Genomic DNA, 115,343 nt, shown 5'->3' with positions numbered 1-115,343 from the left:
AAGGTGATGCTGATAGGCCTGCTGGTCTTCGGGGCGGCCTCGCTGGCGGCGACCCTGTGCACGAACCCGGGTGAGGTCATCGCGGTCCGCGTCGCGATGGGGGTGGGCGGCGCGCTGATCATGCCGTCGACCCTCTCGATCCTCATCACGGTCTTCGATGAGGAGGAGCGCGGCCGGGCGATGGCGGCGTGGGGCTCGGTGTCGATGCTGGGGCTGGTGGGCAGCCCGGTCCTCGGCGGTGTCCTGATCGACCACTTCTCATGGCACTCGATCTTCTTCATCAACGTGCCGGTCGTCGCGCTGGCCCTGCTCGCGGGTGTCCTGTTGATGCCGGAGTCGAGGGCGCCGTGGCAGCAGCCGGATCCGCTGGGCGCGGTGCTGTCGGCGGCCGGGATGACCGCCCTGGTCTGGTGGATCATCGAACTCCCGCAGCACGGCGCGCTGGGCGGCAGCCAGACGGTGACCCTGGTCGTGGCGGTCGGCGCCCTGGCCGGCTTCGTGATCTGGGAGAACGTGACCAAGTCCCCGATGGTCCCGCTGGTGTTGTTCAAGCACCGCAATTTCAGCGGCGGTTCGCTCTCGCTGGCCCTGGTCCAGATCGGCAACGGCGGCCTGCTCCTGGTCCTGACCCAGTACCTCCAGTTCGTCCCCGGCTACTCGCCCATCAAGGCGGGCCTCGCCTTCGTCCCCCTGGCGATCGCGGCCCTCGTCGGCAACGGCACGGGCGTGAAGCTGGCGGTGAGGATCGGCAACCGCTTCGTGATCCTCGCGGGCATGCTGGTGATGGTGGCCTGCTTCGCCCTCCTGACCACGGTGGACGCCTCGTCAGGCTTCACGGTCCCGGCGGTGGCCCTCGGCCTGCTGGGCCTGGGCGCGGGCATGGCGATGCCGGCGGCGGTGGGCGCGCTGATGGGCACCATCCCGGCGGACAAGGCGGGCGTCGGCTCGGCGTTGAACGACACGATCCAGCAGGCGGGCACGGCACTCGGCATCGCCATCCTCGGCTCCCTGCTCTCGAGCGGCTTCGCCGCGGAGATGCCGGCGGACGTTCCCGACGAGGCCCGGCACTCGATCGCCGGGGCGGCGGCACTGGGCGACCCGGGGCTGCTGGCGACGGCCCGCGAAGCCTTCACCGCCTCGATGACGACGACCTTCACGGTGAGCGCGATCGGCGTGCTGGCGGCGGCGCTGCTGGCGGTGGTGGTGATGCGGGACAAGACGCCGGCCGGGCAGGCGTCGAAGGACGAGGTCGGACTCGCCGTCTGACGGGACGTCAAGGAGGCCGATCCCAGGCTGGTTTGAGGCCAGTTCCAGGCCAGTTCCAGGCCGGTTCCAGGCCGGTTCCCCGGAAGGGGGACCGGCCTTGTGTCGTTGTGGCCGAGGCGTGGAAGGAGTGTGGTCGAAGTGTGGCCGAGCAAAGAGGTGTTGCGGGTCCCGTTGCCCGGTGAGCGGGTGCAAATCACCCTGGATGCCATGGCTCGGCAAAGCCTGTGCCAAGGAATTTATCTACCAAGTTCCCTTCTTAAGGGGGCAGTTGGGGCAGATGAGATCTTGATGAAGGCTGTGTGCGGCCTTACTTTCCTCCCTTGTTGATCTGTGTGGAACCTGGGGGATGGGGGCGGGGTTTGTGATCCGGAACAGAGCCGGGCGAAGACTGGGCGTGTTGCTCGTGTCAACGGCCTTGGTATGCGGCGTGGTTCAGGCGGGCGGTACCGCCTTTGCGGCTGACGGGGATCTGCTGGGCGGTGGCACGCCCGAGTCGGCGCGATCGGTGGCTTCGGCGGAGAAGTCCGAGCCGTTGAGCGAGGCGGAGGCCTCGGCGAACGACGGGAGTTCGGAGTCGACGAAGGCGGCCAAGGACGCGCTCGCGGCGGCCGAATCGACCGGCGTGCAGGTGGAGGTGCCGGCGCTGCGTACCGAGTACGCGACGACGTACGCCAACCCGGACGGGCTCTCCTTCACCCTGGAGAACTCCGCCGTCCCGGTGCGGGTGAAGACCGACGACGTCGATGACAACGATGGCTGGGTGACGCCCGACGCCACGCTGGAGACGCGCTCGGACGGGTCGGTCGGCCCGAAGGCGGCGGCCGTCGACATCGCCTTCTCCGGCGGCGGCGACGGTTCCGACCTGGTGTCCGTGACCCGGGACGGGCGCGCACTGTCCCTCGGCTGGCCCGGTGAGCTGCCCGAGCCGACGCTCGACGGGGACTCCGCGCTGTACAGCGAGGTCCTGCCGGGTGTGGATCTGAAACTCACCGCGTCCGTCGAGGGTTTCCGCGAGGTGCTGATCGTCAAGTCGGCGGAGGCGGCGGCGAGCGACGAGCTGGCCAAGGTGTCGTTCGGGCTCGACACGACCGGACTGGACGTCCAGGAGACCACCGACGGCGGCATGCAGGCGGTGGACGGGGACGGTGTGTCCGTGTTCCGCTCGCCGCAGGCGCAGATGTGGGACTCGGCGGGTGACGCTGAACAGTCGTCGGCCAGCACGCAGTTGATGACCGCCGAGACCGCGAGCGCGACCGAGACCGGGACCGAGACCGCGACCGAGGAAGAGGACGCCGCCGAGGCCTCCTCCGACCCTTCCGACGGCCCCTCCGACGGCTCCGCGCTCGCTCTCCTCCCCCTCGACGTCACCGACGACGAGCTGACCCTCACCCCCGACGCGGACCTCGTCGAGAGCGCGACCTACCCCCTGTACATCGACCCGACGGTCACCTGGTCCGAGGCCGAGCGCACCCTGCTGCGCAGCGACGGCTACGCCGACTACGCCTGGACCAACGGCGATGACGACGAGGGCAAGGGCATGGGGTACTGCGGTACCTATGTCACCGGCGGCTACGCGTACTACTGCGGCTCGGGCTACAAGCAGCGCCTGTACTTCGAGTTCTCGCCCGCCTCCCTCAAGGGCAAGTCGATCCTCGACGCGACCTTCCGGGTGACGGAGAGCTGGTCGATGTCGTGCACGGCGTCCTGGGTGGACCTGACCCGCACGGACGGTATCTCGTCCTCCTCCGACTGGCCGGGTCCCACACACCTGGACCTGATGGTCGACCGTTATGTGTCGGCCGGCCGGGGCAGCGCCTGTGACCCTTCGCAGCCGAACGCGGCGATCGAGTTCAACGACAACGCCGACGAAACCAACGAGAACCTCACCTCCACGGTGAAGAGTTTCGCGGCGGGCAAGTTCTCCCGGCTGCCGCTGATGCTGCGGGCGCACGACGAGACCGACCCCAACTCCTGGAAGCGGTTCAAGAACGACGCCGTGCTGTCGGTGAAGTACGTGGGTCTGCCGGCCACGCCGACCGGGGTCGGCATCGTCACCGGGGACGGCACGGTCTGCGAGAAGGACGCCGACGACCCGGCGATCGTCTCGGACCCGACGCCGTCGCTGGCGGCGACCGCGCAGACCAAGTCGGGCGGCGAGAACGACGCGAGCCTGCGGATCGCCTTCGACCTCGACCAGCAGGCCGCCGGCAGCAGCACCTGGTCGGACACGACCGCCGGCAACGGGGACGTGCGCCCCTCCAGCGGTTACGCCGGTGACAACACCAAGGTGACGCTGGCCTGGTCGACGCTGAGCGAGGACGTGCTGTACCGGTATCGGGCGTGGGTCCGCTCGTACTACAACGACGGCGACAGCTATCTGGCCGGCTCGTCGAACGCCTCGACCACCGGCTGGTGCTACTTCCAGGTGGACCCGACCCGCCCGTTGAAGCCGACGGTCGCGATCGCCTCGCCGTACTCGGCGTGCACGACCAACGCGTGCGCGTCGGCCGGTGGCCCGGGGATCGCGGCGTCGTTCACGTTCGGTCCGGCGGACGGTGACGAGAACGTGGCCTACCAGTACAAACTGTCGACGGACACGGCGTGGTCCTCCGCGATCAGCGGGAGCAAGGTGACCGCGTCGGTGACCCCGGACGAGGAGGGGACGTACCGGCTGTACGCACGGGCCCAGGACAGTCTCGGCCGGTGGGGCGCGCAGAACCTGATCGACTTCAAGGTCTCCGACGGCGAGGCGCCGCAGGCCGAGTACCACTTCGACGAGACCTCGGGCGCGGCGATCGACTCGGGCACCGGAGTGGACGCCGACGCGGACAACCTGACCCTGTCGTCCACGGGTGCCACCCGTGACACCCGCGCCCGCCGGGGCACGGACGCGGACACCGGCGTGGAGGACACCAGCCTGCTCCTGGACGGCAGTTCGGGGTACGCGGCCACGAGCAAGGCGGTGCTCGACACCAGCGGCAGCTACACCGTGTCGGCGTGGGTGCGCCTCGACGACATCAGCAAGCCGCAGATGCTGCTGTCGCAGAGCGGCTCGCTCCACAGCCCCTTCTATGTCCTGTACAACGCGACATCCAGCCGATGGGGCATGGTCACGGTCAGTTCGGACACCGCCGCCGCCACCTCCTCGTACTCCTACATGGCCGCGCCCACGGCCGCGAACCGGTGGACCCATCTGACCTTCGTGCGCAACGCCACCACCAAGACGATGCAACTGATCGTCAACGGGCGGTGGTACATCGAGAAGACCGCCACCGACGGCTGGACCTCCTCGGGGAACCTCCAGATCGGGCGGGGGCTGCTCGACGGGTCGTACCAGTACCCCTTGGACGGCAGTGTCGACGAGGTCAAGGTGTGGCAGCGGGCGCTGAGCTTCTCCGAGATCGCCCGGGACGCCCGCGCGCTGAACCCGGCGACGGGTGACCAGTACGCCGAACTGGCCGCGCACTGGGACGCGTCCACGGCCGCCACTGGAGCCACGGCCCTCTCCGACGCCTCCGGCTACGGCCGCACGCTCACCGTCTCCGGCGGCGCCACCACCGACGGCGAGGCCGTCGTGCTGGACGGCACCGACGACGCCGCCTCCTCGGACGGAGTCGTGGACGACACGGGTTCGTTCACGGTGACCACGGTCGTCAATCCCGATCTGGAGGCGCTCGCCGCGAAGGGCACGGGGTACGTCGCCCAGGTCGTCGGCAAACGCGACAAGGACGCCACGTCGAACTGGGGCGTCTTCTTCGAGGTGACCGGGAAGACGACGGTCGCCGTCGAGACCACGGACGGCGACATCGTGGAGAAGACGGTCGCCACGGGCCTCTGGCACTTCGGCCGCTACAACGACGACGGCACCTTCACCTCGCAGGTCAGCGAGGAGGCCACCACCGACAGCGGCGAGGTCCGCATCACCGGCGTCTACAACGGCCAGGACCGCACGGTGTCGCTGTACCTCAACGACAACCTCCAGTACACGACGGTGTCCTACTCGACGGACTTCAGCGCGGAGACCCTCGCGGTCGGCAACGGCTACACCGCCGGTGTCTGGGGCCACTGGCTGCCGGGCGCGGTGAGCGAGGTCCGGCTGTGGACCGGCGCCGCGTCGGACACCGACCAGATCACCTCGATGCTCGGCGAATAGCGCGAACAGCGCCTGCCGCGCCGACGGCGCGGACAGCGGCGGCCGGACGGTGGTGCCCCCACACCATCGCCCGGCCCCGCGGCGCGGCACTTCCTTGATCTCTTTCACGTGACACGACGGGGCTACGACGTGAGATATGGCATGCGCACATCACTCAGATGGCGGCGGACCGGACTGCTGGGCGTCACCGGGGCCTTGATGGCCTCGCTGCTGACACCGGTGGCTTTCGCGGCGGACGCGGATCCGTTGGGCCGGCTCGCGACCCAGAAGGAGCGGGTCAGCGAGGTCTACGAGGTCAAGGGCCTCGGCGCGAAGAAGGCGCGGGCGAAGGTCGCCGACGCCAAGGCGGAGAACCAGGCGCAGGCGAAGCGTGCGCGCGCCGAGCAGAACGCGACATGGCCGAAGGCGGGCGAGGCCGCGCTCGACCTCTCGACCGGCAAGGCGGTCGAGGCCGAGCCGGGTGGTCTGCCGGTGACGGTCGAGGCGGGGAGCGGTTCCGCCACCGTCGAGGTCCTGTCCCGCGAGGCGACCGAGGCGGCCGGGGTCTCCGGTGTCCTGCTGTCGGTCTCCGGTGACGGCAAAGCGCAACTCTCCCTCGACTACGGCGAGTTCGCCTCCGCGTACGGCGGTGGCTGGTCCGGCCGCCTGCGTCTGGTCGAGCTCCCGGCATGTGCGCTGACGACACCGGAGAAGGCGAAGTGCCGAGAGCAGACCCCGCTCGACTCGGCCAACGACATCAAGGCGCAGGAGCTCTCGGCGACCGTCGATCTGACCGGCGGTGACTCCGGGGTCTCCACCCAGCTGGTCCGTGAGGCGAGCACCGCCTCCGCGACGGTCCTGGCCGTGACGGCGGCCTCCGGCGAGTCCGCGTCCGGCTCCGGTGACTACACCGCGACCCCGCTCTCGCCCTCCTCGACCTGGTCGGCGGGCGGCTCCTCCGGCTCCTTCACCTGGTCCTACGACATGGCGGTACCGCCGGCCGCCGCCGGTCCCGAGCCCGGTCTGACGCTGTCGTACGACTCGGGCAGCGTGGACGGCAAGACGGCGTCCACGAACAACCAGGCCACGCAGATCGGCGAGGGCTTCGACCTGACGTCCTCCTACATCGACCGCAGCTACGGCAGCTGCGACGACGACGGGCACGACGACAAGTACGACCAGTGCTGGAAGTACGACAACGCCTCCCTCGTCCTGAACGGCAAGTCGTCGGAGCTGGTCAAGGACGACACGACCGGTGAGTGGCGGCTCAAGGACGACGACGCCTCGACGGTCACGCACTCCACGGACGCCGACAACGGCGACAACAACGGCGAGTACTGGACCGTGGTGACCGGCGACGGCACCAAGTACGTCTTCGGCCTCAACAAGCTGTCCGGCGCGGGCGACGAGCGCACCAACTCGGTGTGGACGGTCCCGGTGTTCGGCGACGACTCCGGTGAGCCCTGCTACGACGCGACGTTCGCGTCCGCGTACTGCACGCAGGCCTGGCGCTGGAACCTCGACTATGTCGAGGACACGCACGGCAACGCGATGTCGTACTGGTACACCAAGGAGTCCAACTCCTACGCCAAGAACGGCGCCGACACCGCGACGGCCGGCTACACCCGTGGCGGCTACCTCACGAAGATCCTCTACGGGCAGCGCTCCGACACCCTCTTCACCGCCGACGCCTCCGGCAAGGTCACCTTCGACTACAGCGAGCGCTGCACCGCCGACGACTGCTCGTCGCTCACCGACGCCACCTCCGACAACTGGCCGGACGTCCCGTTCGACGCGATCTGCGCGGCGGACGCCGACTGCGAGGAGAACGCGTCCCCCGCGTTCTTCACCCGCAAGCGCCTCACGTCCGTCGACACCTACTCGTGGTCGGCGTCGAGCAGCGCGTACACGGCCGTCGACTCCTGGAAGCTGACGCAGGAGTTCCTGGACGGCGGGGACATCGGGGACACCTCCGACCAGACCTTGGTCCTCAAGTCCGTGGCCTACACGGGCAGGAACGGTGACGATGTCTCCCTGGACCCGGTGACCTTCACGTATCAGATGCGGGAGAACCGGGTCGACGCCACCGACGACATCCTGCCGCTGACCCGGCCGCGCATCGAGACGATCACCTCCGAGACCGGCGCGATCACGGACGTGACGATCTCCGAGCCCGAGTGCGTGCGCGGTTCGAACATGCCGGCCGCCGAGGACGACAACAGCCTGTCCTGCTACCCGACTTACTGGAACATCAACGGCGCGGCGGACGCGTCGATCGACTGGTTCCACAAGTACCGGGTCACCGCGGTCACCACGGCCGACCCGACCGGGCAGAACGAGGCGGTCGAGTACTCCTACACCTACGCGGACCCCGCCTGGCACCACAACGACGACCCCTTCACCCCGTCCGACGAACGCACCTGGTCACAGTGGCGCGGTTACCGCAAGGTCACCGCGTACACGGGCGCGTCCGATGTCACGCAGTCCAAGACGGTGTCGCTCTACCTCCAGGGCATGGACGGCGACAAGACGGACTCGGGCACCCGCTCGGTGACCGAGGGCGGCATCGAGCTCACCGGACTCACGGTCCCGGACATCACCGACTCCGACCCCTATTCCGGGTTCCTGCGCGAGCAGATCACCTACAACGGCTCGACCCCGGTCTCGGTCGCGGTGAACACCCCGTGGAAGTCCAAGACGGCGACCCAGCACAAGAGTTACGCGGACATCGAGTCCTACTACGTCCGCACCGCTCAGACCGCCACCCACACCTACCTCACCGACACGGCCACTTGGCGCACGTCCGCCACCGAGACGACGTACGACGACTACGGCATGGCGACGACCGTCCAGAACAACGGGGACACGGCCGTCGACGACGACCAGACGTGCACCCGCACCTGGTACGCGCGCAACGACGCGCTCGGCATCAACTCCCTTGCCTCCCGCACCCGTACGGTGGGCCGGGTCTGCTCGGCCGCCGAGACGGACCTGTCCCTGCCCACGAACAGCGACAGCCGCGGTGACGTGCTCGCCGACACCGCGGTCGTCTACGACAGCACCTCCGCCACCGCCTGGACCGCCTCCCAGACCCCGACCAAGGGCGAGGTGTCCTGGACGGGCCGGGCGACCGGCTACCCGGCGACCGCCACCAGCGGCGAGCGGAACCCGAGCGGTTGGCAGACGACGGCCAAGTCGACGTACGACGCGCTCGGCCGGGTTCTGACGTCCACCGACGCGGCGGGCAACACCACGACCACCGCGTACACCCCCACGGCCGCCGGCCCGCTGACCCGCACCAAGGTCACCAACGCCGCCGGGCACTCGGCCTACACCTACACGGATCCGACCACCGGCCAGCCGGTCAAGATCTACGACGTCAATCTGAAGAAGACCGAGCTGACGTACGACGCGCTCGGCCGGCTCACCGCCGTGTGGCTGCCCAACCGTTCCAAGGACGCTCAGAGCGCCAACACGACGTTCGCCTACCACGTCAGCAAGGACGAGCAGTCCTGGACGTCGACCTCGACGCTCAAAGCGGACGGAACGTCGTACGACACCACCTACACGATCTACGACGCGCTCCTGCGTCAGCTCCAGGTCCAGTCCCCGGCGGCCACCGACGGCCGCCTGCTCACCGACACCCGTTATGACACACGGGGGTTGGCGTACGAGACGTTCGCCGACATCTACGACACCACCAGCGAGCCCAACGGCACCTACACCCGCGCCGAGTACGGTGAGGCGCCCAGCCAGACCGAGACCGTGTACGACGGTGCCGGACGGGCGACGAAGGCCAGTTTCCTGATCGGCGGGGTCGAACAGTGGTCGACGTCCACGACGTACACCGGTGACTCGACCGCCACTTCGGCCGTCGAGGGCGGTTCGGCGACCCGGGTGATCACCGACGGGCAGGGGCGGATCACCGAGCGCCGGGAGTACTCGGGCGTCTCGCCGGCGGCCGGCACCTACACGTCGACGAAGTACACGTACACGCGGGACGGTCAGCAGAAGACCGTCACCGGTCCGGACGGCGAGCAATGGTCGTACGGCTACGACCTGTTCGGCCGGCAGACCTCGGCGACCGACCCCGACACCGGCACCACCGACACCACCTACACGTCCCTCGACCAGATCGAGACCACGACCGACGCGGCCGACGAGAAGCTGATCTACGCCTACGACAAGATCGGCCGTACGACCGGGGTGTGGCAGACGTCGAAGACGGACGCGAACAAGCTGACCGCGTACGCCTACGACACCCTGGCCAAGGGCCAGTTGGACTCGACGACCCGCTATGTGGGCGGCACCGGCGGGGACGCCTACACCGACGCGGTCGTCTCCTACGACAGCCTCTACCAGGTCACCGAGTCGACGTTCGGCCTGCCTTCCGACGATGCCTTCGTCACCTCGGGCGCGGTCCCGTCCGCCACGCTGACCTTCAAGACGGACTACAACGTCGACGGCTCGGTGGCCTCCAGCTACGAGCCGGCCGCGGGCGGTCTGGACGACGAGTACGTCTCCACCACCTATACCGACTCGGCCCTGCCCAAGACCGTCTCCGGCACGTCGGGTTACCTGCTCGGCGCCTCCTACTCCGCGCTCGGCCAGACCGAACAGCTCACCCTCGGCGCGTCGGCCGCCGCCAACACCCCGAAGGCGTATGTCACCAACACCTGGGAGGAGGGCACCAACCGGCTCACCGAGTCCCATGTCACGGACACGGCACACTCCTACATGCTCCAGGACCTCCAGTACGGCTACGACGACGCCGGCAACGTCCTGTCCGTCTCCGACCCGACCCTGCTGGGCGGCACCACCGAGGCCGACCACCAGTGCTTCGCCTACGACGGTTACCAGCGGCTGACCGAGGCCTGGACCCCGAAGACCGCCGACTGCGCCACCTCCGGCCGCACCACCGCCAACCTCGACGGCGCCTCCCCGTACTGGACGTCGTACACCTACGACGACGCCGGACTGCGCCAGTCGGAGACCGAGCGGACCGCGACGACGTCGACGGCCCAGACGTACTGCTACGACGCCGACCGCCCGCACGCCCTGCTCGCCACCATCACCGGCGGCACCTGCGCGAGCGCCTCGGACGAGTACGTCTACGACGACACCGGCAACACCACCACCCGTCCCGACGGCACCGCCACCCAGACCCTGACCTGGAACAGCGAGGGCAAGCTCGGCACGCTCACCGAGGCCGGGACCGCGACCGGGTACCTGTACGACGCGGACGGCAACCTGCTGGAGCGCCGGAACCCGACCGGCGAGAGCGTCCTCCACCTCGGCGCCACCGAGGTCCACTACAACGCGGCCACCGGCGACATCTGGGGCCAGCGCTACTACACGGCGTCCGGCACCACCATCGCCGTCCGCACCAATGAGTCCGGCACCGAGAAGCTGTCCTTCCTCGCCGGTGACACACACGGCACCTCCACCCTCGCGCTCGCCGCCGCCGATCTCGCCGTCACCAAGCGGTACTTCACCCCCTTCGGGGAGACCCGCCAGGGCGGCACCGGCACCTGGACGGACGACAAGGCCTTCCTCGGCATGACGGCCGATGACGCCACCGGGCTCACCCACATCGGGGCCCGCGAGTACGACGCGTCGATCGGCCGGTTCATCAGCGTCGACCCGAAGCTCACCCTCGACCAGCACCAGTCCCTCAACGGCTACAGCTACGCCAACAACACCCCGGTCACCCTGTCCGACCCGACCGGCCTCGAAATCGGGTCGAGGCCCAACTCCTGCCAGTACTCCCTGGCCAACTGCTCCAAGAAGGTCCAGAAGTCCGTCGGGTACGACGCCACGACCGGACTCGCCGACCCGGCCAGGGCGACCAAGAGCGGCACCGCGTCCGTCCTCAGCTCCGGTGGCCTGTTCGGGGACACCGACCTGGCCACGCCCGGGCCCTACTTCGATCCTGCCTGGGCCAACGATCCGGAGGTGCGGAACTGGGCGGCCAGCAACCAGAAGGGTCCACTGGCCAACGCCCTCTACGGTATCGGCCTGCCCGTCGCCAGTGTCATCGACGTCGCCAGCATCTTCTTCACACCCGCGTGCATCGTGGAGGACCAGTGCCTCGCCGACAAGTACCGGGCCTGGGGCAAGGAGCACGGGTTCAACCCCGACGCCAATTCGGCCGGGGTCGGCGCGGCGGCCGGTTCCTTCATCGGCCCGCTCGGCAAGGGCGGTTCCGGTCCCAAGGGCAAGCCGGGTCCGCCGAAGCCAGGACCGCTGGGCGGTCTGCCGGCGGCCGGGACGATCTCCCCGAAGGCCGTGCGATTCACGCAGGATAGTATCGGCGCGAAATTCAGCGACGGAAGGTCGGTCGCCGAGGTGATCGACGACCTGAAGTTCGGGCGCACCAACGCCGGTGACATTCCGCCCATCAAAATCTTCGAAAGAGACGGAAAGAAGTACACCCTCGACAACCGCAGGCTCTATGTGTTCCAACAGGCCGGTGTCGATATCCGGTTCCAGCGGGCCACGGCTGCCGAGGTGGAGAACCAGTCGTGGAAATTCACCACGAAGAATGACGGCACTTCGATCGTAGTGAGGGGCAAGTAGTGGCACGGCTGGCGGACAAGGTGCGTGAACTGCGCACCAGAGACGACCTGGTGGCCTTCCTGCAACTGGCCGCGGAGGACCTCGCTGCGCATCCCGAGAACTGGGAGAACGACTCCCTGCCCGCCTTCCTGGAGGCCTGGGCCGCCTGGCTGAACGACTGCCCCGGATGGTTCCGCAACAACGGGCAGGAAGTGCCGGAATCGCCGAGCTGGAAATTCATCGGCGACATGGTGATGGCGGCTCGCGTCTACGAGTGAGACAGGGACAATGCGGCGGCGGAGCCCCACCGGGCCCGCCGCCGCACCTCACGTCACCTCAGCTCACCGCACCGCCCACGTCAGTTCACATTCACCGCACTCCAAGCCGCCCCCACCGCCCCGTACTCCGCACTCCCCGCCCCGTACAGATCCCTCGCCGCGTTCAGCGTCGCCGTACGCGCCCCCGCGTAATTCGTCGAGGACGTCATGTAGACCGTCAGCGCCCGGTACCAGATCGCCCCGAGCTTGGCCCGCCCGATCCCGGTGACCGTGGAGCCGTTGTACGTGGGGGAGTCGTAGCTGACGCCGTTGATGGTCTTGGCGCCGCTGCCCTCGGCGAGGAGGTAGGCGAAGTGGTTCGCGACGCCGGAGGAGTAGTGGACGTCGAGGTTGCCGACCGAACTGCTCCAGTAGTCCGCGGAGTTGCCGTCCTTGGACGGCTTGTCCATGTAGCGCAGGGCGTCCCGTCCGAACCCGGACCGCACGATCTTCTCGCCGATGAGGTAGTCACCGGCGTCGGAGGCGTTCGCCGCGTAGAACTCGACCAGGGTTCCGAAGATGTCGGAGGTCGCCTCGTTGAGCCCGCCCGACTCACCGGAGTACGTCAGCGCGGCCGTCTTCGAGGTCACGCCGTGCGACATCTCGTGCCCCGCCACGTCCAGCGAGACCAGTGGACCGAGCTGGGTGCCGTCGCCGTCGCCGTACGTCATGCAGAAGCAACTGTCGTCCCAGAAGGCGTTGTTGTAGCTGTTGCCGTAGTGGACGCGGTTGTAGGACCCCTTGCCGTCGCCCGCGATGCCGCTGCGCCCGTGCACGTTCTTGTAGTAGTCCCAGGTGACGTCCGTGCCGTACTGCGCGTCCACGGCGGCCGTCGCACGGTCCGAAGTCGCCCCCGTGCCCCAGTGGTTGTCGGTGTCCGTGAAGACCGTGGAGGGTGCGCGGCTGATGCAGATGCCGAGGATGCACAGGTCGGTCTTGTTCGCCGCGTCACCCGTGTAAGTGTTCCCGCGCGTCGCGTCCTTGAGCTGGTACGTCGATCCCGACAGGGTCGTCTCCAGCGGAACCGTCCCGCCGTACAGCGACTTGCCGTCACCCGTAGCCGTCTCGATCGTGTCCCAGGCGTCGATCTGCGCCCCGGTGCCCGCGTCGGTGAGCACGGTCCGCCCGACGGGGTTGCCCGAGGAGTCCTGCGCGACGACGTCCGTCTGCCAGACCAGCTTCGGCGCGCCGTGCAGGGCGTCGACGACGAGCTTCGGCTTGGCCGTCAGCTTTCTCAGGGTCTCGCCGAGGTTGACGGCGCGCAGCGCGTTCGCGGCGAGGTCGGCGGCCTTGGGGGCGGTCAGCGCGGGGGTGACCGACGACAGGGAGATGGCTTGCCGGGTGGCCCGGGAGGCGCTCCGGTAGGAACCGTCGGAGGCGAGGTGGACGACGAAGTCCCCGCCCAGCACAGGGAGTCCGCGATACGTGCGGTCGTAACGGACGTGCTGCGCACCGTCCTTGTCGACCACCACGTCCCGCACCTTCGTGCCCTGCGCGGAGGTGAGCCCCAGCTTCGCGGCCCGCGCCACGAGTACGTCCGCCGCGTTGTCGATCGCGGTGGCCCGGGTCGGTCGGTCGGCCGCGTCGGCGGTCGGGGTGAGTGCGGCGGCGACGAGAGCCGCCGCAGTGACGGCCATACCAGTGCGAACAGGACGTATCCGGCGCATCTGTCTCCTTGGGAAGGCGCCTTCAGGCGCGTGGGGGGAACTGCGAGGAGCGCGCGTGCTGCCTGAGATTTAAGGGGCCATGACATGTCATGTCCATAGGGCGTCTGTGCACGTACGGAGCCGGTGTGTGAGGAGTGAGAATCGTTTCTGTGAGACTCCCGTTCTTCGTCTACGGCACCCTCCGCCCCGGAGAGCCCAACCACGACGCCTTCCTCCGCGGCCGCACGAGCACCGAGGAGCCCGCACGCCTCGACGGCGCAGCGCTCTACGACGGCCCCGGCTACCCCTACGCCGTCGAGGCCCCCGGCGCGGGCCCGGTACACGGCGAACTCGTCACCGCCCTCCCCGACGCGTACGACGCCCTCCTCGCCGCCCTCGACCGCCTGGAGGACTACGCCCCCGGCGACCCCCGCAACCTCTACGAACGGGTCCGGCGCGACGTCGCCCGCCAGCCCGACGGCACCCTCGTACCGGCCTGGGTGTACCTCGCCGCCCCCACCGTCGCCACCGAACTCCGCACCCACGGACGGCTGATCAGGGGCGGCGACTGGCTGCTCCACGACCGAGGCGCCTTCGGCGGCTGAGCCGTGTGGGCTACGGGCCCGTGCGGCACCCCCGTCCACCGCACCACGGCTGCCTACCCTCCCGCCATGAACGGCAAGAAAGACACAGACAGTGACATCACCCGACGCCGCGCCCTCGCGCTGAGCGGCGTCGCCGCCGGTGCCGCCGTGGGCTTCGGCGTCACCTCGTGCTCCTCCGACGACGACACCGACACCCAGGCGGCCGCGTCCGGCGCGGCCTCGGCCGCCGCGTCGGGGTCCGCGTCCGCCGGTGCCTCCTCCGACCTGTGCGTCCTCAACGGCAGCGTCACCGAGGGCCCGTACTACCTCGACGGCGCCCTCTTCCGGAAGAACATCACCGACGGCAAGGAGGGCGTCCCCCTCACGGTGAAGCTGACCGTCCTCGACCAGACCGACGGCTGCACCCCCGTCAAGGACGCCGCCGTCGAGATCTGGCACTGCGACGCCTGGGGCTACTACTCGGGTTACACCACCGCCAACCCCGGCGGCTCGGCCCCCGCCGAGAGCGAGGACACCAGCGGCGCCGACGACAAGACGTATCTGCGCGGCTACCAGACCACCGACGGCAAGGGAGTCGTCACCTTCACGACGATCTTCCCCGGCTGGTACACCCCGCGCGCCACCCACATCCACGTCAAGGTGCACACCGGCGGCAAGAAGGCCGACGACACCTACGAGGGCGGCAAGGTCAACTGGACCGGCCAGCTCTTCTTCGACGACAAGTACGGTACCGAGGTCTACAAGACGGAGCCGTACAGCCGGCACACGGGCACGGTCACGAAGCTCGACGACGACATGGTGTACGCGGGCGGCGGCGCCAAGGACGGGCTCATGACCCTCACCGGCTCCGTGGACAAGGGGTTCACGGGCACGCTGACCGTCGGCATCGACCCCGACAAGGAGAACACCGGCGCGGGCAGCGGAGACGGCGGCAGCCCGCCGCCCGGCGGCGACGGCAGCGCCCCGCCGGAGCCGCCGAGCGGACAGCCGAGCGCGTCGGCCTCGTAAGCGCCGGCGGCCTAGGCGAGCCGCACCAGCACCATCCCCGGCGTCGAGTCCAGCCGCACCCGCAGCCCGCCGGTCGCGTCCCACTCCGCCATCGCACCCCCGGCGGCATGCAGCACCTCCGCCCGTACGCCCTCGGCCCCCGCCAAGTGGCGTACGGGCAAGGTCAGTTCACCCACCCCGCCCCGGCGCCACACCGACACATACGTAGCCCCCTCCACCGGCGTCCGCAACCCCAGCGCGACCCACTCGTCCGCCCAACCGGGCAGCCCCAGCGGCCAGAACGGCACCGCCGTCCGCAGCTCCGCGCGGATCGCCTTGTACGTCGCCACCGCGTCCCGCACCAGGCCGAGTTGACGTTCCGACATCTCATCCAAGTGTCCGGAGAGATGCACCCGGCCGAGCAGCGCGGTCCCCAGTGTGAAGCCGATCTCCGCGTCCGCGTAGGACGGTTGCGGATACGCCCACACCGCCCCCTGCTCCGGCGGCACCACCGTCGGCGCGGCGGCCGCGATCGGCGGATAACGGACCGGATCCTGCTGGTCGGAGGTCGACTGGAGCTGGGTGACGGACAGCGAGGCCCCGTCCATCCGCATCCCGCCCGAGGCGCAGTTCTCGATCACGAGGGACGGATAACGGTCGAGGACCGCCGCCACCCACGCCCGCCACGCCCGCGTGTGCTCCAGCAGCCCCGGCGCCGACGTCGTGATGTTGTAGTCCAGCTTCAGATAGCCGACACCCCACTCGCCGACGATCCGGTCGACCGTCTTGTCGAGGTGCGCCCGCGCCGCCGGATGCGTCAAGTCCAGCTGATGCCGCCCCTGTTCGGTGACCCGGCTGCCGTCGTCGTGTCGCAGGAACGCCGCGTCGGGCAGCTCCACGGCGACCGGGCTGCGCACCCCGACCACCTCGGGCTCCAGCCACAGCCCCGGCACCATCCCGCGCTCCCGGATCCGCTCCAGGACCACCCCGATACCGCCGTCCCCGGGAAACCGCCGCGCGGACGGCCGCCAGGCACCGACACTGTCCCACCAGCCCCCGTCCGCCGTGTCGTCGTACCACCCGGCGTCCACACAGAAGTACTCCGCGCCCGCCCGGGCCGCCGCGTCGATCAGCGGCAGCAGCTTCTCGGTCGTCGGGTCGCCCATCAGCGTGTTCATGTAGTCGTTGAACACGACCGGCAGCCGCTCATGGTCCGGGTGCGGACGCCGTACCAGCCGGCGGTACGACGTCAGCGCGGCCAGCGCCCCGTCGAAACCGTCCCCGAGCGCCACGGCCGCGTACTCGGAGAGGAACTCCGCGCCCGGCGCCAGCACTTGGCGCCACCCGTGGTCGTCGTACGTCGGCCCGCCCACCCCGAGATATGTCTGCCGGGCCGGTGCCTCGCCCGCGTCCCACACCCACCCGGCCGCCGACTCGGCCTGCCACAGCCAGCAGCGCCCGTCGGTACGGTCCTCCAGCGCGCCCATGGCCAGATGCCCGTCCGTCGGCCAACTCCCGCGCCCCACCAGCCGCAGCGCCGCCCGCGCGTCGTGCTCATGGACGTCCCGCCCGATGTCCGGCACGGAGTCACGCAGCGCCTCCCCGTACCAACGGCCCTCCGCCAGCCAGTCGTTGCGCGCCCGATGGACGTCCAGTACGTCGGGGGAGGGCAGCCCGGCGAGGAGCAGGCTGCCGACGGAGCGCACGGTCAGCTCCCGGGAACCGTCGTTCCGCAACCGCACCCGGGACCGCAGCACCGCCACCCCGTCCGGCGACGCGTACTCGGCGAAGGCGGTCAACCCGCCCGCCGGATCGTGGAGTTCGACGCTCAGATGGTGCCAGCCGTCGCCGTACGTGGCGTGGTGCGCCCGATAGCGCAGGCGCGGTCCGAGCGCCGTACCCCGGAAGCGCGGACCCGACCATCCCGTACCCGCCCCGAGCAGCGTCAGGTCGACCAACGGGAGGGTGCCCGGCGGTGGTTCGGGATCGTCGGGGCGGGCCATGCCCAGCATGCGGGGCGAGTCACCGCCCAGGTCGAAGTCGACGGTGAGCGCGGAGTGGCCCCAACGGTAGCCGAAGTCCCTTGTCATCGCGGCCAGCGTACGGCGGCGCGGCTACGACTTCACCGCCTCCAGCCGTACCGCGCACGCCTTGAACTCCGGCATCCGTGAAGTCGGGTCCAGCGCCGGGTTGGTGAGGGTGTTCGCGCGCCCCTCGCCCGGCCAGTGGAAGGGCATGAAGACGGTGTCGGGACGGATCCCGGTGGTGATCCGGGCCGGTGCCACGGCCCGCCCCCGCCGGGACACGACCGCCACCGGGTCGCCCTCGGCCGCGCCCAGTCGCGCCGCCAGCCTCGGGTGCAGCTCGACGAACGGGCCGGGCGCGGCGGCGTTGAGCTCGTCGACGCGGCGGGTCTGGGCGCCGGACTGGTACTGGGCGACGACCCGGCCGGTCGTGAGCAGCACCGGGTACTCGTCGTCCGGCTCCTCCGCCGAGGCCCGGTGGGAGACGGGGACGAAGCGGGCGCGGCCGTCGGGGGTGGCGAAGCGGTCGAGGAAGAGACGGGGAGTCCCGGGGTGCCCCGCCTCCGCATCGGCGTCGGAGTCCATGTCGGAGTCGGCGTCGGCGTCGGCCGTGGGGCACGGCCAGAACACCCCGTTCTCCTCGGCCAGTCGACGGTAGGTGATCCCCGAGTAGTCCGCCGGACCGCCCGCGCTCGCCCGCCGCAGCTCCTCGAAGACCTCCTCGGGGTCCGTCGGGAAGCCCTTCTCCACGCCGAGCCGGCCGGCCAGTTCGTGCATGACCTCCAGGTCGCTGCGGACCCCCTCGGGCGGGGTGATCGCCCGGCGCCGCAGCAGCACCCGCCCCTCCAGGCTGGTCGTGGTCCCCGTCTCCTCGGCCCACTGGGTGACCGGCAGGACGACATCCGCGAGCTCCGCCGTCTCCGACAGTACGACGTCACAGACGGCAAGGAAATCAAGGGACTTGATGCGCTCCTCGATATGCGCGGCGCGCGGCGCCGACACCACCGGGTTGGAGCCCATCAGCAGCAGCGACCTGATGTCGGCACCGAGGGCGTCCAGCAACTCGTACGCACTGCGGCCGGGCCCGGGGAGGCTGTCCGGGTCGACGCCCCACACCTCGGCCACATGCCGCCGCGCGGCCGGGTCGTCCAGCTTGCGGTAGCCGGGCAACTGGTCGGCCTTCTGGCCGTGTTCGCGCCCGCCCTGCCCGTTGCCCTGCCCGGTGAGGCAGCCGTATCCGCTCAGCGGCTTCCCCGCCCGCCCGGTCGCCAGGCACAGGTTGATCCACGCGCCCACGGTGTCCGTGCCCTTGCTCTGCTGCTCGGGCCCGCGCGCGGTCAGCACCATCGCGGACTCCGGCTCGCAGAACATCCGTACCGTCTCCCGGAGTTGCGGCACCGGCACCCCGGTGATCCGCTCCACGTACTCCGGCCAGTGCGCCATGACGGCGGCCCGCGCGTCCTCCCAGCCGGCCGTGCGCTCACGGACGTACTCCTCGTCGACCAGCCCGTCGGCGACGACGAGGTGCAGCAGACCGAGCGCCAGCGCCAGATCCGTGCCCGGGCGGGGCATCAGATGCAGGTCGGCCTGTTCGGCGGTCTTCGTGCGGCGCGGGTCGACGACGATCAGCTTGCCTCCGTTCTCGCGCAGCTCGCTGAAGAAGCGCAGCGAGGGCGGCATGGTCTCGGCGAGGTTGGAGCCGACAAGGATCACACAGCCCGTCTTCGGGATGTCCTCCAGCGGGAACGGCAGCCCCCGGTCGAGCCCGAACGCCTTGATCCCGCCCGCCGCCGCCGAGGACATGCAGAAGCGGCCGTTGTAGTCGATCTGCGAGGTGCCGAGGACGACCCGGGCGAACTTGCCCAGCGCGTACGCCTTCTCGTTCGTCAGGCCGCCCCCGCCGAACACCCCGCACGCGTCCGGACCATGCTCCGCACGCGTACGCCGCAGTTCCCCGGCGATCCGGTCCAGCGCCTCGTCCCAGCCGGCGGGCACCAGCTTGCCCTCGTGCCGCACCAACGGGGAGGTCAGGCGCACCCGGGACGAGAGCACCTGGGGCGCTGTCCGGCCCTTGCCGCACAGCGCCCCCCGGTTCACCGGGAAGTCCGCGCGCTCGGTGACCTCCACGCCCCCGTCCGGGACGGGCGTGAGATTCATCCCGCACTGCAGGGCGCAGTAGGGGCAGTGGGTGGGCGTCGCGGAGTTCTGCATGCTCCTCAGCGTGCTTCCGCCGTGTTACGTGCGCGGCGGCTCCCTGTTACACGGGCGGCACGGCGACCTCCCCGCCGCACCCCGGGCGCGGTGAGGCGCGCAGCTCCCCACCGATGAGTCGCCGCCGGCCGGTGCGTGAGTTGCCGGTGTGATGAAAGACGTCACATGTGGCGCGTTCCGTTCCTTCGATGGCCGGTCACGCCTTGTTGAGAGTTGAAAAACCGGGGCTACAGTCGAGCGCGGATCCAGCTTGGCGCCAGGCATTCCCCACTCGCGAAAAGCCAGCCAGGAGGTTCCCCCAGCATGCCCCTGCGCCATCTGAGCCCCCGCGACCAGCACCTCTTCCGGCAGTACGGCCACGGCCCCGCCGTCCCCGTCCCGGACCCGCTGATCCACCACGCCGTCGCCCGGCGGGCCGCGGCCACCCCGCACGCCGTCGCCGCCGAACACCTCGGCGCCCGGATCACCTACGGCGAGCTCGACCGGTACGCCGACGCCCTCGCCGCCCGTCTGCTCCGCGAGGGCGTACGCCCCGGCGACCACGTGGGCCTCTTCGTCCGCCGCTCGGTCCCGATGCTCATCGGCCTGCTCGGCATCCTGAAGGCGGGCGCCGCCTACGTCCCCCAGGACATCGGCCTGGCCCCCGCCGCCCAGCTCGCCCATGTCATCCGCACCGCCCGCACCCGGGTCGTGATCACGGTCGCCGAGCACGCCCACCGCGTCCCCCTCCCGCCGGGCCACCACCTGATCGCCCTCGACGAGCCACTGCCGTACATCCCGGCCCCGCGCACGGACCCACGGGCCGGACAGGACATCCCGGTCCGCCCCGACGACGGCTGCTACGTCCTCTTCACCTCCGGCACCACAGGGCGCCCCAACGGCGTCAAGGTCACCCACCGCAACGTCGCCAACATCCTCCTCACCGCCCCCGGCGACCTCGGCATCCGCCCCGGCGACCGAGTGGCCCAGCTCCTCAACATCGCCTTCGACATGGCCGCCTGGGAGATCCTCGGCTGCCTCGCCCACGGCGGCACCCTCGTCATCCGCGGCAAGGACATCACGGCGGCGGCCCGCACGGCGGACGTCATCGTCGCCACCCCGACCGTCCTGTCGGGCATCGACCCGGCGGTCTGCCCGCGCGTCCGCACGGTCGCGGTCGCGGGGGAGCCCTGCCCCCGCCCCCTGGCCGACCGCTGGGCCCGCCAGGCCACCTTCTACAACTGCTGCGGCCCGACGGAGACGACCATCGTGAACACGATGAGCCGCCACGACCCCGCATCGGAGTCGCTCACCATCGGCCGCCCCACCCCCAACAACACGGTCTACGTCCTCGACGCCGACCTCCGCCCGCTCCCCATCGGCGAGGTCGGCGAGATGTGGGCGGGCGGCGACTGCGTCTCGGCGGGCTACCTGGACAACGACCGCCTCAACGCGGAGCGCTACGCCCCCGACCCCTTCCTCGGCGCCGGCCACCGCATGTTCCGCACCCGCGACCTCGGCCGTTGGGCCCCCGACGGCGAGCTCGAACACCTCGGCCGCACCGACGACCAGGTCAAGGTCCGCGGCTTCCGCGTCGAACTCGACTCCGTCTCCTCGGTCCTGGAGTCGGTCGAGGGCTGCCGCCGCGCGGTGACCCTGAAACAGGACGCCCGCACCCTGGTCTCTTTCGTCACCCCGGCCGACGTGGACCCCGACACGGCCCGGCGCGCGGTCGCGGAGGCGCTGCCGTACTACTGCGTGCCCGAGAGTGTCATGCCCCTGACACACCTACCGGAGACCGACCGGGGAAAGATCGACAAGGCCGCCCTGCTGCGGCTCGCGGAGGAGCGCACGGTGGTGTCCCGATGACGACCTCACTGGAACGCCGGTCCACCGACCTGCCCCCGCTCACCTCCCGAGCCCGCCGCCTCCTGAAGCACCCGCGACTTATGCACTACAACCGCCTGGCGGCCCTGGTGCTTCTGGTCAACATCGGCTACCTGTACGCGAGTTGGACCCCGTCACCGCGCACGATGGCACACGCGGCCCTCGCCAACCTGGCCCTCGCGATCCTCGTCCGCCAGCAGTACGTCATCAACGCCCTCTTCCGCCTGGCCACTTGGCCCTCGCCGAACTGGCCGCTGAAGATCCGCTGGACGCTCGGCAAGGTGTACCACTTCGGCGGCCTGCACGTGGGCGGGGCACTGGCGGGCACGGCATGGTTCCTGGCCCTGACGATCAGCACGTCCAACAGGACGTTAATGACCGTCGGTTGGACCCTCCTGTCCCTCCTGGCTCTCATCATCGCCACCGCCCTGCCCCCCTTCCGCTCCCGCCACCACGACCACTTCGAGAAGATCCACCGCTTCGGCGGCTGGACGGCCCTCGCCCTCTTCTGGACGCACACCCTCCTCTCCGCCCCGGGCCCGGTGGAGGTGACGGTCCTGTCGGTCGTCACCTTCAGCGTCGCCCTGCCCTGGCTGCGGCTGCGCAAGGTGGACGTACGACTGGAAAACCCGTCCCCGCACGTGGTGTTGGCCCGCTTCGATCACGGCGAGACCCCGTTCGCGGGCTCCTCGACGGCCGTCAGCCGCAGCCCCCTGAAGGAATGGCACTCCTTCGCCAACGTCCCGGCCCCGGGCGAGCCGGGCTTCCGCCTGACGATCTCCCGGGCCGGCGACTGGACGGGCGCCTTCATAGACGACCTCCCCGACCGCGTCTGGGTGAAGGGCATCACCACGGCCGGGGTCGCCAACATCGAGACCCTGTTCAAGAAGGTGATCTACGTGGCGACCGGCAGCGGCATCGGCCCCTGCCTGCCCCACCTCCTCGCCGCCGAGGTCCCCTCCCGCCTGGTCTGGGCCACCCGCGACCCCCGCACCACCTACGGCGACGCCCTCGTCGACGAGATCCTCGCCGTCCAGCCGCACGCCCTGATCTGGGACACCGGCCGCGACGGCAAACCCGACATGGTGCGCCTCGCCTACGCCGCGTACCGCGACTTCGGCGCCGAGGCGGTGATCTGCATCAGCAACAAGAAGCTGACCTGGCAGGTGGTGGAGGGCCTGGAGCGGCGGGGGATTCCGGCGTACGGCGCGATCTGGGACTCGTAACACTCATACGGGAGACGACAGATGACCAACACCATCAAGACCGAGCGCTACGGCCGTGTCGTGGCCGTACGCCTGCACCGCCCCCACGTCCACAACGCCCTCAGCGGCGAACTCCTCGCCGAACTCCTGGACACCCTCCGCCCGTTGGACGAGGACCCCGAGGTCGGCTGCTTCGTGGTCACCGGCTCGGAGAAGGTCTTCGCGGCCGGCGCCGACATCAAGGAGATGGCGGGGCGGACGGCCGTGGACATGGCCGTGGAGGACTACTTCGCGGCCTGGGAGGAGTTCGCGGACCTCCGCACCCCGAAGATCGCCGCCGTCAACGGCCATGCCCTGGGCGGCGGTTGCGAACTGGCGATGATGTGCGACCTGGTGATCGCGGGGGAGTCGGCGGTCTTCGGGCAACCGGAGATCAAGCTCGGCGTGATCCCCGGCATCGGCGGCACCCAGCGCCTGACCCGCATCGTGGGCAAGGCCAAGGCGATGGACCTCGTCCTCACCGGCCGCACGATGGACGCGAGGGAGGCGGAGAGCGCTGGCCTGGTCTCCCGGGTCGTCCCCGACGACCACGTCGTCCCGCAGGCCCTGGCGGCGGCACGGACCATCGCCTCGTACGGCCGCACGGCGGTCAGAGCCGCCCGCGAGTGCGTCAACCAGTCCCTGGAGACGGGCCTGCGCGACGGCATCCGCTACGAACGCCGCGTGTTCCACGCCCTGTTCGCGACCCACGACCAGAAGGAAGGCATGGCGGCCTTCCTGGAGAAACGCGCCCCCCGCTTCACCGGGCGCTAGCGAGCGCCTGACCCACCCCCGGTTCCTTCGGACCGAGGAACCGGGGGTCGGGCTCGAACACCGCGTCCAGCGCCGCCTTGCCCGCCGCGAGGACCTCCCGCGCACCGCCGTAGTACCAGGTCACGTCGTGCTTGGCCTCGACCCCGACGCCGTACGAGCTGATCCCCGCCTCCTCGCACAGCGCGACGGCCCGCCGGATGTGGAACCCCTGGCTGATCAGCACGGCCCGGTCGACCCCGAAGATCTTCTTGGCCCGGACACAGGAGTCCCAGGTGTCGAACCCGGCGTAGTCGCTGACGATCCGCTGGTCCGGCACCCCGCGCTCGGTCAGATAGGCCCGCATGGCGTCGGGCTCGTCATAGTCCTCGCGGCTGTTGTCACCGGTGACGAGGACGACCTCGATCCGCCCCTCGCGGTACAGCTTCGCCGCCGCGTCCAGGCGGTGGGCGAGATACGGCGACGGCTCGTCGTTCCACAGCCCGGCACCGAAGACGACGGCGACCTCGGTGCGCGGCACGTCCGCGGTCGTGCGCAGCCGGTCACCCGTCACGACGTACATCCAGGTCGCCGGAAGCAGGGCGAGCACGCACCCCGCCATCACGGCCTGCACCAGCCGCCGCTGCCCGGTACGGGTGCGGGGGATACGTGGCCTGAACGTCGTCCTGCGCGGTGTCACGGGCGGGTCCTCCCTGGTCGTCCTTCGACAGTCAGGGACGTGATGCAAAGCCCGACGGTTCGCCCGAAGCCACGTGACCAGCCTCACCCCCGCCACCGAAACCGCAGGTCACGCCACCTCACAGACCCCTCCCACCCCATCGTGAACGCGCCGAAAATCAGCGTTATCTTCGCGCAATGGGGCGGCAACCTCCCGCCGCCACCATCGGTCCATGACGGCGTCGAGTAATCCGACAGCTCCACGCGACGAGTCCAAGGCAGTCCACTTCGACAGTACGGCGCACCTCATGAACCGGATCAGCAGCCAGCTCGCCAGCCAGCTCAGCCTGGTGTCGCTCGACGGCAGGCGGCGCCCCGAGCCGCCCGCGCTCGTCGTGGTCGCCCACGGCAGCCGCGACCCGCGCGCCCTGAGCACCGTCCGCGCGCTCCTCGACAAGGTCCGCGCCCAGCGCCCCGGCCTCCCGGTCCACCTCGGCCACATCGAACTCAACGAGCCCCTGCTGACCGACACCCTCACCGGACTCGGCGACCGCGAGGCCATCCTCGTCCCGCTCCTCCTCAGCCGCGGCTACCACGTCAAGCGCGACATCCCCGAGATGGCCGCCGAAACGGCGGTACGCGCACGCGTGGCCCCCGCGCTCGGCCCCCACCCCCTCCTGGTGGACGCCCTGCACGCCCGCCTGGTCGAGGCCGGCTGGCGCACCCGCATGAACGACTGGACGCGCGGACAGAGCGCCGTGATCCTGGCGGCGGCAGGCTCCCGCGACCCCGAGTCCAAGGTCGACACGGGCCGCACGGCCCAACTCCTCTCCGACCGCCTGGGCGTCCCGGTGGTCCCGGCCTACGCCACGACAGCCGCCCCGAGAGTCCAGGACGCCATCGACGCCCTGACGGCGAGCGGCCGCACCAGGGTGGCGATCGCCTCCTACTTCACAGCTCCCGGCCGCTTCGCGACGGAGTGCGCGGAGGCGGCACCCTGGATAGCGTCGGCGCCGCTGGGCACGCACCAGGCGATGGCAGACCTGCTCTTGCACAGGTACGACCAGATGATCAACCTCAGGGGCGCGGGGAACGGCGCGACCAGCCACCCACAACCCGCACTCGCCGGATAACCGCACTCGGCAGACGAACAGGCGCACCCCGTAGGCGCACCCCGTTTGTCAGTCCCTGCCCGTACTGTCGAGTCATGTCGTACGACCTGTCGTCAACAGACCGCTGGGCCCCGGAGCCGGACAAACGCCCCGGCCGCACCGCCTTCCAACGCGACCGCGCCCGAATCCTCCACTCAGCAGCCCTGCGACGCCTCGCGGGAAAAACCCAGGTCGTCACCCCAGGAACCCGCAGCCAGGCCTGGGACGCCAGCCCCAGAACCCGTCTCACGCACTCCCTGGAGTGCGCCCAGGTAGGCCGCGAACTCGGCGCGGCCCTCGGCTGCGACCCCGACCTCGTGGAAGCGGCCTGTCTCTCCCACGACATGGGCCACCCCCCGTTCGGCCACAACGGCGAGCAGGCCCTCAACGAATTCGCCGACGACTGCGGCGGCTTCGAGGGCAACGCCCAGTCCCTGAGACTCCTCACCCGCATCGAGCCCAAGCGGTTCACCGAGGAGGGGTCCGTGGGTCTCAACCTCACCCGCGCCACTCTCGACGCCGCCACCAAATACCCGTGGCCCCGCGAACCGCACGGGTCCCCGAAGTTCGGCGTGTACGAGGACGACCGCCCCGTCTTCGACTGGGTCCGCAAGGACGCCCCCGGCACGCGCACGTGCTTCGAGGCCCAGGTCATGGACTGGTCCGACGACGTGGCGTACTCCGTCCACGACGTCGAGGACGGCCTGCACGCCGGCCACATCGACCCCAACTGCCTGCACGCGGAACCCGAACGCCAGGAGGTCTTCGCGGTGGCCCTCGGCCGGTACGTCCCCGAGGACACCGACCCGGCGGAGCTGGCCGCGGCCCTCGACCGGCTCCAGGACCAGCCCTGGTGGCCGCACGGCTACGACGGTTCCGCCGTCGCCCAGGCCCGCCTCAAGGACGCCACCAGCCAGCTCATCGGCCGCTTCTGCCTCGCCGCCGAGGGCGCCACCCGCGCGCGCTACGGCACCGGGCGCCTCACCCGCTACACCGCCGAACTCGTCGTACCCCACGAGACACGGCTGGAGTGCGCGGTCCTGAAGGCCGTCGCCGACCGGTACGTCATGCAGCGCGCCGAGCAGGAACGGCTCCGCGCGGACCAGCGGATCGTCGTCGCGGAACTCGCCGAGGCGCTCACCGTCCGCGCCCCGGACGGTCTGGAGCCCCAGTTCCGCGCGCTCTTCGACGCGGCCCCCGACGACCGCGCCCGCAAGCGGGTGATCGTCGACCAGATCGCGTCCCTCACGGACGCCTCGGCGCGATCGCTTCACGCACGACTGACGGGGCACTCATGAGACATATGTGTCCTGGGTGACGCGAATCGAGCCCGAATGTGACCCTCCGTGGCCTGATCGGGCCACTCCCTCTTCCCCCATCACGCTCTGTGCGGGACGCTCCCATGTGGCGGCACCCTTACGAGGAGGCATCAAGTGGTCGACGCGGATCAGACATTCGTCATCGTCGGAGGCGGTCTCGCCGGCGCCAAGGCGGCCGAGACGCTCCGTACGGAGGGCTTCACCGGCCGCGTGATACTGATCTGCGACGAACGCGATCACCCGTATGAGCGCCCTCCCCTCTCCAAGGGCTATCTCCTCGGCAAGGAGGAACGCGACAGCGTCTTCGTGCACGAGCCGGCCTGGTACGCGCGCAACGACATCGAGCTGCACCTCGGCCAGACCGTCGACGCGATCGACCGCACGGCCAAGACCGTCCGCTTCGGTGACGACGGCACCCTCGTCCACTACGACAAGCTCCTCATCGCCACCGGCGCGGAACCCCGCCGCCTCGACATCCCGGGCACGGGCCTCGCGGGCGTCCACCACCTGCGCCGCCTCGCCCACGCGGAACGGCTGAAGGGCGTACTGGCCGCGCTCGGCAGGGACAACGGCCACATCGTGATCGCCGGGGCCGGCTGGATCGGCCTGGAGGTCGCCGCGGCGGCCCGGGAGTACGGCGCCGAGGTCACCGTCGTCGAGCCCGAGCCGACCCCGCTGCACTCCGTCCTCGGCCCCGAGCTCGGCGGCCTCTTCGCCGACCTGCACCGCGAGCGCGGCGTCCGCTTCCACTTCGGCGCCCGGCTCACCGAGATCGTCGGCCAGGACGGCATGGTCCTCGCCGCCCGCACCGACGACGGCGAGGAACACCCGGCGCACGACGTCCTCGCCGCGATCGGTGCCGCCCCGCGCATCGCCCTCGCCGAGGCCGCCGGGCTGGAGATCGCCGAGCGCCCGTACGGCGGCGGCATCGTCGTCGACCAGCAGCTGCGCACCTCCGATCCGGACATCTACGCCGCCGGCGACGTGGCCTCCTTCCACCACGCCCTCTTCGACACCCGGCTGCGCGTCGAGCACTGGGCCAACGCCCTCAACGGCGGCCCCGCGGCGGCCCGCGCGATGCTCGGCCGCGACCTCGCCTACGACCGTGTGCCCTATTTCTTCTCCGACCAGTACGACTTGGGGATGGAGTACAGCGGGTGGGCGCCCCCGGGGTCGTACGACGAAGTGGTGATTCGCGGGGACGCGGGGAAGCGTGAATTCATCGCGTTCTGGGTGAAGGAGCGGCGCGTGCTGGCCGGGATGAACGTGAACGTGTGGGACGTCACAGAGCCCGTACAGCAGCTGATCCGCTCGAAGACACAGGTGGACACCGAGGCGCTGGCGGACCCGCACGTTCCGCTCGAAAACCTCGTCTCATAGTTGTCAGTGCACCACCGTAGAATTCACGCGTGGCAGGACGGATCAACGACGAGGACGTGAAGGCGGTACGGGACGCGGTCCCGATCGACGCCGTGGTGTCCGAGTACCTCCAGCTGCGCAACGCGGGCGGTGGCAACCTCAAGGGCCTCTGTCCGTTCCACGACGAGAAGTCGCCGTCCTTCCAGGTCAGCCCGAGCAAGGGACTCTTCCACTGCTTCGGCTGCCAGGAGGGCGGCGACACCATCACGTTCGTGATGAAGGTCGACCACCTCACCTTCTCCGAGGCCGTCGAGCGCCTCGCCGGCCAGGCGGGCATCACCCTGCGCTACGAGGAGGGCGGCTACAACCCCGCCCACCAGCGCGGCGAGCGGATCCGCCTGGTCGAGGCCCACAAGATCGCCGCCGACTGGTACGTGGAACAGCTCGCCACCAGCCCGGAGGCCGACACCGGCCGCAAGTTCCTCGCCGAGCGCGGCTTCGACCAGTCCGCCGCCGAGCACTTCTCCGTGGGCTACAGCCCCCAGGGCTGGGACCACCTCACCCGCTACCTCCGCGGCAAGGGCTTCACCGACAAGGAGCTCCTGCTCTCCGGCCTGTCCCAGGAGGGCCGCCGCGGCCCCATCGACCGCTTCCGCGGCCGCCTGATGTGGCCCATCCGCGACATCGGCGGCGACGTCGTCGGCTTCGGCGCCCGCAAGCTGTACGAGGCCGACACCGGCCCCAAGTACCTCAACACGCCCGACACGGCGATCTACAAGAAGTCCCAGGTCCTCTACGGCATCGACCTCGCGAAGAAGGACATCGCCAAGGCGTCCCGCGCGGTCGTGGTCGAGGGCTACACCGACGTCATGGCCTGCCACCTGGCCGGGGTCACGACGGCCATCGCGACCTGCGGCACTGCCTTCGGCGGCGACCACATCAAGATCCTCCGCCGCCTCCTCATGGACAACGGCTCGGCCCGCGTGATCTTCACCTTCGACGGCGACGCGGCCGGCCAGAAGGCGGCCCTGCGCGCCTTCGAGGACGACCAGAAGTTCGCCGCCGAGACCTACATCGCCATCGCCCCCGACGGCATGGACCCCTGCGAACTGCGCCTCGCCAAGGGCGACGAGGCGGTGGCCGAACTGGCCGAACCCCGCACCCCCCTCTTCGAGTTCGCGCTCCGCCAGATCGTCGTCCGCTACGACCTCGACACCCCCGCGGGCCGGGCGGCGGCCCTCGACGAGGCCGCCCCCATCGTCGCCCGCATCAAGAACAGCGGCGCCCAGCACGAGGTCGCCGTCCAGCTCGCCGGCATGCTCGGCATCCTCGACACCCAGTTCGTGGTCAAGCGGGTGGCCCAGCTGGCCCGTTGGGCCCGCGACCGCGGCGGCAAGGGCCCGGCCCCGGCGGGCCGCGGCCCGCAGCAGCCGTACGAAGGCGCTCCGCGGTCTGCGGTGGCGGGCCCGGCCCTCACCCTTCGCAACCCCGTCTTCGCCACGGAACGCGAACTCCTGAAACTCGCCCTCCAGCGCCCCGAGCTGGTCTCCCCGGCCTTCGACGCGTACGGCATCGACGAGTTCACCGCCGCGCCCTACGCCGCCGTACGCCTGGCCATCATGGAGGCGGGCGGCGCCGAGTACGGCGTACAGGACCCGCAGGACTATCTCGTCCGGGTCCGCGAGGCCGCCCCCGACGACGCGGTCCGCGCGATGGTCACGGAACTCGCGGTCGAGGCGATCATGCGCAAGACGGTCGACGAGATCTACGCGGGCGTACAGCTGGTGGCGGTCCGCCGCCGCGCCGTCGAGCGCCGGATCCGTGACATCCAGAGCACACTCACCCGGCTCGGTCAGCACAGCGATCCCGCGCAATCGGCCGCGGTACAGAACGAATTGTGGGTACTCCAGCAGTACGACCAGGCGCTGCGAGAGCACGGAGCCGCAGCTCTCTGAGCGTGTCGCGTCCGTCAGGGTAACCACCCGGTCACGGACCGGACTCAAAAAGTCACCGCACGCCCCTCGTGGCGGCTATGTGTCGTACTCCACACTGGGTTCCGGTGCCTGAGTCCTCGGAGCGCGGCCGATCCGTCCCCAGCGGGTCCCAGACCCCCGCGGTTCCGCTCATCGCGTACGGGACGGAAAGCGGCGAGGCCGCCGACTCCGCCCCCGAAACAGCGCTGCCGCTCACTTCTGCAGCGATCATCCTGGAGGTCGCCCCCGTGCAGACCCAGACCCTCACCCAGACCGAGAACAGTACGGACGGCACGGAGCCGGACGCGGAGACCGACGTTCTTGTCGCGGTCCCCCCGCAGAACCGTGTCGTGCACCACCCCGAGGCGGAGCCGGAAGAGCCGCCGGCCGACGCCCTGGAGAGCGCGGAACCCGCCGAGCCGGTCGAGACGCGGGTAGCGGCCCGCGCCCGTACCGCCGACACCGGTGGCCCGTCCTCCGACCTGTTCCGCCAGTACCTCCGCGAGATCGGCCGCATTCCGCTGCTCACGGCCGCGGAGGAGGTCGAACTCGCCCGGCGCGTCGAAGCCGGCCTGTTCGCCGAGGAGAAGCTCAGCAACACCCCCGACCTGGACAGCCAGTTGGCGCTCGACCTCGACCGCATCGTCGTCATGGGCCGCATGGCCAAGCGCCGCCTGATCGAGGCGAACCTCCGCCTGGTGGTGTCGGTGGCCAAGCGGTACGTGGGCCGCGGGCTGACCATGCTCGACCTGGTCCAGGAGGGAAACCTGGGCCTGATCAGGGCTGTGGAGAAGTTCGACTACGCCCGCGGCTACAAGTTCTCGACGTACGCCACCTGGTGGATCCGCCAGGCCATGTCCCGGGCCCTCGCCGACCAGGCCCGAACCATCCGAGTCCCCGTCCACGTGGTCGAGTTGATCAACCGCGTCGTCCGCGTCCAGCGGCGCATGCTCCAGGAACGGGGCTACGAACCGACCCCGGAGGAAGTCGCCGCGCACCTCGACCTCCCGCCGGAGCGGGTCAGCGAGGTGCTGCGGCTCGCTCAGGAACCGGTGTCCCTGCACGCGCCGGTCGGCGAGGAGGACGACGTCGCGCTGGGCGACCTGATCGAGGACGGCGACGCGACGAGTCCCGTGGAGTCGGCGGCCTTCCTGCTCCTGAGGGAGCACCTGGAAGCGGTGCTGTCCACGCTGGGCGAGCGGGAACGGAAGGTCGTCCAACTCCGGTACGGCCTGGCCGACGGCCGGCCGCGCACGCTGGAGGAGATCGGACGGATCTTCGGCGTGACGCGGGAACGGATAAGGCAGATCGAGTCGAAGACCCTGAACAAGCTCAGGGACCACGCCTTCGCGGACCAGCTGAGGGGTTACCTGGACTGACGCCGGGTGCGGGCGCGTGGGGGCTGATCGCGCAGTTCCCCGCGCCCCTAAGCATCTCCGGCTGAGCCTGCGGGCAGGCGTGCCGCTAGGGGCGGCACGGGTGGGCGCAGGCGGCACCCCGCCAGCGCGGGCGAGCGTCACCCACCCCCACCCCAGCCCCCACTGCGCGCGCCCGGTCAGTCCACCTCAGCCACCGCCTGAGCGAACTGCGCCTTGTACAACCGCGCATACGCCCCGTCCGCCGCCAGCAGATCCCCGTGCGCCCCCTGCTCGACGATCGACCCGTTCTCCATCACCAGGATCGTGTCCGCGTCCCGGATCGTCGACAGCCGATGCGCGATCACGAACGACGTCCGCCCGTGCGCGAGCTTCGCCATGGCCTTCTGGATCAACACCTCGGTACGCGTGTCCACCGAAGACGTCGCCTCGTCCAGCACCAGGATCGTCGGATCGGACAGGAACGCCCGAGCGATCGTGATCAGCTGCTTCTCACCCGCGCTGACCCCGGTCCCCTCGTCGTCGATCACCGTGTCGTACCCGTCGGGCAGCGTCCGCACGAACCGGTCCGCGTGCGCCGCCCGGGCGGCCTCCTCGATCTCCCCCCGAGTGACCTCCCGCGAGGCCCCGTAAGCGATGTTCTCCGCGATCGTGCCGCCGAACAGCCACGTGTCCTGGAGCACCATCCCGATCCCGGCCCGCAGCTCGTCCCGGGACATCCGCGCGATGTCGACCCCGTCGAGGGTGATCCGCCCACCCGACACGTCGTAGAAGCGCATGAGGAGGTTGACCAGCGTCGTCTTGCCGGCGCCCGTGGGCCCGACGATCGCGACGGTGTGCCCGGGCTCGACCTTGAGCGACAGATCCTCGATGAGCGGCTTGTCGGGGTCGTACCGGAAGGACACGCCCTCCAGAGCCACCCGCCCCCGCAGCTCGGCGGGCCGCTCACCCGGCATCGGATCGGCTTCCTGCTCCTCCGCGTCCAGCAGCTCGAAGATCCGCTCGGCGGAAGCAACGCCCGACTGCACCAGGTTCGCCATCGACGCCACCTGCGTCAGCGGCATCGAGAACTGCCGGGAGTACTGGATGAAGGCCTGCACGTCACCGATGGAGAGGGCACCCGACGCGACCCGCAGGCCGCCGACCACCGCCACCAGCACGTAGTTGATGTTCGACACGAACATCATCAGCGGCTGCATGACACCGCTGTTGAACTGCGCCTTGAACCCGGCCTCGTACAGCGCCTCGTTCTGCTCGGCGAACTGCTCGGCCGACTCCTGCTGCCGCCCGAACACCTTCACGAGGGTGTGCCCGGTGTACATCTCCTCGACGTGCGCGTTGAGCTTGCCTGTCGAGCGCCACTGCTGCACGAAGTGCGGCTGCGACCGCTTGCCCACGCGGGTGGCGACGACGAACGACAGCGGCACGGTCACCAGCGCGACCAGCGCCAGCAGCCAGGAGACGTAGAACATCATCCCGAGCACACCGATGATCGTCAGCAGCGAGTTGATGAGCTGCCCCATCGACTGCTGGAGGGTCTGCCCGATGTTGTCGATGTCGTTCGTCGCCCGGGACAGCACCTCACCGCGCTGCCGCTTGTCGAAGTACGACAGCGGCAGCCGCGACAGCTTCGTCTGTACGTCCTCCCGCAGCCGGAACATCGTCCGGTTGACGGCCCGGTTGACCAGCCGCGTCGCCACCGCCATCAGCAGGCCCGCGACCAGGAACGCCCCGGTGGCGAGCAGCAGCACATGCCCCACGGCGGTGAAGTCGATGCCCTCGCCGGGCGTGAAGTCGGTGCCGCTCAGCATGTCGGCGATCGTGGAGTCGCCGCGCTCGCGCATCGAGGCGAGGACTTCCTCCTTCGACGCCCCGGCCGGCATCTCCCGTCCGACGATGCCCGCGAAGACCAGGTCGGTGGCCTTGCCGAGGATCCATGGCCCGATCGAGTTCAGGCCGACGCTGACGACCACGCAGGCCAGCAGCGCGTAGATGGTGAACCGCTCGGGCCGGAAATGGCCGATCAGCCGCCGCCCGGACACCTTGAAGTCCAGCGAGCGGTGGTCCGGGCCTGTCCCCGCCATCATGCGCCCCATGGGCCCCGCCATCAGGCCGCCTCCGCTTCCGTCAGCTGGGAGAGCACGATCTCCCGGTAGGTCTCGTTGCCGGCCATCAGCTCGTGGTGCGTTCCGGTGCCGACGACCCGGCCCTCGTCGAGGACGACGATCCGGTCGGCGTCCCGGATGGTCGCCACCCGCTGGGCGACGATCACGACGGTCGCCTCGGCGGTCTCCCGGGACAGCGCCGCGCGCAGCGCCGCGTCGGTGGCGTAGTCGAGGGCGGAGAAGGAGTCGTCGAAGAGGTAGATCTCCGGACGCTGCACGAGCGTGCGGGCGATCGCCAGCCGCTGCCGCTGACCGCCTGAGACGTTCGTGCCGCCCTGCGCGATGGGGGAGTCGAGGCCGTTCTCCAGCCCCTCGACGAAGCCCTTGGCCTGCGCCACCTCCAGCGCGTGCCACAGCTCCTCGTCGGTCGCGTCGGGATTGCCGTAGCGCAGATTGGTCGCCACGGTCCCCGCGAAGAGATACGGCTTCTGCGGGACGAGCCCGACCGTCTTCGCGAGCAGCGTCGGCTCGACGTCCGCGACCGGCACCCCGTCGACCAGGACCTCGCCCTCGGTCGCGTCGAACAGCCGGGGGACCAGGCCGAGGAGCGTCGACTTGCCGCTGCCGGTCGAGCCGATCACGGCCGTCACCTCACCGGGCCGGGCCACCAGGTCGACGGCCTTCAGCACCGGCTCCTCGGCACCCGGGTAGCGGAAGCCCGCGTCCCGGATCTCCAGATGCCCGTGCCGCCGCAGCTCCGTGACGGGGGCCACCGGGGGAACCACGCTCGACGACGTGTCGAGCACCTCCTGGATGCGTTCGGCGCACACCTCCGCGCGCGGCACCATCATGAACATGAAGGTGGCCATCATCACGGACATCACGATCTGCATGAGATAGGCGAGAAACGCGGTGAGATCGCCGATCTGCATCCCGCCGCTGTCGATGCGATGGGCGCCGAACCACACCACGGCGATCGACGACAGGTTCACCGTCGTCATGACCACCGGGAACATCAGCGCGAGCAGATTGCCGGTCTTCAGCGACATCTCGGTCAGGTCGCCGTTGGCCTTCCGGAACCGCTCCTGCTCGTACTCGTCGCGTACGAACGCCCTGATCACCCGGTTACCGGTGATCTGCTCGCGCAGCACCCGGTTCACGGTGTCCAGGCGCACCTGCATCGACCGGAACAGCGGCCGCAGCCGCCGCACGATGAGCGTCACACAGATGCCGAGCGTCGGTACGACGGCCACCAGCACCGCCGACAGCGGTACGTCCAGACCGAGGGCGAGGACGATGCCGCCGACGCACATGATGGGCGCCGACACCATGAGCGTGAACGTCATCAGGGCCAGCATCTGCACCTGCTGGACGTCGTTCGTGGTCCGCGTGATCAGCGAGGGCGCCCCGAAGTGACCGACCTCACGGGCGGAGAACGACTGCACCCGGTCGAACACGGCCGCCCGCACGTCCCGCCCGAGCGCGGACGCGGTCTTGGCGCCGTAGTACACGGCCCCGATGTTGCAGACGACCTGCGCCAGCGAGATGCCGATCATCAGGGCGCCGTAGGACAGGATGTAGCCGGTGTCGCCGTTGACGACGCCGTTGTCGATGATCGCGGCGTTCAGCGTGGGCAGGTAGAGGGTGGCGCAGGTCTGCAGGAACTGCAGCAGCACCAGCAGAGCGATGGGTTTCCTGTAGGGCCTGAGATAGGTCCGCAGAAGTCGTATGAGCACGCTGCTTCTCTCGGAGTCGGCGACAGGGGCACGGAGGTGGTTGCCCCTGGCCCCTATCGTCGAACACTCCCCCCGCGTTACCTCAACCGATTAAGCCGACAGCAGTGCTTCGTACCGCCTTACGGGTGGGACCCCTACCGGTCCCTCACATTCCGCTACGGCGGGAGCGCTACGACCTGAAGGCCCCGGGGTGGGTCTGCTCCCGCACCGACACGAACTGCTGCCGCACCGCCTGCCCCACCGCCAGATCCTCGCCCGGCTCCAGGAGCTGCGCGGCCGGCCCCTGCCACAGCGGCGGGGTGCGCGGATCGAGGGTGCCCTGCGACACCCCGAGCGCCCACGCGGCCTGCCGGGCGGCACCGAGCGCCGCGTAGTCCGCGGGCTGCGGTACGACGACCTGCGCCCCGAAGATCGCCGGCGCCGCCGCCTGCACGGCCGCCAGCTCGGCCGCCGCCCCCAGCAGGAACACCCGCCGCACCTCCACGCCCCGCCCGCGCAGCACGTCCAGCGCGTCGGCGAGCCCGCACAGCATGCCCTCGAACGAGGCCCGCGCCAGATGCTCCGCCTTCATCGACTCCCGCCGCAGCCCGGCGAGCGTCCCCGCGGTGTGCGGAAGCTGCGGCGTCCGCTCACCCTCCAGATACGGCAGCAGTACGAGGCCGTGGGAGCCCGGCGTCGACTTCATCGCCAGCTCGGACAGACTCTCCAGATCCGGCAGCCCGAGCAGTTCGGCGGTGCCGCGCAGGGTCCGTACGGCGTTCAGCGTGGTGACGACCGGCAGGTGCATGCCGGTGGCGTCGGCGAGGGAGGTGATCATCCCGGAGCTGTCGACGAGCGCCTCGGGGTGCACGGCCATCACGGACCCGGAGGCCCCGAGCGACACGACCGCGTCCCCGAGCCCGATGCCGAGCCCGAAGGCGGCGGCCATCGTCTCGCCGGTCCCGGCGGAGATCAGCAGCCCCTCCGGCGTCGTACCGGCCGCGTCCGAGGGGCCGATCACCTCGGGGAGCATGGCCTGGTGGCCGAGGGCCAGTTCCACGAGGTCGGTGCGGTAGGCGCCGGTCGCGGCGGACCAGTAGCCGGTGCCGGAGGCGCCGCCGCGGTCGGTGGTGCGGCGGACCGGGCGGCCGAGGAGCTGCCACACCAGCCAGTCGTGGGCCTGCAACAGCACCGCGGTGCGGGCGGCCGCGTCGGGCTCGTTCTTGGCCAGCCAGCGCAGCTTGGTGACGGGCTGCGCCGCCTGCGGCACACATCCCACCGCCTGCGCCCACGCCTCGCGCCCGCCGAGCGCGTCGATCAGATCGGCCGCCGGGACCTGGGCGCGCTTGTCCGCGCCGACCATGGCGGGGCGCACGGTGTTGCCCTGGGCGTCCAGCGGCACGACGGCGTTCTGCTGCGAGGACACGCCGATGGCCTGCACGCCCTCCAGGAGTCCGCCGCCGGCTGCCTCACCGAGGGACAGCAGCCAGGCCTGGGGATCGATGTCGGAGGGGCGCCCCTCCACCGGGTGCGGGGCATACCCCTGCTTGAGCACGGTGCCCGTGTCCGCGTCGCAGACGACGATGCGAGTGAAATCGGGCGAACTGTCCAGCCCGGCGACTATCCCCATGGCGAAAATTCTATGGGCAGTCCCCGGCACCGCCCGCCGGACAGGTTCCAGCCGCCCGCCGGACAACGGGTCCTAGGTGTTGCTGGTGCCCCAGTCGTCCTCGGCCGCACCGTTCGCGTTCCGGTCCCGCAGGGAGCGCACGCGCTGGGTCACCGACTCGGGAACCCGGTCGCCCACCTTCTCGCTCACCGCGTGATACGCCTTGCCCGCGAACTGGCGGCCCTGCTGCGCGGCCGACTCCGCGGTGTTGCGGACCGCGGGGTTCTGGGCGACCTGACGTGCGGACTTCTTCAGCTGCTCGTAGCGTTCCCGCCCGGCGCGGGTGCCCAGCACGTAACCCAGTGCCAGCCCGGCGACGAACGTGAGCTTGTAGCGCATGGGGGCCACCCTTCCCTCGTTGTAGCTCGGTGCCGGGGGGAACCGATTGGCGGAGCACCCCCCTGCTTGCGCTAATGTATGTGTCGCAGCGAACGCCCGCCCCCTGGCGAATACCCAGGGAGGTACGTTCGATGCAACGAGGCATTCCTCCGTAGCTCAATTGGCAGAGCAGCCGGCTGTTAACCGGCAGGTTACTGGTTCGAGTCCAGTCGGGGGAGCTTCGATCTTCCGTAGCTCAATTGGCAGAGCAGCCGGCTGTTAACCGGCAGGTTACTGGTTCGAGTCCAGTCGGGAGAGCGCATTGAACGAGGACCCCGATGGGGTCCTTTTTCATGTCTTCACCCTCGTCCCGGGAACCGCGCAGGTCACGGCGGAGTCCTTCAGGGCATGCGAAGTCGACCATACGAAGCAGGAGATCGTATGAGCGGCTATGCTGCGGCAGACGGCGCGCACACATGTACGCGACACGCCGCTATGGGGCGGTAGCTCAGCCGGTTAGAGCAGCGGACTCATAATCCGCCGGCCGTGGGTTCGAGTCCCACCCGCCCCACCATACGTAGGTCGAAAAAACGTTCTGACCTGGGAAGCGTCACCCTCTGGGGTTTGACGGGGCGTCAACATCGCAGTGCCCCCGGGATTCCGCTCACACGCTCACAGCTCGATGCCCAGACCCGTCCGCTCCCGGCAAGCGCTCCCGGCCGGTCGGAGCAGCCGTGGACGTCGTTGGGAGGAGGCTGCCGGGCTCGTCGGGTGATGGGGCCGTGGGGGTGGGAGGCATGGCACGACGCGGGGGAGTCGTGTTCTGCCTTGGAGGGCTGAGTGTCCACTGCCGTGTCCGACTCGCTCGCGATCGGGGCCGACACCCCGATCGACCTCGGCGCACTGGAACGGGCCGCGGCCGGTCCCCTCGGTGTCCGGCTCGACGACGAGGTGCTGCGACGGGTCGACGACTGCCACGCCTTCGCGCTGCGGAGGATCGGGGACGGCCGGCCGGTGTACGGGGCCACCACCGGGTTCGGACCGCTCGTCGGGTACGAGGGGCGGGCCGAGGCCAGTGACCAGTGCGACAACGTACTCGCGCATCTGACCGCCGGTCAGGGCCCCGACCTCGACCCGGAGACGGTCCGGGCGACGATGCTCGTACGGCTGGGATCCCTGTGCCGGGGGCACTCCGGCGTGGCGGTGACCGTCGTCGACTCCCTCGTCGCCGCGCTCGCCACCCCCTTCGCGCCCGCCGTCCCCCGGCTCGGCTCGCTCGGCGCCAGCGGGGACCTGGTGCCGCTCGCCTATCTCGCCCGGGCGCTGCGCGGCGAGGGGTACGCCCATCTCGACGGCCGGCGGATCCCGGCGGCCGAGGCGCTCGCCCTCGCCGGTCTCACGCCGATGGAACTCGGCGGCCGGGACGCTCTGGCCCTCGTCAACGGCACCTCGCTGACGGCCGCCGCCGCCGGACTCGCGGCGGCCTCGCTGCTCCGGTCCCGCGCCATCGCCGTACGGCTGTCCGCCGCGCTCACCGACGTCCTCGGCGCGCTCCCCGCCTTCGCCGACCCCCGACTCCTCGACGCCTTCGGGCATCCGGAGGCGGCGCGGGTGGGCGGCGAGCTGAGGGCTCTCCTCGACGGGCTGGACCCGTCCGGGACGCGGCCGTTGCAGGAGCCGTACAGCGTGCGGTGTGTGCCGCAGTTGGTCGGGGCAGCGGGTACGTCGGTGGCGCACGCGGCCGAGGTCGTTCGGCGGGACATGAACTCCGTCAGTGACAACCCGCTGTTCTTTCCCGACCGTGACCTCGTCGCGCACGGCGGGAACTTCTTCGGCCAGCCCGTCGCGTTCGCCGCCGACCTGATGACGCTCGCCGCCACCCAGCTCGGCAATCTCGCCGAGCGTCAGCTCGATCTGCTGATCGACCCGCACCGCAACGGCGGGCTGCCGCCCATGCTGTCCCCCGACCCCGGCCGGCAGCACGCCGTCCAGGGGCTCCAGGTCACCGCCACCGCGATGGTCGCGGCGATGCGCCGCAGCGCCCATCCGGCGAGCGTGCAGAGCCTGCCCACCAACCTGCACAACCAGGACGTCATCCCCTTCGGCACCCAGGCCGCCCTCAACGCCCTCGACGCGGCCCGCATGCTGCGGCTGCTGCACGGTTCGCTCGCCGTGGCCCTGCGGCAGGCGGCCCATGTCGGCGAGCGCCGGCTCGCCCCGGCGACGGCCGCGCTGGTCGAGGAGCTGGGCGTGTTCTGCCGGCCCATCGAGCGCGACCGCCCCCTGGACGAGGAGACCCGGCGGGCCGCCGACCTCCTCGACACCCTCGCCGGCCCACGGCCCTGACCCACCGCAGCGAAGGATCCGTCCCCCCATGTCCCTGCCGGACGAGAACAGCCCCTGCCATGTCATCGGCGCCCCCACGCCGTACGCCGTCCTCGAACCGCTGCTCCTGCCCGAACCGGGGCGTCCGCCCGAGGTCTGCCGACGGGCGCCGGAGTGCCGCCGTCCCGCCGAGGGGGATCTGCGGCTGCTGAGGCAGGCGGCCATGGGGATTCCGCCCGGTCTGCTGCGCGCCCCCGACCGGCCAGGCGACCGCGCCCGGTACCGCTGGATCCTGGGGCACCACGCGGCGATCGCCCTGTGGCAGCGGCTGCGGGCCACGCTGGAGGCGGCGGCGCGGGCGCCGGAACCGGCCGAGGACCTGATCGGGGCGGCGGCGCGGCTGTACGACGTGTACTCGGTTCTCTTCCTGTACGCCGGGAGCTGTACGGCCGAGCGGTACGCGGCCACCGTCCGCGCCGAGATGACGGACCGCCATCCGGCGTTCAGCGGGGAGTGGGCCCGTGACTACGAGGCCATTCCCGGGCTGGTGCGGCGGGTGCTCGAGCGTCACCCCCGTGAGCTGACGGCCCCGTTGGCCGAGGCGGCGCGGCTCAACCACCGGGTGCACATGGCGGTGGCCGAGAAGCTGGTGCCGGGCGGGGTCTCGCTGTTGCAGGAGCACGGGCGCCGTCCCGGTGAGGGGCCCACCGAAGAGGAACGCGACCTGTACGACGCGTACTTCGTGGTACGGCGGCGGCCGGTGTGCGAACCGGCCTACGACGCCCAGTTGGTCCGCCGGCTCACCCAGGTGCTGTGCGACCTGGCCGCGCACGGTCTGTCGGAGGATCGCCGGATGCGGGTGGTGCGGGTTGTCGCGGACCGGGCGGTGCCGCTGTTGCGGGGGCTGGCGGAGGACGTCGCCGCCGGGGAGCGGTGCCCGGGATCCCGTCTTCATCCGGCGAGCAGCGCCACATGAGCCATACCTTTTCATTCCATTAGTTCTCTTCGTCCCGTTCATCTCGTGAGGAGCGCCCATGACCCCGGCCGTCACCGCCGGCAAGTCCGTCCCGATGACCCCCGCGCTGTACGCGTACGTGCTCGCCCAGGCCGATCCGCCGAGCCCCGTGCAGCGGCGGCTGATCGAGCGGACGCATGCGCTGGGGCAGGCCGCGGAGATGCAGATCCCGCATGAGCAGGGGGCGTTCCTGACCTTGCTGACCCGGCTGACCGGGGCGCGGCGGATCGTGGAGGTCGGCACCTTCACCGGGTACTCCACCCTCGCCTTCGCCCTCGGACTGCCCGCCGACGGCACGGTCGTCACCTGCGACCTGTCGGAGGAGTGGACGGCCGTCGCCCGCGAGGCCTGGGAGGCCGCCGGGGTCGCCGACCGCGTCGAACTCCGGCTCGGGCCCGCCGAGGAGACACTGCGGCGGCTCCCCGAGGAGCCGGTGATCGACCTGGTCTTCCTCGACGCGGACAAGACCGGCTACGAGACGTACTGGGAGCTGCTGGTGCCCCGGGTGCGCCCGGGCGGGCTGCTGCTCGCGGACAACGTGCTGTACGGGGGCGCGGCGGCCGACCCCGGGTGCACGGGCAACGCGGCCGGCATCCGGCGGTTCAACGCCCGGGTGCGGGCCGACGAGCGGGTCGAGTCCGTGCTGCTGCCCATCGCGGACGGGCTGACGATCGCGCGGAAACGGACACCGTGAGCGAGACGCCGTACGCCGCGGGCGACGGTCCTGAGGGAGGTGCGGTGGGCATGCGCGGACAGGTCGTTCTGCTGACCGGCGGTGCGAAGGGACTCGGGCGGGCTTTCGCGCACGCGCTGGGTGCGGCGGGGGCTCGGCTGTTCATCACCGGGCGGGACGAGGCGGCGCTCGACGAGGCCGAGAAGTCGTTGCGCGCCGACGGGGTGGACGTCGAGGCCATCGCGGGGGATGTGAGTGATCCCGGGACGGTCCGTCGTACCGTCGCCCGTGCGGAGCGGGCCGCCGGTGGTGTCGACGTCGTGATCAACAACGCGGCGGTGACCGGGCCGGTGGGGCCTACCTGGCAGACCGACGCCGGGGACTGGTGGCGGGCGATGGAGGTCAACCTCAAGGGGACGCTGCTCGTGTCCGGTGCCGCGCTGGAGTTCATGACGGCCCGTCGGCGGGGGCGGATCGTCAACCTCGTCAGCCATGCGGGGCGGTACCGGTGGCCGCATGCCGCCGCGTACTCGGTGTCCAAGGCCGCGGTCATCAAGCTCACCGAGAACCTCGCCCGGGAACTGCGCCCGCACGGGGTCGCCGTACTGGACTACGACCCGGGCGCGGTCGACATCGGTATGACGCGGACCGCGCTGGCGGGGGACCTGCCCCCGGACGATCCCTGGAGTGCGGAGATGGTGCGCTGGGCGCGGCGGACCCGGGAGGCCGGGAAGATGGTCCCGCTGCACCGCGCCACCGGCATGCTGCTGCGGCTGGCCGCGGGGGACGCCGACGCGCTGTCCGGCCGCTACATCAGCTCGGTGGACGACCTGGACGCGCTGCTGCGCGGCGATCCGGAAGCGAGTGTCACCTGACCTGACAGGGCGGCCGTAGCGCGCGGGAACGGCTCATCCCACGTCTCCCGTTCGACCGCGTACGGCGGTGACGTGGGTGACCGCGGCGGACAGCTGCTCGCGGGCCGGACCCGGCAGGGCCTCTCCCCTGATGGAGTCCACCAACTGCTGGGCCGTGCGGTGGAGTTTGGTGTTGGTGTTCTGGGAGGTCATCACCAGGACGCTCCACGCCTCCTCCGCGCTCAGGGTGAAGACGGCCATGAGGATGCCGCGGGCCAGGTCGATGAGGCCGCGGGTCTGCATGGCCCGCCGCAGCTGGACGACCTCGACGCGGGCGTCCTGCGTGGCGACGCTGCCGCCGCCGTCCTCGTCGCCTTCGTCGCCGTCGGTGCCGTCGCTGCTGTCGTCGTCCGGCAGGAACAGGGGCAGGGTGGCCGTGAGCGTGAACACCCGCTCGGCGCTCGGGCTGATGCCGCGGATCGTGACCGTCTTCGACTGCTCACGGGCCTGCTGACGGATCCCCAGCAGGGCGTTGAGCCCCGAGCAGTCGCAGAACTCCACCCCGCCGAGGTCCAGGTCGATGCCCTCGCGGGCGCGGACCAGCGCGGAGCGCAGCGCCTGTTGGAGCACCTGGTCCGTGGAGAGGTCGAGGTCGCCGTCCAGCGTGACGAGCATCCGGTCACCCTCGGGGCGGGCACAGACCGTCAGCCGTGCCGCGCCGGTGCCGCCGGCCAGTCGCTCGCAGTCATCGGCGTGCCCGCACCCGGAGTGTGCCGCCTCTGGCATTGGTCCTCTCCCGTGAGCCGAACCAGCTGACCGTCTTCCGTCATCAGATTCGCCCCCGTGTGGACCTACGTCAAGGGATACGTGAAATTGGTTTCGTGTATTTTCTTGCGCGAACCCTCGGGCGTACGATGTGCCCATGGGAGGAGCGACGGAATCGCACACGGGATGGACGTTCATCACCAACCACGCGCGGGTGCTGGCGGTCATCGCCGAGAACCAGAACGCGCGGGTCCGTGACATCGCCGCGCACTGCCGGCTGACGGAACGCGCCGTCCAGAAGATCATTTCGGACCTGGAGCAGAGCGGCTATCTGTCCCACAAGCGCGAGGGACGCGGCAACACGTACGAGATCGAGGAGGGGGCGATCCTGCGGCACCCCGCCGAGGCCGGGCTCACCGTGGCGTCCCTGCTGGCACTGCTCGCCCACGTGGAACGCGAGGGCGGCCCCCGGTGAGGAGGCCGCCCAAGGTGTTGCGGGGGAGGATCGTCAGCTGGTCGTGACGGCCGTGTCGTCGATGACGAAGCTGGTCTGGAGCGAGGAGTCCTCGACGCCGCTGAACTTCAGGGCGACCGTGGTCCCCGCGAAGGCCGAGAGGCTGAAGGACTTCTGGACGTACCCGGAGGCCGCGTTGAGGTTGGAGTACGTGGCCAGGGTGGTCGAACCGGCGGTGACCGTCAGCTTGTCGTACTGCGTGCTGGTGGTGGTCTCGGCCGTGTCGATGTGCAGGTAGAAGGTGAACGTGGTGCCCGTGCAGCCGCTCGGGATCGTCACCGACTGGGAGAGCGTGTCGGTGTGGGTGGAGCCGTAGCCGTCCAGCCAGGCCTTGTAGGAGCCGGTGCGGGCGGCCTGGCTGCTGGAGCTGGTGATGACCCCGCTGGTCGCGGTCCAGGTGGTGTTGCCGGACTCGAAGCCCGCGTTGCCCAGGAGCTGCGTGGAGGTGCAACTGCCGCCGCCACCGCTGGAGTTCACGGTCCAGGTGAAGGTCGCGGTGCCGGTCGCACTGGCGCTGTCGGTGACCGTGACGGTCGTGCTGTAGGTCCCCGCGGTCGTCGGAGTGCCGGAGATCAGGCCCGTCGAGCTGCTGATCGACAGGCCGGTCGGCAGGCCGGTGGCCGCGTAGGTCAGTGAGCCGCTGTTGGTCGAACTGGCACTGATCTGGAGGCTCACGGCGGTGCCGACGGTCGAGGTCTGGCTGCCCGGGTTGGTCACCGTGACGCCGGTCGTCGGGACGGTGATGTGGCTGCCGACGTTGATGCCCGCGAAGGCGTTGCCGACCCCGGCGTACTGCGTGGAGCTGGTGCCGTAGAGGGCCGCGGCGGCGTTGAGCGCGGCGGTGCGGGCGCCCGCGTAGTTGGTGCTGGACGTCATGTACGTCGTCAGCGCCTTGTACCAGATCTGGAGGGCCGCGGCCCGTCCGATGCCGGCGACGGCGACCCCGTCGGAGGTGGGGCTGTTGTAGGTGACGCCGTTGATGGTCTTGGAGCCGCTGCCCTCGGAGAGCAGGTAGAACATGTGGTTCGCGGGGCCGGACGAGTAGTGCACGTCGAGGTTGCCGACGCCGGAGTACCAACTGTCCGCCGACGAGCCGTCCTTGTCGGGCTCGTCCATGTAACGCAGCGGCGTGCCGTCGCCGTTGATGTCGATCTTCTCGCCGATGAGGTAGTCACCGACGTCGGTGGAGTTCGCGGCGTAGAACTCCACGCCGGTGCCGAAGATATCGGAGGTCGCCTCGTTCAACCCGCCTGATTCACCGGTGTAGTTGAGACCGGCGGTGTTGGAGGTGACGCCGTGGGTCATCTCGTGGCCGGCCACGTCGAGGGAGGTCAGCGCGTGGGTGCTGCTGGTGCCGTCGCCGTAGGTCATGCAGAAGCAGTCGTCGTCCCAGAAGGCGTTGACGTACGCCGTGCTGTAGTGGACGCGGCTGTAGGCGGCGACACCGTCGTTCTTGATGCCGCTCCGGCCGAAGGTGTTCTTGTAGAAGTCCCAGGTGACCTGCGCGCCGTAGTGCGCGTCGACGCCCGCGGTCTGGGTGTTGGAACCGGAGCCCGTGCCCCAGGTGTCGTCGGAGTCGGTCATCAGCGTGCCGGTGCCCGACGTGCCGTTGTTGAGGCTGTACGTCTTGTGGCCGCCGCGCGTGGTGTCGTACAGCTGGTACGTCGAGCCGGACAGCGTGGTTCCGATGGTGACCGTGCCGCTGTACTGGCTGTTGCCGGTGCCGGTCTCGATGCCCTCGAAGCGGGAGAGTTCGGCGCCGGTGGTGGCGTCGGTGATGACGTGCAGCTTGCTGGGCGTGCCGTCGTCCTGGAAGCCGGTGACGACCGTCTCCCAGGCCAGCTTCGGGGTGCCCTCGCCCGCCCAGATCACCTTGCGGGCGCTCTCGGCGGCCGGGCTGGTCGCGTCGAGCGCCTTGGCGGTCTTCAGCGCCTTCGACTGGGCGGCGGACTTGGTGTAGGTCGCGGTCGTCGACTTGACCGAGACGGTACGGCGGTTGTTGTTGAAGGTGGTGCTCACGGTGCCGGCGGCCAGCGTGGCCGGGGGTGTGTGCACGACGAGGTCGCCGCCGAGGACGGGCAGCCCGGCGAAGGTGCGCTCGTAACGGGTGTGCAGCGTGCCGTCGTTGTCCTTGACGACGTCCTTGACGACCAGCTTCTCCTTGGCGCCGAGGCCGATCGACTCGGCGGTCGCCGCGGTCCTGGCGTCGGCGCTCTTGATGAGTGCGGTGCGCTGGGCCGGGGAGAGCTTGGCCTCCAGGCCTCCGGTGCGCAGCGGGCTCGGGTGGGGGGATGCGGGGGCGGCGGTCGCGGGTACCGACTGTATGCCGAGGGCCAGCAGCGCGGCGGTGGCCGCCAGGGCTCCGGCGGTGGCCGCCGGACGGGGGGTTCGTCTCACTCTTGCTCCTACTGCGACGGCCGCGCTGCGGCGGCCGGTGACAGACCGGGCAGACGGGATGTGCTGTCCGGGACGAGCTGAGCAGGGCCGTGCGGGAACCTTTGCGCGGGGCGTGTGGAGCCTGTGCGCAGGGTGGAGGAAGAGTGACAGAGTTGACGGTGGCATGTCAGCCGGGTGGGAGTCATTCGAGGGTTAACCCTCTATGGGCCCGCTGACCTGTGTGTTTGCTGTGAGCCCGGTCGGCGGTCAGCGGCCGGCGGCCGCCAGGACGGCTTCCAGCTGCCGGAGGGGTTCGGGCCCGGTGAAGCGGAGTACGACGGTGTCGGCGCCGGACGCCCCCAGCGCGCCGATGCCCGCGGCGGCCTCCGCCGCGCTCCCGGAGACCGTGAAGACCTCCTCCTGCGGGCGGCCCAGCCAGGCGCCGTGGCCCTCGGTGTGCGGGTGCAGGGTGCGGGCCACGGCGTCGGGGTCGTCGTCGACGCAGGCGAAGGCGAACACGTTCAGCGAGTGGTTGCTCAGTGAAGGGTCGTCGCCCGCGCCGCCCTTGGCGAGCAGCGTCCGGATGTGCTCCAGATCCCGCGGGCCGTGCCCCTCCGCGATGAGCGTGCCGTCCGCGATCCGCCCCGACAGCTCCAGGGAGCGTGGCTTGACCACGCCCGCGACCAGCGGCGGCGGTTCGGCGGGCGGGTGGACGAGCTCGACGCCGTCGATCCGTACCTCCCGGCCGTCCAGGGTGACCCGCTCCCCGTGCAGCAGCGCCCGTACGGCGGTGATCGTCTCCTCCAGGAGGGCCAGCGGGGAGCGCGGGGCGACACCGACCTGCTCCATCCACTCCCGGACGCCGTGTCCGATGCCGGCGACCAGACGGCCCGGGAACACCCTTGCCAGCGTGGCCAGTTCCATCGCCAGGAGCGCGGGGCTGCGCAACGGGGCCGGGGCGATGCCGATGCCCACGCGCAGCCGCTCGGTCGCGCCGAGGGCGACGGCGGCCGCCGAGACCCCGCCGTTCCAGCTGAGGTCCTCGACCACCCAGAGGTCGTCCGCGCCGAGTTCCTCGGCCCGGCGGGCGAAGGCGGGCAGGTCCTCGGGGGCCCAGTCGCGGTCGTACATCACACCGATGCGGAGGTTCGCCATGCTCGTCATGCATCGGAACCTATGGTCCCCCGGGGAGTCGATCAACGGCTTTGACGGCGGCGACCGTGCGGAGCCCGGTGTCGGAGGGTGGTCGGGATTCGGTGGGGAATGAGTCGCGGTGATCGGGGTACGCGCGTTTTTGTCCGGAAGCAGGGAGGAGACGGCGTGCATCTCCATGACCGGCCGCCTCCCCGGACCACCGGTGTGACACCCCGGCTCGTGGTGTCCCGGCTGTCCGGGCGCAGCGGGCTGCGTGCCGCGGGTGAGGTGGAACTCGGTACGCAGGTCATCTGGGAGGGCGCGCTGGAGCAGGCCGTACGTGCGCGTGCGGAGGTCTACCGGCTGGAGCTGTCCGCCGTGACCTTCGTCGACGTCGCCGGCGTCGGCGCGCTGGCGGCCGCCGCGCAACGGCTGGAGGAGGGCCGTTTGATCGAGCTGCACTGCCCGCCGCCCGCGCTGAGCCGGGTACTGGAGATGTTCTGGCCGGGGCTGTCGGGGATCGAGGTGTCGCTGTCATGACCGCCGCCGCGTTCGCGCTGGAGGGGGCTGCGGTCCTGATCGCCCCCGTGTCCGGGATCGAGGTGTCGCCGTCGTGACCGCTGCCGTGTCCGCGTCCGTGTCCGGTGAGCGGGATCCCCTGCCGTTTCTGCACCCCGCGCTGTTCTACCGGGACGCCGAGGACTATCTGGCCGGACTGCTGCCCTTCGTCCAGGAGGGCCTCGCGGTGGGGGATCCGGTCGCCGTGGCCGTGCCCGGGGAGAATCTGCGGCTGATCCGGGACGCGCTCGGGGACACCGCCGATGCCGTGCGGCTCCTGGACATGCGGGAGGCCGGCCGCAACCCCGGCCGGATCATCCCCGGCGTCCTGCGCGCCTTCGCCGACGCCCAGCCGGCCGGGTGCCGGGTGCGGATCGTGGGGGAGCCGATCTGGGCGGGCCGGTCGGTCGTGGAGTACCCCGCCTGCGTACAGCACGAGGCGTTGATCAACGCGGCGTTCGAGGGGCGGACCGCGACGATCCTGTGCCCGTACGACGTACGCCGCCTCGACGACCAGGTCCTCGCCGACGCGTACGCCACCCACCCCACGGTCATCCCGTCCGGCACCGGCCGGGAACGGCACAGCGGGGGATACGCCCCCGAGGCGGTGGTGGCCCGCTACAACGAACCGCTGCCGCCCGCGCCGGACGTGCGGCCGCTCGCCTTCGACGCCGACGCGCTGTCCGAGGTGCGGCACCTGGCGACGGCGGAGGGCGTACGGCTGGGGCTGAGCGGCCTGGCGCTGGAGAACCTGACACTGGTGACCGCCGAGCTGACCACCAACAGCGTGGTGCACGGGGGCGGGGCGGGGACCCTGCGGGTGTGGGGCGAGAGCGGCCATGTGGTGTGCGAGGTCCGGGACAAGGGATGGCTCACCGACCCGCTGGCGGGGCGCCGGCCCGCCGCCGGGGACCAGCGCGGCGGCCGGGGCCTGCTGCTGGTCAACCTGGTCGCCGACCTCGTCCGCATCCACACCGGTGCGACGGGCATGACGGTCCGCTGCTGGTTCGCCCGCTGACCTCTCCAGGCTCCAGGCTCCGGACATGGGCGCGGGCGCGTAGCGTGAGGTCATGCGGGTGCTGGTCGTCGAGGACGAGGAGCGGTACGCCGCCGGGCTCAGGGACGGTCTTGAGGCCGAGGGCTTCGCCGTCGATGTCGCGCCCGACGGTGTGGACGGCCTGTGGCTGGCCCGCGAGAACTCCTACGACGCGATCGTCCTCGACATCATGCTGCCCCGCCTCAACGGCTACCGGGTCTGCCGGACACTGCGCGGCGAGGGTGACTGGACGCCGATCCTCATGCTCACCGCCAAGGAGGGCGAGTGGGACGAGGTCGAGGGCCTCGACACCGGCGCCGACGACTATCTGACCAAGCCGGTCTCCTACGCCGTACTGCTGGCGCGGCTACGGGCGTTGCTGCGGCGCGGCGGACAGGCCCGGCCGGCCGTCCTCACCGCCGGTGACCTGCGGCTGGACCCCGCGCTCCGGACGGTCACCCGGGCCGGACGGGACATCGAGGTCACCGCGCGGGAGCTGGCCGTACTGGAGTTCCTGCTGCGGCGGGCCGGGGAGGCGGTGTCCAAGCGGACCATCCTCGACCATGTGTGGGGCGGCGACTTCGAGGGCGACCCGAACATCGTCGAGGTGTACGTACGGCGGCTGCGGAACAAGGTCGACCGGCCGTTCGGGAGGGAATCGCTGCGGACCGTACGGGGGTACGGGTACCGGCTGGTGCGTGATGACGGGTGAGCGGCAGGAGCGGCGGCTGCGGGCGGTGCGCGTACGGGCCACGCTCGTCGCCGTGGTCGCCGTCGCGGTCGCGCTGATCGCGGGCGGCACCGCCCTGGTGCTCGGGCTGCGGACCGAGCTCGGCAACGACGTACGGGACGCCGCCCGCACCCGGGCCCAGGAGATCGCCCGGGTGATCGAGGCGGGCCGCGGGGTGCCCGCGCCGCGCGTGGCCGACCCCGACGAGGAGTTCCTTCAGATCGTGGCCGCCGATGGCACGGTCGTCGCCGCCAGCACCAACGTCGAGGGCCGCCCCGCCTTCGCCCGCCTCCACCCCGGCGGCACCGCGACCGTGGACACCCCGCTCGACGAGGACCCGTTCCTGGTGGTCGCGGTGGGCGCGCGGGACGGCGACCGGGAACTCGTCGTCCTGGATGGCCGAACCCCCGCCGGAGTCGCCGAGGCCACCACCACCGTCACCCACCTCCTCCTCATCGGCGTGCCCGTCCTGCTCCTCCTCGCCGCTGCCGCGACCTGGACCGCCGTCGGCCGCGCCCTGCGCCGCGTGGCCCGCGCCGAGGCCGCCCAGCGCCGCTTCGTCTCCGACGCCTCGCACGAACTCCGTTCCCCCGTCGCCACCGTCCGCCAGCACGCCGAGGTCGCCCTCGCCCACCCCGGCCGGTCGGACACGGCCACCCTCGCGGAAACGGTCCGCGAGGAGGCCGTACGAATGCAGCGCCTCGTCGACGACCTCCTGCTGCTCGCCCGCGCGGACGAACACGCGCCGGGCGCGGTACGGGGCTCAAGGGCGCGGCCCGTGGACCTCGACGACCTGGTCCTGGAGGAGGTACGGAGGCTCCGTGCGTCGACACGGGCGCGTATCGACGCCACGGAGGTCGGGGCGGCCCGGGTGAACGGCGACGAGGACGCCCTGCGGCGCCTGGTCCGCAACCTCGGCGAGAACGCCGCACGGTATGCCCACGCGCGCGTGGCGTTCGAGCTGGGCGAGGGTGGGGTTGGAGGTGGGGGTGGGGTCGGGGGCGTGGGTGGGAACGGCCGGGTGCGGCTGGTCGTGGCGGACGACGGGCCCGGCGTACCGGCCGCCGACCGGAAACGGATCTTCGACCGCTTCGTACGGCTCGACGAGTCTCGGGCCCGGGGTGCGGGCGGGGCGGGTCTGGGCCTGGCGATCGTCGCGGAGGTGGCGGCGGCCCACGGAGGGACGGTGACGGTGGACGGCGACCCGGCGCTGGGCGGGGCGCGGTTCGTGGTGACGCTGCCGTCGGGGGAGCGGAACTGAATGCTCCGTCAGCTGTGTTCAGGGTCTGTTCAGCGGTCGAGGCGCAGGCTGAGTGCATGAAATCGGGGGTGCATGAAATCGGGGGTGCATGAAATCGGGGGTGCATGAAGTCGGGGGGCACATGGCCAGGGAGGCCGTCATGAGGCACCGGAATCTGCTCGCCCTCGGAGCCGCCGTACTGCTGGCCGGGGCCTGCGCCGGGAACGACGGGAACACGGGGAACAAGACGGACGGCGGCTGCGTGCACGTCGTCGACGAGAACACCGGCCGTACGGCGGCGTCCTGCCTGCCGACCGCGCCGGCCGGCGCCCGCGTCGACCTGGCCGCACCGGCCTTCACCCACCCGACCCCCGTCACCAACCCCCTCCACCCCAGCAGCCGGGTCGCCCAGACGATCTACGGCGGCCAGGTCGACGACAAACCCTTCCGCACCGAGGTCACCCGCCTGCCCGACCCCAAGACCATCACCTGGGACGGCCGCACCATCCCCGCCCTCGCCGCCCAGTACGCCGCCTACTCCGACGGCCGTATCGAGGAGGTCGCCGTCGACTGGTTCGCCCAGGCCGACGACGGCTCCGTCTGGTACCTCGGCGAGGACGTCTTCAACTACGCGGACGGCGTCGTCGCCGACACGGAGGGCACCTGGCAGGCGGGCCGCGACGGCGCACCGGGCGCCATGATCATGCCCGCGCATCCGGCGAAGGGGGATGTGTACCGGCCCGAGAATCTGCCGGGGGTGGTGTTCGAGGAGGTCCGTGTGAAGGCGACCGGCCAGACCGTGGAGGGGCCGTACGGGAAGGTCGCCGGAGCCATCACGGTCCACGAACTGCACATGGACGGCTCGACCGAGGACAAGGTGTTCGCGCCGGGGTACGGGGAGTTCTCCACCGGGTCCGTGGACGGCGACCTGGAGGCGGTCTCGCTGGCGGTGCCGACGGATGCCGAACAGGGCGCGCCACCCACGGAGTTGGCGGCGCTGGACCGGGCCGTCGGTACCGTGCGCGACGGGACCGTCACCCGGGAGGACGTGGCCTCGGTACGCGGCGCCTGGACGGCCTACCGCGCCGCCGACGACGTACCGGCGCTCCTGGTGCGGCAGATGGACCGAGACCTCGACGCCCTGGAGAAGGCGCCGGCGGACCGGGCGGCCGCGCTGCGGGTCGAGCAGAATCTGACGGATCTGCATCTGCGGTACGAGCCGGTGGCGGCCGTCGACCAGGAGCGACTCGGCGTGTGGGCACGGCAGTTGGGGATCGACGCGCGCGCCGGTGACACCGGGGCGGTGGCGGGCGATGTCACCTCCCTGGAGTTGGTGCGGCAGCGGACCGGGGGCGAAGACGCCGCCCTGGACGCCGAGTTGAAGCGGGCGAGGGAAGCCGCCGACCGCAAGGACACCCAGGAGGCGGGGCGGGTGGCAGGGCGGTTGGTGGGGGAGGTGGGCTGAGGCGCGGTGCGGTCAGATCGCCAGTTGATCCAGGTATCGGGAGACACGGCCCTTGCGGCGCACCCGGGTGAGCTGCGCCTCGCTGCCGAGCATGGCGAGCACGTCGAGCGCCTCTTCCCGCAACCGGGCCCCCTCCTCCTCGCGGCCCAGGGCGGTCAGGGTGAGGGAGAGGTTGGCCAGGGCCTCCAGGTATTCGGGGTGCATCGGGCCGAGCACCTCCCGCAGGCCCTGCGTCGCCCTGCGCTCCAGGGCCTCGGCCTCGTCCAGGCGGTCCAGATCGACGAGGGCGTTGGCGTGGTTGACGGCGCAGAAGAGGGTGTGGGGGTGCCGTTCGCCCAGGGATTCCAGCAGCTGCGTCCGTACCTGAGCGAAAACAGGTTCCGCTTGTACGGCTTCGCCGCGAACCCGCAGCAGGACACCGACGTTGTGCCGTGCGACGTAGGTGTGCGGATGGTGTTCGCCCACCGCCCGCTCGTACTTGGCCAGCGTCTGCTTGCCGACTTCGAGGGCCCGCTCCCGTTGCTTCGTGGTGGACAGAACGGCCATCAGGCTCAGTTCGCAGGCGAGGGAGTCCGGCGTAGGGGACTCGTACAGCGTCTGATAGCGCGCCACCGTCGCCTCCGTCAGCCGGAGAGCTTCCTCGCGATCGCCCCGCCTGCGCAGTGAGGCGGCCAGCGACCTGCCGCACCGCAGCGTGCCGGGAAAGTCCTCGCCGAGCGCCCGGCCGTACGTGTCGTACGTGCGGCGCAGCAGGTCCACCGACTCCTCGTACCGTCCGACCTCGCGCAGATCGTGGCCGAGGGCCTCGGCGGACGCCAGGGTGGCGGGGTGCTCGGGACCCAGCACCTCGGTACGCCGGCTCAGTGTCTCCTCGTCGAGGGCGCGGGCTTCCTCGTGACGGCCCAACGTGCGCAGGGCCAGGGCGAGTTCGGAGGCGGCGTCGAGGGTGCGCGGATGGAACGCGAAGAAGATGTCGGTGAGCCCCTCGTGTGCGGCGCGGGCCAGGTCGAGGGCGGTCTCGTACGAGCCAAGCGCCGTCAGGTCCCGGGCCAGCCCGGACATGGTCATATAGGTGTGCGGATGCGTCTCCCCGAGCGCCTCGCGCTGGCTCGCCAGCAGTTCCTCGTCGATGCGGCGCGCCTCGGTGAACTGTCCCTGGGCGCGCAGTACGTCGGCCAGCCGGCCGCGCAGATAGAGGTACTGCGGGTTGTCCTCGCCGAGCAGCGGTCCCCAGTGCTCCAGCAGGTCCTCCGCGAGCTGCCGGGCCCGGGGCAAGTCCCCGCGCTTCTCCAGGTACCGGACGCGGTCGATCAGGAGACGGCGGGCTTCGGGCGTCTCCGCGTCGCGGACTCCGGCGGCCTTCAGATGAGGCCAGATGATCTCGAAGCGCGGCCAGTTCCGCGGGTCGTCGACCGGCTCGTCCTCGTCCGGCCGGACAGCCGCGAGCACCGTGTGCACGGTGCGCCGGGCCTCCTGCTGCCGCTCTTCGTCCAGCTGGGCCCGGATGGCCTCCTGGAGCAGGCGGTGGAGCTGGACGCTGTTGATCGACGGGTCGATCAGGGCGAGCGAGAGCCGGCCGATATCGCGGAGCAGCCTGCCCATCAGCAGTGGTTCGACGAGGGACGGGTCGTAGGGCTTGAGCGCCTCGAACATCTCCGGGGAGTACACCAGTTGCACGGAGATCGGCTCGGGGGAGAAGAAGGCGCACAGCTCCAGCAGTCGTGCCGCCGCGGGCGAACTCTCCCGCAGCGAGGCGAGGGAGAGGTTCCAGGCGGCCGTGACCGCACCGAGGCCCGCGTCCTCGGTGATATGCGCCGTGAGTTCCTCCAGGTAGTCGTCGACCGGGGTGCCGGTCGCCGCGAGCCACGCCGCCGCGTGTTCCAGGGCCAGCGGCAGGTCGCCCACCGCCGTCGCCACCTTGTCGGCGTCCTCGGCGTTGAGTCCGGGGACGCGGTGCCGGAGCAGCTCCACGCTGTCCTCGCGCGGGAGGACACCGACGGGCAGGGACAGCGCGTGCTGGGACCAGTCCCGATTGCGGGCGGTGACGAGGATGTGCCCACCGCCGGACGGGAAGTGATCGCTGACCCCGGCGGGCGTGTCGGCGCCGTCGAAGACCAGCAGCCAGCGTCCGGCATCGCGGTTCTCGTGGGCCAGGCACCGTACGGTCTCCCGGGCGGCGCGCGCCATGTCCTCGCCCCCGGGAAGGCCCAGCTTGTCACCGAGTTCGGCCAGTGCGGCGGTGATGGTGTCGGGGCGTTGGGCGGGGATCCACCACACCACGTCGTAGTCGGCCATGAAGCGATACACGTATTCGAGCGCGAGCTGGGTCTTGCCGACTCCGCCGAATCCGTGCAGTGCCTGCACCGCTGTCCCGGAAACGCCTGAGCCGCCGGAGAGTTCGCCGCGGAGCGCCGTCAGCAGCTCGTCGCGTCCGGTGAACGACGAGTTGCGCGGGGGAACGTTAGACAGCCGGGGTGTGCTGCCGGGGAAGCGCACGCCCACCGGGGGCTGGTACCCCGGTAGCCGGAGAATCCCGAACGCGCGCAGCAGCGCGGCGGTGCACTGGGTCTCGGTCAGCCGGTGCAGGTCCACGGGGGCGTCATCGCCGTACGACGACAGCCGCACCTCGTCCACGCGCAGGGCCAGGACGGGACCGTGCGAGGCGGGATCCAGGGCGAGCGTGCTCCGGAAGGCGTCCGTGTAGCGGGAGTTGTGGGCGGCGCGGGACAGCAGTACCGCGGTGTGGGTGGTCTCCTCCGGGCGGCTGACGGGCCCCGTGGACACGTCGTGCCGGCTGACCCGGCAGCCCGCGGCGACCAGGGTGATTTCCACCCACTCCGCCCACATGAGGCTCTCCGGCGCGTACACCACGGCGACGTGGTGCTGCGGGACCGGCCGGGGGCGGAGGAAGCGGTCCTTGCCGCGCAGCCGGATCTGCTTCGGCAGCGGCGGCATCGAGGTGGTCTCGCCGTCGGTGATGGCGGTGGTGAGCCGTTCGTACGAGGCGAGCAGTGAGTTGCTGACGCCGCTCGTGTCGCCGAAGGTGGCCAGCATCTCCTCGTACGCGTAGTAGGGGTGGTAGGCGATCTCGACGTTGTACCAGTAGACGGTCTGTTCCTGTGGACTGAGCCGACTGCCGTCGGGAGCCGTGGGCAGCCCTTCGAACTGCTGCCGGGCCAATTCACGCCCGAACTCGATCCGTTCCATCTCCACGAGGTCGATGCGCATGGGCACGGGGAGGATCCGGATCCTGCGGCTGTCCTCGCGGTTCTGGTTGAACGCCGTGATGGAGCGCGCCACCGACGCCGCGCCTTCGATGGACTGACTGTTGAGCGTGAAGCAGTTCACGAGGACGTCGGGCAGGTGCACGGTGCAGATGTCGGCCGTGTCGGTCAGGCCGGGACGGCTGTCGATGAGGACGTAGTCGTACGACGCCTTCATGTCCTCGCGCAGCGCGTCGAGGAACAGGCCGCCGCCGAGGCGTTCGTAGAAGTTGTCCCAGTTGAGGGCTGCCACCGTGGCGCTGTACTCGCGGTTCTGGCGGCCGGCCGACAGCAGGTCGAGCGAGCCGCCCTCGGGGAAGCGCATTCCGATGGTGCCGACATCCAGAGGAAGGGCGTGCGGCAGGACGCTGGCGTAGGTGCGATGCCAGTCGGCGGACCTCACGACGTCCTTGTCGCCGGTCGTCGCCGCCCAGGCATAGTCGGTGACCATGTCGAGGACACCCGTGCGCGTCCCGACCGCGCTCGGCTCCAGGAACGGATGGAAGTACCGGTGCAGCCCCGGCGCCTCCAGGTCCCAGTCCACCGCCAGCACCCGCTTCCCGTTCGCCGCGAGGATCCAGGCGACGTTGGCCAGGGCCATCGTGCGACCCGTACCGCCTTTGTACGAGTAGAAGGTGATGATGCGTCCGTCCGGCGGGGCCGTCATGTCGCTACTCCGTGTTCGGTGCCGTCGGCGGGGGACGACGGGTAGATGGGGCCTTCGAGCCGGGGCCTGCCGATGGTGGTGCGTCCGGCGGGCGGATGGGGTGTCGCCTGTTTGAGGAACTGCTGGGTGGCATGGGCCACGACGGCCGGGATGACGTCGTTGAAGGCCTTCAGCGTGGGCACTCCGTGGAGCGGCAGATAGGAGTCGAGCCGGCGGCCGCGTTCCAGGATGGACGGCAGGGTGCGTTCCAGTAAGGCCTCCAGCTCGCGGCCCTCGGGGCTGTCGCACTGCGGGTCGCCGCGGTCCCAGGGGATGACGGCGGTGACCCAGGAGTGGGCGTACGCGTCGTAGGCCGCCAGCCGTCGGCGGTACTCCTCGTCGGCGAGGACCCAGCGGTCGATCAGCAGGATGCTCGGGGGCGGCCGGCCGGAACCGAAGGCGGCCGTGCCGGGGTGCTCGTCCTCGTCTGCGGCGGGGCCGGTCCGCTCGTCCTCGAAGGCGGAGACGGTGATGCGGTAGTCCATGGACCGGATCAGGTCCTCGGCCAGCTGGGAGAGCGGACGCATCGACTCCGCGTGGTACGGGTTCCAGTCGTGCGGCTCGTCGCCGTACGGGCGCCCGTCGCGGTGGGCCGGGATGCTCTCGATGGTGGGCGCGGCCACGGTGAGGTGGATCCGGCGCGGGGCCTCGCCGCGCGGTTTGAAGGCGCTGCGGGTGCGATCGTAGGCGCGGGGCCGGCCGGGCGGCAGATCGGTCTGCTCGGCGACGTCGACGATGCGCTGTGCGAGAGCGAAGACAGTCTCGTCGTACTCGTCGCGCAGCCGCTTGACCCTGAGCAGGCCGTACACCCCGTTGGACTCGTAATGCCCCTCGGTGGAGCTGAGATCGATATGGATGCGCTTGGCCGAGTCGGGGAGCCGGTCGAGGTTCATGCGGGTGCCCAGGGCGGGCACGATGGCCGGGACCGCGTCGGACCCGGCGTTGCGGGCGTGGAGGATGCGCTCGTTGAACGCGTACCACTCCCGGCCGCAGTGCTCGCTGGTGAAGTAGCGGGTCGAGTACAGCGGGACGAAGACCCGGCAGGTCGCGAGGTTCCTGCTCAGTGCCTCTGGCCAGCCCTCCCCGGTGCGTATCTCCTGGTCCATGAAGCCCACCGGAGCGCCGTCCGGCAGATCCGTGAGCGTCATGACGTCGTTGCACAGGTCGGCGAAGAGCTGGCGCACCCAGGCGTTGCGGTCACCGGCCTCAGACCCCGAGGCCGGTGTGTGGGCATAACTCAGGAAGAAGTAGGGCCGGTTGTCCGGTGCCGGTGTGTCCAACTGCGCCTCTGCCCTCCCGCGAGCCCGCCGTCCCCCACGGCGTCACGTGGCCGGGAGCAACAATGTGCCCGACTCCCCGCCGACAATCAACGGCCGCCGGAGCGTGGCGGGTTGGAGATCACAGCGGCGCCTGCCAGGTCACCGTCGTTCCCGTGCCCCCGTCATCCGCGCCGCCGTCGTCGTACACCGTCAGCCGTACCCCCTCCCGCCCGTCCGGCAGGGTCGCCGTCGCGTCCACCGTGACCTCGATGCGGGAGACGCCGGGGCGGCGGGAGGCGGTGGCGAGGGCGCGGCGGAGGGCGGTGAGGAGGTGGGCGGCGGTCGGGTCGGGGATGCGGCTCTCGACGGTGCCGGTGAACTGCGTGGAAGGGGCGAAGCCCAGGACCGCCGCCGCGCCCGCCGTTTCCCTGAGTACCTTGCCGCGGAACGTGGTCGGGGCGTCCGCCGGGGGCTGTTGCAGGGCGAAGATCGTGGTGCGGACTTCCTGGATCGTGGACTGGAGTTCGTCCACCGCCCGTCCCAGGGTCTCCTCGACGTCGGCCGTGCGGCAGCGGCGCTGGGTCGACTCCAGCATCATCCCCGTCGCGAACAGGCGTTGGACGACGAGGTCGTGCAGGTCGCGGGCGATGCGGTCGCGGTCCTCGAAGACGGCGAGGAGTTCGCGGCTGTGCTGGGCGTCGGCCAGGACCAGGGCGAGGGCGGCCTGGGAGGCGAACTGGACCGCGAGGAGGCGTTCGACCTGCGTGTACGGGCGGTCGCCGCGGCGGCGGGGGAGGGCGAGGGTGCCGATGAGGCGGCCGCCGGCCTGGAGGGGGAGCATCATGCTCGGGCCGAAGCGATGGCGCACATGGGTCGTCATGCGGGGGTCCGTCGCCGAGTCGTCCACGAACACCGGCTCGCCGCCCAGGAGTTGGGTCAGGACCGGGCTGCCGGGGGCGATCGTCGTGCCGACGATGTCGCCGGGGTCCTCGTACGTCGACGCGGTCACGATCTCCATGCCGCCCTCCTCCGTGGGCTGGAGGATGACTCCCGCGGAGGCGTCGGCGAGGATACGGGCGCGTTCGGCGACCGTGGTCAGCGCGTCGGCCGCCGACTCGTCGCTCAGCAGGGCCGTCGTCACGGCCGCCGCGCCCTCGATCCACCGTTCGCGCTGCCGGGCCGCCTCGTACAGACGGGCGTTGCCGATGGCGATACCGGCCTGGGCGGCGAGGACGTGCAGGAGCTGCTCGTCCTCCGGCGTGAACGCCGCCCCGCTCTCCTTGCCTGCCAGGTGCAGGGTGCCGAAGTCCTCGTCCTGGACGCGGATCGGCACGGTGAGGGAGTCGGCCGCGGGCGGGGCGGTGCTCAGGGTGCGGATCTCGATGAGTCCGTCCTGCCCCGGGTCGGCCGTGCCGAGCGCGGCGTACCGGGCGCCGGTGAGTTCGGCGGCGGCGTCCACGATGTGCTGGAGGGTGGTGCGCAGTTCGAGGTCGGTGCCGACGCTGAGGACGGCCTCCAGGAGGGGCGGGAGGCGGGGGAGCGGGTCTGCCACGTCTGCCACGATGTCGTGCCCTGCCTGGTCCGTCATGCCCTGATCGGTCCGTCGTGCCGTGCTCGGTTCGTCGTGCCGTGCTCGGTTCGTCGTACCGTGCTCAGTTCGTCGTACCCTGCTCAGTCCGTCAGCGGGTCCAGTGCCAGCGGCTCGATCCGGCCCTCCAGCATCATGCCGAGGCCCTCCACCGCGCACACCTCGGGGCGCTCGGCGATGTGCACCGGCATGCCCGTCGCGTGCCGCAGCATCTGGTCGAAGCCGGGGAGCAGGGCGCTGCCGCCGACCATCATGATCCCGCGGTCGGCGAGGTCGGCCACCAGGTCCGGCGGGCAGTCCCGCAGTACCTTGCCGATGCCGTCGAGGACGGCGGTGAGCGGGGTCTGGATCGCGTCGCGGACCGCCGCGGTGTCGACCTGGACCGAGCGGGCGAGGCCGGTGGCGACATCGCGGCCGTGGATCTCGGTGGAGGCGGGGCCCGAGGCGGTGAGGCCGTTGCCGGACAGGGCGAGCTGGAGCGGTCGTACGGACTGGCTCGGCAGCATCAGTTCGTGCTGGTGGCGCAGGTGCTGCACGATCGCGTGGTCGACCGCCTCGCCGCCGACCGGGATGCGTACGGCGTTCACGATCGAGCCCAGCGACAGTACGGCGACCTGCGTGGCCGCCGCCCCGCAGACCAGGACCATCGTCGCCTCGGGCTGCTCCACGGGCAGTCCGCAGCCGACGGCGGCGGCGATGAGGGTGTCGACGAGTTCCACGCGCCGGGCGCCGAGCCCGACCAGGGTCTCGATGCAGGCGCGCTGCGCGAGGGGGTCCGCGTCGTGCGGGGTGCAGGCGGCGGCGCGCAGGATCGGCTTGCGGCGCAGCGAGCGGCGGATCTTGTCGCCGAGGAGGTGCCGCAGCATGCGCTGGGCCATCTCGATGTCGACGACCGTGCCGCCGGAGACGGGGCGGACGACACGGATGTAGTCGGGGGTGCGGCCCGTCATCTTCTCCGCGAACTCGCCCACCGCGATCAGCGCGCCGGTCCGGGTGTTGACGGCGGCGACGGACGGCTGGTCCACGACGAGCCCGGCGCCCTTCACGTACACCCGCGTCCTCGCCGCCCCCAGGTCGACGGCGAAGTGGCAGCGGCGCAGCTGCTCCAGACTGGCGGTGGCGGTCATGGGCAGGTCCTCCCGAGAGCACAGACCGTGGCCGCGCCGGGCGGCGGGCCTCACTCGCATCGTGCGAGGGGCGGGGGTGGGGCGCCTTTTGTAGGGGGCCGGGTGGGGCGCGGCTGAATGGGCGTTTTTGCGGCTTATGCCCCATGTATGGCTGAGATAAAGATTCTGACGACGGGTCACAGGGAGCGGGCCGCGTCCAGGAGGGGCTCCAGCGAGGTGATCACCTGCTCGCAGCCGGCCTTGCGCAGGCGCCGGCCGCTGGCGGGGATGTCGGCGAAGCCGATGCAGCGCAGGCCGATACGGGTGGCGGCGGTGTACTCCGCGACGGACGAGGTGATGAGGAGCCCGGTGGGGGCGGGGCGGCCGGGGTACGGGAGGGCGCGCAGAAGGCAGTCCGGGTTCGGCATCAGCAGGGTGAGGTCGTCGCTGCGGCCGTGGACGCTGGTCGGGGGGACGCTGTGATGGGCCAGACAGCGCTGGGCGGCCTGTTCGCAGGCGTCCGTCACGACCTCGACGCGGTGTCCCGAGGCGGTCAGGGCGCGGATGAGCGCGTGCGCGTCCGGGGTGGGGTGCGTGTGCGGGACGGCACGCAGTTCGAGGTCGTCCAGGCGACGGCGCAGGGCCGGTCCGACGCCGCTGTTGGCGAAGGCGCGGAGCACCTCCAGGGGGTGCACCAACTCGTCCCGGGCTGCGGCGTCGAGCGAGCGGCCCGCCAGCGCCTCGTCCGGGTCGCGTTCCTCGACGGCCAGGGTGAGGAGCTCCAGGGCGGCGGCGCGGGCGGTCTTCGTCGTGAACAGCCGGGTGAGGGGACCGTCGAAGCCGATGAGCACGGCTTCCGTCTTGCGGAGGAGGAAAGCGAGAGGGGAGGTGGACGGGGGACGGACCTGCGCGACGGGCGCCGGCTCCCCCTCCGCGGTCAGCCCCACCGAGCACGTCACCGAAAGGCCCGACACCGGCCATCTGCGCAGCCCCGCACGGAGGGCCTGCTGGGCGGCGCCGCCCCGGCCCAAGGGGTAGCGGCGGGTGAGACGGGGCGCCTCCTTCAGGAGGTGACCGAGCAGGACCTCGGAGACGTTCTCGGTCTCGCTGCGCAGGAAGGCGACCGGGTCGTCGACGTGCCAGGACAGTTCGACCGAGGCCGCGAAGGATCCGCCGCCGGCGCTCGGCAGGGTGACCAGGTGGACCGCCTGGTGGATGGTGAGGTCGACCTCGTAGTACGTCATCGGCCGCGGCGGGCGCTTGCCCCACGGGTGCGCCGGGTTGAGCAGCATCATCGGGCCGTCGGACGGGACGAGCACGACGGCCGTACGGCCCGGGTCGGGGGAGTCGAGCCGGAGGACGTCCCAGGTGCTGAACGGGCCGCGCACCAGGTCGCGGATCTCGCCGTGGGCAGGCGTGGGCTCCGGCGGCGACAGGCGTATCGGGCAGTACCAGGCGACCGGCGAGGCCTGCCCCGCCGCCCACAGCGGCCGGAACCGTCCCGCGTCCCCCGCCGAGCTGCCCTCGAACTCGTCGTACAGCGTGGGCGAGACCAGTACGGTGACCTCCGCCCGCGACTCGTCGAGGATCCCCTGCACCTGCGGCGGCACGACGGGCCGGCCGGCGCCCGCGAACCACGGGCTGTGCCAGAACGTCACCCGCACCTGCGGCGGGTCGTCCAGCGTGGCCAGGTGCTCGGGCAGTCCGCGCAGTACGGCGACCAGGACGGGCAGGACGTATGCGTCCGGCTCGGTGAGGACGACGTAGCCGTTGTCGCGGGCCAGGATCTCGTACTGGTGGGAGGGGAGGTCGCCGCGGGCCATGAGGCGGGTCACCGTCTCACCGAGAGGGTGCTCGGGGTCGTCTCCTTGAGGCAGCTCGAAGACGATCGTGGGGCGGGGGTGCTCGGCGGCCTCGCGCAGCTCGCGGTGGAGCTCCTGGAGGACGGGGTCCAGGGGGTCCAGCGGGTCGGTGTACTGCCGCTGCCGCTGCTCCTGGTAGGCCTCGTACGCCTCCAGGGCTTCGGCGATCCGGCCCTGGTTCTTGAGGGCGAGGATGTGGAGGCGGCGGAAGTCCTCGCGGTCCGGGTGTTCTTGGACTAGGGGGGCGAGGTCGGCGGCCGCCTGGGCGAAGTCGCCGAGTTCCAGGTCGAGTTCGGCGCGGGTGGCGCAGAGGGTGAGGCGGAGGGTGCGGAGGCGGGTGCGGGTGGCTTGGGCGGCGGGGCCGGGGATGCCGTCCAGAGGGTTGCCGTACCAGAGGTCCAACGCCTGCTGGATTTTCGTCCGTTGGGCTCGCGGTGGCTGGTCGGCGGAGCGTTCGGTGAGGAGTTGCTCGCACTGGATGACGTCGATGACGGCGTCCAGCGAGTGCAGGGCGTAGCCGTCGGGCAGTTCGGCCAAGGTGGTGGGGCCCAGGAAATTCCGCAGCTCACCGGCGAGTGAGCGCTGAGCCTCCGGCGGATCGGAGGGTGGTTGTTCCCAGATGCCCTGGGTCAGATCGGCTGTGCTCGCGCGGTGGTCCGTCTTCAGGAGCAGCATGCACAGCATGGCTTGCGTCTGTGGGGACGGGAGAGAGTAGGTGCGGTTGCCGTTACCGACGCGCAGCGGGCCGAGCATGCTGATGCGCAACCGCTCGGTCACCCGGATGCCTCTTCTCGCCAGACCCTCCAGCAGCACACGGAACGCGTGCAGGTCCGTCCTTGAGCTGTGCCGTCGGACCCACGGTGTGCCCAGGGCGAACCGGGTGATCACGGCCGTACCGTCGGGTCGTAGCAGCACACCGTCCCAGTGGCTGTCACCACGCGTCAGGCGGCGCTTGTGCAGGGCGTCAAGACCCTCCTCCACACCCTGCCCGATCTGGGCGTACACCCGGTCGGACACTCCGGGCACGTGGCCCTGCACCAACTCGGCCACGGTGACCCCGTCCAGGAGCTCCGTCACGAGGTAGGGCCGAGCGTCCTCCACTCCGTAGTCCGCCACCGGCACCACGTTCGGATGCCGCAGCTCGGCCAGAGCTGCCGCCTGCGTCAGGAAGAGATCCGTGTCCGACGTCTGCTCCGCGTACTCATGGACGACTACCCGTTGTCCGGTCCGTACGTCCACGGCCTCCCACATCCGCGACCCCAGCACCCCCACCGGCCGGTACCGCCCCTTGAACAGCCCCTCCGCGCCGAGCCGCCGTACCGTCTCCTCCGTCACCGTCGCGAACGCCGCCCCCTCGCCGCCCGCCTCCACCCGGAACTCCCCGGCCGCGGCCGCCGCCCGCTCGTCGATCGAACCCCCCACCCGCGCGAGGAACTCTCGTGTCCGCCCCCGAGCGGTACGCGGCAGGGTCCGTTGCAGCAGATCCCGTACGCCGGGCCGGAAGTCGTACGACCCCGGCGGGCCCGGTACGGCCGTGAGCATGCCGCTGAGGATGACCTCGGCGAGGTGCTGGGGACGGGGGTCGGTGTCGAGGGCCCGTTGGACCAGGCGCATGACCGGGAGGGTGGGCACGGAGAGGGAGAGGTGGCCGGCGAGGCGGAAGGCCTCCGGGGACGCCGTCGCGCGGAAGTGGAGGACGAGGTCGCGCGGGGGGAGCGCCGCGATGTCCGGGGCGGCGGGCTCGGTCGGTCGCGGGGGCGTCCGCTCCAGCCGTGCCGCCGCCCCCGGCACACGGGCCCCGCCCGGCGCGGCGATCAGCGCGGACCAGTTGGCCAGCCACGCCGGACCCGCCTCCAGGACCGGCACGGTGAGCGCGGCGGAGGATGACAGGGGTGACAGGGAGCGCGGGGGCTGGTCGGCGTCGTACGGGGTGAAGGTGAGGGTCGCGTTCGGGGCCGCGGCCATCGGCGCCGTCAGCAGGCCCGGTTCCGCGGGCAGCGCCGTCGTCGGCCACAGGTGCTCGGGCAGGGGCTGTACGACGGCCAGCGGCATCCGGCGTGCCCAGCGGCGCAGCGTCCCGTACCAGCGGTCGCCCGCCGGGCCCGGTCGCCACTGCGGGCCCATGCAGTCGCTGACCACGAGGGTGACCGTACGGCCGTCGGCGGGCGCGGGGACCTGGTGGGCGCGGCCGTCGGGGGTGGCGCGGTGCAGGGTGACCGTGCGGAAGACGCCCGACTGGGCGAGTGCGGTGTGCAGTTCGCGGACGAGCGGGCGCCAGATGGGCATCGTGGGGCCCGCGTCGTAGACCAGGTTCAGGCGGAGCCAGCGGTCCGGTGCGGGGCGCAGGACCGGCAGCCAGACGTCGGGGCGGGCGCCGAGGCGGGCGATGCGGTCTGCTGTCGCCCGCTCGTCGAGGATGCGGGCGCGGGGGGACGGTACGGGGCGCTTCAGGGGGCGCAGAGCGCGTTGCAGGGCGAGCGGGTGGGGGAGCATCGGCGGTGCGGGGGCGAGGAGTTGAGGGGTGCCGGGGGGTGTCGGAGGCTCGGGCGGCGGGACGTGGAGGGGGACGCGGCCGTCGGGGGCGGGCGGTGGGGGCTGGGCGGGGAGTGGTTGTGGGGCGGGCGTGAGGGGAGGGGGTGACGGGGGTGGTGGCGATGGCGTACCGGTGGGAGTGGCAGCAGCCGTAGGGCTGTCGCCCGAGCTGCTCTCCCTCGCCTTTGCGTGCAACTGCCTCGCGAACCAAAGCAGTTCGGCCAGTTCACGCGGGACCGGGCCATGGGTCTCCGCAGCGCCCGCCGCCGCCGTCAGGACGGCCGTGAGCCGTGCGATCGCGTCCTCGTCCTCAGAAGCCATCGCCGTCCGCCGTCGCGCTGAGATACGGCATCAGCTGCTCGGCCAGCTTGTCGCGGGACTCGGCGTCCAGGCCCGCCACGCCCGTGAGGTAGATGGCGTTGAGGAGTTGGTCGGTGGCGAGTTCGCCGGTGTTCGCGCGGTCGAGGAAGTCGCCGATGAGGGACTGGGCCTCGGTGTCCGGTGCGCCGAGGTGGGCGCGGACGATGTCGGTGAGCTGGTCGCGGCCGGGGCGGCGGAGCTTGAGGCGGACGCAGCGGCGCAGGAAGGCGGGCGGGAACTCGCGTTCGCCGTTGCTGGTCAGGACGACGAAGGGGAAGGCGCGGCAGCGGACCCGGCCTCGTCGCACGCCGACCGGGGTGTCGGTGCCGTCCGCGAGGACCTGGGCGGTGCCGTCGGTGGAGTGGCGGGCCGCGCGGACCAGTTCGGGGATCTCGAACTGGCCCTCTTCCAGGACGTTCAGCAGGTCGTTGGGGAGGTCGAGGTCGCTCTTGTCGAGTTCGTCGACCAGGAGGGCGCGCGGGCGGTCGTAGGGGAGGAGCGCGGTGCCCAGGGGGCCGAGGCGGAGGTGGTCCTCGACGCCGCCGTGCTTGCGTTCTCCGCCGGGGCGGGCCGCGTACAGACGGGAGAGCGGGTCGTACTGGTAGAGGCCGTCGGCGAGGGTGCTGCGGCTGGTGATGTTCCAGCGCAGCACCGGGCCGAGGCACAGCTCGCGCGCCACCGCGTACGCGAGGGAGGACTTGCCGGTGCCGGGCGGCCCCGTGACCAGCAGCGGGCGGCGCAGACAGAGCGCGGCGTTGACCAGCTGGACGCTCTCGGGGGTGGCGACGTAGGTGCGGGCGCGGTGCACGCGGTCCGGTGAGACGGCCGCGTCGTCGTCGCTCTCGCCGGGCGGCGGCAGCGCGGGCCCGCCGTCGAACGCCCGCCACGGGGGCGGCGCGGGCAACTCGGTGATGCCGTCGTGCGGTTCGCTGTTGCCGGTGTAGACGGACCAGTGCGGCATGGTGCGGGTCTCCGATCGGCGGACGGGCTCAGGCGACAGGGAACCTGGGTGCAGGAGGCGGGAGTTGGGGGCGTACGACGTCCAGGTGCGGCGGGGTCCGCGCGCCTCCCCCGGCCACCGTCCCGGGCTCGGCCTCAGCTCCAACTCCCCTCCCCGCCACCGGTGATCGCATATGCGTCCCCTCCTCGTGCGGGTCCGTGAAGCAGCGTGGGTCGTCCCAGAGGAGCTGGATGTCCGTCGCCCAGTGGCCGTCCTGGGCGGCGGCCCGGCGGCGCAGGGCGAGGACGCTGCGCGGGAGGTCGGCGGGGCGTACCCGGGCGACATGGGCGTCGAGCTTGTCGAGGAACGCGCTGCCGGGGCAGGTGTCCGCGCAGTCGGACTCCGCCGCGCAGCCACGGCGGGACCACACGACCACCGGGGCCGGGGCGATGACTGAGGTCCGGAAGTGTTCCCGGGTGCGGTCGGTGCCGGGGGCGGCGGCGAAACCCGCGAGGCAGGGCTCCGACTCCGTGAGCGCCAGCCGGAGTTCGCTCGGCTTGCCCGGGCAGCCGCACAGCACCCGGTGCACCCGGGCGCCGGGGCCGCTGTCGAGGCGCTGCCAGGCGCGGGTCAGGGCGTGCCGGGTGCGGGCCTTGCGGCGGGCGTGGTCGGTGACGACGACGGGGACGGCGAGACCGAGCGGGGTGTCGTCGTCGGGGTCGCTCTCCCAGCGGTCGACCGGCCAGTCGAGCCAGTCGCGGGGCAGCGCGAACGCGATCAACTCGTCGGCGCCGGGCGGGACATGGCGGAACGCGGCGTCGATACGGTCCTGGACGTACGCCCGCAGCCGGGTGTGCGGCACGGTGTCGCAGCCGACCGGATGGCGGCGCCCGCCGCTGTACGCCGACACCTCCACGCGCACCAGGTCCTCGCCCGCGCCGCTGTGCCCCAGCTCGATCAGGATGGGCGCCCAGGCGGGTGCCGTACGGCGGGGTGCGGGGCGCGGGTCGAGGAGGGCGTTGAGGAGGGCGGCGAGCCGCTCGGTGAACCGGGCCACGATCGCCGGATCGTCGAGCTCGCTCTGCACGAACCAGGCCGCCGACCACAGCGAGTCGAAGCCCTCGGGCGGGGGCGGCGGGGCGATCTCGCCGGCGGTGGCGTCGTTGTAGAGGCGTACGGGATCGCAGTCCAGGCCCACGCGGATCGCCCGCTCGACCAGGGCGCGCAGCCGGCGGCGGGCGGCGAGGGCGCTGCTGCCGGGCGCCGGGACCAGGCCCTCCAGACCCGACCAGTGGCGGCGCATCACATCGGTCGGCATCATCCGGCCCGACAGGACCCCCTTGGCCCCGGCCGCCGCCGTGACCATGCCGACGACCTCACCCGTCTCGACCAGCACGACCGCCGCGCCGCTGAAACCGGCGACCAGCGGCTGCCCGTGCCCGCTCCAGGCCTCCAGCTGGATCCACTCACCGCTGACGTAGACCGGGCCCGTGGTGCGGTACTCGGCGAGCTGGCCCTCGTCGTAGCCCGCCGGGAAGCCGTACGCGACGAGCTTGCGGTCGCCGTGCGCGCCGGCGGCCGGGGCCAGCGCGGCCGGGGCGATGCCGATGTCCTCGGTCAGCTCCAGTACGGCCAGATCGCCCGGGTCGGTGGGGCCGCCCGCCCAGTCGCCGTGCGCGACGACCCGGGCCGGTACGGCCGGTGCCCCCGGGCGCTGCGGGAAGGACACGGTGAGCGGGCCTCGGTCGAGCGCCACATGGGCGCAGGTCAGCACGGTGCCGGGGGCCACCAGGAAGCCCGCGCCGGCCACCTCGCCCGCGCACTCGACGCGGGCGTGCCACTCGGCGCCGGTCATGACGTGGCCGGGGTCCAGGTCAGCTTGACGACGAGATGGCCCTCGGCGGTGCCCTTCGCGATGATCGCGCCCGCCTCGGCGGACAGCTTCACCCCGAACTCGATCTCGACGCCGTCCGGTTGGAGCGTGCCGTCGCGGAACACCCTGAGCGCCGCCTCGGCCGCCGAGCGCACCCCGTCGAGGGCGTGCTCGAAGGTGCGGGCCGCCTGGACGGTGCCGTCGCGGGTGACGAGGCGGGAGCCTCTCACCTCGTCGGCGGCCTCGACCGCGATCACCGCGCCGTCATCGGTCTTGAACTCGACCAAGCCTTCCATGACGCCCCCGTCGTCCACCCCGTCGCCCGCTGGATCCGAGCCCGTTCATTGTTCCGGACGGTGGTGGGGCTTGTCCCGGTTTCCGCGCGCTACCTTCTGCGGTCTCAGGAGTGGCGATCACCTGTCCGGATCACGCCCAGCTCGGCCAAGTCCTGGGGACGGATGCGGAGTTGGTCGGCCGTCGCTTCCACTTCCTCCGGTGGGCGTTTGAGGATCGCCGCGGCCAGCTCCGGTGCGATGACGGAGAAGTAGCTGTCGGGGGTGGCCCAGGTGCGGCCGGGTGCGGCCAGCGCGAGTGCTCCGCCTGAGCCGCCCTCGCCGATCACGAGCGTGGTGAGCGGTGTGCGTGCCGACGCCACCGCGCTGAACAGGTCCGCGATCGCGGCGCCCGCGCCCTCGCGCTCGGCCTCCGCGTCGTTCGCGGCGCCTGGTGTGTCCACGAGGGTCAGTACCGGGATGCTCAGGCGGTCCGCGAGGCGGATCAGGCGGGCGGCGGTGCGGTAGCCGGCGGGGCGGGTGGGGGTGCCGGTCTGTGCGGCGTACGCGATGGTGCGGCCCTGGTGTTCGCCGAAGCCGCAGAGCATGCCGGGGTCGGTGCCGCCGCAGCGGTCGCCGGAGAGGGGGAGGCGGTGGGTGAAGTAGGCGTCCAAGTAGGCGGTGGCTCGGGGGCGTTGGGGGTCTCGGGCGCGTTGTACTGCGTGCCAGCCGGTGGTGGGGAGGGTGGGGTCGCCCAGGGCATCGGGGACGGGGGCTGGGGTGGGGTGGGTTTCGGGGGTGCTGTGGGTGGGGGCTGGGGCCGGGTGGGTGTCGCTCGCCCGCGCTGGCGGGGTGCCGCCTCTCTGTGGGTCGGGAGCCGCCCCAGCGGCACGACTGCCCGCAGCTACGGCAGCGACGGCAGAGCCTGCGGCTGCGCCCGAGACCGCTGCCGCGCCCGAGGCTGCGCCTGCGCCCGCCCCCGCGCCCGGAGACAGCAACCGCAGCCAGCGGCCCAGCGTCTCCCTCAGTTCCTCCGGACGTACCACCGCGTCCGCCGCCCCCGCTGCCACCTGGGCCTCTGCCGTGTAGGCCGTCGGGTCGGCGTCCGGGGGGCGGACTCGGGAGCCGGCGAAGCCGATCTGGGCGCCGGGGAGGGCGAGGATCACGTCGGCGCCTGCGCCCAAAGTTGCCCAGCCGCCGCCTGTCGTCGGGTCTCGTAGGACCGCGATCTGGGGGAGGCCTGCCTCGCGGGTGAGGGTCGACTGGTGGGCTACCCGCTGGAGTTGGGTGAGGGCGAGCATGCCTTCCTGCATGCGGCTGCCGCCCGTGGCGACCAACGGGACGACGGGGAGGCGGTGTTCGCGGGCGTGTTCGTACGCCGCTTCCAGGCGGTCGCCGGTGCGGACGCCCAGGGAGCCGCCGAGGAAGCCGAACTCGAAGGCCAGGAAGACCGCTTGCGTGCCTTCCACGCTTGCCGTGCCGCACACCACCGACTCGTCCTCGCCGGTGCGCTGCGCCGCGCGGGCGCGGGACGCGTCGTAGCCCTCCCAGGCGAGGGGGCCGTCGGGCTTGGACTCGCGGGGCGGGGGCGGGAGTTCGGTGAAGTCGTCCGTGAGGAGGGCGAGGATCTCGCGGGCGGAGCGGCGTTCAGTCATGGGTCAGCGCCCGCTTCATGATCTTCCCCATGTCGTTGCGGGGGAGGGCGGGGAGGTGGTGGACGACGCGGGGGCGTTTGTGGGGGGCCAGGCGGTGGGCCACGTGGTCGGCCAAGTCCTGCGTCGTCGGGGGGCTTTCGGGATCCGTGGGCACGATCCACGCGACGATCCGTTCGCCCAGGTCGGCGTCCGGCTCGCCCGTCACCGCCGCCTCCCGTACGCCCGGGTGTTCCAGGAGCGCGTTCTCGATCTCGCCCGCGCCGATCTTGTAACCCCCGCTCTTGATCAGGTCGGTGGCCTTCCGGCCGATGATCCGGACGTACCCGTCGGGATCGCGCACCGCCATGTCGCCGGTGCGGAACCAGCCGTCCGCCGTGAACGCCGCCGCCGTCGCGTCGGGACGGTTGAGGTACTCGGTGAACAGGTTCGGCCCGCGCACCTGGATCTCGCCGACCGTCTCCCCGTCGTACGAGGTGATCGCCGACCCGTCCTCCTCCGCCAGCCGCAGCTCCACCCCCGGCAACGGCACCCCGACGGTGCCCGCGCGGGCCTCGCCGTCCGCGCGCACGCTGGTGTTCATCAGGGTCTCCGTCATGCCGTACCGCTCGATGACCCGCCGGCCGGTCGCCGCCGCGATCCGCTCGTGGTCGTGCACCGGGAGTGCGGCCGAACCCGAGACCAGGAGCCGTGCCCGGGCCAGCGCCTTCGCCAACTCCGGGTCGTCCGGGAGGGCTTGGGCGATGCGGTGGTACATCGTCGGCACCCCGAACAGCATGGTCGCGCCGCCGTTCAGCTCGCGTGCCACGCCGTCCGTGTCGAAGCGGCCGAGGTGCCGTACCGATCCGCCGCGCCGCAGCGGGCCGAGGATGCCCAGCACCAGACCGTGCACATGGAACAGCGGCAGCCCGTGCACGAGCACGTCGTCCCCGGTCCACTCCCAGGCGTCGGCCAGCGCGTCGAGGGTGGAGCTGAGCGCCCGGCGGGGGATGACGGCGCCCTTGGGCGGGCCGGTGGTGCCCGAGGTGTAGACGACGAGGGCGGGGGCGTCCTCGCCCACCTCGGCGTCCTCGCCCACCTCGGCGTCCTCACCGTCCGCGACGGGGATGCCGGTGGCGTCCGGCGTGACGTCGATCCGCCGCAAGTCCCCCAGCGGGGGCGGCAGTTCGTCGCCCGGCGACGCCAGCACCAGGGACGGCGCACTGTCCGACAGGATGTGCCCGAGCTCCTTCTCCCCGGACTTCGGGTTCAGCGGCACGGCGGGCACCCCCGCCCGCAGCGCTGCCACCACGGCGACAGCGGTCTCCAGTGTCGGGGTCGCCCATACGGCGACCCGGCCGGCGTCCTTGAGACCGCCCGCCAGAACACCGGTCGCGGCGGTGAGCTCCGCGTACGTCAGGGACCGCTCGCCGAACCGCAGGGCGGGGCGGTCGGCCGGACCCTCCGTCAGGGCCGGGAAGAGAGAAGCCACGCGTCGTACTCCTTTTAGCTGTTGCCATGCCTTCCGGTGCGGTCGCCGCTAGCCGATGCCGGGGACCACCAGCACCAGCCACACCACCGCCGGGACCACTGCCACCACGATCCCTCCATAGACCATCAACTGCCTAAAGAAACGCTCGCGGTCCACGTCCGGGGCCGCCGCCAGGACCAGCGCGCCGTTCGTCGAGAACGGGCTCACGTCCACCACCGTCGCCGACACCGCCAGCGCGGTGACCATGCCGACCGCCCCGATCTCCCCCTGCGCCAGGAACGGCACCGCCAGCGGGATCAGCGCCCCCATGATCCCCACGGAGGAGGCGAACGCCGAGACGATCGCGCCGATGTAGCAGAGCAGCACCGCCGCCAGCAGGGGGACGCCGATGTCGCTCACGCCCTCGCCGGCCCAGGTGATCGTGCCCATCTCGTCCAGTACGCCGACGTAGGTGAGGACACCGCAGATCAGCAGCACCGTCGACCACGCGATCTGCCCGACCGCCTTCCGGCTGTCCTCCGGCCAAACGGTACTGAGCAGCACGGCCAGGGTGATCGCGGTGAGCCCGGCGTCCAGATCGAAGGCCAGAACGGCTACGACGAGGGCGACGAGGGAGGCGAGGGTGGCGATACGGGCGGGGGTGAGGCGGGGAGTGGGGGAGGGGTGGGGATGAGGGGGCGCGGTGATGGTGCTCGTCGTGGCGCCGGCCGCTGCTCCGGGCCCCACCTCCGGCCCCCACTCGCCGCCTTCCGCCCCCGACACGCCTCCTGGTGCCCCCTTCGTCCCCGTCGGCTCCTCCACCGCCCCCATCGCCCACAGCTTCCGTCCCCCGAACAGCACGAACACGACGGCCGCGATGACGACGTTGACGGCAAGCGAGGCGAGGAAGAGGAAGACCTCGTTGCCCGGGAGCTTCTCGCGCTCCACGATGCCGTTGACGATCGTGCCGTAGATGCTGATCGGCGAGAACCCGCCGCCCTGGGCGCCGTGCACCACCATCGCGCCCATCAGCAGCGGGCTGATCCCGTACTGCGCGGCGAAGCTCAGCGCGATCGGCGCGACGATCGCGACGGCGGCCGGGCTGACCGCGCCGATCGCCGTGAGCGCGCCGGTGAGGGCGAACATCACCCAGGGGATCAGCGCCACCCGCCCCCGTACGAGCCGGATCGCGGCGTGCACGAGCCAGTCGGTGGTGCCGTTGGCGCGGGCGATCGCGAAGAGATATGTGACGCCGACGAGGACGACGAACAGGTCACCGGGGAAGCCGGCGAAGATGCCGTCCGCGTCGAGGTCGGCGACGAGCTCGCCCACCGCGAAGGCGGCGGCGAAGGCGAGCGCGCCCATGTTGACGGAACGGGTCGTGGCAATGACGAACACCACGACGAGGACGAGGATCGAGATGAGTTCGGGGGACATACGGGCTCCCGTCTCTGGGTCCCGGAGCGGCCGGATGGGTGGGGGTGAGGGGTGGAGGGAGAGCGAATCACCGGCCAACTGGCCGAGTGGCTGAGCCAATTGACCACTTGAGTATGGGTCGACAGCGTGCTCGGGGACTGGCGGAGCGTCAAGGGGTCGCGTCAGAATTGGCTGAGCCACTTGGCCATTTGGCCGCTCGAAGAAGGGGGACCCCATGACCGACGCCCTGCGCCCCATGACCAAGCAGCGCCTCTACGAGCAGGTGCTCGACCGGCTCCGGCAGTACGTCACCGAGGCCGGACTGGGGGCGGGCGACCGGCTCCCGGCCGAACGGGATCTGGCGCAGCGGCTCGGGGTCAGCCGGGCCTCCGTGAAGCAGGCGATCGTGGTGCTGGAGGTCCAGGGGCTGGTGGAGGCGCGGCACGGCGGGGGGACGTATCTCGTGCGGGACAGCCTCGACGTGGAGCCCGTCGAGCGGATGGTCGAACGCCGGCGCCGGCTCCCCGACGTCCTCGACGCCCGCGAGGCGCTGGAGACCAAGCTCGCCGAACTGGCCGCCGAGCGCCGTACGGACGACGACCTCGGCGCGATGCGGCTGGCTCTCGCCGAGATGGCCCGGGAGATCGAGGACGGCGGTCACGGCATCGAGGGCGACCGCCTCTTCCACGCGGCGGTCACGGCCGCCGCGCACAGCAGCCTGCTCGCCGAGTTCATGCGCTCCATCGCCGACCAGATCGCCGAGAGCCGCACCGAGTCCCTGCGTCAACCGGGCCGCCCCCACCGTTCCCTGGCCCAGCACCACGCCATCCTCGACGCGATCGCCGCCCAGAGCCCTCGCCAGGCGGCCACGGCCATGCGCCGCCACGTCCGTACGGTGGCGAAGGTACGGCTCCTCGATTGGGAGCCGGAGGACGAGGACAGCTAGCCGGCGAGGTCCCCGGCGTCCGCGACCGCGTCCGTGGCCTCCACCACGTCCGCCACCGCACAGCTCACGTTGTCCGGGCCGCCCGCCCCGTTCGCCGCCGCGATCAGGGTGCGGACCGCCTCCTCGGGGGTGGCGGCGGAGGTGAGGAGGGCGCGGATGCGGTGGTCGGGGACGACCGAGGAGAGGCCGTCGGAGCAGAGGAGGTAGCGGTCGCCGGGGCGGGTGTCGTGGAGGCGGAGGTCCGGGAGGGTGGTGCCCAAGGCCTTGAGGAGCAGGGTGCGCTGGGGGTGCGAGCTCGCCTCCTCCACCGTCAGGCGGCCCTCGTCGATCAGCGACTGGACGAGCGTGTGGTCCTCGGTGATGCGGAACAGGCCGCCGTCGCGGAGGAGGTAGGCGCGGGAGTCGCCGATGTGGACCAGGGCCAGCCGGGAGCCCGTCCAGAGGAGGGCGGTGAGGGTCGTTCCTGAGTCGGCCGTGGCCGCCTCCGTCGCGTTGTGTGCCGTCTCCTCAAGGAGGTTGAGGACGTCTCCGGCCGGGATCTCCCGTGTCTCCAGCGACCTCAGCGCCGCCACGGCCGCGCTGCTCACCGGGGCGCCCTCGGGACCGAAGCCGTCCGCGACCGCCAGCAGCCGGGTGCCCGCGTACGCCGTGTCCTGGTTCTCGGGGCGGACCCGCCCGGGGTCCGAGTGGGCGGCGTAACGGAGTCCCAGCACGGGTGGGTCCGTGCGCGCGGCCGACGACAGATGGTCGACCAGGAATCCGGCCAGGTCGCGCCGCTGGGCCGTCTCCGCCTCGACCCGCGCCCAGTACGTACGGATCTCCCCGGCCGCCGCCTCGGCGTCGAGCGCGGCCACCTCGCGGATCCGCGCCAACGGCATCCCGATCCGCCGCAGCCACGCCACAAGGCGGGCCCGCTCCAGCTGCCCGACCGCGTAGTAGCGGTACCCGGTGTCCGGGTCGACCTTCGCGGGACGCAGCAGGTCCAGCTCGTCGTACAGCCGCAGGGCCTTGGGCGACAGCCGGCACGCCTTCGCGAAGGCACCGATCGTCAGCATGTACGTCCTCCCCCTCCGTCCCCTTTGCCCGGTCCTCTTCGCCGCCATCGATGCTGGGGCTTCCCCCTAGGGGAGGGTCAAACGAGTTGCCGCGGTTGCGGCGGGCGTGCCTAACCTGCGGAAGTCCCACGAGTCGGACCGAGCTGAACCGAGCTGAACCCAGCCGGACCGAGACGAACGAGAAGAGATCCCCGTGCCCCGCATCGCCCTCGTCACCTACGACCCCCGGCCGGAAGCCAGCCGCGACCTCGATCTCCCCGTGCTGCTCGACGCCCTGCGCGCGGCCGGGGCCGAGGCGGACGCCGTGTACTGGGACGACGACGGGGTCGACTGGGGCGGATACGACCTCGCGGTGATCCGGTCGACCTGGGACTACAGCTGGCGGGTCGCCGAGTTCGTGGCCTGGGCCGAGCGGTGCGCCAAGGTCACCCGGCTCGCCAATCCCGCCGAGGTGGTGCGGTGGAACACCGACAAGCGGTACCTCGGGGAGCTGGCGGCGGCCGGGGTGCCCACCGTGCCCACCCGCTATCTCGGGCCCGGAGACGCCGTCGACCTTCCGGCCGACCGGGAGTACGTCGTCAAGCCCACCACCGGCGCCGGCGCGCGCTACGCCGCCCGCTACACACCCGATCAGCACGACACCGCCGTACGACAGCTCGCGCGCATGCACGCCGAAGGGCTCACCGCGATGGTGCAGCCGTACATGACGGGCATCGACGCGGGCGGGGAGCGGGCGCTGCTGTACTTCGGGGGGCGGCTGCTGCACGCCAGCCGGAAGCGGGCCGTGCTCGCGCGCGGGACGGCGTTCGACGCGGACAAGTTCCCGCATCCGGGTCTTGAGCCCTGGGCCGCGACCGAGGCCGAGCGGGAGGTCGCCGAGCGTGCCCTGGCCGCCGTACCGGAGGCGCCGGAGCTGCTGTACGCGCGCGTGGACCTCGTCGACGGGGAGGACGGGCGGCCGCGGGTGATGGAGCTGGAGCTCGTCGAGCCGAATCTGTTCCTCGACCTGCATCCGGGGTCGCTGCCGTCGGTGGTCGCGGCGGTGCTGAGCGCGGCCGCGGGCTGAGGCGCAAGCCCCGGTCACCCGTGGAGGCGGTAATCGCGCGAACCGGACGTCCGGCCGGTGTCCCGTGTCTACCCTGCGGGGAAACAACAGCGCGTGCGGGGACCACTACAGAGGGCGTGACTGGTCGTGGGCGGATCAGAGTCGCGGCGTACTGCGGGCTTTCCCGCGGAGCTGACGAGCTTCGTGGGGCGCAGGGACGAGGCGGTGGAAGTCAGACGATTGCTGTCGGTGGGGAGACTGCTGACCTTGACCGGGCCCGGCGGGGTGGGCAAGACACGGCTCGCCGGGCATGTCGCACAGCAGGTGGCGCGGGTCTTCCCCGACGGGGTGTGGCTGGTTCCGCTCGCCGCGTTGCAGGACGAGGCGTTCGTCCCGCACGCCGTGATAGACGCGCTCGGGGTGCGCAACGAGAGCGTACGGCCGCCGCTTGACGTGCTCGTCGAGTATCTGCGGGAGCGGCAGCTGCTCATCGTGCTCGACAACTGCGAGCATCTGCCGCGCAGTTGCGCGGTGCTCGCGGCGGCCGTGCTCTCGGCGACCGAAGGGGTACGGATCCTCGCCACCAGCCGGCACCGGCTCGGACTCTCCGGGGAGCAGCTCTTCGAGGTGCCGCCGCTGTCGGCGCCAGCCCCGCACGAGATCGCCGCCGGCGCGGTCGCCGCCGAACGGTTCCCGGCGCTGCGGCTGTTCGCCGACCGGGCGGCCGCCGTGGTCCCCGGCTTCACCCTCGCCGAGGGCAACCAGCAGGCCGTGGCCCGGCTGTGCCGGCGCCTCGACGGGCTGCCGCTCGCCATCGAACTCGCGGCGGTACGGGTCCGGGCGCTCGGCGTGGAGCAGCTCGTCGAACGCCTCGACGACCGCTACCACCTGCTCACCGGTGGCGGCCCCGCCTCCGCGCCCCGCCATCGCACCCTGCGCTCCGCCGTCGACTGGAGCCATGAACTGTGCACCCCGCAGGAGCAGTTGGTGTGGGCGTGGCTGTCGGTGTTCGTCGGCGGCTTCGACCTCGCCGCGGCGGAGGCGGTCTGCGCCGGGGAGGGCCTGGACGAGACGGACGTCCTGGACGCGATCGCCGGGCTCGTCGACAAGTCGGTGCTGGTCCGGGAGGAGCACGCCGGGCAGGTGCGCTACCGGCTGCTGGTCTCCCTGCGCCACTACGGCCAGGAGAAGCTGGCCGACCTCGGTGAGGTCGCCGGCACCCGGCGTCGGCACCGGGACCACTTCACCCGGCTGGCCGCCGAGTACGAGCGCACCTGGTTCGGGCCCGACCAGGCCGGGATCACCGAGCGGCTCCGCCTCGACCGGGACAACTTCCATGCCGCGATGGACTTCTGCCTCACCACCCCGGGCGAGGCCCAGCAGGGCCTGCGGATGGCCTCCAGCCTGTGGTTCCACTGGGTCGCCGGCGGCATCTGGGGGCAGGGGCGGCACTGGATGGACGGCGCGCTGCGCGCCGGGGCGCGGCCGGACGTGGCGCTGACCCGGGCGATGTGGGCGGGCGCGCTGATGTCGCTGGTCCACACCCGCTCGGCGGCCGTCCTGGCGGGCGGTGAGACACCCCGCTCCACGGCGGACCGGGAGCTGTCGGTGCCCGCCCCGCCGCCGGTGCCGGCCACCGCCTTCGGCCCGGGCAGGGCGCGCTCCACCACCGCCAGCTTCATCGTCCTCACCCGCGTCGAACTGGCCTGCACCCTCGTCTGCCGGGGGCGCCCCGAGGAGGCGGTGCCGCTGTGCGTCGAGGCGATCGCGCTCTGCGAGGCGCACGGCGAACAGTGGGCGCGGGGCTGGGCGTTGCGCACCCTCGCGCTCGCGTACTGGTCGGCGGGGGACTACGAGAGCGCCGCCGAGCACGCCCGCGCGTGCCTGCGGCTGCCGTACACCGTCCAGCAGGCCCAGAGCCTCGCCCGCACCCTCGACCTCCTCGCCGCGGCGGAGGCGATGGCGGCGGCCGGGGCGGTCGAGCGGGCGGGGGTGCTGCGAGGTGCGGTCGACCGGATATGGCGGGACATCGGGGGCAACCCCGTGGAGACGCTCCAGCCCGGGCGGCTGCGGATCGCCGAGCGGCATGCGCGGCGGACCCTCGGGGACGCGGCGTACGAGCGGGCGCACCGGCGGGGCGGCGGGCTGTCCATGGACGAGGCGGTCGCCTATGCGCTGGGGGAGCGGCGAGGGCCTTCGGCACCCCGGGCGGTCGAAGCGCCGCCGGTGCCGCCGGACGAAGTACTGCTCACCCGGCGGGAGTTGCAGGTCGCCTCGCTGATCGCGCAGGGGCGGACCAACCGGCAGATCGCCGAGAGCTTGGTGATCGCCCAGCGGACCGCCGAGGGGCATGTGGAGCGGATATTGGTGAAGTTGGGGTTCACCAGTCGGAGTCAGGTGGCGGCGTGGTTCAGTGCGCGCAGGCCGGAGGGGGGCTGAGGAGAGGCACGGAGGAGGAAGCTGAGGAGGGTTGGGGCAGTCGTACTGCCAGCGCCGCCACCGTTCCCCTCTGCCCCGGACCGCCGCGCAGCTCCAGCCCTCCCGTCAGCGCCTCCGCCAGCCGCAGCCCGTGTCCCTCCGTGGTCCCCGACCGCTGCGGCACGCCCTCGCCGGTGTCCGTGACCTCGCAGCGCAACTCGTCGTCCTGGAGGGTGAGTTCCAGCGAACCCCGGCCCCCGCCGTGCACCACCGCATGCGTCGCGAGCTCCCAAGCCGCTTGTACGAAGGCCCCGTTCGCGGAGCCGGAGAGGCCCGCCCGCATCGCCGTCTCCGTGAGCAGGGCGCGGAGCAGGGGGAGGTCGGTGCGGTCGAACTCCCGCCGGAGCAGCAGGCCGTCACTCACACCGCCACCTCGTCGTCCTCGACGCTGAGCACCAGCTGGGGCACCTCGTCGGCGCCGAGCTGCCGCAGGACGAGGCCGAGGAGCTCCCCGCAGCGGACGGTGACCTCGCTGCCGTCCGGCAGGGCCCCGGCGAGGCTGATCAGCTGCCAGGCGCAGTGTGCCTCCATGAAGCACAGGTCGCGCAGGTCGAGGACGAAACGGGCGGGGCCGGTGGTGTCCCGGTGGTCCAGCGCCTCGCGCAGCGTCTCGATGAACTCGGCGCGCGAACCGAGCTCCGCGGAGCCGGAGATACGGCTGCCCTCGGGGGTCGCGGTGGCGTCGATCGAGTCGAGGTTCTCCAGGACCCGCAGCGGGTGGACCTTGGCCATGTCGTTCAACAGGCCGTCGCCGAAGCGCTCCTGGTCGTACCAGCAGATCGCGGTGAACAGCGGATCCGCGAAGAGTGGGGCCACCGAAGCCTCGTAGTCGAGGAGCCGGTCGTGGTCGAGGCCGACCTTCGGGGCCCAGCTCATGTCGGCGGTCAGCCGCAGCCCCGCCCAGCCCTCGCGCTGCGCGCGGTTGACCTCTTCGGTGTACAGGTCGATCGTGCGGTCCTCCTGGAAGCGGCCGTCCGGGAGGTACATCTCGGTGTTCCGCTTCAGGGACAGCTGGCCGGACTCGCGGGCGGCGGCGACGTGTCCGGAGCCGCCGTCCATGAGGGCGACCACGTCGTCGTCGTTCATGTCGTCCGGGTTCATGACGAGCAGGACCTTCTCGCGGCGGGCGAGACTGGTCCGGGTGTACGCGGTGAAGACCTTCCACGGCGACTCGACTTCGCGCAGGCTCATACAGGCGTGATCGCCCAGCTTCAGCCGTTCGACGGGCACGGTCCGATCGGATGTCGTCTCGGTCATCGGCACAACGTAGGGGTGCAGGGGGCTTGATCTGCCGAAAGACTGAGTTTGATCGGTTTGTGGTCATAGTGCGACTGAGTGGGGGCTTGTCGCGCAGTTCCCCGCGCCCCTTAAGTGCGTCACCTGACCGTTCGCCTTTGCAGCAAGCCCCATGTGAATTCCGCCGTGCAGGCATGGGGTACGCCGTCGCCGTCCGGGGCCGTGAACGCCAGGCCCCAGCGCGTCGGGGCCGTGCCCTCCAGCGGGCGGGCCGGGGCGAAGGCCCGCGCCGCCTCGTCCACCGTGCAGGACCACGGGGTGAGGTCCTCCAGGGTGCGCAGGGTCGGGCCCGCCGCCCCCGGCGCCCGCACCAGCCACTCGTTCCACACCCCGCCGTTCGGCGCCAGCAGCACCTCGAAGCGCAGGTCCGGCCAGAGGGGCAGCGGCCAGAGCCATGCCTCGCAGTCCAGGTCGCCCACCTTGCGGGTGAGCACCGTCTCCGGAGCGCCCAGGACCGAGCGGTAGCGGGACGCGGCGGCGCGGGCGCGCGGGGAGCGGAGCATGGCCTGCCAGCGTTTGTTCGCCTCGCGCATGTCCGTGAGGGAGGCGCCCAGTTGGCGGCGGGCGTCGTCCACTAGGTCCGGGTTGTGGTCGGCCATGCGGCGGAGCAGGACCAGTTGGAAGTCAAGCGGCATGTGATCCATCGTGGCGCACGCCTCTTCTGACGCTACGCCTCCGGGGCGCCTAAGTCGGTGACGAGGGAGCGACCGTGCTCAGCCCTGCGGGCCTCCGCGCGCTCGCCCCCTCGTCACCGACGCGCCCCTACGGCTCCGCTAGGGCGGCGGCCGTCCGGGAGGAAGAGGACCGAATTGATGTAGCGGGGGCCCCGGAAGGGCAGCACCCGGCGCAGCAGGCCCTGGCTGACCACGTACGACGCCTCCGCCTGGTGGGCCTCCAGCGGGAAGTCGCGCAGGCGGGTCCAGTCGCGGCCCGGCAGCACCCAGCCCTCGTAGCCGAGCAGCGACAGATACGTCACCACCGGCGCGATCGGCTGGATACGGCACTCCAGCTCGACGAAGAGCGCGGGCCGGTCGCGGGCCAGGATGCCGGTCGCGCCCCGGAGCACCGCCAGCTCGCTGCCGTCGACGTCGACCTTGACGAAACCGACGTCCTTCAGGCCGAGTTCGTCGAGGGTGACACAGCCGACCGACAGGGCCTGGGCGTGGATGTCCCGGCGGACCAGGGAGGAGACCCCTCGGTCGCCGGCGTCGTGGGGCGGGAGCCAGAGGCGGGCGGTGCCGGGGCGTTCGGCCGCCGCCGCCTGGACCACCCGGACGTTGGGCGGGGCCGTCGCCGCGAGGAGGCGGGCCAGGTGGGGGACCGGTTCCACGGTCACCACCCGGCGCGCCCGGCGGGACAGCCGGCGCGTCCACGGGCCGTACCAGCCGCCGACGTCCACGGCGGTGCCGCAGCCGGCCGGGCACAGTTCACCGAGTCGCGCCAACTCCGGTTCGAAGCGCGGGTACACGGCCCGGGCGACGGCCGCGACCAGCCGGTCGGGCAACAGCGGGGCGACGCGCGCGGCCAGCGTCATGGGGCCATCCGCTTGAGGAGTTCCTCGTGTTCGTCGTCCGAGACCTGCTCCCCGGAGGACGGCAGCAGCTGCGGGATGCCGTCCACCACCGGGTAACGGCGGTGCAGCCGCGGGTTGTAGAGGACCTCGTCCGGGGCCGTCGGGCCGTCCGGTACGACGAGGTGCAGCGGGCCCTTGTCGAGCGGGCACGCCAGGATCCGCAGCAGTGGGTCGTCGGGGTTCATGGGGGTGTCAACTCCTTGGCACCGATGGGGGGTTGGGCGGGACGCTCGTCGTGCTTGGGCATGGACAGGAGTACGGAGACGGCGAGGGCCGTACCGGCCAGCCGCAGCGCGAGGCGCACCGGGTCGTGCGGCAGGGCCTCGCCGAACGACAGCGTGCCGAGCACCGCCGTGAACAGACAGGTCACCGTCGTGCACACCGGCACGATCAGCGAGGCCCGGCAGCGTTGCAGCGCGGCCTGCGACAGGACGAGCCCGAACGCGCCGGTGAAGAGGAGGAGATACGGATACGGGGAGCGGAGCAGATCAACCACCGCCCCGCCCAGCCCACTTGAGGTGAGATAGCTCGACACGCCCTTGATCGCGAGCGAGCTGACCCCGTACAGCAGGCCCACCGCCACGCCGTACTCGACACCCGTCGTCGGCATGCGGTGCCGGTGCCGGGCGCGCCGCTCGGCGGACCCGTACAGCCACACCCCGGCCGCCAGCGACGGCACGCACACCAGCAGGATCAGCGGGTACGGGGCGGCCCGGCTGACGGTGTCCGCGCGTTCGTCCAGGGACAGGACGACCATCAGCAGCGCGCCGAGGATCGCGGCGAGGGCGTACCGCTCCCGCCCGGTCGTCTCCTCGCCCAGCAGCCGTGCCGACAGCAGCACCAGCAGCACGAGACCCGAGACGAAGATGCCCTGTGCGGCCGCGATCGGCAGGGTCCGGTAGACGATCAACTGCGCGCCGAACCCCGCCGCCAGCGCCAGCGACCCCCCGATCCACAGCGGGCTGCCCAGCACCAGCCGCAGCAGCCGCGCGGGTTGACGGACCGTCACCTCGGGGAGGGAGCCGAGCGCCCGTTTCTCCAGGACGAAACCGATGCTGTACAGGGTGTTCGCCATCAGGGCCGCCGCCACTCCCCACCACATGGCCACGCCCCCTAGGTCTTCCGCGCGTGCAACAGCAGGATCGAGGCGAGCGACGGTCTGCGGCACGCCAGCCGGTCGAGCGGCCGCAAGGACCGCGGTACGCCGTGGAAGGGCGCGCCCCGCACCTCTACGACGGTGAAGCCGGACGCCGTGACGAACTCCCGCAGCGCACGCGCCGTGTACAGCCGCAGATGCCCTACGACCTCCCGTCCCGGCCGCCCGTGGACGGCCCGCAGGCTGACCTCGGAGAACACCGGCTGCACCCCCGCCAGCAGCAGGACGCGGTTGTACCAGGCGGCCAAGTTCGGTGTGGACAGCATGAGATGACCCCCCGGTCGCAGGACCCGCCGGATCTCGTCCATCGCCGAGTCAGGGTCGACGAGATGCTCGATCACCTCGCTGAACAGCACGGCGTCCACGGACTCCGCGCCGAACGGCAGCCCCCCGCCCGTGAGTTCGCCCCGCACGGCGTACGGCAGCCGGGTGCGGGCGCGGCGCAGGGCGTCCTGGGACCAGTCGACGCCGACGAGCCGGTGACCGGGGAGGAGCGGGGCGGCGACGGCGGCCGCGGTGCCGTCGCCGCAGCCGATGTCGAGAACGGTCTGCCCGGGAGCGGCGCCGAGAGCGGCGGCCAGCATGCGGGCCTGGCGGAGGCTTCGGGGCGCGCCGGAGGCGACCGGGACGGCCGGGTCCTCGTAGAAGTCGCGCAGGTCGCGGGGGGTGGCCGCCCGGGCGGTGGTCATGACGGCTTTCATGACTGCTCCACGTCCGTCGAGTGCAGATAGTGCTCGAACAGGTCCCGCAGATGGGCGCCGTCGCCGTGGCTGAGCAGCGCGCGCGACCAGCGCAGGGCCAGGTGCAGGCGGCCCGCCGTGGACGCGGTCGTCACGGTGAGACCGCGCGGCATCCTCGCGGGCGCCGAGAACCACACCGCGTGCGCGCGGCCCGCCTCCTCGCCGAAGTCCAGCGGGTACGGGATGCGGCCGATGTTGCTCAGCAGCGTGGTGGACGTCCACGGCGCGGCCGCCCTGCGCAGGCCCCGGGTGAGCGCGGCCCGCCATGCCACGGGGGTGACCGGGGCGGTGAGAAGGGCGGCGCCGTGGCCCAGCTGAGGGCGGGGGAGGGACTTGAGGGCCCGGGTGCGGGCGGCGGTGCGCTGGAGGAGGGCCGGGAGGTCGGCGGTCGTCAACTCTTGTGGCGCGAACGGTACTTCGACGAGCCGCGTCCCATTGCCGATCGGCATGGTCGTGTCCCGGGGGCGGTCGTCCACGGGCATCGTGATGCGCAACGGGCGGGGGTGGGCGCCGTGTTCGCGGTTCCAGTGCGCGATGGTGAGGGCCGTGGCGACCATCAGCTGGTCGTTCACCGTGTAGGGGGCGCCCTTGGGGCGGTGCGGGAGGGGGAGTTCGGTGATGAGCATGCCGTTGCCGGGGGAGGGCTCGGGGGTGCCGGGGGCCACTCGGGCGGGGGGTGACCAGTTGGAGGGGGTGGACGCGGGGGGTTGCTGGGGCTCGGGGGTGCGGGTGGGGGGTGCGGCGGGGGAATTGTCCCGGCCGCTGTAGAGCTCGGCGGCGGTGGCCAGGACGCGGAGGCAGGCGGGTCCGTCGAGGGCGGTGTGGTTGATGGTGAGGAAGAGCACCGTTCCGGAGCCTGCGGGCAGTCGTGCCGCTGGGGCGGCTCCCGACCCACTGAGAGGCGGCACCCCGCCAGCGCGGGCAAGCGAGCCCACCCCCGAGCCCCGACGCCCCGCACGCACATCACCCACCGCATCCGTGGCCTCGCTCCCTTCAACGCGCCCTGCCCTCTCCACCACCTCCAACCTGATCGGCGGTGAATCCGTCAGCGGCGGCACGGTCGTCAGCGCCCGCGTCCGCGCGTCCCGCAGCGCGTCCCTCCCCGGTGCCGGGAAGGTCACGACCTCCACGTCCGGGCGCTCGGTCAGCTCCCACTCGTAACGGCGGCGGAACCACGGCCCCCGCGCCTCCCTCATCAGGATGCGGGGATGCCGCAGCAGGGCCTCGTGGAACGCCTTGCGCAGGCCCGCCGGGTCCAGCCGGCCCGGGAGGTGGACCTCGATGTGGACGGTCTCCGGCTCCTCCTCCTGGAGGCAGTGCCGGGCGACCTCGTCCACCACGGGGAAGGGGATGCGTTCGGGGGCCGTGGTCATACGGGCCCACCTCCTTCGGCCTTGGGCAACTGCCGTGTCGGCGCCTCCGACGCGGGCACCGTGTCGGCGCCGTCGTCGTCCCGCACACTCACCACCGCCGCGAACAGCCCCATCAGCGCCAGCAGTTGAGCCGTGTGCCCGAACGCCCCGTGCCCCGCCGCCACCGGCTCGCCCGCGCCCGTCGCGGCGGCGATCCCCGCCCCGGCCAGGGCCGCGAAGGCGATCGGTACGAGCCACTCGTGCCGCCGATACGCCAGCAGCGCGAGCGCCGGGACCAGCAGCGCGAACCATCCGGCGATCAGCACACCCACCACCGTGAGCGCCACCGTGCCCAGCCACAGTCCCGGCGGCGGAGGCGGCACCTGCGGCTCGTCGGGGTTGGGCGAGCGCCGCCGCCAGAGCACCAGGCCGACCAGGACGGCCACCGCCACCGCGCTGCCGATGAGCGCCCCGTCGTAGGTCACGGCGGGCTCGTACGACAGCTTGACCGTGCCGCCCGCCCCGGCCGGGATCCGCCAGCCCTGCTGCCAGCCGTCGAGCCGCACCGACGACAGCTCCTTGCCGTTGAGGGTGGCCTTCCAGCCGTCGTTGTAGTTCTCGTACGTCGTGAGATACGTGGCCGCGCCCGAGCCGACCGTCACCTCGCGCCGGTCGCCGAGCCAGTCCCGCACCCGCAGGTCACGGTCGGTGGGGGTGGGCTCGGCGACCGTGCCCCGGGTGAGGGTGATGTCGGTCAGGGTGAGGGGACCGGCGTCCCCCGACTCGACCTGGTGCGAGCCGGAGCTCAACTCCAATTCACCGTCTTCGCGGCCCTCCTGACACAACGTCACCTCCACCGGCCGACGCTCGGTCAGGTCGCCCACCGTCCCCTTCACGCTGGTCTGGTACAGCTCCCGGTCCACCGACACCACCGGGCCCTCGCCGCACGGCAGCGAGAACGCCCGGTCGTCCCTGGGCTGCGGGGTGCGGTACTGGTCGAGCGAGGGGATGTACGCCTCGGTCAGGCCCACCGGCAGCCGCAGATCCTCGTCGACCACCGGGTTGTAGAGGGTGATGGGCGCCGTGTGGGTGATCGTGATGTCGAGACGGTCCGTGGTGATCGCCGGGAACCGCACCCAGCCGTTCTCGTCGACGCCCGCGATGACCGCGCCGTCCGGGGAGGTGATGTTGACCTCGGTCGGCCGGGTGGAGAGACCACCTGCCGGGGCCAACACCAGTTCACTGACCGGCTGTTTGCCGTCCCACCGCAGGTGGATGGTCGGGCGGTCGCCCGCGATCCACGCCGTCGTCAGATCGCCGTCGGTGAGATTGCGCGCGGACAGCCCGGCGCCGAGCGCGGCCGTCGAGTCGGCGGTGGCGACGATCCGCTGGTCCTGGGTGGGCGCGACCTCGTAGAGCAGCTGGTCGAGATCCTCACCCGGCACCGGCGTCGCCGTCGCCTGGAACGAGTACGTCCCTCCCGCCGCCGTCGAGAAACGCCGGTGCAGGCCCGCCTCGGTGCCCGTCGCGGACAGTCCCGTCGGGTCGGCGGCGCGGTGCAGGGAGATCAGGTCGGCGGCGGCGTCGGTGTCCTCGGCGTCGGTGGGCAGCCGCAGCAGCCGGGTGACCTGGACGTCCGGGAGGGTGATCTCGGAGAATCCGGCGCCCAGCAGACCGGAGCGGCGCTCCACCGAGTCGAGGATCGTCAGCTTCATCCAACTCGTCGCACCGGCCGGTGCCTTGACGGTCTGCGTCGAGCCGTCGGAGCGCAGGATGGTGTCCTCGGACCCCTTGTCCGTCTCCACCCGCACCTTGGTCGCCGCCGCCCGCACGCTCTCCTGCGGCAGCGGGGTCACCTTGAACGACGACGGCATGTCGTACGCGTCGTCGGAGAACTCGATCCGCAGCCACTGCCCGTCGGCGGAGTTCAGCGCGCCCTCCGCCCACGCGGTGTCCGGGTTGCCGTCGAAGGCGTTCACCGGGTCGTACTGCGGGAGATGGAACAGCCAGTTGCCGTACGAGGACGCCGACACCGAGCGGGCGCCGCGCAGTTGGGCGACCGTCTGATGGTCGAGGCCGGTCGTCGGCAGGATCTGGCGCGGTTTCTCGCCCGCGTCCTCGGCGGCCCCGGGGGCGTTCCGTTCGTCACTGGTGTACGTGTACGAGGTGTTGGCGTTGACCAGGCCGAACCGGGTGTCCGCGCGGCGCAGTCCGTCGCCGGTGATCTGGAGCGCCGGGGTTCCGACGCCGGGGTGGTTGTCGCCGGTCAGCACGGTCGGCCGGCCGCGCAGCTCGCTCGCCAGCGGCAGCAGGGACTCGGGGCCGCCGGAGACGACGGCGGTGTCGGCGACCGGGAGCAGCCCGGCCTGCCGCGGGTTGGGCACGGAGTCGGCGGGCTTGTAGATCTCCACCGCCCGCTGCCGCGGATACAGCCCCTCGACGGCGAGCGGCGCGTCCTGGACGATCCGCCCGCCGGTCATGACCGGACCGAGGCCCGTCACCCGTTGATAGCCGGACTGTTCCAGGGTCCGCTTCACGGTCGTGGTCGGCACGTAACCGATCTGATCGGGATCGAGATCGTTGCGGACGACGACGTAATAGACACCCGCCCGGCTCAAGTAGTCGCCCAGCCCCGGCACTTCACCACCGGACATCAGGGCCTGCTCGACGGCGTCCATGGCCCGCCGGTTGCCCGCGGTGCCGAAGGGGACGTAATCGCGTTGAGCCCAGCGGGACTCGGCGACCACGTCGAGGGGCTGGTCGATGGTGGAGCCCCAGGTGTAGATGCCGTGCGCGGTCGCCGGAACGACGAGGGCACGGGAGTCCGGCGAGTACTTCTTCAGCCAATCGGCCGTCGCGGACCAGTACTTGGGGATCTCCTGGAAGGAACCGGGGTTGAGGATCGACCCGTTGAGGTACGGCCACATCAGCCCCGGCAGGATCAGTACCGCCGCGACGAGCGGCGCGAACCGGCGCCCCCGCACCGGACGGGCCCCTCTCGCCTCGGCCGCGACCCCCACCAGATGGGCGAGGCCGAGGACCAGCGCCAGCGCCAGCCCGGTCTGGAACTTGTAGATGTTCCGGAACGGCACGAGACCGCCGTTCAACCAGTCCTGCACCACCCCGTGGAAGGGCGCCCCGAACGCGTCCCCGTACCCAGCGAGCAGGATCAGCGCGGTCACGATCACCGTCAGCGTCAGCCAGCGCCGCTCCGGCATGTCCCGCCGGGCCAGCCCCGCGAGCCCCAGCCCGGCCGCGAGCGCCGAACAGACGATGACGACCACCGACGCGGCCACGGTCCACCCGGCCGGCAGCCAGGCCTCGCCGAAGTGCAGATAGGCGACCCAGTTCCCGCCGCCGCGCAGTGCCTCGGTCGCCGACATGGTCTCCGTGGTCGTCCGCGCGCTCTCGACGTACGGCAGGAAGTTCTCGCCGTAGAAGCCGAGCAGCAGCAGCGGTATCCACCACCAGGCCGTGGCCAGGACCAGCCCCGGCACCCACCAGGCGATCAGCTTGCGCTGCCGGGGCCCGGCAGGACGGGACAGCAGATAAAGCCCGACAGGCAGCAGCGACGCGAGCGTGGCGGCCGCGTTGACGCCACCCATGAAGGGTATGAGCACCGCCGAACGCAGGGCCGCGACCCGGGCGCTGTACCGCTCGTCGACCAGCGGCAGCAGCACCCACGGCAGAAACGCGCCGGGCAGCGCGGCCGCCGAGGTGGACCCGATGACGATGGTGAACACGGGCCACAAGGCGTAAGCGACAGCGGCGAGCAGTCGTGAAGCACCACTGCCCACCCGCAGCCGCTCGGCCAGCCGCAGCGCACCCCAGAAGGCGACCGACACGATCAGCGACAGCCACAGCCGCTCCGCCAGCCACACCGGCAGCCGTACGGCGTCGGCCAGCCAGTAGAACGGCAGCATCGGCCACAGATAGCCAGCGTACTGGTCCGAGATCCCGCCGAAACTGCCCTGGTCCTGCCACAGCTGCCCCAGGTCGGAGAAGAACCGCCCCGGATCGACCGTGACCCCCAGCTTGGTGTCGAAGGTCTGCCGGCCCGGGTGCACCGCCAGGAACAGCACGAACACCACGGCCCAGAACCCCAGCAGCCAGCGCCTCGACCGCGGGCCCTCCGGCGGGCCCGACATACGCGCGGTGGAGGGTACGGCGGCCGGGGGAGGGGCCTGGACCGTGGACGTCGTCATGGTGGACACCGCCGGAGGATGAGGAGAAGGTTCCAGGTGGCGACCTCACGGATCCCGGGCGCCTTGACCACGGTCTCCGCGAGGAACGGCCAGTAGCGGGAGCGCGCCGAGACCACCCGCACGTCGTCCCGGGCGCGCACCTGCCGCAGAGTCGTACCGATGTGCACGGCGAACAGGTTCTCGCCGAGGGTGTGCTTCGCGGCCTTCCCGGTACGCCGCCGATAACGGGCCCGAGCCCGCTCGGCCCCCAGGTAGTGCCACGGCGCCCACTCATGCCCGCCCCACGGGGACAGCCAGTTCGTGAACGACAGATAGATCAGCCCGCCGGGCCGGGTGACCCGCACGAGCTCACTGACGAAGGTCTGCGGATCGGCGACATGCTCCAGCACATTGGAGGAGAACGTGACGTCGGCGACCCCGTCGGACAAGGGCAGCAGATACCCGTCGGCGATGACGGCCCCGTCGGTCGGCTTCGGACCGAGCTCGGTGACGTCGGGTTCGAACAGATAGGCGTTGGCGCCCCGTCTCCGGAACTCCTCGGTGAAACACCCGCTGCCCCCACCGACGTCCACGACGACACGTCCGCTGACGGGACCGTCGTAGGCCTCGACTTGATTGACGGAGTCACGGGCGAGGAGCTCGTAACAGGCCGAGGGATCGTCCTGCTCATGAAGAAAGGCACGAAAGAGGGCAAGGGACCGTCGAAACGAGGGGTCCCTGGGAGCGCCCCTTAAGGGGCGCGGGGAACTGCGCGACCAGCCACGACGCACCCGCAGCCGTGTCACGTCCCCCAACCCCTCACCGCCTCGGAGGCAACCGCACGGAACTGTCTGACCGTCCGGTGCCAGCGGTAGCGCGCCGCGCGGTCCCGTGCTGCCTTGCCCATCAGTTCGCGGCGATGACCCGACAAGGCCAACGTGCACCAGGCAGCCGCGAACGAGGACTCACCGCGAGCCAACACCCCGGTCTCCCCGTCCACGACGGAATCCCGCAGCCCAGGCACGTCAAAGGCGATGGTCGGCGTCTCACGAGTCGCGGCCTCGGTCACGACCAGCCCCCACCCCTCCACCGCCGACGGATGCAGCAACAGCCAAGCCGCACACAGCAGCCGATGCTTCTCCGCCTCGGACACATGCCCGGTGAACTCCACGCCGGGACCGGCGAGTTGCTCAAGCCGCTCCCGCTCGGGCCCGTCCCCGACGATCAGCAGCCGCCCGCCGGTCACCGGCCGGACCCGCTCCCACAGCCGCAGCAGCAGATCGATCCGCTTGTACTCGACAAGCCGCCCGACGGCGACGAACAACGGCTCGGAGGAGCGATCCGCACGCGGCCCGGGTTCCTCGACGCCGTTGTGGACCACGCGGATCCGGTCCCGCTCGACCCCGATCGCCCGCAACGCGTGGGCCGTGGACGGAGACACCGCCACCAGCAGACTCCGGCGCTGCGCACCGGTCAGTGCCCAGTGTTCAAGTCTTCGGCCGAGCCGGGCGGCGGGGGCCATGGGCCCGCCGAACCGCATCTTCCACAGATCGGTGTGCACATGGTTGACCAGGCACAGCGTGGGACCGCGGTGCCAGACGGGCGCGAAGTACGGCATCCCGTTGCAGACCTCGACCAGCAGATCGCAGTCACCGACCTGACGGGAGAAGGCCGAGCGGGCGCGCAGGAAGTGCCCGAGTTCGCCGCCCGCGGAGACGACCCGGTAGTCGCGGTACGACGCGGGACCGCCGCACAGCAGGGTGACCTGGTGGCCGAGCCGGGTGAGGCCGTCGGCGAGCCGGTCGACCAGGAGCTCGGAGCCCCCGGCGGAGGGATTGTCGAGATCACGATGGGCGAGGAAAACGATTCGGCGCGGTGGTGGGGGGAGCGCCGAGGGGTGCTGCGACGCCCGGGGGAACAGGGCGGGCAGCGAGGGTGGCACGTGCTGGGGCATATGTGCTCCAACTCGTCTCAGGGTGCGGAACTTTGAGCGTGTGGCGGTGCTTTACGTTCCTGTGGGGGATTTGGGTGCTTACTGCGAGGGTGATGTGGGTGGACTGTGCTCGGGTGGGGGTGGACAGTTTTCGCCCACCCGTTCTCCGTGGCTACTCACCGGCGTGACAATTTCCGGCGTTATTAGAGCTGACGTCCAATCACATCGTGAGCGGGGAATCGGGCGTACCGGAAGAACCGGGATGCCGCCTCCCTCGTACCACCAAAACGGAACCGGCCACCATCAGGACGAACCCCACCACAGCGGAACCGATCGGCACCGTCACGCCGATCGCCCGCAGCTGCCCGCTGTCCTTCTTGGCCTTCTCGACCGCGTCCTTCTGCGTCGCCGTCGTGAAAGCGATCTTCTCGCTGTCCAGCAGCACCACCGCGTCCTTCTTCGCGCCCGGCGCCCGCAGGGTGCGCTTCGGGCCGGTCTGCGCGTAGATCACGCGACCGGTGCGCTGATCGACGACCAGCTCGAAGCCGTGGTTGGAGTACCACTCCTCGGCCAGCACCTGAGGGCTGTCCGGCCGGCCGACGAGGGTGCCCGGCACCATCCGGGTACCGACCTTGGTCGGGGCGACCGTGCCGGTGAACCGGTAACCCGTGTACCCCTGGACCTTCTTGGTATCCCGGTAGGTCAGCACGATCGTGTTGCCCAGGGAGTTGTCCCACCACTGGTACGAGCGTTTCTGCACGTCGAAGGGGAACTTCAGATACGCCTCGCCCTCGATGTACGGCGACTCGCCGCAGCAGTGGACGGGCTTGGTGGTCCTGCGGTCCATGACCCAGCGCTGCGGTATGAACTCCAGCGCGTCGTGCGGATCGGAGGCCGGCAGCGACTTGTCGGTGTCGACGGTCGTGGTCACGTCCCACACCGCGTCACCGCTGCGCTCGCTGTCCGCGACGTTGCCGCGCACCCGCTGGGTGACGGTGATCGTCTGACCGTCCACCGTCTCGACCTTGTCGGTGTCGAAGACGCTGCCGGTGCCCTTGTAGACGGCGGTCTGGTCGATATCGATCGGATTCACCGCGGCCCGTGGAGTCACGTACCACGCCAGCATGGGCGCCAGGACCAGCAGAAACGTGCCGAGTCCCAGCAGAATCAGGGAGAAAGGAGAGGCTGTACGGCGCATCCGGGCACTCCTGAGGCATGAGGGTACGGAGTTCGGGCCGCTCTATGGGCCGGGAACCGTAGGCGCCCCTTGACGGAGTGTCAATGTCTTGCTGACACTGGGGCGGACAGGCAGGGTGGAACGCCGGGGTGGGGACGACCGCCGGAAAGAGCCACTTGGAAGTTGAAAGGCTGACCCTGCGATGTCCAGACTGCTCGCCGCCGCGCTGACCGTCGCGGCCGCCGCCGCACTCGCCGTGGGTGCCGCGTTCGGCATCGTCGCGCTGCTCGAAGCCACGCCCGACCAGCCGAACACCCCCTTGATCACGTACGAGCAAGCAGGTCAGGGGAGTTGACCCGTGACGGCGGTGACTTCCCGCTCGGCCTGGCTCGACGTACCGCGCCTCAAGGTGCGCCGGTTCGCCGAGATCGCCATGGCGGAGGCACCGGACCTCGCCGAGGAGATCCTGCGCGAGATCCGCCGCGAGCACCCCCAACTCCAGTTCGTCGTCGACGAGTCGGGCGAGCCGATGGCCCTCGTCGGCATCCGCCGCGCCATCGAGGTCTTCGTCCAGCACCTGGAGGCCGCACAGGGCCGCCCCTCCGTCCCGCCGGGCGTCTTCCAGGACTTCGGCCGTGGCGAGGGCCTCAACGGCCGCAGCCTCGACTCGCTCCAGGCCATCTACCGCATGGGCGTACGGCTGGCCTGGCGCCGTTTCGCCGAGATCGGCCAGCGCGTCGAGATCCCGCCGCCCGCGATGTACGAACTCGTCGACGCCGGCTACGAGTACCTCGACGGCCTCGTCGACCAGTCGGTACGCGGCTACGCCGAGGCGGCCGCCAGACAGGCGGGCGAGCGCCTCCGTCTCCAACGCCGCCTGATGGAACTGCTGTTGGTGGAACGCCACCGCCACGGCGACCCCGCCGAGGCCCTCTCCGAACGCGCCGCCCGCATCGGCTGGCCGCTCCCTGAGCGCGTCGCCGTCGGCGTCCTGCTCCGCCCCGCCCGCGAGGCCGTACCACCCGCCGTCGGCCAGGGAGTCCTCCTCGACATGGAGTACGAACAGCCGCGCATGGTCGTCCCCGAACCGGACGCGGCGGGCCGCCCGGAACTCCTCCACCGCGCCCTGACCGGCTGGGCGGGCGCGATCGGACCCCCCGTCCCGCTCGCCGACGCGGCGAAGTCACTGCGCTGGGCCGAAGCCGCCGTCCACCTCATGGAACGCGGCCTGCTGCCGTCCGGCGAGGTCCTGCACTGCACCGAGCACACGGAGGCGCTGGTCCTCCTCCAACCCGAGGAACTGATAGACGACTTGGCGCTCCGCTGCCTCGCCCCCCTGGCCCACTGCGGCCCCACCCACGGCCGCCGCCTCGCCGAGACCCTGCTGGCCTGGCTGGAGACCCGCGGCGGCGCCCCGGAAGTGGCCACCCGCCTCGGCGTCCACCCCCAGACCGTCCGCTACCGCCTCCGCCAGATCCGCGAACTCTGGGGCGCGGAGATCGACGACCCGGACCGCCGCTTCGAGCTGGAACTGGTGCTCAGGGCACGGCGGTTGAGGGGGGTGCTGGGGGAGACACCTACGTAGGAAGGTTATGTCGGTCGCTTGAACTCGACCGGTCCCGCGTTCATCTCGATCGTGCCGTCGGGATGCAGCACCGGCCGCCGCTCGTTCATCCGGCCGCTGTAGGCCTCGACGTGGTGGATCGCCGCCCCGTCGGCGGCGGTGAAGTCGACCAGGGCGATGGCCACCCAGTAACGGGTCTTGGTGTTCTCGTACAGCGGCACCGTGACGTTGGACCCGCGCCCGTCGTCCACCACGACCTGCGCACCGAAACTCTTGAAGGACCCGAATCCGTTGCTGACGGCCGAGTACGCGCACAGCAGGACGTACCCCTGCTCCTCGGGCCGCACGATACGGATGGTCTCCCGCCCCGGGACACGGGCGTCCCCGTCGAGCTGGATGTACGGCGCCTGCTGCAACGAGCCGAGGTTCTTGTAATAGACGACGTCGTCGCCCTTGCCCTTCTTCTCCCCACGCCCCGTCTTCACGATCGTCCCCGGCGCCTGCGCCCCGCGCTGAGCCTTGGCGGCGGGCACGAACAGCGCGTACAGATCCAGGTCGGCGCCCCGCTTGCGCCGCTGGTCACTGCCCCCGTCCCACTCCAGCGCCACGGTGACGACGAGCTCGCGGTCCTGCTTGTCGAGGCTGAGGGAGACCTGGCTGCCCTTGTCGAGGCTGATCTTGCCGAGGGGTGGTTTGGTGAGGTTGGGGGGAGCGGGCGCGGCAACCGGAACCGAGGCCGGAACCTCCGCAACCTCCGGCGCCTCCGGCGCTTCCTCCGAGACGTCGATCCCGAAGTCCGTGGCCAACCCCGCCAGCCCCTCCGCGTACCCCTGCCCGATGGCCCGCAGCTTCCACCCGTCGCCCCGCCGGTAGAACTCCAGGAGCTGCACGGCCCGTTCGCCGTCGGTCAGCGCGGGCGCGCGAAAGACGACGTCTTCGTTCCCGGCCTGCTGAGCCACTACGGCGATGTCCTTGACGTCACGGAACGTCCGCGCCGGGTTGTCGGGATCGCAGCTGCCGACGAGGACGACCCGCTGGACATCGGCGGGGAGCCGGCCCGGATCCACGACGACCCGCTCGGGCGAGGAGCCGTCGGCCACGAAGTGCCGTACGGCGTCCGCCTCGGCCGAAGGCTGGTTGTAGAAGACGAGGTCCCCGTCGCCCCGCACCCGCCCGTCTTCCCCCACCAGCAGCGCACTCAGATCCACCTGGTCACCCACGGCCCGCAGTTCGACACTCACGGCCCCGGCGCCCACCACGGTGTTCCCGCCCTTGAGAAGCTCAGGCACAGCTATGACCCCCCACCCCGTCGATGTGACGTCACCCTGCCACATCGCCCTCGGAAGGCAAGGGGGTCCGCGGGCCCTTCTTGATCAAACGGTTTCCTTCTGCGCGGGGCGCCTGGCGACCGGCCCGTCCAGGTGGGTCACCACGGTCGTGTGGAAGCGGTGCACGGCGTCGTCCACACTGCGGATGAACCCCGACTCGGCGTTGCCACGGGTACTGCCCATGCCCTTGAGAAGCGACAGCCGGAACCCGGTGATCTGCGTACCGCCCTTGGGGAGCAGGTCGGCGGGTTCAGGACGGAGCCGTTCCAGGGTGCCGCGCGGGCCGAGGGCGTCGCCTTCGACGAGGGTCTCCACATGCAGATCGGCCGGGGCGTCGGAGAGGCGGCGGATCAGCCGCTTGGCCCAGGTCAGGGGGTAGCCCTGCTCGGGCGCCGGGATCTCGATGGAAGTGCGCAGCCTGCCGGTGCGCAGATCGGCGCCGATGGTGAGGAGACCGGGTGCCTCCTCGACGCGGAGCTGGGCCTCCAACCGCCCTTCCAAGCACAGCCGGTCGGCTAGCTGGATCCGGCGGGTGCCGTGGTCGGTGCCGCGCCGGACGCGCTGGGCGGGCAGCACCTTCTGCCCGAGTTCGCCGCCGAGCCGGAGGCACACCTGACGGATGAGCCGCTCCCAGCTCTCGACGACTTCGAGGGCCCGTGGGTCGCCCTGGCAGAGGGTCTCGTCGTTGATGCCGTTGCGGACCGGCACCCAGGCGGCGCCCATGTTCTGGAAGCCGTGGCAGCCGGAGTTCTCGTGCTGGAGATAGTGCAGCAACTCCTGGAGCAGCCAGGTGCGCGCCGCGTTGCCGACCCCCTCGTGCCGGATCAACAGCTGGGCCTGGTGGGCGACTTCGGCCCAGGACAGATGCCAGAGCGCCACCTGGTGCTTGCGCCGCCGGTCGATCCTGACGTCGACCAGGGGGCTGCCCTCCAGCGCGACATCGTTCGACAGCGTGATCACGGCCTCGTAGCCGCGCCGGGCGGCGATGTCCATATAGGCCTGCACCTGGTCGGCCTTGAGGGCGTTGCCGTTGGTCTTGGTCTCGACGAGCGCCGTCCACAGCTTGCCGGCCCGTTCGATGCGGATCACTCCGTCGGGCCGCCGGGGTGTGTCACCGTGCGGCAGGGAGACCTCGGTGAAGGTCTCCATACGGCCGGAGGGCGCGCCGAACGCGGCGGTGAGCCGTCGGCCGAACCTCGGCACCTGGGTCATCACCGACAACAGCACCGAGGTGGCGCGCATCTCCCGGTCCCGGTCGCTCTTCAGCGCGGAGAGCGGAAAGAGCCGGGCGGGCCGCCAGGAGTCGTTCTCCGCCAGGGACTTCTGCGGCACGCTGGGCGGCGCGGCCCGCTTCTTGGCGGTACGGGGCCGGGCGGCGGCGGACCTGCGCGGCCCGTTGTCGTCGGCGGACGGACGGGGAGCGGGTACGGCGTTCAGCGCGCCCGCGGGATCCGGCGCGGGGGCGGAGACGGGCGCCGGGCCGAGGGGTTCACCGCTGCCGTCAGGAACCGGCGTCGCCCTGGCCGCCGTACCGTCCGCGTCCGTGCCGGCGTCCGTCTCGATGGCCGTGCCGGTGGCCGTCACCTCCGCGCCGACGACGTTCTCCTCGACGGTCTCCTCGTCGTCATCGATGTCGACCCCGAAGTCCGTGGCCAGCCCGGCCAGCCCCGAGTCGTACCCCTGGCCGACGGCCCGGAACTTCCAGTCCCCTTCGCGCCGGTACAGCTCGCCGAAGATGATGGCGCTCACCTTGCCGGGGTCGCCGATGGCGAAGCGGAGGAGGTTCTCGCCCACCGCGTCGGACAAGGTCACCCGGAGGTCGTCCAGTTCCCCGAAGTGCGCGCCGCCGTAGCGGCTCGCGGCCACGACGACACGGTCGACGTCGGGTGCCACCACGGTCAGATCGAAGCTGATCCGGTCCTCGTTGCCGTCCTCGGTGGGCGTCTTGTCCAGCAGGTGCACGCTGCCGTCGGCGGCCACCGGGTTGTTGTAGAAGTAGAAGTCCGCGTCGCTGCGGACCTTGCCGTCCGGGCCCAGAAGTAAGACGGACACATCCGCGTCGCCGTCACCGGCCGGGCTGCTCCAGCCCAGGCTGACGATGACCGAGCCGACGTTCTCACTCAGGGCGGACAGGGCAGTGTTCGCCCCCTTGGTCATTTCGCGCACGAGATTCCCCCCAGGAACCGCATCCCCCAAGACAGGCCACGCAGTGTGACGTGCCGCACACGGACACAGTAGTACCGGCAGCTCGCACGCGCAGGGCCATTGCCCGGGCAAACCGGTGTTGAGTAACCTGTGTTCGTCATTCCGATCGGCTGTTGAAATTTCGAACACAGCCTTACAGGCACCAAGGGAGGGGACCGGACGTGGGACGTCTCGTACCTGCCGTGACCCGGGCGCTCGACATTCTCGAGCTCTTCCTCGACGGGGACGGCACGCTCTCCGCCCCCGACATCGTGCGCAAGCTCCAGCTGCCACGCACCACCGTGCACGAGCTGGTGACCACGCTGGCCGCCCGGTCCTACATCGTCCCCGTACCCGGTCAGCCCGGACGCTACCGGCTCGGCGTACGTCCGTACCAGCTCGGCAGCCGATACGCCGAGCAGCTCGACCTCGCCGCCGAGGGCCAGCAGGTCGCCCGCTCGGTCGCCGAGACCTGCGACGAGACCGTCCACGTGGCCATCCTCGAAGGCACCGACGTCATCTACATCGCCAAGGTCGACTCCACGCACGCCGTACGCATGGTGTCCGCCGCAGGCCGCCGGCTCCCCGCCCACTGCACCTCCGTCGGCAAGATGCTGCTCGCCTCGCTCCCCGAGCCGGAACTGTCCTCCCGTATCCCGGACACCGCCGAGCTCGTCGCGATGACCCCGAACAGCATCACCGACCCGCACGCGCTGCGCGAGGCCCTCGCGCACATCCGCGAGCGCGGTCTCGCCGTGGAGAGCCGCGAGTCCAACCCGGACGTCTCCTGCGTAGCCGCCCCGGTCCGCGACCGCACCGGCCGTGTCGTCGCCGCCCTCTCCATCTCCGTGCCGATGATCCGCTGGAGCGACGAGCGCCGCGACGAACTGGAGCAGCTCGCCGCCAAGGGCGCCGCCGAGCTCTCCGAGCGCCTCGGCCACCGGAGCGTGGCGTGACCACGAGGACGTACGACTACGAGGTCGCCGTCAGGGCGGAAGCGACCCTCGGCGAGGGGCCCACCTGGGACGCCGCCACCGGCCGCCTCCTCTGGCTGGACATCCTCGGCGCCCGTATCCACACCTACGACCCCGCCACGGACCACCGCACGGTCCGCGTCACCGACCAGCACATCGGCGCGGCCAAGCCCCGCACCGGCGGCGGCCTGGTCCTCAACCTCCGCGACGGCGTAGCCCTTCTGGACCCCGACGACACCTTCACCTGGCTCCACCACGAGCCCGTCCCGGGCCGCCGCGCCAACGATGCAGCCGTAGCCCCCGACGGCTCCCTCTGGGCCGGCACCATGCGCTACGACGAGGCCCCCGGCGGCGGCACCCTCACCCGTTTCACCCCCGACGCCCCACCGGAAACCGTCCTCGACGACGTGGCCGTCAGCAACGGCACCGGCTGGAGCCCCGACACCCGCTCCCTGTACTACATCGACTCCCCGACCCGCCGCGTGGACATCTTCGACTTCGAGGCGGGCCGGGCCACGAACCGCCGCCCCTTCGTGGAGATCGAGGAGGGCGCCGGCTTCCCCGACGGCCTGACGGTCGACGCGGACGGCTGTGTATGGGTGGCGCTGTGGGACGGCGGAGCGGTACGCCGCTACACCCCGGCCGGCGAGCTGGACCGCGTCATCAACCTCCCGACCCCGAGGGTGACGGCCTGCGCGTTCGGCGGCACGGACCTGACCGACCTGTACATCACCACAGCGACGGTGGGCCTCAACTCCCCGCATCCGGTGGCGGGTTCACTGCTGGTGGTACCGGGCGCGGGCAAGGGCTCGGCACAGCCTTCGTTCGCCGGGTAGGGGCTGCTCACTGCAAACCCGCCTTCTTCAACTCCTCGGCGGTCAGCGGCGGGGCGGTGAGGGCCGGCTTCAGCGGCCCCACCGCCGCCGCCAGCAACACGCCGGGGCTGAGCAGGATCTCCGCCCGCCGCTCCAGGGACGTCACATCCGTCACGCGGCGGGCGATCCGGCCGTTCCCCGTGGCCGTGCGCATCAGCCGGTCCACATACCCGGCGAGCAGCCGGTCCCGCAGGGCCGGCCCGTTCTCCGTCGCCCCCGGGTAGAACACGTCCTGGCCCGTCGCCAGATCCCACGCCGCGCCCACCGGCCGGGCCACCGCCTTCTGGACGCGCCGGGACAGCCCGCGCGAACCCCACCCGTACCGCCGTACGACGTCCCGGAGGATCAGCGCGCTCTGCGCACCCACCGCCAGCCCATGCCCGTACACCGGGTTGTACGCGGCCAGCGCGTCCCCGAGGACGGTGAAGTTCTCCGGCCAGGCGGTCATCCGCTCGTAGAAGTACCGCCGGTTGACGGTCGTCCGCGTGAACGCCACCTCGGACAACGGCTCGGCGCGTGCGAGGAGTTCACCGATCAGCGGGTGCCGCAGCTCCTCGCGGGCGAAGCGGACGAAGCCGTCGCCGGAGGCGTTGGCGGAGGTCGGTTCGCCGCCGCGCGTGCCGTTGAGGGTGACGATCCAGCGGCCGTTCTCGATGGGGAGCAGGAACCCGGCCCGACCCGGCCCGTCCCCGCGCGCGTCGGACTGGACGTTGACGACGGGGAATCCGTCCCGGGCCTGCTCGGGCGCGAGATACAGCCGGCTCGCGTACGCCAGACCGGAGTCCACCTCCCGCCGCTCCGGCGCGGGCAGTCCGAGGTCCGCGAGCCAGTGGGGCGCGCCCGAGCCCCGTCCGCTCGCGTCGACGACGAGAGCGGCGTCGATCGTCCGTTCCCGCCCGTCCCGCTCCCGCACCCGGACTCCGGTGACCGCCTCCGCGCTACCCGACAGCCCCAACACCTCGGTGCCGTCGAGGAGTTCGACCCGCTCGTCCGCGAGGACCCGCGCGCGGATCGTCGCGTCGAGGAGGTCGCGCCCGGCGAGGATCACATGGTGGGACTCGGGCCAGCGCCGGAACCAGCCGTGTGCCGACAGGGCGACGATGTCCGTGGTGACCGGCGCCCGCCGCGCGCCCGCCGCCCGGAGCGCCCCGGTGGTGCCCGGCAGCAGCTCCTCCAGCGCCCGCACACCCCCTGACCACAGCATGTGCGCGTGCCGGGCCTGCGGCAGCCCCTTGCGCGGCGCCGGGGCCTCGGGCAGCTCGTCGCGCTCCACGACGACGACCCGGTCGGCGAGACCGGCCAGGGCACCGGCCGCGAGCATGCCGGTGTGCGATCCCCCCAGGACCACTGCGGTTCTGGCGGGGGAGGGATGTGCGCTCAGGGCTGCCTCGCAAAGTCCACGCCGGTCATCCTCGCCGACCTGCTTTTCTGCCGGGGGTCCGGGGGTTGTCCCCCGGGAAGACGCAGTACTCATGCGTGGACATGCTCTCTGCCGGGACGGCCGCGCGAGCGCGCACCGCCTTGATCTCCTCGGTGTCGCGCAGGGCCTGGGCCACGGCCTGGATCTCCTGCAGCAAGTAGGTGGTGTCGGGGGCGTTGGTGCCGCCCCCGTCCGGGGAGCGCCGCTCGGCCTCCACCGCGTCCAGGATCGTCACGGCCGCGGCGAGGGCCCTGGCCCGGTCGCTTTCGAGGCCGAGGGCGCGGGCGGCCTCGTAGGACCGGGTGGCGAGGTCCTCGTCGAGGCGGCGGGCGAGCTGGAGGAGGGCGTCGCGGATGAAGGTCTCGCGGCGGATGAGCCGCATCTCGGGGGTCGCGCGCAGGCCGAGGGGTTCGCGTGTGCCCGCGACCGTGCGCATCAGCCGCGCCAGGGGCGCCAGGCCGCGGTGGCGGCGGCGGACCAGCCAGCGTTCCCGCAGGTACTGCCCGGCGTGCGGCACGATGAAGCCGACCGCGACGAAGGTGGCGGCGATACAGGCGGCCGAGGGCGCGACATTGGTGTTGAGCCAGTCCAGGTCGTGGCCGGTCCAACGGGCCGCCACGGCGGTGAGTTTGGCCGCGCTGAACAGCAGGTTCGTGGCGAAGCCGATCCCGAGGAAGCGCAGGCCCCAGCGCAGCCACGCGTCGAGGCCGTCGGTGCGGATCCAGTTCCACACCAGCCCGGAGGTGATGAGGCTGGCCACGGTGTGCGCGGTCAGGTAGAGGAGGATCAGCTCCCGCATGAAGGGCGTCGAGGCGTAGTACGTGTCGAGGTCCCGGATCTGTTCCACGGGCACGTCGGCGAGCGCGAACAGGATCCAGAGGGCGGCGACCACGGCGGCGTAGACCGAGACGACCCAGCGGGTCGCGCGGCGCGTCTGGGCGTGGCGTTCGACACGGCCGTTGCGCCAGTGGACCACCAGCAGCAGCCAGGACGCGCACAGCGCGGTGAGCAGCGAGTACACCCAGGGCGCGGCGATGTTCGGGACGCCGGTGACGCGGTTGGTCCAGGCGATGGTGGAGGGGGCCGCGAAGACGAACACCGCGCAGGCGAACAGCAGCAGGCCGCCGACGGCACGCAGCAGCGGGTCCCGCCACAGCTTGAGGATGCTGGGGAGTTTGATCGCCAGGGCGGCGGTCAGTACGGCGGTGGGCAGCCAGAAGGAGACGTACATCCCGCTGAGGAGGTTCCCGGCGGCGAAGGTGTCGCCCACCGCGGCGAGGACGAGGGTGTCGCTCACCGGTCGGTGCCTCTGCGTCCGCGATAGCCGAGGGAACGTTCCACCGGCTCCAGGTGCGGTCGGCCGTCCCCGCCCGCCAGATACGGCCGGAACGCGGCCGCCAGCCGGTGCCCGAAGTCGTCGGCCTCGGCCTCGTCGGTCTGCCGGGAGCCGTTGCGGGCGGCGACGGTCAGGGCGTCCCTCCAGTCGGGCTCGCCGGCCAGCGCGCGGGCCGCGTACGGGCCCACCCCGTGCCGGTGCCCGGCGTGCAGATGCCACAGCTCATGGCCCAGGATGACCAGTTGCTGCACGGCCTCGGCCCGCTCCTCGACGATGATCAGGTCGAAGTCCTGGAACTCGACCCACAGTCCGGTCACCTCGATCTCGTCGGGGAACCGCTCGAAGCGCAGCTCGACGGGGCGTCCGCCGCGCCGCGCGCTCATCTCCTCGCACAGCGCCCGGCACACCGCGCGCACCCCGCCCGGGGGAGTCGGCCTGGCCCGCAGCGCGGTGCCCAGCTCGTCGGCGAGACGGCGCATCGCGGACCCGGTTCTCGCACGCCGCAGCGCCGCGGCGACCCGCCCCGCCCGGTTGCGCGCGATGTCCATCGATCCCCCTTCTCACCGCCGCCCGGCGGCCCGTCCGAGCGTACGCGGCCGGAACTGTCCACGTCATGCGTTCCGATGACCGTTCGTACAAGTGGCAACGACCGCTCCAGCTTCTGAGAATCCTGTCCGGCCCATTGACTGGAAAGCGCTTCCTACTTACGGTCCCGTTCGAAGTTACGGGCGCCCAACGAAATATCGAACAGACGAGACCTCTACTCCGACTGTAAGGGCAGGCAATGGGACGACCTGACCTGAACCGCAGGCAACTGCTCACCGCCGCAGGCGGGTTGGCCGTCGCCGGCAGCTTCGGCTTCGCCGCGCTCGGCACCGGCGCCGACGCGCTCGCCGCCGGCGCGGACACCCGGGTGCGCTACTGGAACCTCTTCAGCGGCGGCGACGGCGCCAACATGATCGCGATGCTGGACGCCTTCCGGAAGGAGCACCCCGCCATCGCGGTCAAGGACTCCACCCTCCAGTGGGGCAACCCCTTCTACACCAAGCTCGCCATGGCTGCCGCGGGCAACCGCGCCCCCGAACTCGGCGTGATGCACATGGGCCGGGTCATCGGCTTCTCCCCGGGCCGCCTCCTCGACCCCTGGGACGTCGACCTCCTCGCCGAGTACGGCGTACGCCAGGCCGACTTCAACCCCGCCCTGTGGAACCGCGGTGTCATCGACGGCAAGCTCTACGCCCTGCCCCTCGACATCCACGTACAGCTCTGCTTCTACCGCAAGGACGTCCTGAAGAAGGCGGACCTGCTCGGCGACGACGGCCGGATGATCCCGGTCACCTCCACCGACGAGTGGTTCGACGTCCTGAAGAAGGCCAAGGCGGCCCAGAAGAAGGGCCTCCAGACCATCGGGCTGTGGACCAACGACCAGAACTTCCAGTGGTGGTTCTTCGTCGCCTTCTACACCCAGCTCGGCGGCGAGTGGTTCAACGCCGACAACACCGAGGTCCTCTTCGACACCGACAAGGCCACCCAGGTCCTGGAGTTCTTCAGACAGCACGTCACCGACGGATACGTCATCCCGGGCGCCCCCACCGGCGAACAGTTCATCAACGGCGCCCCCTTCACCTGGGAGGGCAACTGGTCCGTCCCGGTCTTCTCCGGCGCGAAGCTCGACTACGGCGCGACCCCCCTCCCGCCCGTCTTCGGCGAGCAGGCCACCCACGCCGAGTCCCACGCCTTCGTCCTCCCGCACCAGTCCGGCCGCGGCGGCGCCACGAACGAGGGCGCCCACGAACTGGCCGCGTACGTCGTCAGGCACGCCCTCCAGTGGGCCGCGGGCGGCCACATCCCCGCGTACACGCCGACGTTGAGCACGCCCGAGTACCGGAAGCTGGAGCCCCAGAACGAGTACGTGAGCGCCATGGACCACCAGGCCACCGAGCCCAAGGTGTGGTTCGCGGGCTCCACCGGCGTCCTCGCCCAGGACCTCGGCCCGGTCGTCGTCTCCTCGACCATGGGCTCCGCCAAGCCGGACAAGGTCGCGCAGACGATGAAGAGCCATCTCACCAAGCTCCTCGCCTCGAAGAACCCGATGGACGGCAGGACCGCCGCGCAGGGAGGTGCGGTCGCATGACGACCAGCGCAGAGACCGTCGCCGTACCGGCCCGCGCGAAGACCGCCGTGGCGAGTGCCACCGTCCGCCGCAAGCAGGGCTTCCAGCACGGCGGCTGGTTCATCGCCCCGTTCCTGCTGCTCTTCGCCCTCTTCGTGGTCTGGCCGCTGCTGCGCGGCGTCTGGCTCAGCTTCACCGACGCCAACATCTCCGGCGACGGCGCGAGCTTCGTGGGCCTCGACAACTACCGCGAGGCCCTGAACGACCAGGCGATGTGGGACGCGCTGGGCCACAGCGCGTACTTCACCCTCCTCGTCGTCCCCTGCATCACGATCCTGGCCTTCCTCCTCGCGATGCTGGCCCACCACATCGAACGCGGCAAATGGCTGTGGCGCCTCTGCTTCTTCGCCCCCTTCCTCCTCCCCTCCACGGTCGCCGCCAACATGTGGCAGTGGCTGTTCACCCAGGGCATCGGCCTCTTCAACGAGACCTTCGGCCTCGACACCCCCTGGCTGACCGACAAGTCGTACGCGATGCTCGCCATCGTCATCCAGACCCTGTGGTGGACGGTCGGCTTCTCGTTCCTCCTCTACCTGGCCGCCTTGCAAGGCATCCCCAGCCACCTCTACGAGGCCGCGAAACTGGACGGCGCCAATGCCTGGCACCGCATGGTCCACATCACCCTGCCGATGCTGCGCCACATCACCGGCCTGGTGATCGCGCTCCAGATCCTCGCCTCGCTCCAGCTCTTCGACCAGGCGGTCGTGATGATGGACTTCGGCCCGGGCCCGGAGCTCAGCACCCGCTCCTTCGTCCAGTACACCCTCGAACAGGGCTTCACCAGCTACCGCGTGGGCTACGCCTCCGCGATGTCCATCATCTTCTTCGTGATCATCGCGGCCGTCGCCCTCGGCCGGATGGCGCTGCTGCGCACCCGTGAGGAGGGCACCCGATGACCAGCACCCCGCTACGGCTCAAGTCCCGCAAGCCCTGGACCCCCAGCCAGATCGTCCTGACCCTCCTCGGCGTCGCCGTCTCCGCCCTCTTCGTCGCCCCGATCGCCGCCGCCCTCCTCACCTCCCTCAAGTCCGAGGCGGAGGCCGCCGAGATCCCGCCGCACTGGCTGCCGAAGGCATGGACGGTCCAGGCCTGGAAGTCCCTCTGGGAGACCGGCAACATCGGCAACTGGTTCATCAACTCCCTCGTCGTCTCGGTCTGCGTGACGACCATCGTCCTGACCGTGAGCGCCCTCGCCGGATACGGCTTCGCCCGCACCGAGTTCAAGGGCAAGGCGCTGCTGATGGGCCTGGTGATGTCGGGCCTGATGGTCTCCCCGGCGGTCCTCGGCGTCCCGCTCTTCACCACGGTCCAGCAGATGGGGATGGTCGACACCTACTGGGGCATGATCCTTCCCCAGTGCGCGCCCGCCGCGATGGTCTACATCCTCTACAAGTTCTTCCAGGGCATCCCGCGCGAACTGGAGGAGGCCGCGTTCATCGACGGCGCGGGCCGCTGGCGGGTCTTCTTCACGATCGTCGTCCCCCTCGCGAGGCCGTCGTTGGCGGCGGTAGGCATCTTCACCTTCATCGCGTCCTGGAACAACTTCCTCTGGCCGTACATGGTGACCAACAACCCCGACCTGATGACCATGCCGAACGGCATCGCGACCGTCATGAACTCCTACGGCATCCAGTGGGCCCAGCTCATGGCCGGCGGCCTCATGGCAGGCCTGCCCCTGATCGTCGTCTTCGTCTTCTTCCAGCGGCAGATCGTGGCGGGCGTGGCCCACACGGGATTGGCGGGACAGTGAGAGTACGCAGAGCCCTGACGGCCGTGGCCATGACGACCCTCCTGGCCCTCCTCCCCAACACCGCCCAGGCAGCGGCGAGTTATCCGGATCCCCGCCCCCTCACCGGCCAGCAGATCATCCACGACCCGACCGTCCTCAAGCTCAAGTCCGGCCCGTACGTGGCCTACTCGACCGGCGGCATCATCGGCGCCCGCCTCTCCGAGGACGGCAAGCAGTGGGACGACGCGGGCAACGCCTTCGCGACGCCCCCGAGTTGGTGGTACGAGTACAACAACACGGGCGACCCGTGGGCCCCGGACATCTCCTACAGGGCAGGCAAGTACTGGCTCTACTACGCCGTCTCGTCCTGGGGCACCAACCACTCCGCGATAGGCGTCGCCACCTCGGCCTCCGGCCTCCCCGGCACCTGGCAGGACCACGGCAAGGTCTTCACCTCCGAGACCACCGACGCCTGGAACGCCATCGACCCGGGCATCGTGCGCGCGGACGGCAAGCTCTGGATGGCCTTCGGCTCGTACTGGACAGGCATCCGCATGGTCCAACTCGACCCGACCACAGGCAAGGCCCTCCCCGGAGCAACGGTCGACCACCTGGCCACCCGCCCGGACGCCCCGTACGCGGTGGAGGGCCCGTACATCGTGAAGCACGGCCACTACTACTACCTCTTCGCCTCGTACGACGCCTGCTGCGCCGGAGTGAACTCCACGTACAAGATCAGGGTGGGCCGGGCGACGAACGTGGAGGGCCCATACGTGGACAGCACGGGCAAGCCGATGCTGGAGGGTGGCGGCGATCTCTTGCTGGAGGGCCACGGAAGGTATGTGGGCACGGGTGGCCAGTCGGTGTTCAAGGACCGAGGCCAGGATTGGCTGGCGTACCACTACTACGACGCAGAGGATGAGGGCACGCCAAAGCTGGGCCTGAACAAGCTCAACTGGACAAGAAACGGCTGGCCAATCGTCCTTTAGGGGCGCGGGGCTGTATCCATTTGCGGCTACCGCCGCGTGGGCGCGACCAGCCCCCACAGACCCGCAGAAGAAACTCAACCCCCGGAAGGAAAGCATGAGCACCGCCCGCTTCACCCTCGACCCCGCCTTCAAGATCGGCAAGGTCAACCCCCGTATCTTCGGCTCCTTCGTAGAACACCTTGGCCGCTGCGTATACACAGGCATCTTCGAACCGGACCACCCGACGGCGGACGAGGACGGCATCCGCACCGACGTCCTCGAACTCGTCAAGGAACTCGGCGCAACGGCCATCCGCTATCCCGGCGGCAACTTCGTGTCGGGCTACAAGTGGGAGGACTCGGTAGGCCCCGCAGAGGACCGCCCCCGCCGACTCGACCTGGCCTGGCGCTCCACCGAGACCAACCAGTTCGGCCTCTCGGAATACATCGCCTTCCTGAAGAAGGTCGGTCCCGAGGCCGAACCGATGATGGCCCTCAACCTCGGCACCCGCGGCGTCGCCGAGGCCCTGGAACTCCAGGAGTACGCCAACCACCCTTCCGGCACAGCCCTCTCCGACCTCCGCGCCGCGCACGGCGACAAGGACCCCTTCGGCATCAACCTCTGGTGTCTCGGCAACGAGATGGACGGCCCCTGGCAGACCGGCCACAAGACGGCGACGGAGTACGGCCGGGTCGCCGCCGAGACGGCCCGCGCGATGCGCCAGATCGACCCGAACGTCGAACTCGTCGCCTGCGGCTCCTCCAGCCAGTCCATGCCCACGTTCGCCGAGTGGGAGGCGACGGTCCTCGCCGAGACGTACGACCTCGTCGACTACATCTCCCTGCACGCCTACTACTGGCCGGAAGACGGTGACATCGACTCCTTCCTGGCCTCCGCCGTCGACATGGAGTCCTTCATCGAGAACGTGGTCGCCACCGCCGATCACGTGGGCGCGAAGCTCAAGTCCAAGAAGAAGATCAACCTCTCCTTCGACGAGTGGAACGTCTGGTACATCACCAAGTGGCACGAGATCGAGAACTCCGGTACGCGGGACTGGGCGGAGGCCCCCCGTCTCCTGGAGGACAACTACAGCGTCACCGACGCCGTGGTCTTCGGCTCGCTCCTGATCGCTCTGCTCCGGCACGCCGACCGCGTCACCGTCGCCTGTCTCGCCCAGCTCGTCAACGTCATCGCGCCGATCATGACCGAGCCCGGCGGCCCGGCCTGGCGCCAGACGACCTTCTTCCCCTTCGCCCAGGCCGCCAAGTACGGCCGCGGCGAGGTCCTCGACGTACGGGTCGACTCCCCGACGTACGAGACGAAGAAGTACGGCGAGACCGACCTGCTGCACGCCACCGCCGTACGCGCCGAGGACGGTTCGGTCACCGTCTTCGCGGTCAACCGCAGCCGGACGGAGCCCCTGCCCCTCGAAGTCGCCCTCAGCGCTCTGGACTTGACGTCCGTCGTCGAGCACAGCGCCGTCGCCGACGCCGACCCGGACGCCAGGAACACCCTCGCCGAGCCCGAGCGGGTCGCCCCGCACCCGGTCGAGGGCACCGCGCTCACGAACGGCACCCTGACCGCCGTACTCGAACCGCTGTCGTGGAACGTGATCCGGCTGGCGTAACCAACCAGCCGGAGGGCCAGCGCTCTAGAGCTCAGTGCTCGATGCGCACCTGTGCGGGCGGATACGGCGAGGAGGAGTCCGTGCCGACGGACCAGTACCCGCCCGCACCGGGAACCGACACAAGTCCGTTCAGCAGCACGGGACTTGACGAGACCGGCCCTCGTTCGCTCACCCACGCCTTGCCCTCCCACCGGAGGTGGTGCGCTCGGGTCTGGTCCCAGAAGTCCCAGCCCGCGATGCGGTCCGGGCCGCCCTGTCCGTCGTCGACGATCGCGGTGAGCATGCCGACGGTGAAGGGCGCGGTGACGGAGGTCCACGCGCTCCCGTCCCAGTGCCGGAGGGTGACGGACGGCGGCTTGCCGGGCGGGCCGCCGACGCCGTAGTCGTAGCCGGTCAGCCAGATGTCGTCGGCGGCGACCGGGAGCAACCCGGTGACATACGGACGCAGCCCGGCCGGGACGGGCAGTTCGGTCCACGTCTCGTGGTCCCAGCGGGCGATCAGCGCGGCGTCGTACACCCAGACGTCGCCGTCGGGCGTCACGCGGAGGCCGGACGGGGCGGCCGGGGGCGGGGTCGGCGGCGGGGCCACCCAGAGCCAGCCGTCGCCCTCGCCGACCAGCAGCACGCACCCGTCGCTGTTGCGCCCGGACAGCCATACGTGGTCGTCGGCGTCCAGCGTCACCCCGGTGAGGCTCGTCCCGGGCAGCGCGCGGCCGGTGAAGTCGGACTCCTGCCAGGTGACCCCGTCCCACTGGAGGAGCCGGGAGAGGCCGGTCGTGTCGACGCCGACGGCCCACGCGGCGCCCGCCGAACCGGCGACCGAGCGCAAGTACCCGCCGCCGAAGCCGAGATGGGTGAGATCGAGCCGGGTCCAGGTGCCGCCGTCCCAGACCAGGGCCAGCGGCCTCCCGCGCGTACCGCCGTTGCGGCCCTCCTCGCCCACGGCCCACGCGAGGTCCGGGCCCGCCGCCGCAACGCCCAGCAACTGGGCGGCCGGGGTGCAGGCGGGGGCCGGAACCGCCCGCCAGTCGTACGGACCGGCGACCGCCGTGACCACCAGATCCGACCCGTCCGGCCCGCCCGCCCCCGCCCCGCTGCTCTCCGGGGCGCCGAGGCCCATGGCCGCCCCGGCCCCGAGTAACCCTCCGATGAATCGCCGTCTTCGCACGAGGTTTCCCCTCCTCAGACGTCCTCGGACGCTCCTCAGAAGCTCCTCAGACGTTCTCCACTGGCACTCCGCCCGCCGTCGCGCCCAGCAGGGTCAGCCGTACGTCCTTCGGTCCCGCGTCCGTCGTGCCGTCCGAAAGGACCGCCAGGGCAAGGGTGTTGGTGCCTCGGGTGCGCAGGACGCCGTTCGGCAGGACGAAGCGGTGCTGGGGGCCGACGTCGTTGACGTACTGGCCCATGTTCCAGCCGTTGAGGAAGATTTGCACCCGGTAGGCACGCTTCGGATCGTCGTCGAGGGTGAGGGCGACCGAGGCGTCGGTGCCGGAGGGGACGGCCGTCCGGAAGGTGGTGCGGTACCAGGTGACGCCCTGACGCCGGTCCGTGCGCGGCAGTTCGGCTGATTCCCAGTCGCTGTCGTCGTACTCGCCGGCGGGGAGGTGCCAGCCCTCCCGTTCCCCGTACAGGCCGCCGTTGTTGAGCGGCCCGCGCACCGGGTCGGCCGGGCCCGCGCCCTGGATCCGCCAACTCACCTTGGGGGAGGCGCCCTTGAAGGTGACCTCGGTCAGACCGCGGGCTGTGCTGTCCGCGTCGCGCTGCATGCGCCGGACGAGGACGGAGAGCACATGCTCGTCCCGCTTCCGTGCCTTCTTCGGCACCTCGAAGACGGCGGTGGCCGTCCAGTTCCCCTGCCGGGCCGTCTCCTTGTCCGGCACCGGCATGCGGTGGGTGCCCAGCGGCTTCCCGTCCAGCCAGGCCATCAACAGCCCCTGTGTGCCCGTGCTGTAGGCGAGGGACACCGACTCGACGCCCTCCGACTCGCTGACCCGGCCCCGGTACCAGACGTCGCCGTAAGGGAAGCCGTGGTCGTCCGCGAGGAGCCCGGAGGTCTTCTCGTCGGTGTTCTTCTTGTCGACGGTCTTCTCGCCGGCCTCCGTCCATGCCGAGTCGTCGAAGTCCGGCTCGGACTCGGGGTTTTCGGTGCGCCGACGCCAGCCCTCCAGCACCGGCAGCGTCAACGGCTCGGGGCCGGGGAGGAGTTGGAGGGCGAGGAGACTCGTCGTGGCGCTGAGCCGGGTCGGTACCCGCCGCCCGTTCCAGGTGAGGTGCTCGATGCCGCGCGGCCCCCACACCTCGAACCCCGTCGTCGTGCTCGTGTCGCCGGTGACATGCGCGGTGGCCCCTTCCAGGGTGATGTCCCGCACCAGCGAGGGGCCGTACGCCACGACGGTCCCGGTCGGGGTCTCGAACGGCCACACCCGCATCGCCCAGGCGTCGTCGGCGAACAGGATCAGCAGCGGACGGTCCGAGCCGCCGCCCTCGACCATCAGCCGCGACAGCCCGCCGACGCCGAGCGGCGCCGTCACCCGCAGCAGCCCCCGGTCGTAGATCCACGCCGGTTCCATGTCGAGGCGGGTCGCCTCCGGCTCCTCCGGGCACTCCAGGACGACCTGCGCCATGTCACCGGTCCGGCCGGAGAACAGGGCGATGTCCTGCCGCCCGGCGGCGGCGAAGAACATCAGCTGGGCGGTGGCGTACTTCAACTTCCTTCCGCCGAGCGCGAGTTCGGTGGTGAGCAGCCGGGCGTCATGCGCCGGGACGGTCACCGGCACCTCGATCCCGGCGGCGGGCAGCGGTGTCGAGACATCCTCGGCGGAGTCGTTGCGCACGACGTAGACATGGGAGCCCGTGTCGCGGTTGGTCAGGTGGTGGACCGTCAGCCGGTCGTCGGGGGACGGCACGGACTTCGCCCGGTCCAGCTTCGCGAAGTCCGGGACGTACCGCAGGAGATGACCGAGCGTATGCGCCGGGGCGAGTTCGGCGGTCTGCCGGCGCCCCTCGTCGAGGCCCGCCCCGTAGTCGTACGACGTGTAGACCTGCGGCGCGGGCAGCCAGCCCCACGAGGTGCCGCCGAACGCCATGCCGGCGTTGTGCAGCGTGACCCCGGCGGCGAGGTTCGTGAGGTGGCGGCTCCGCTCGTACGCGGCCCCGCGCGTCCGCCGCTCCTGCTCGTACCCCTTGCCGCCGAAGGGCGCCCCGCCCCACGGGATCCCCTGCCCGGCGTCGGCGTCGCCGTCGAAGGCGTTCGGCACCCAACGTCCGCCGCCGCTCCGGCTGTTGGGGAGGAGGGGTACGTCGATGCCGTCCGCCCGCGCCTTCACGCGCAGGTGGGACAGATAGGCGCCCTCGCCCTGGCTCTCGACCTCGTAGAGCAGGACCGTGCCCCTGCCCCGCGTGTAGAGGTGCCGCACGGCGATCTCGTGGACCCGCGTCAGCCACTCGTCGGCGTACGACAGATACGTCGGGTCGGTGGTCCGGGCCCGGCCGCCGGTCGCTGTCAGCCAGCCGGGGAAGCCGCCCGCGTCGAGGTCGGCGCCGAGGTGGGGGCCGGGGCGCAGGATGACGTACAGGCCGGTCTCGGCGGCTGTGCGGAGGAACAGGTCGAGGTCGCGGACGCCCGTGAAGTCGTAGGTGCCCGGGGCGGGGGAGTGGTGGTTCCAGGCGACGGGGACGCGTACCGCGTTGTAGCCGTGCGCCCGCATCTTCTGGAGGACGTCCCGCCACAGCGACGGGCTCGGCAGCCGGAAGGGGTGCGTCTCGCCCGACCACACGACCAGTCGGCGGCCGTCGACCAGCAGCGAGTAGCGGTCGAAGCCGACCGAGTGCGCGCGGCCGTCGGCGGTGGGCGGGCTCGGCGGAGGGCCCGTGGGCGTGAGCCGGGGCGTGCCCGAGGACGGGAACGCGCCGGCGCTGCCGGTCAGCGCGAAACCCAGCGCCGTCGTGCCGGCGAGGGCGCTGAAAGTACGTCGGCTGAGCTCCACGCGAGCGTCGCCTCCTGTTGTTGCCGTGTTTGCCGGGACGCGAGTGAGGGACCATTCTCCACGCCGTGGGCGACACACCTCACAATGGGAGGCATGAGGATCTCGGCACGGGCGGACTACGCGGTACGGGCGGTACTGGAGCTCGCCGTACGGCAGGGCGGTGGCCCGGTGAAGGCGGAGACCATCGCCGCCGCCCAGGACATTCCGCACAAGTTCCTGGAGGGCATCCTCGGTGACCTGCGGCGCGGCGGTGTCGTCGACAGCCGGCGCGGGGGCAACGGCGGGTACACGCTGGCCCGTGACGCGGCGAAGATCACGGTCGCGGATGTGATCCGGGCCGTGGACGGCCCGATCGTCTCCGTACGGGGCGAGCGCCCCAACCAGCTCGCCTACACGGGCAACGCCCAGCCGCTGCTGCCCCTGTGGATCGCCCTGCGCGCCAATGTGCGCCGCATCCTGGAGGGCGTGACCATCGCCGACATCGCGGCGGACGCCCTGCCGGACCCGGTGCGGGCGCTGGCGGCGGAACCGGCGGCGTGGGAGAACCCCTGAGAGATCCGGGAGAACCCCTGAGAGGTTCCCCTGGAGCCTTTCTAGGACCTGCCCCGGCGGAACCTGTGATTCATCCTCATCGGTGTCTCAGGGCATCCTCAGTTTGACGTCCTAGCGTCACCTCCCGTTCATCCCTACCTCCCCGGTGGGAAAACCAGGAAACGACGAACGGGACCTCCCCACATGCGCACGCTGATACTGCTCGCCCTCGCGGGCCTGGGCGCCCAGCTCGTGGACGGCAGCCTCGGCATGGCCTACGGCGTGACCTCCACCACCCTGCTGCTCGCCATGGGTACGAATCCGGCCGCGGCCTCGGCGACGGTCCATCTCGCCGAGATCGGTACGACGCTGATGTCCGGCGCCTCGCACTGGCGCTTCGGCAACGTGGACTGGAAGGTCGTCGCGAAGATCGGCGTACCGGGCGCGATCGGCTCGTTCCTCGGCGCGACGGTCCTCTCCCAGCTGTCTACGGAGGTGGCGGAGCCGGTGATGTCCCTGATCCTGCTCGGCCTCGGCCTCTACGTCATGTCCCGCTTCACCTTCAAGGGCCTGCCCAAGGAGAACCTCGGCAAGCCGCTGCGGAAGCGGTTCCTGTCGCCGCTGGGCCTGGTCGCCGGGTTCCTGGACGCGACGGGCGGGGGCGGCTGGGGCCCGGTCGGCACCCCGGCGCTGCTGGCCAGCGGCCGGATGGAGCCGCGCAAGGTGATCGGCTCGATCGACACCAGCGAGTTCCTGGTCGCCGTCGCCGCCAGCCTCGGCTTCCTCTTCTCCCTCGGCTCCCAGGGCCTGAACTGGGGCTGGGTGCTGGCCTTCCTGCTCGGCGGCCTGGTCGCCGCCCCCATCGCCGCCTGGCTGGTCCGCCTGGTCCCGCCGCGGGTCCTGGGCTCCGCGGTGGGCGGCATCATCATCGTCACCAACGTCCGTACGCTGCTGAAGAGCGACTGGATCGGGGCGGGCGGCGGCGTGAGCACGGCGGTGTACGTGCTGCTCTACGCGGTGTGGGCCGCCGCCCTGACGTACTCGGTCCGCGCCTACCGTCAGGAGAAGGCGGCGGAGGCCGAGACGCCGGAACGGCAGCCCGTCAGCGCCTGAGAGCTGAGAGCCGGGTGACCGTCAGTCGCTGTTGACGCCCACGGTGAGGGTCGCCTTGTAGCCGTCGGAGACGCTGTCGCCGAGGGCGGTCAGGGTCAGCAGGCCGGAGGAGGCCCCGCCGTCGTCGTAGATGGAGTCGTTCTCCAGCAGCGTCTCCGAAGTGGTGTTGGCGCTGTACGGCGAGGTCGCCTGCACCTCGGTGTTGATGTCCTGGTCGAAGAAGAGCTGACCGGTGTGGATGATCTCGCCGCCGGTGTACGAGTCGTCGGTGAGCGTGACGTCCGTGTGCACTCGCATATGGACGTGCACCGCGCGCGACACGTAGTGGCCCGGCCAGATGGACGTGATGCTGCACTGGCCGTTCTCGTCGGTCATCTGACCGCCGCGCAGGAAGGTGCCGTTGTCGTCCTCCGTGTGGCCGTTGCCGCCCACGAAACCGGAGTACTCGCCGAGGTGGTCGCAGTGCCAGATCTCGACGAGGGCGTCGGCGAGCGGCGCGCAGTCGTTGCCGACATCGACGACGGTGAAGGTGTACTGAACCTCGAAGCCCTCCTTGTCCTCCCGGATGTCCTCGCGGACGAGGGCACCCTCCAGGGAGTACGGACCCTCGGTGACCTCGGCGTTCAGCACGCAGACGCTGCTGGTGGCGGAGCTGGAGGCGGATGCCTCGGTGGAGGCGGATGCGGTGGTGGCTCCCTTCTTCGGTTTCTTCGCCTTGCCGGGGTCGGCGGAGGCGATACCCGCGACCGCGAGACCGCCGGCCACGGCGACCCCGCTTCCGCCGATCAGCACCCGACGCCGGCGGACGCTCTTGTCCAGGCGGTGCTTACCGGATTCCTGCTGCTCGTCGAGCTGGCTGTCGTGCTCGCTGTGGTGCTCGTTGTTTCCCGTCATGCCGAGCGAAGTTAGGGGCCAACCTGAAGAACTCCTTAATGTGCGGCTGTGAACAGGCTGGGAACGGATGGCTCAACGGCCCCTTATTTCCGCAGAGTTCGGACACTGTGAAGAAACTGTGAAAACCGCGTCTGTGAATGGCTTGAGTTCTCCCTGACCGAGCCGTGTGTCTCTCCCTACGGTCCGGGGTGCGAAAACAACCACCCCCCAACCCCCAAGGAGAGACCATGGCTGGTGGACTCCTGCTGAGCGGTGCCGTAGCCGCTCTGCTCACCACCGCGCTGCCCGCCCACGGCGGCCCGTCGGACGCGTTCACCGACCCGCCGCCGGACAAGATCGTCATCAAGGTCGCCACGGTGAACGGCTCGGGCTGCCCGGCCGGTACGACCGCGGTCGCCGTCTCCGGGGACAACACCGCGTTCACGGTGACGTACAGCGACTACCTCGCCCAGGCGGGCGGCACCTCGGACCCGACGGCCTTCCGCAAGAACTGCCAGCTCAACCTGATCGTCCACGTCCCCCAGGGCTTCACCTACGCCATCGCCAGCGCCGACTACCGGGGCTTCGCGGCCCTCCAGTCGGGGGCGAGCGGCACGCAGAGAGCGTCGTACTACTTCCAGGGCTCCTCGAACACGGCGTCCAAGACCCACCCCTTCAGCGGCCCCTACAACGACAACTGGCAGGCGACGGACGTCACCGACTGGGCCCAACTGGTCTGGGCGCCCTGCGGAGTTCAGCGCAACTTCAACATCAACACGGAGCTGCGGGTCAACGCGGGGACGAGTTCCGCGGGCAAGGTCAGCTTCATGACGATGGACTCGACGGACGGGGACATCAGCACGATCTACCACATGGCGTGGAAGGAGTGCCCGGAGTCATAGCGCCGACCTGGCCGACCCAGGGGACGGCGTGAGTCTGGGCAGCCCCTGGCGAACGCGGATGCTCTTGGTGAGGGTCCGTGTTCGTCGGGGGCTGCTTAGCCCGTCCAGGCCGGCGATCTTCTGGCCGAATCTTCTAGCCGATGGCTCCAACGGTGAGGGTCTGCGGTGGGGGAGTGTCTTGTTTTTGGGTCTCCCAAGATTTTCGTAGGTGTTGATCGGCTGCTCGGTTTCGGCCCGGTCGCGCGTTGTGGTCCGGCAGGCTTGTGACGTGTGATGTCGAACTGACGGAACTGCTACCGCACTTGTCGTCGGTGCTGGTGGAGACGGTGGAGTTGGGCCGCTCCCTGGTCAGGATCACGGTGCGGACCCCGGACGCAAGGCCAATGGACTGCCCCGGCTGCGGACAGCCCTCGAACTGGGTCCACAGCCGCTACGTCCGGCACGTCGCCGACGAGGCGATCGGCGGGAAGCCCGTGGTGATCGACGTATCAGTGCGGCGCCTGTACTGCGAGAAATCCGACTGCGCGAAGACCACCTTCGTCGAGCAGGTCGCCGGACTGACCGAGCGCTACCAGCGCAGAACCCCGGCGCT

General features: G+C 71.2%; 83 protein-coding genes and 3 tRNA genes (1 of these 86 running past the window's edge). 43 read left to right on the top strand and 43 right to left on the bottom strand.

Features of this window, described 5'->3' with window-relative positions; all coding sequences use genetic code 11:
* From ABZ928_RS45630 to ABZ928_RS45615, 4 genes are all read left to right on the top strand, one after another.
* A protein-coding gene (locus ABZ928_RS45630) for an MFS transporter (RefSeq protein ID WP_361533310.1) crosses the window boundary here: on the top strand, window positions 1–1,266 show its 3' portion. 234 nt of this gene lie to the left of the window's left edge; 1,266 of the gene's 1,500 nt are visible here — the last part of the coding sequence; its start codon lies off the left edge, out of view; its stop codon occupies window positions 1,264–1,266.
* A 427-nt stretch (window positions 1,267–1,693) separates the two neighbouring features.
* Complete coding sequence (locus ABZ928_RS45625) at window positions 1,694–5,419, top strand: LamG domain-containing protein (RefSeq protein ID WP_361533307.1); 3,726 nt, start codon at window positions 1,694–1,696, stop codon at window positions 5,417–5,419.
* A gap of 141 nt (window positions 5,420–5,560) precedes the next feature.
* On the top strand, window positions 5,561–11,977 hold the full coding sequence (locus ABZ928_RS45620) for an RHS repeat-associated core domain-containing protein (RefSeq protein WP_361533304.1): 6,417 nt from the start codon (window positions 5,561–5,563) through the stop codon (window positions 11,975–11,977).
* The gene (locus tag ABZ928_RS45615) at window positions 11,977–12,234 is read left to right on the top strand and encodes a hypothetical protein (protein WP_361533301.1); all 258 of its coding nucleotides are present in this window, start codon (window positions 11,977–11,979) and stop codon (window positions 12,232–12,234) included. Before ABZ928_RS45620 ends, ABZ928_RS45615 begins: the two co-directional genes overlap by 1 nt.
* 80 nt (window positions 12,235–12,314) lie before the next feature.
* On the opposite strand, the gene ABZ928_RS45610 is transcribed toward ABZ928_RS45615, so the two are convergent.
* Window positions 12,315–13,910, bottom strand: a complete 1,596-nt coding sequence (locus ABZ928_RS45610) for a M4 family metallopeptidase (protein WP_361533298.1) — start codon at window positions 13,908–13,910, stop codon at window positions 12,315–12,317.
* A 179-nt stretch (window positions 13,911–14,089) separates the two neighbouring features.
* Here ABZ928_RS45610 and ABZ928_RS45605 point away from each other — a divergent pair, with 179 nt between their 5' ends.
* Together ABZ928_RS45605 and ABZ928_RS45600 are read left to right on the top strand one after the other, a co-directional pair.
* Window positions 14,090–14,524 (top strand): gamma-glutamylcyclotransferase family protein, encoded by a 435-nt coding sequence (locus ABZ928_RS45605; protein WP_361533295.1) that lies wholly within the window; start codon window positions 14,090–14,092, stop codon window positions 14,522–14,524.
* A gap of 66 nt (window positions 14,525–14,590) precedes the next feature.
* On the top strand, window positions 14,591–15,532 hold the full coding sequence (locus ABZ928_RS45600; protein ID WP_361533292.1) for an intradiol ring-cleavage dioxygenase: 942 nt from the start codon (window positions 14,591–14,593) through the stop codon (window positions 15,530–15,532).
* Between the two features lie 11 nt (window positions 15,533–15,543).
* Here the strand turns inward: ABZ928_RS45600 and ABZ928_RS45595 are convergent, their stop codons facing one another.
* Both ABZ928_RS45595 and ABZ928_RS45590 read right to left on the bottom strand, forming a co-directional pair.
* Window positions 15,544–17,601, bottom strand: coding sequence for a glycoside hydrolase family 36 protein (locus ABZ928_RS45595; protein ID WP_361533289.1), 2,058 nt, complete (start codon window positions 17,599–17,601; stop codon window positions 15,544–15,546).
* Window positions 17,602–17,625: 24 nt separating this feature from the next.
* On the bottom strand, window positions 17,626–19,746 hold the full coding sequence (locus ABZ928_RS45590) for a molybdopterin oxidoreductase family protein (RefSeq protein ID WP_361533286.1): 2,121 nt from the start codon (window positions 19,744–19,746) through the stop codon (window positions 17,626–17,628).
* A 303-nt stretch (window positions 19,747–20,049) separates the two neighbouring features.
* Between ABZ928_RS45590 and ABZ928_RS45585 the strand changes: the two genes are divergently transcribed.
* The 3 genes from ABZ928_RS45585 to ABZ928_RS45575 are packed head-to-tail and all read left to right on the top strand — an operon-like array spanning window position 20,050 to window position 23,630.
* Entirely contained in the window at window positions 20,050–21,594 is a 1,545-nt protein-coding gene (locus tag ABZ928_RS45585) for an amino acid adenylation domain-containing protein (RefSeq protein ID WP_361533283.1), read from the top strand.
* Window positions 21,591–22,838: a hypothetical protein gene (locus tag ABZ928_RS45580; protein ID WP_361533280.1), complete on the top strand. Its 1,248-nt coding sequence runs from the start codon at window positions 21,591–21,593 to the stop codon at window positions 22,836–22,838. The genes ABZ928_RS45585 and ABZ928_RS45580 overlap by 4 nt, the downstream gene beginning before the upstream one ends.
* Before the next feature lie 21 nt (window positions 22,839–22,859).
* Complete coding sequence (locus ABZ928_RS45575; protein WP_361533277.1) at window positions 22,860–23,630, top strand: enoyl-CoA hydratase-related protein; 771 nt, start codon at window positions 22,860–22,862, stop codon at window positions 23,628–23,630.
* Here ABZ928_RS45575 and ABZ928_RS45570 read toward each other — a convergent pair.
* Window positions 23,617–24,228 carry an ElyC/SanA/YdcF family protein gene (locus ABZ928_RS45570; protein ID WP_361533504.1) on the bottom strand — a complete coding sequence of 204 codons (612 nt, stop codon included), beginning with the start codon at window positions 24,226–24,228 and terminating at the stop codon, window positions 23,617–23,619. The two genes, ABZ928_RS45575 and ABZ928_RS45570, sit on opposite strands and share 14 nt — an antisense overlap.
* Before the next feature lie 289 nt (window positions 24,229–24,517).
* On the opposite strand from ABZ928_RS45570, the gene ABZ928_RS45565 reads away from it, so the two are divergent.
* From ABZ928_RS45565 to ABZ928_RS45545, 5 genes are all read left to right on the top strand, one after another.
* On the top strand, window positions 24,518–25,417 hold the full coding sequence (locus ABZ928_RS45565) for a sirohydrochlorin chelatase (protein WP_361533274.1): 900 nt from the start codon (window positions 24,518–24,520) through the stop codon (window positions 25,415–25,417).
* Window positions 25,418–25,491: 74 nt separating this feature from the next.
* A complete protein-coding gene (locus ABZ928_RS45560; RefSeq protein WP_361533271.1) occupies window positions 25,492–26,733 on the top strand; it encodes a deoxyguanosinetriphosphate triphosphohydrolase in 1,242 nt (413 codons plus the stop codon).
* A 135-nt stretch (window positions 26,734–26,868) separates the two neighbouring features.
* The gene (locus tag ABZ928_RS45555; RefSeq protein ID WP_361533268.1) at window positions 26,869–28,134 is read left to right on the top strand and encodes an FAD-dependent oxidoreductase; all 1,266 of its coding nucleotides are present in this window, start codon (window positions 26,869–26,871) and stop codon (window positions 28,132–28,134) included.
* A 29-nt stretch (window positions 28,135–28,163) separates the two neighbouring features.
* On the top strand, window positions 28,164–30,068 hold the full coding sequence (gene dnaG, locus ABZ928_RS45550) for a DNA primase (protein WP_361533265.1): 1,905 nt from the start codon (window positions 28,164–28,166) through the stop codon (window positions 30,066–30,068).
* Window positions 30,069–30,172: 104 nt separating this feature from the next.
* Window positions 30,173–31,465 carry an RNA polymerase sigma factor gene (locus tag ABZ928_RS45545; RefSeq protein WP_361533262.1) on the top strand — a complete coding sequence of 431 codons (1,293 nt, stop codon included), beginning with the start codon at window positions 30,173–30,175 and terminating at the stop codon, window positions 31,463–31,465.
* Between the two features lie 176 nt (window positions 31,466–31,641).
* On the opposite strand, the gene ABZ928_RS45540 is transcribed toward ABZ928_RS45545, so the two are convergent.
* From ABZ928_RS45540 to ABZ928_RS45525, 4 genes are all read right to left on the bottom strand, one after another.
* The gene (locus tag ABZ928_RS45540) at window positions 31,642–33,570 is read right to left on the bottom strand and encodes an ABC transporter ATP-binding protein (RefSeq protein ID WP_361533259.1); all 1,929 of its coding nucleotides are present in this window, start codon (window positions 33,568–33,570) and stop codon (window positions 31,642–31,644) included.
* A complete protein-coding gene (locus ABZ928_RS45535; RefSeq protein WP_361533256.1) occupies window positions 33,570–35,303 on the bottom strand; it encodes an ABC transporter ATP-binding protein in 1,734 nt (577 codons plus the stop codon). The genes ABZ928_RS45540 and ABZ928_RS45535 overlap by 1 nt, the downstream gene beginning before the upstream one ends.
* Before the next feature lie 169 nt (window positions 35,304–35,472).
* Window positions 35,473–36,912: an FGGY family carbohydrate kinase gene (locus ABZ928_RS45530; protein WP_361533253.1), complete on the bottom strand. Its 1,440-nt coding sequence runs from the start codon at window positions 36,910–36,912 to the stop codon at window positions 35,473–35,475.
* A 72-nt stretch (window positions 36,913–36,984) separates the two neighbouring features.
* Window positions 36,985–37,290: a YtxH domain-containing protein gene (locus tag ABZ928_RS45525; protein ID WP_361533250.1), complete on the bottom strand. Its 306-nt coding sequence runs from the start codon at window positions 37,288–37,290 to the stop codon at window positions 36,985–36,987.
* Between the two features lie 145 nt (window positions 37,291–37,435).
* Here ABZ928_RS45525 and ABZ928_RS45520 point away from each other — a divergent pair.
* From ABZ928_RS45520 to ABZ928_RS45490, 7 genes are all read left to right on the top strand, one after another.
* A tRNA-Asn gene (locus ABZ928_RS45520) sits at window positions 37,436–37,508 on the top strand.
* 6 nt (window positions 37,509–37,514) lie between these two features.
* Window positions 37,515–37,587, top strand: a tRNA-Asn gene (locus tag ABZ928_RS45515).
* A gap of 179 nt (window positions 37,588–37,766) precedes the next feature.
* A tRNA-Ile gene (locus ABZ928_RS45510) sits at window positions 37,767–37,843 on the top strand.
* A 266-nt stretch (window positions 37,844–38,109) separates the two neighbouring features.
* A complete protein-coding gene (locus ABZ928_RS45505) occupies window positions 38,110–39,615 on the top strand; it encodes an aromatic amino acid ammonia-lyase (protein WP_361533247.1) in 1,506 nt (501 codons plus the stop codon).
* 28 nt (window positions 39,616–39,643) lie between these two features.
* Entirely contained in the window at window positions 39,644–40,570 is a 927-nt protein-coding gene (locus ABZ928_RS45500; RefSeq protein WP_361533244.1) for a hypothetical protein, read from the top strand.
* Window positions 40,571–40,628: 58 nt separating this feature from the next.
* Window positions 40,629–41,303 (top strand): O-methyltransferase, encoded by a 675-nt coding sequence (locus tag ABZ928_RS45495; protein ID WP_361533241.1) that lies wholly within the window; start codon window positions 40,629–40,631, stop codon window positions 41,301–41,303.
* Complete coding sequence (locus ABZ928_RS45490) at window positions 41,300–42,157, top strand: SDR family oxidoreductase (protein WP_361533238.1); 858 nt, start codon at window positions 41,300–41,302, stop codon at window positions 42,155–42,157. Before ABZ928_RS45495 ends, ABZ928_RS45490 begins: the two co-directional genes overlap by 4 nt.
* A gap of 33 nt (window positions 42,158–42,190) precedes the next feature.
* Here ABZ928_RS45490 and ABZ928_RS45485 read toward each other — a convergent pair whose 3' ends face one another.
* Entirely contained in the window at window positions 42,191–42,922 is a 732-nt protein-coding gene (locus ABZ928_RS45485; RefSeq protein WP_361533235.1) for an ANTAR domain-containing protein, read from the bottom strand.
* 136 nt (window positions 42,923–43,058) lie between these two features.
* On the opposite strand from ABZ928_RS45485, the gene ABZ928_RS45480 reads away from it, so the two are divergent.
* On the top strand, window positions 43,059–43,376 hold the full coding sequence (locus ABZ928_RS45480; RefSeq protein ID WP_361533232.1) for a MarR family transcriptional regulator: 318 nt from the start codon (window positions 43,059–43,061) through the stop codon (window positions 43,374–43,376).
* Between the two features lie 33 nt (window positions 43,377–43,409).
* On the opposite strand, the gene ABZ928_RS45475 is transcribed toward ABZ928_RS45480, so the two are convergent.
* Window positions 43,410–45,812 (bottom strand): M4 family metallopeptidase, encoded by a 2,403-nt coding sequence (locus ABZ928_RS45475; protein ID WP_361533229.1) that lies wholly within the window; start codon window positions 45,810–45,812, stop codon window positions 43,410–43,412.
* A gap of 246 nt (window positions 45,813–46,058) precedes the next feature.
* Entirely contained in the window at window positions 46,059–46,946 is an 888-nt protein-coding gene (locus ABZ928_RS45470; protein WP_361533501.1) for an LLM class flavin-dependent oxidoreductase, read from the bottom strand.
* Between the two features lie 165 nt (window positions 46,947–47,111).
* Here ABZ928_RS45470 and ABZ928_RS45465 point away from each other — a divergent pair, with 165 nt between their 5' ends.
* The 5 genes from ABZ928_RS45465 to ABZ928_RS45445 all read left to right on the top strand — a co-directional run bounded on the left by ABZ928_RS45465 (window position 47,112) and on the right by ABZ928_RS45445 (window position 51,954).
* Complete coding sequence (locus ABZ928_RS45465; RefSeq protein WP_361533226.1) at window positions 47,112–47,465, top strand: STAS domain-containing protein; 354 nt, start codon at window positions 47,112–47,114, stop codon at window positions 47,463–47,465.
* An 85-nt stretch (window positions 47,466–47,550) separates the two neighbouring features.
* Window positions 47,551–48,501 carry an anti-sigma factor RsbA family regulatory protein gene (locus tag ABZ928_RS45460; RefSeq protein ID WP_361533498.1) on the top strand — a complete coding sequence of 317 codons (951 nt, stop codon included), beginning with the start codon at window positions 47,551–47,553 and terminating at the stop codon, window positions 48,499–48,501.
* A 52-nt stretch (window positions 48,502–48,553) separates the two neighbouring features.
* Entirely contained in the window at window positions 48,554–49,231 is a 678-nt protein-coding gene (locus tag ABZ928_RS45455) for a response regulator transcription factor (RefSeq protein ID WP_361533223.1), read from the top strand.
* Complete coding sequence (locus ABZ928_RS45450) at window positions 49,221–50,510, top strand: HAMP domain-containing sensor histidine kinase (RefSeq protein WP_361533220.1); 1,290 nt, start codon at window positions 49,221–49,223, stop codon at window positions 50,508–50,510. The genes ABZ928_RS45455 and ABZ928_RS45450 overlap by 11 nt, the downstream gene beginning before the upstream one ends.
* A 139-nt stretch (window positions 50,511–50,649) precedes the next feature.
* Window positions 50,650–51,954: a hypothetical protein gene (locus tag ABZ928_RS45445; protein ID WP_361533217.1), complete on the top strand. Its 1,305-nt coding sequence runs from the start codon at window positions 50,650–50,652 to the stop codon at window positions 51,952–51,954.
* Between the two features lie 12 nt (window positions 51,955–51,966).
* On the opposite strand, the gene fxsT is transcribed toward ABZ928_RS45445, so the two are convergent.
* From fxsT to ABZ928_RS45390, 11 genes are all read right to left on the bottom strand, one after another.
* On the bottom strand, window positions 51,967–55,884 hold the full coding sequence (gene fxsT / locus ABZ928_RS45440) for an FxSxx-COOH system tetratricopeptide repeat protein (RefSeq protein ID WP_361533214.1): 3,918 nt from the start codon (window positions 55,882–55,884) through the stop codon (window positions 51,967–51,969).
* On the bottom strand, window positions 55,881–57,203 hold the full coding sequence (locus ABZ928_RS45435) for a TIR-like protein FxsC (protein ID WP_361533211.1): 1,323 nt from the start codon (window positions 57,201–57,203) through the stop codon (window positions 55,881–55,883). Before ABZ928_RS45435 ends, fxsT begins: the two co-directional genes overlap by 4 nt.
* 118 nt (window positions 57,204–57,321) lie before the next feature.
* Window positions 57,322–58,770 (bottom strand): GAF domain-containing protein, encoded by a 1,449-nt coding sequence (locus ABZ928_RS45430; protein WP_361533208.1) that lies wholly within the window; start codon window positions 58,768–58,770, stop codon window positions 57,322–57,324.
* Between the two features lie 83 nt (window positions 58,771–58,853).
* Complete coding sequence (locus tag ABZ928_RS45425; protein ID WP_361533205.1) at window positions 58,854–59,897, bottom strand: rod shape-determining protein; 1,044 nt, start codon at window positions 59,895–59,897, stop codon at window positions 58,854–58,856.
* 176 nt (window positions 59,898–60,073) lie between these two features.
* On the bottom strand, window positions 60,074–64,591 hold the full coding sequence (locus ABZ928_RS45420) for an SAV_2336 N-terminal domain-related protein (protein WP_361533202.1): 4,518 nt from the start codon (window positions 64,589–64,591) through the stop codon (window positions 60,074–60,076).
* Complete coding sequence (locus ABZ928_RS45415) at window positions 64,581–65,591, bottom strand: MoxR family ATPase (RefSeq protein WP_361533199.1); 1,011 nt, start codon at window positions 65,589–65,591, stop codon at window positions 64,581–64,583. The genes ABZ928_RS45420 and ABZ928_RS45415 overlap by 11 nt, the downstream gene beginning before the upstream one ends.
* Before the next feature lie 28 nt (window positions 65,592–65,619).
* A complete protein-coding gene (locus ABZ928_RS45410) occupies window positions 65,620–67,425 on the bottom strand; it encodes a trypsin-like peptidase domain-containing protein (protein ID WP_361533196.1) in 1,806 nt (601 codons plus the stop codon).
* Window positions 67,422–67,739, bottom strand: a complete 318-nt coding sequence (locus tag ABZ928_RS45405) for a CU044_2847 family protein (protein WP_361533193.1) — start codon at window positions 67,737–67,739, stop codon at window positions 67,422–67,424. Before ABZ928_RS45405 ends, ABZ928_RS45410 begins: the two co-directional genes overlap by 4 nt.
* Before the next feature lie 104 nt (window positions 67,740–67,843).
* Window positions 67,844–69,370 (bottom strand): carboxyl transferase domain-containing protein, encoded by a 1,527-nt coding sequence (locus ABZ928_RS45400; protein WP_361533190.1) that lies wholly within the window; start codon window positions 69,368–69,370, stop codon window positions 67,844–67,846.
* Complete coding sequence (locus ABZ928_RS45395) at window positions 69,363–70,838, bottom strand: acyl-CoA synthetase (protein ID WP_361533187.1); 1,476 nt, start codon at window positions 70,836–70,838, stop codon at window positions 69,363–69,365. Before ABZ928_RS45395 ends, ABZ928_RS45400 begins: the two co-directional genes overlap by 8 nt.
* 48 nt (window positions 70,839–70,886) lie before the next feature.
* Complete coding sequence (locus ABZ928_RS45390) at window positions 70,887–72,254, bottom strand: SLC13 family permease (protein ID WP_361533184.1); 1,368 nt, start codon at window positions 72,252–72,254, stop codon at window positions 70,887–70,889.
* 214 nt (window positions 72,255–72,468) lie between these two features.
* On the opposite strand from ABZ928_RS45390, the gene ABZ928_RS45385 reads away from it, so the two are divergent.
* A complete protein-coding gene (locus tag ABZ928_RS45385) occupies window positions 72,469–73,179 on the top strand; it encodes a FadR/GntR family transcriptional regulator (protein ID WP_361533181.1) in 711 nt (236 codons plus the stop codon).
* Here ABZ928_RS45385 and ABZ928_RS45380 read toward each other — a convergent pair.
* Complete coding sequence (locus ABZ928_RS45380) at window positions 73,176–74,234, bottom strand: MerR family transcriptional regulator (RefSeq protein ID WP_361533178.1); 1,059 nt, start codon at window positions 74,232–74,234, stop codon at window positions 73,176–73,178. The genes ABZ928_RS45385 and ABZ928_RS45380 overlap by 4 nt on opposite strands.
* A 193-nt stretch (window positions 74,235–74,427) precedes the next feature.
* On the opposite strand from ABZ928_RS45380, the gene ABZ928_RS45375 reads away from it, so the two are divergent.
* Window positions 74,428–75,300: a hypothetical protein gene (locus ABZ928_RS45375; RefSeq protein ID WP_361533175.1), complete on the top strand. Its 873-nt coding sequence runs from the start codon at window positions 74,428–74,430 to the stop codon at window positions 75,298–75,300.
* A gap of 126 nt (window positions 75,301–75,426) precedes the next feature.
* Window positions 75,427–77,718: a LuxR C-terminal-related transcriptional regulator gene (locus ABZ928_RS45370; protein ID WP_361533172.1), complete on the top strand. Its 2,292-nt coding sequence runs from the start codon at window positions 75,427–75,429 to the stop codon at window positions 77,716–77,718.
* Here the strand turns inward: ABZ928_RS45370 and ABZ928_RS45365 are convergent.
* The 12 genes from ABZ928_RS45365 to ABZ928_RS45310 all read right to left on the bottom strand — a co-directional run bounded on the left by ABZ928_RS45365 (window position 77,690) and on the right by ABZ928_RS45310 (window position 91,189).
* Window positions 77,690–78,121 carry an ATP-binding protein gene (locus ABZ928_RS45365; RefSeq protein ID WP_361533169.1) on the bottom strand — a complete coding sequence of 144 codons (432 nt, stop codon included), beginning with the start codon at window positions 78,119–78,121 and terminating at the stop codon, window positions 77,690–77,692. The two genes, ABZ928_RS45370 and ABZ928_RS45365, sit on opposite strands and share 29 nt — an antisense overlap.
* Window positions 78,118–79,014, bottom strand: coding sequence for an MEDS domain-containing protein (locus ABZ928_RS45360; RefSeq protein WP_361533166.1), 897 nt, complete (start codon window positions 79,012–79,014; stop codon window positions 78,118–78,120). The genes ABZ928_RS45365 and ABZ928_RS45360 overlap by 4 nt, the downstream gene beginning before the upstream one ends.
* 119 nt (window positions 79,015–79,133) lie before the next feature.
* Window positions 79,134–79,688: a hypothetical protein gene (locus tag ABZ928_RS45355; protein ID WP_361533163.1), complete on the bottom strand. Its 555-nt coding sequence runs from the start codon at window positions 79,686–79,688 to the stop codon at window positions 79,134–79,136.
* 113 nt (window positions 79,689–79,801) lie between these two features.
* A complete protein-coding gene (locus ABZ928_RS45350) occupies window positions 79,802–80,587 on the bottom strand; it encodes an FkbM family methyltransferase (protein WP_361533160.1) in 786 nt (261 codons plus the stop codon).
* Complete coding sequence (locus ABZ928_RS45345) at window positions 80,584–80,811, bottom strand: Trm112 family protein (protein WP_361533157.1); 228 nt, start codon at window positions 80,809–80,811, stop codon at window positions 80,584–80,586. Before ABZ928_RS45345 ends, ABZ928_RS45350 begins: the two co-directional genes overlap by 4 nt.
* Window positions 80,808–81,716 (bottom strand): hypothetical protein, encoded by a 909-nt coding sequence (locus ABZ928_RS45340; RefSeq protein ID WP_361533495.1) that lies wholly within the window; start codon window positions 81,714–81,716, stop codon window positions 80,808–80,810. Before ABZ928_RS45340 ends, ABZ928_RS45345 begins: the two co-directional genes overlap by 4 nt.
* Before the next feature lie 23 nt (window positions 81,717–81,739).
* Window positions 81,740–82,471, bottom strand: a complete 732-nt coding sequence (locus tag ABZ928_RS45335) for a class I SAM-dependent methyltransferase (protein ID WP_361533492.1) — start codon at window positions 82,469–82,471, stop codon at window positions 81,740–81,742.
* Between the two features lie 8 nt (window positions 82,472–82,479).
* The gene (locus tag ABZ928_RS45330) at window positions 82,480–83,895 is read right to left on the bottom strand and encodes a condensation protein (RefSeq protein WP_361533154.1); all 1,416 of its coding nucleotides are present in this window, start codon (window positions 83,893–83,895) and stop codon (window positions 82,480–82,482) included.
* The gene (locus tag ABZ928_RS45325) at window positions 83,892–88,079 is read right to left on the bottom strand and encodes an alpha-(1->3)-arabinofuranosyltransferase family protein (RefSeq protein ID WP_361533151.1); all 4,188 of its coding nucleotides are present in this window, start codon (window positions 88,077–88,079) and stop codon (window positions 83,892–83,894) included. The genes ABZ928_RS45330 and ABZ928_RS45325 overlap by 4 nt, the downstream gene beginning before the upstream one ends.
* Window positions 88,076–88,849: a class I SAM-dependent methyltransferase gene (locus tag ABZ928_RS45320; protein ID WP_361533489.1), complete on the bottom strand. Its 774-nt coding sequence runs from the start codon at window positions 88,847–88,849 to the stop codon at window positions 88,076–88,078. Before ABZ928_RS45320 ends, ABZ928_RS45325 begins: the two co-directional genes overlap by 4 nt.
* Before the next feature lie 11 nt (window positions 88,850–88,860).
* A complete protein-coding gene (locus tag ABZ928_RS45315) occupies window positions 88,861–90,012 on the bottom strand; it encodes a glycosyltransferase family 4 protein (RefSeq protein WP_361533148.1) in 1,152 nt (383 codons plus the stop codon).
* Window positions 90,013–90,211: 199 nt separating this feature from the next.
* Entirely contained in the window at window positions 90,212–91,189 is a 978-nt protein-coding gene (locus ABZ928_RS45310) for a DUF3068 domain-containing protein (RefSeq protein ID WP_361533145.1), read from the bottom strand.
* Between the two features lie 181 nt (window positions 91,190–91,370).
* Here ABZ928_RS45310 and ABZ928_RS45305 point away from each other — a divergent pair, with 181 nt between their 5' ends.
* Together ABZ928_RS45305 and ABZ928_RS45300 are read left to right on the top strand one after the other, a co-directional pair.
* Window positions 91,371–91,523, top strand: a complete 153-nt coding sequence (locus ABZ928_RS45305; protein ID WP_266827483.1) for a hypothetical protein — start codon at window positions 91,371–91,373, stop codon at window positions 91,521–91,523.
* Between the two features lie 12 nt (window positions 91,524–91,535).
* A complete protein-coding gene (locus ABZ928_RS45300) occupies window positions 91,536–92,753 on the top strand; it encodes a helix-turn-helix domain-containing protein (protein ID WP_361533486.1) in 1,218 nt (405 codons plus the stop codon).
* A gap of 5 nt (window positions 92,754–92,758) precedes the next feature.
* Here the strand turns inward: ABZ928_RS45300 and ABZ928_RS45295 are convergent, their stop codons facing one another.
* Both ABZ928_RS45295 and ABZ928_RS45290 read right to left on the bottom strand, forming a co-directional pair.
* The gene (locus ABZ928_RS45295) at window positions 92,759–94,021 is read right to left on the bottom strand and encodes a TerD family protein (protein ID WP_361533141.1); all 1,263 of its coding nucleotides are present in this window, start codon (window positions 94,019–94,021) and stop codon (window positions 92,759–92,761) included.
* An 84-nt stretch (window positions 94,022–94,105) separates the two neighbouring features.
* Complete coding sequence (locus ABZ928_RS45290) at window positions 94,106–96,217, bottom strand: TerD family protein (protein ID WP_361533138.1); 2,112 nt, start codon at window positions 96,215–96,217, stop codon at window positions 94,106–94,108.
* A gap of 209 nt (window positions 96,218–96,426) precedes the next feature.
* On the opposite strand from ABZ928_RS45290, the gene ABZ928_RS45285 reads away from it, so the two are divergent.
* Complete coding sequence (locus ABZ928_RS45285) at window positions 96,427–97,200, top strand: IclR family transcriptional regulator (protein WP_361533135.1); 774 nt, start codon at window positions 96,427–96,429, stop codon at window positions 97,198–97,200.
* The gene (locus tag ABZ928_RS45280; RefSeq protein WP_361533132.1) at window positions 97,197–98,054 is read left to right on the top strand and encodes an SMP-30/gluconolactonase/LRE family protein; all 858 of its coding nucleotides are present in this window, start codon (window positions 97,197–97,199) and stop codon (window positions 98,052–98,054) included. Before ABZ928_RS45285 ends, ABZ928_RS45280 begins: the two co-directional genes overlap by 4 nt.
* A gap of 7 nt (window positions 98,055–98,061) precedes the next feature.
* Here ABZ928_RS45280 and ABZ928_RS45275 read toward each other — a convergent pair whose 3' ends face one another.
* The 3 genes from ABZ928_RS45275 to ABZ928_RS45265 all read right to left on the bottom strand — a co-directional run bounded on the left by ABZ928_RS45275 (window position 98,062) and on the right by ABZ928_RS45265 (window position 101,397).
* A complete protein-coding gene (locus ABZ928_RS45275) occupies window positions 98,062–99,414 on the bottom strand; it encodes a pyridine nucleotide-disulfide oxidoreductase (RefSeq protein ID WP_361533129.1) in 1,353 nt (450 codons plus the stop codon).
* 85 nt (window positions 99,415–99,499) lie between these two features.
* A complete protein-coding gene (locus tag ABZ928_RS45270; protein WP_361533483.1) occupies window positions 99,500–100,744 on the bottom strand; it encodes an MAB_1171c family putative transporter in 1,245 nt (414 codons plus the stop codon).
* Between the two features lie 62 nt (window positions 100,745–100,806).
* The gene (locus ABZ928_RS45265) at window positions 100,807–101,397 is read right to left on the bottom strand and encodes a toxin-antitoxin system, toxin component family protein (protein ID WP_361533126.1); all 591 of its coding nucleotides are present in this window, start codon (window positions 101,395–101,397) and stop codon (window positions 100,807–100,809) included.
* A gap of 236 nt (window positions 101,398–101,633) precedes the next feature.
* On the opposite strand from ABZ928_RS45265, the gene ABZ928_RS45260 reads away from it, so the two are divergent.
* The 5 genes from ABZ928_RS45260 (at window position 101,634) to ABZ928_RS45240 (ending at window position 107,346) form a co-directional block, all read left to right on the top strand.
* Window positions 101,634–102,983, top strand: a complete 1,350-nt coding sequence (locus ABZ928_RS45260) for an extracellular solute-binding protein (RefSeq protein WP_361533123.1) — start codon at window positions 101,634–101,636, stop codon at window positions 102,981–102,983.
* Window positions 102,980–103,918 (top strand): sugar ABC transporter permease, encoded by a 939-nt coding sequence (locus tag ABZ928_RS45255; protein WP_361533120.1) that lies wholly within the window; start codon window positions 102,980–102,982, stop codon window positions 103,916–103,918. The genes ABZ928_RS45260 and ABZ928_RS45255 overlap by 4 nt, the downstream gene beginning before the upstream one ends.
* A complete protein-coding gene (locus ABZ928_RS45250) occupies window positions 103,915–104,772 on the top strand; it encodes a carbohydrate ABC transporter permease (RefSeq protein ID WP_361533117.1) in 858 nt (285 codons plus the stop codon). Before ABZ928_RS45255 ends, ABZ928_RS45250 begins: the two co-directional genes overlap by 4 nt.
* A gap of 29 nt (window positions 104,773–104,801) precedes the next feature.
* Window positions 104,802–105,740 carry an arabinan endo-1,5-alpha-L-arabinosidase gene (locus tag ABZ928_RS45245; protein WP_361533480.1) on the top strand — a complete coding sequence of 313 codons (939 nt, stop codon included), beginning with the start codon at window positions 104,802–104,804 and terminating at the stop codon, window positions 105,738–105,740.
* A 94-nt stretch (window positions 105,741–105,834) separates the two neighbouring features.
* The gene (locus tag ABZ928_RS45240; RefSeq protein ID WP_361533114.1) at window positions 105,835–107,346 is read left to right on the top strand and encodes an alpha-N-arabinofuranosidase; all 1,512 of its coding nucleotides are present in this window, start codon (window positions 105,835–105,837) and stop codon (window positions 107,344–107,346) included.
* A gap of 31 nt (window positions 107,347–107,377) precedes the next feature.
* Here the strand turns inward: ABZ928_RS45240 and ABZ928_RS45235 are convergent, their stop codons facing one another.
* Entirely contained in the window at window positions 107,378–108,514 is a 1,137-nt protein-coding gene (locus ABZ928_RS45235; RefSeq protein WP_361533111.1) for a hypothetical protein, read from the bottom strand.
* A 46-nt stretch (window positions 108,515–108,560) separates the two neighbouring features.
* A complete protein-coding gene (locus tag ABZ928_RS45230; protein ID WP_361533108.1) occupies window positions 108,561–111,332 on the bottom strand; it encodes a beta-galactosidase in 2,772 nt (923 codons plus the stop codon).
* 93 nt (window positions 111,333–111,425) lie between these two features.
* Here ABZ928_RS45230 and ABZ928_RS45225 point away from each other — a divergent pair, with 93 nt between their 5' ends.
* Window positions 111,426–111,884, top strand: coding sequence for an Rrf2 family transcriptional regulator (locus ABZ928_RS45225; protein ID WP_361533105.1), 459 nt, complete (start codon window positions 111,426–111,428; stop codon window positions 111,882–111,884).
* 183 nt (window positions 111,885–112,067) lie between these two features.
* Window positions 112,068–112,976: a sulfite exporter TauE/SafE family protein gene (locus ABZ928_RS45220; protein WP_361533102.1), complete on the top strand. Its 909-nt coding sequence runs from the start codon at window positions 112,068–112,070 to the stop codon at window positions 112,974–112,976.
* Between the two features lie 21 nt (window positions 112,977–112,997).
* Here ABZ928_RS45220 and ABZ928_RS45215 read toward each other — a convergent pair whose 3' ends face one another.
* A complete protein-coding gene (locus ABZ928_RS45215; RefSeq protein WP_361533099.1) occupies window positions 112,998–113,870 on the bottom strand; it encodes an intradiol ring-cleavage dioxygenase in 873 nt (290 codons plus the stop codon).
* Window positions 113,871–114,097: 227 nt separating this feature from the next.
* Between ABZ928_RS45215 and ABZ928_RS45210 the strand changes: the two genes are divergently transcribed.
* Entirely contained in the window at window positions 114,098–114,751 is a 654-nt protein-coding gene (locus tag ABZ928_RS45210; RefSeq protein ID WP_361533096.1) for a DUF4360 domain-containing protein, read from the top strand.
* A gap of 311 nt (window positions 114,752–115,062) precedes the next feature.
* Window positions 115,063–115,343 (top strand): transposase family protein (locus ABZ928_RS45205; RefSeq protein ID WP_361533477.1); only part of this gene is annotated, 281 nt, incomplete at its 3' end.

Source organism: Streptomyces sp. NPDC046909, assembly GCF_040644695.1.
Lineage (GTDB): Bacteria > Actinomycetota > Actinomycetes > Streptomycetales > Streptomycetaceae > Streptomyces.
The sequence above is the reverse complement of the archived record's forward strand: the minus strand, read 5'-3'. Positions and strand labels throughout refer to the sequence as shown.

Bases quoted from the DNA above. Each gene is read 5' to 3' on its own strand.
- ABZ928_RS45620 (WP_361533304.1), top strand. From the start codon at position 5,561: ATGCGCACATCACTCAGATGGCGGCGGACCGGACTGCTGGGCGTCACC.
- ABZ928_RS45610 (WP_361533298.1), bottom strand. From the start codon at position 13,910: ATGGCCGTCACTGCGGCGGCTCTCGTCGCCGCCGCACTCACCCCGACC.
- ABZ928_RS45600 (WP_361533292.1), top strand. From the start codon at position 14,591: ATGAACGGCAAGAAAGACACAGACAGTGACATCACCCGACGCCGCGCC.
- ABZ928_RS45595 (WP_361533289.1), bottom strand. From the start codon at position 17,601: ATGACAAGGGACTTCGGCTACCGTTGGGGCCACTCCGCGCTCACCGTC.
- ABZ928_RS45590 (WP_361533286.1), bottom strand. From the start codon at position 19,746: ATGCAGAACTCCGCGACGCCCACCCACTGCCCCTACTGCGCCCTGCAG.
- ABZ928_RS45585 (WP_361533283.1), top strand. From the start codon at position 20,050: ATGCCCCTGCGCCATCTGAGCCCCCGCGACCAGCACCTCTTCCGGCAG.
- ABZ928_RS45580 (WP_361533280.1), top strand. From the start codon at position 21,591: ATGACGACCTCACTGGAACGCCGGTCCACCGACCTGCCCCCGCTCACC.
- ABZ928_RS45575 (WP_361533277.1), top strand. From the start codon at position 22,860: ATGACCAACACCATCAAGACCGAGCGCTACGGCCGTGTCGTGGCCGTA.
- ABZ928_RS45570 (WP_361533504.1), bottom strand. From the start codon at position 24,228: ATGGCGGGGTGCGTGCTCGCCCTGCTTCCGGCGACCTGGATGTACGTC.
- ABZ928_RS45565 (WP_361533274.1), top strand. From the start codon at position 24,518: ATGACGGCGTCGAGTAATCCGACAGCTCCACGCGACGAGTCCAAGGCA.
- ABZ928_RS45560 (WP_361533271.1), top strand. From the start codon at position 25,492: ATGTCGTACGACCTGTCGTCAACAGACCGCTGGGCCCCGGAGCCGGAC.
- ABZ928_RS45540 (WP_361533259.1), bottom strand. From the start codon at position 33,570: ATGGCGGGGCCCATGGGGCGCATGATGGCGGGGACAGGCCCGGACCAC.
- ABZ928_RS45530 (WP_361533253.1), bottom strand. From the start codon at position 36,912: ATGGGGATAGTCGCCGGGCTGGACAGTTCGCCCGATTTCACTCGCATC.
- ABZ928_RS45525 (WP_361533250.1), bottom strand. From the start codon at position 37,290: ATGCGCTACAAGCTCACGTTCGTCGCCGGGCTGGCACTGGGTTACGTG.
- ABZ928_RS45500 (WP_361533244.1), top strand. From the start codon at position 39,644: ATGTCCCTGCCGGACGAGAACAGCCCCTGCCATGTCATCGGCGCCCCC.
- ABZ928_RS45495 (WP_361533241.1), top strand. From the start codon at position 40,629: ATGACCCCGGCCGTCACCGCCGGCAAGTCCGTCCCGATGACCCCCGCG.
- ABZ928_RS45485 (WP_361533235.1), bottom strand. From the start codon at position 42,922: ATGCCAGAGGCGGCACACTCCGGGTGCGGGCACGCCGATGACTGCGAG.
- ABZ928_RS45480 (WP_361533232.1), top strand. From the start codon at position 43,059: ATGGGAGGAGCGACGGAATCGCACACGGGATGGACGTTCATCACCAAC.
- ABZ928_RS45470 (WP_361533501.1), bottom strand. From the start codon at position 46,946: ATGGCGAACCTCCGCATCGGTGTGATGTACGACCGCGACTGGGCCCCC.
- ABZ928_RS45455 (WP_361533223.1), top strand. From the start codon at position 48,554: ATGCGGGTGCTGGTCGTCGAGGACGAGGAGCGGTACGCCGCCGGGCTC.
- ABZ928_RS45450 (WP_361533220.1), top strand. From the start codon at position 49,221: ATGACGGGTGAGCGGCAGGAGCGGCGGCTGCGGGCGGTGCGCGTACGG.
- ABZ928_RS45445 (WP_361533217.1), top strand. From the start codon at position 50,650: ATGAGGCACCGGAATCTGCTCGCCCTCGGAGCCGCCGTACTGCTGGCC.
- fxsT (WP_361533214.1), bottom strand. From the start codon at position 55,884: ATGACGGCCCCGCCGGACGGACGCATCATCACCTTCTACTCGTACAAA.
- ABZ928_RS45430 (WP_361533208.1), bottom strand. From the start codon at position 58,770: ATGACGGACCAGGCAGGGCACGACATCGTGGCAGACGTGGCAGACCCG.
- ABZ928_RS45425 (WP_361533205.1), bottom strand. From the start codon at position 59,897: ATGACCGCCACCGCCAGTCTGGAGCAGCTGCGCCGCTGCCACTTCGCC.
- ABZ928_RS45420 (WP_361533202.1), bottom strand. From the start codon at position 64,591: ATGGCTTCTGAGGACGAGGACGCGATCGCACGGCTCACGGCCGTCCTG.
- ABZ928_RS45415 (WP_361533199.1), bottom strand. From the start codon at position 65,591: ATGCCGCACTGGTCCGTCTACACCGGCAACAGCGAACCGCACGACGGC.
- ABZ928_RS45410 (WP_361533196.1), bottom strand. From the start codon at position 67,425: ATGACCGGCGCCGAGTGGCACGCCCGCGTCGAGTGCGCGGGCGAGGTG.
- ABZ928_RS45405 (WP_361533193.1), bottom strand. From the start codon at position 67,739: ATGGAAGGCTTGGTCGAGTTCAAGACCGATGACGGCGCGGTGATCGCG.
- ABZ928_RS45400 (WP_361533190.1), bottom strand. From the start codon at position 69,370: ATGACTGAACGCCGCTCCGCCCGCGAGATCCTCGCCCTCCTCACGGAC.
- ABZ928_RS45390 (WP_361533184.1), bottom strand. From the start codon at position 72,254: ATGTCCCCCGAACTCATCTCGATCCTCGTCCTCGTCGTGGTGTTCGTC.
- ABZ928_RS45385 (WP_361533181.1), top strand. From the start codon at position 72,469: ATGACCGACGCCCTGCGCCCCATGACCAAGCAGCGCCTCTACGAGCAG.
- ABZ928_RS45380 (WP_361533178.1), bottom strand. From the start codon at position 74,234: ATGCTGACGATCGGTGCCTTCGCGAAGGCGTGCCGGCTGTCGCCCAAG.
- ABZ928_RS45360 (WP_361533166.1), bottom strand. From the start codon at position 79,014: ATGACCGAGACGACATCCGATCGGACCGTGCCCGTCGAACGGCTGAAG.
- ABZ928_RS45355 (WP_361533163.1), bottom strand. From the start codon at position 79,688: ATGCCGCTTGACTTCCAACTGGTCCTGCTCCGCCGCATGGCCGACCAC.
- ABZ928_RS45350 (WP_361533160.1), bottom strand. From the start codon at position 80,587: ATGACGCTGGCCGCGCGCGTCGCCCCGCTGTTGCCCGACCGGCTGGTC.
- ABZ928_RS45345 (WP_361533157.1), bottom strand. From the start codon at position 80,811: ATGAACCCCGACGACCCACTGCTGCGGATCCTGGCGTGCCCGCTCGAC.
- ABZ928_RS45335 (WP_361533492.1), bottom strand. From the start codon at position 82,471: ATGACCACCGCCCGGGCGGCCACCCCCCGCGACCTGCGCGACTTCTAC.
- ABZ928_RS45330 (WP_361533154.1), bottom strand. From the start codon at position 83,895: ATGACCACGGCCCCCGAACGCATCCCCTTCCCCGTGGTGGACGAGGTC.
- ABZ928_RS45325 (WP_361533151.1), bottom strand. From the start codon at position 88,079: ATGACGACGTCCACGGTCCAGGCCCCTCCCCCGGCCGCCGTACCCTCC.
- ABZ928_RS45315 (WP_361533148.1), bottom strand. From the start codon at position 90,012: ATGCCCCAGCACGTGCCACCCTCGCTGCCCGCCCTGTTCCCCCGGGCG.
- ABZ928_RS45310 (WP_361533145.1), bottom strand. From the start codon at position 91,189: ATGCGCCGTACAGCCTCTCCTTTCTCCCTGATTCTGCTGGGACTCGGC.
- ABZ928_RS45305 (WP_266827483.1), top strand. From the start codon at position 91,371: ATGTCCAGACTGCTCGCCGCCGCGCTGACCGTCGCGGCCGCCGCCGCA.
- ABZ928_RS45290 (WP_361533138.1), bottom strand. From the start codon at position 96,217: ATGACCAAGGGGGCGAACACTGCCCTGTCCGCCCTGAGTGAGAACGTC.
- ABZ928_RS45275 (WP_361533129.1), bottom strand. From the start codon at position 99,414: ATGCTCGCGGCCGGTGCCCTGGCCGGTCTCGCCGACCGGGTCGTCGTC.
- ABZ928_RS45270 (WP_361533483.1), bottom strand. From the start codon at position 100,744: ATGTACGTCTCCTTCTGGCTGCCCACCGCCGTACTGACCGCCGCCCTG.
- ABZ928_RS45265 (WP_361533126.1), bottom strand. From the start codon at position 101,397: ATGGACATCGCGCGCAACCGGGCGGGGCGGGTCGCCGCGGCGCTGCGG.
- ABZ928_RS45260 (WP_361533123.1), top strand. From the start codon at position 101,634: ATGGGACGACCTGACCTGAACCGCAGGCAACTGCTCACCGCCGCAGGC.
- ABZ928_RS45255 (WP_361533120.1), top strand. From the start codon at position 102,980: ATGACGACCAGCGCAGAGACCGTCGCCGTACCGGCCCGCGCGAAGACC.
- ABZ928_RS45250 (WP_361533117.1), top strand. From the start codon at position 103,915: ATGACCAGCACCCCGCTACGGCTCAAGTCCCGCAAGCCCTGGACCCCC.
- ABZ928_RS45245 (WP_361533480.1), top strand. From the start codon at position 104,802: ATGACGACCCTCCTGGCCCTCCTCCCCAACACCGCCCAGGCAGCGGCG.
- ABZ928_RS45240 (WP_361533114.1), top strand. From the start codon at position 105,835: ATGAGCACCGCCCGCTTCACCCTCGACCCCGCCTTCAAGATCGGCAAG.
- ABZ928_RS45225 (WP_361533105.1), top strand. From the start codon at position 111,426: ATGAGGATCTCGGCACGGGCGGACTACGCGGTACGGGCGGTACTGGAG.
- ABZ928_RS45220 (WP_361533102.1), top strand. From the start codon at position 112,068: ATGCGCACGCTGATACTGCTCGCCCTCGCGGGCCTGGGCGCCCAGCTC.
- ABZ928_RS45215 (WP_361533099.1), bottom strand. From the start codon at position 113,870: ATGACGGGAAACAACGAGCACCACAGCGAGCACGACAGCCAGCTCGAC.
- ABZ928_RS45210 (WP_361533096.1), top strand. From the start codon at position 114,098: ATGGCTGGTGGACTCCTGCTGAGCGGTGCCGTAGCCGCTCTGCTCACC.